This window comes from Neptunomonas qingdaonensis (assembly GCF_900113275.1).
Lineage (GTDB): Bacteria > Pseudomonadota > Gammaproteobacteria > Pseudomonadales > Balneatricaceae > Neptunomonas > Neptunomonas qingdaonensis.
In genome coordinates this window covers 115,343-229,955 of sequence record NZ_FOOU01000006.1, presented here as the reverse complement: position 1 = coordinate 229,955, position 114,613 = coordinate 115,343, and the positions used below count along the sequence as shown (strand labels likewise).

General features: G+C 45.8%; 117 protein-coding genes and 1 tRNA gene (2 of these 118 cut by a window edge). 73 read left to right on the top strand and 45 right to left on the bottom strand.

The features are described from left to right. Window positions 1–439: the 5' portion of a sodium/proton antiporter NhaB gene (gene nhaB / locus BM099_RS11095; RefSeq protein WP_090728032.1), read on the bottom strand. It extends 1,067 nt beyond the left edge of the window; only the first 439 of its 1,506 coding nucleotides appear in the window; its start codon is at window positions 437–439; its stop codon lies beyond the left edge, outside the window. A 206-nt stretch (window positions 440–645) separates the two neighbouring features. On the opposite strand from nhaB, the gene nudC reads away from it, so the two are divergent. Further along, the gene (gene nudC / locus BM099_RS11090) at window positions 646–1,437 is read left to right on the top strand and encodes an NAD(+) diphosphatase (protein WP_090728029.1); all 792 of its coding nucleotides are present in this window, start codon (window positions 646–648) and stop codon (window positions 1,435–1,437) included. Window positions 1,438–1,446: 9 nt separating this feature from the next. On the opposite strand, the gene BM099_RS11085 is transcribed toward nudC, so the two are convergent. After that, a complete protein-coding gene (locus BM099_RS11085; protein ID WP_090728027.1) occupies window positions 1,447–1,794 on the bottom strand; it encodes an SCP2 sterol-binding domain-containing protein in 348 nt (115 codons plus the stop codon). A 107-nt stretch (window positions 1,795–1,901) separates the two neighbouring features. Between BM099_RS11085 and sohB the strand changes: the two genes are divergently transcribed. The 5 genes from sohB to BM099_RS11060 all read left to right on the top strand — a co-directional run bounded on the left by sohB (window position 1,902) and on the right by BM099_RS11060 (window position 6,349). Next, on the top strand, window positions 1,902–2,972 hold the full coding sequence (sohB, locus tag BM099_RS11080) for a protease SohB (protein ID WP_090728023.1): 1,071 nt from the start codon (window positions 1,902–1,904) through the stop codon (window positions 2,970–2,972). 80 nt (window positions 2,973–3,052) lie between these two features. Continuing rightward, on the top strand, window positions 3,053–3,712 hold the full coding sequence (locus tag BM099_RS11075; RefSeq protein ID WP_090728020.1) for a TetR/AcrR family transcriptional regulator: 660 nt from the start codon (window positions 3,053–3,055) through the stop codon (window positions 3,710–3,712). A 12-nt stretch (window positions 3,713–3,724) separates the two neighbouring features. Continuing rightward, complete coding sequence (locus BM099_RS11070; RefSeq protein WP_090728018.1) at window positions 3,725–4,198, top strand: L,D-transpeptidase; 474 nt, start codon at window positions 3,725–3,727, stop codon at window positions 4,196–4,198. Between the two features lie 2 nt (window positions 4,199–4,200). Continuing rightward, window positions 4,201–5,202, top strand: a complete 1,002-nt coding sequence (gene nagZ / locus BM099_RS11065) for a beta-N-acetylhexosaminidase (RefSeq protein ID WP_090728016.1) — start codon at window positions 4,201–4,203, stop codon at window positions 5,200–5,202. A 7-nt stretch (window positions 5,203–5,209) separates the two neighbouring features. Beyond that, the gene (locus BM099_RS11060) at window positions 5,210–6,349 is read left to right on the top strand and encodes a mechanosensitive ion channel family protein (protein ID WP_090728013.1); all 1,140 of its coding nucleotides are present in this window, start codon (window positions 5,210–5,212) and stop codon (window positions 6,347–6,349) included. Between the two features lie 250 nt (window positions 6,350–6,599). Here the strand turns inward: BM099_RS11060 and BM099_RS11055 are convergent, their stop codons facing one another. Both BM099_RS11055 and mfd read right to left on the bottom strand, forming a co-directional pair. Next, complete coding sequence (locus tag BM099_RS11055) at window positions 6,600–7,169, bottom strand: CsiV family protein (RefSeq protein ID WP_090728011.1); 570 nt, start codon at window positions 7,167–7,169, stop codon at window positions 6,600–6,602. Continuing rightward, entirely contained in the window at window positions 7,166–10,621 is a 3,456-nt protein-coding gene (mfd, locus tag BM099_RS11050) for a transcription-repair coupling factor (RefSeq protein WP_090728009.1), read from the bottom strand. The genes BM099_RS11055 and mfd overlap by 4 nt, the downstream gene beginning before the upstream one ends. A 223-nt stretch (window positions 10,622–10,844) precedes the next feature. On the opposite strand from mfd, the gene BM099_RS11045 reads away from it, so the two are divergent. The 10 genes from BM099_RS11045 to sthA all read left to right on the top strand — a co-directional run bounded on the left by BM099_RS11045 (window position 10,845) and on the right by sthA (window position 21,259). Then, window positions 10,845–12,281 carry a glyceraldehyde-3-phosphate dehydrogenase gene (locus BM099_RS11045; protein WP_198064195.1) on the top strand — a complete coding sequence of 479 codons (1,437 nt, stop codon included), beginning with the start codon at window positions 10,845–10,847 and terminating at the stop codon, window positions 12,279–12,281. A 319-nt stretch (window positions 12,282–12,600) separates the two neighbouring features. Continuing rightward, window positions 12,601–13,944 (top strand): Na(+)-translocating NADH-quinone reductase subunit A, encoded by a 1,344-nt coding sequence (locus tag BM099_RS11040; RefSeq protein ID WP_090728004.1) that lies wholly within the window; start codon window positions 12,601–12,603, stop codon window positions 13,942–13,944. Window positions 13,945–13,956: 12 nt separating this feature from the next. Beyond that, window positions 13,957–15,165 carry an NADH:ubiquinone reductase (Na(+)-transporting) subunit B gene (locus tag BM099_RS11035; protein WP_090728001.1) on the top strand — a complete coding sequence of 403 codons (1,209 nt, stop codon included), beginning with the start codon at window positions 13,957–13,959 and terminating at the stop codon, window positions 15,163–15,165. Continuing rightward, on the top strand, window positions 15,155–15,934 hold the full coding sequence (locus BM099_RS11030) for a Na(+)-translocating NADH-quinone reductase subunit C (protein WP_090727997.1): 780 nt from the start codon (window positions 15,155–15,157) through the stop codon (window positions 15,932–15,934). The genes BM099_RS11035 and BM099_RS11030 overlap by 11 nt, the downstream gene beginning before the upstream one ends. Before the next feature lie 3 nt (window positions 15,935–15,937). Beyond that, a complete protein-coding gene (locus BM099_RS11025; RefSeq protein WP_090727995.1) occupies window positions 15,938–16,597 on the top strand; it encodes an NADH:ubiquinone reductase (Na(+)-transporting) subunit D in 660 nt (219 codons plus the stop codon). Then, window positions 16,594–17,205, top strand: a complete 612-nt coding sequence (gene nqrE / locus BM099_RS11020; protein WP_244889936.1) for an NADH:ubiquinone reductase (Na(+)-transporting) subunit E — start codon at window positions 16,594–16,596, stop codon at window positions 17,203–17,205. The genes BM099_RS11025 and nqrE overlap by 4 nt, the downstream gene beginning before the upstream one ends. Before the next feature lie 39 nt (window positions 17,206–17,244). Next, window positions 17,245–18,474, top strand: coding sequence for an NADH:ubiquinone reductase (Na(+)-transporting) subunit F (gene nqrF, locus BM099_RS11015; RefSeq protein WP_090727991.1), 1,230 nt, complete (start codon window positions 17,245–17,247; stop codon window positions 18,472–18,474). Window positions 18,475–18,480: 6 nt separating this feature from the next. Continuing rightward, window positions 18,481–19,515, top strand: a complete 1,035-nt coding sequence (locus BM099_RS11010; protein WP_090727989.1) for an FAD:protein FMN transferase — start codon at window positions 18,481–18,483, stop codon at window positions 19,513–19,515. A 7-nt stretch (window positions 19,516–19,522) separates the two neighbouring features. Continuing rightward, window positions 19,523–19,771: a (Na+)-NQR maturation NqrM gene (gene nqrM / locus BM099_RS11005; protein WP_177201151.1), complete on the top strand. Its 249-nt coding sequence runs from the start codon at window positions 19,523–19,525 to the stop codon at window positions 19,769–19,771. A gap of 87 nt (window positions 19,772–19,858) precedes the next feature. Next, complete coding sequence (gene sthA / locus BM099_RS11000) at window positions 19,859–21,259, top strand: Si-specific NAD(P)(+) transhydrogenase (protein WP_090727987.1); 1,401 nt, start codon at window positions 19,859–19,861, stop codon at window positions 21,257–21,259. Between the two features lie 36 nt (window positions 21,260–21,295). Here the strand turns inward: sthA and BM099_RS10995 are convergent, their stop codons facing one another. Genes BM099_RS10995 through BM099_RS10985 form a run of 3 tightly spaced genes read right to left on the bottom strand, consistent with a single transcriptional unit; the run spans window position 21,296 to window position 23,035 of the window. Beyond that, entirely contained in the window at window positions 21,296–21,589 is a 294-nt protein-coding gene (locus BM099_RS10995; protein WP_090727986.1) for a hypothetical protein, read from the bottom strand. A gap of 6 nt (window positions 21,590–21,595) precedes the next feature. Then, window positions 21,596–22,465 carry a hypothetical protein gene (locus BM099_RS10990; RefSeq protein WP_090727983.1) on the bottom strand — a complete coding sequence of 290 codons (870 nt, stop codon included), beginning with the start codon at window positions 22,463–22,465 and terminating at the stop codon, window positions 21,596–21,598. 9 nt (window positions 22,466–22,474) lie between these two features. After that, window positions 22,475–23,035, bottom strand: coding sequence for a PilZ domain-containing protein (locus BM099_RS10985; RefSeq protein ID WP_090727981.1), 561 nt, complete (start codon window positions 23,033–23,035; stop codon window positions 22,475–22,477). 96 nt (window positions 23,036–23,131) lie between these two features. Here BM099_RS10985 and BM099_RS10980 point away from each other — a divergent pair, with 96 nt between their 5' ends. Continuing rightward, entirely contained in the window at window positions 23,132–24,376 is a 1,245-nt protein-coding gene (locus BM099_RS10980) for a lipoprotein-releasing ABC transporter permease subunit (protein ID WP_090727978.1), read from the top strand. Further along, window positions 24,369–25,067, top strand: a complete 699-nt coding sequence (lolD, locus tag BM099_RS10975) for a lipoprotein-releasing ABC transporter ATP-binding protein LolD (protein ID WP_090727976.1) — start codon at window positions 24,369–24,371, stop codon at window positions 25,065–25,067. Before BM099_RS10980 ends, lolD begins: the two co-directional genes overlap by 8 nt. On the opposite strand, the gene BM099_RS10970 is transcribed toward lolD, so the two are convergent. Beyond that, window positions 25,064–25,573 (bottom strand): DUF2062 domain-containing protein, encoded by a 510-nt coding sequence (locus BM099_RS10970; RefSeq protein ID WP_090727973.1) that lies wholly within the window; start codon window positions 25,571–25,573, stop codon window positions 25,064–25,066. The two genes, lolD and BM099_RS10970, sit on opposite strands and share 4 nt — an antisense overlap. A 76-nt stretch (window positions 25,574–25,649) precedes the next feature. Here BM099_RS10970 and BM099_RS10965 point away from each other — a divergent pair, with 76 nt between their 5' ends. From BM099_RS10965 to BM099_RS10925, 9 genes are all read left to right on the top strand, one after another. Continuing rightward, window positions 25,650–27,959, top strand: a complete 2,310-nt coding sequence (locus tag BM099_RS10965) for a DNA internalization-related competence protein ComEC/Rec2 (protein ID WP_090727971.1) — start codon at window positions 25,650–25,652, stop codon at window positions 27,957–27,959. Window positions 27,960–28,019: 60 nt separating this feature from the next. Further along, entirely contained in the window at window positions 28,020–28,643 is a 624-nt protein-coding gene (locus tag BM099_RS10960; RefSeq protein WP_090727969.1) for a MotA/TolQ/ExbB proton channel family protein, read from the top strand. Between the two features lie 12 nt (window positions 28,644–28,655). Beyond that, window positions 28,656–29,075, top strand: a complete 420-nt coding sequence (locus BM099_RS10955) for an ExbD/TolR family protein (protein WP_090727966.1) — start codon at window positions 28,656–28,658, stop codon at window positions 29,073–29,075. A 3-nt stretch (window positions 29,076–29,078) separates the two neighbouring features. Further along, window positions 29,079–30,098: a tetraacyldisaccharide 4'-kinase gene (lpxK, locus tag BM099_RS10950; protein ID WP_090727963.1), complete on the top strand. Its 1,020-nt coding sequence runs from the start codon at window positions 29,079–29,081 to the stop codon at window positions 30,096–30,098. After that, a complete protein-coding gene (locus tag BM099_RS10945; protein WP_090727960.1) occupies window positions 30,091–30,279 on the top strand; it encodes a Trm112 family protein in 189 nt (62 codons plus the stop codon). Before lpxK ends, BM099_RS10945 begins: the two co-directional genes overlap by 8 nt. A 9-nt stretch (window positions 30,280–30,288) precedes the next feature. Beyond that, a complete protein-coding gene (gene kdsB / locus BM099_RS10940; protein ID WP_090727958.1) occupies window positions 30,289–31,044 on the top strand; it encodes a 3-deoxy-manno-octulosonate cytidylyltransferase in 756 nt (251 codons plus the stop codon). Window positions 31,045–31,108: 64 nt separating this feature from the next. Continuing rightward, window positions 31,109–31,690: a cysteine dioxygenase family protein gene (locus BM099_RS10935; RefSeq protein WP_090727954.1), complete on the top strand. Its 582-nt coding sequence runs from the start codon at window positions 31,109–31,111 to the stop codon at window positions 31,688–31,690. Window positions 31,691–31,763: 73 nt separating this feature from the next. Further along, window positions 31,764–32,276 carry an RNA methyltransferase gene (locus BM099_RS10930; protein WP_090728126.1) on the top strand — a complete coding sequence of 171 codons (513 nt, stop codon included), beginning with the start codon at window positions 31,764–31,766 and terminating at the stop codon, window positions 32,274–32,276. 183 nt (window positions 32,277–32,459) lie between these two features. Further along, window positions 32,460–32,666, top strand: a complete 207-nt coding sequence (locus BM099_RS10925) for a cold-shock protein (RefSeq protein ID WP_028468790.1) — start codon at window positions 32,460–32,462, stop codon at window positions 32,664–32,666. A 167-nt stretch (window positions 32,667–32,833) separates the two neighbouring features. Here BM099_RS10925 and mltA read toward each other — a convergent pair whose 3' ends face one another. Next, complete coding sequence (mltA, locus tag BM099_RS10920; protein WP_090727951.1) at window positions 32,834–34,000, bottom strand: murein transglycosylase A; 1,167 nt, start codon at window positions 33,998–34,000, stop codon at window positions 32,834–32,836. 255 nt (window positions 34,001–34,255) lie between these two features. Here mltA and BM099_RS10915 point away from each other — a divergent pair, with 255 nt between their 5' ends. Both BM099_RS10915 and BM099_RS10910 read left to right on the top strand, forming a co-directional pair. Continuing rightward, on the top strand, window positions 34,256–35,347 hold the full coding sequence (locus BM099_RS10915; RefSeq protein WP_090727948.1) for a hypothetical protein: 1,092 nt from the start codon (window positions 34,256–34,258) through the stop codon (window positions 35,345–35,347). 128 nt (window positions 35,348–35,475) lie between these two features. Next, entirely contained in the window at window positions 35,476–36,060 is a 585-nt protein-coding gene (locus BM099_RS10910; RefSeq protein WP_090727945.1) for a hypothetical protein, read from the top strand. Between the two features lie 45 nt (window positions 36,061–36,105). Here the strand turns inward: BM099_RS10910 and BM099_RS10905 are convergent, their stop codons facing one another. The 5 genes from BM099_RS10905 to purM all read right to left on the bottom strand — a co-directional run bounded on the left by BM099_RS10905 (window position 36,106) and on the right by purM (window position 39,132). Continuing rightward, window positions 36,106–36,339, bottom strand: a complete 234-nt coding sequence (locus BM099_RS10905; protein ID WP_090727942.1) for a hypothetical protein — start codon at window positions 36,337–36,339, stop codon at window positions 36,106–36,108. Window positions 36,340–36,416: 77 nt separating this feature from the next. Continuing rightward, the gene (locus BM099_RS10900) at window positions 36,417–36,668 is read right to left on the bottom strand and encodes a YfcL family protein (protein WP_090727940.1); all 252 of its coding nucleotides are present in this window, start codon (window positions 36,666–36,668) and stop codon (window positions 36,417–36,419) included. A 1-nt stretch (window position 36,669) separates the two neighbouring features. Continuing rightward, window positions 36,670–37,395, bottom strand: coding sequence for a DUF3108 domain-containing protein (locus BM099_RS10895; RefSeq protein WP_090727937.1), 726 nt, complete (start codon window positions 37,393–37,395; stop codon window positions 36,670–36,672). Between the two features lie 23 nt (window positions 37,396–37,418). Continuing rightward, entirely contained in the window at window positions 37,419–38,072 is a 654-nt protein-coding gene (gene purN / locus BM099_RS10890) for a phosphoribosylglycinamide formyltransferase (protein ID WP_090727935.1), read from the bottom strand. A 4-nt stretch (window positions 38,073–38,076) separates the two neighbouring features. Further along, on the bottom strand, window positions 38,077–39,132 hold the full coding sequence (gene purM / locus BM099_RS10885) for a phosphoribosylformylglycinamidine cyclo-ligase (RefSeq protein WP_090727932.1): 1,056 nt from the start codon (window positions 39,130–39,132) through the stop codon (window positions 38,077–38,079). A 157-nt stretch (window positions 39,133–39,289) separates the two neighbouring features. On the opposite strand from purM, the gene BM099_RS10880 reads away from it, so the two are divergent. The 6 genes from BM099_RS10880 to BM099_RS10855 all read left to right on the top strand — a co-directional run bounded on the left by BM099_RS10880 (window position 39,290) and on the right by BM099_RS10855 (window position 44,431). Next, the gene (locus tag BM099_RS10880; protein ID WP_143083761.1) at window positions 39,290–40,327 is read left to right on the top strand and encodes a DUF2066 domain-containing protein; all 1,038 of its coding nucleotides are present in this window, start codon (window positions 39,290–39,292) and stop codon (window positions 40,325–40,327) included. Between the two features lie 5 nt (window positions 40,328–40,332). Continuing rightward, window positions 40,333–41,463 carry an AI-2E family transporter gene (locus tag BM099_RS10875; protein WP_177201150.1) on the top strand — a complete coding sequence of 377 codons (1,131 nt, stop codon included), beginning with the start codon at window positions 40,333–40,335 and terminating at the stop codon, window positions 41,461–41,463. Continuing rightward, window positions 41,450–42,157: a DnaA regulatory inactivator Hda gene (hda, locus tag BM099_RS10870; RefSeq protein ID WP_090727927.1), complete on the top strand. Its 708-nt coding sequence runs from the start codon at window positions 41,450–41,452 to the stop codon at window positions 42,155–42,157. The genes BM099_RS10875 and hda overlap by 14 nt, the downstream gene beginning before the upstream one ends. Window positions 42,158–42,278: 121 nt before the next feature. Further along, the gene (locus BM099_RS10865; RefSeq protein WP_090727925.1) at window positions 42,279–42,500 is read left to right on the top strand and encodes a hypothetical protein; all 222 of its coding nucleotides are present in this window, start codon (window positions 42,279–42,281) and stop codon (window positions 42,498–42,500) included. A gap of 28 nt (window positions 42,501–42,528) precedes the next feature. Further along, a complete protein-coding gene (gene tcdA / locus BM099_RS10860; RefSeq protein WP_415860146.1) occupies window positions 42,529–43,320 on the top strand; it encodes a tRNA cyclic N6-threonylcarbamoyladenosine(37) synthase TcdA in 792 nt (263 codons plus the stop codon). 166 nt (window positions 43,321–43,486) lie between these two features. After that, window positions 43,487–44,431, top strand: a complete 945-nt coding sequence (locus BM099_RS10855; protein WP_090727919.1) for a hypothetical protein — start codon at window positions 43,487–43,489, stop codon at window positions 44,429–44,431. A 49-nt stretch (window positions 44,432–44,480) separates the two neighbouring features. Here BM099_RS10855 and arfB read toward each other — a convergent pair whose 3' ends face one another. Next, the gene (gene arfB / locus BM099_RS10850; protein ID WP_090727916.1) at window positions 44,481–44,894 is read right to left on the bottom strand and encodes an alternative ribosome rescue aminoacyl-tRNA hydrolase ArfB; all 414 of its coding nucleotides are present in this window, start codon (window positions 44,892–44,894) and stop codon (window positions 44,481–44,483) included. Window positions 44,895–45,034: 140 nt separating this feature from the next. Beyond that, window positions 45,035–45,469 carry a DUF3617 domain-containing protein gene (locus BM099_RS10845; protein ID WP_090727913.1) on the bottom strand — a complete coding sequence of 145 codons (435 nt, stop codon included), beginning with the start codon at window positions 45,467–45,469 and terminating at the stop codon, window positions 45,035–45,037. 198 nt (window positions 45,470–45,667) lie between these two features. Between BM099_RS10845 and trhO the strand changes: the two genes are divergently transcribed. The 3 genes from trhO to BM099_RS10830 all read left to right on the top strand — a co-directional run bounded on the left by trhO (window position 45,668) and on the right by BM099_RS10830 (window position 48,059). Next, a complete protein-coding gene (trhO, locus tag BM099_RS10840; protein WP_090727910.1) occupies window positions 45,668–46,681 on the top strand; it encodes an oxygen-dependent tRNA uridine(34) hydroxylase TrhO in 1,014 nt (337 codons plus the stop codon). Between the two features lie 19 nt (window positions 46,682–46,700). Continuing rightward, complete coding sequence (locus BM099_RS10835; protein WP_090727907.1) at window positions 46,701–47,000, top strand: hypothetical protein; 300 nt, start codon at window positions 46,701–46,703, stop codon at window positions 46,998–47,000. A gap of 141 nt (window positions 47,001–47,141) precedes the next feature. After that, window positions 47,142–48,059: a sensor domain-containing diguanylate cyclase gene (locus BM099_RS10830; protein ID WP_090727904.1), complete on the top strand. Its 918-nt coding sequence runs from the start codon at window positions 47,142–47,144 to the stop codon at window positions 48,057–48,059. Between the two features lie 49 nt (window positions 48,060–48,108). Here BM099_RS10830 and rarD read toward each other — a convergent pair whose 3' ends face one another. Then, window positions 48,109–48,996, bottom strand: a complete 888-nt coding sequence (gene rarD, locus BM099_RS10825) for an EamA family transporter RarD (protein WP_177201149.1) — start codon at window positions 48,994–48,996, stop codon at window positions 48,109–48,111. 193 nt (window positions 48,997–49,189) lie between these two features. Beyond that, entirely contained in the window at window positions 49,190–50,260 is a 1,071-nt protein-coding gene (gene hisC / locus BM099_RS10820) for a histidinol-phosphate transaminase (RefSeq protein WP_090727898.1), read from the bottom strand. 238 nt (window positions 50,261–50,498) lie between these two features. Here hisC and BM099_RS10815 point away from each other — a divergent pair, with 238 nt between their 5' ends. Genes BM099_RS10815 through BM099_RS10800 form a run of 4 tightly spaced genes read left to right on the top strand, consistent with a single transcriptional unit; the run spans window position 50,499 to window position 53,235 of the window. Next, window positions 50,499–50,846, top strand: a complete 348-nt coding sequence (locus BM099_RS10815) for a BufA1 family periplasmic bufferin-type metallophore (RefSeq protein ID WP_090727897.1) — start codon at window positions 50,499–50,501, stop codon at window positions 50,844–50,846. A gap of 4 nt (window positions 50,847–50,850) precedes the next feature. Then, on the top strand, window positions 50,851–51,750 hold the full coding sequence (gene bufB / locus BM099_RS10810) for an MNIO family bufferin maturase (protein ID WP_232349085.1): 900 nt from the start codon (window positions 50,851–50,853) through the stop codon (window positions 51,748–51,750). A 56-nt stretch (window positions 51,751–51,806) separates the two neighbouring features. Beyond that, window positions 51,807–52,643, top strand: coding sequence for an HvfC/BufC N-terminal domain-containing protein (locus tag BM099_RS10805; RefSeq protein WP_090727891.1), 837 nt, complete (start codon window positions 51,807–51,809; stop codon window positions 52,641–52,643). Window positions 52,644–52,677: 34 nt separating this feature from the next. Continuing rightward, entirely contained in the window at window positions 52,678–53,235 is a 558-nt protein-coding gene (locus BM099_RS10800) for a DoxX family protein (RefSeq protein ID WP_090727889.1), read from the top strand. A gap of 220 nt (window positions 53,236–53,455) precedes the next feature. Here BM099_RS10800 and trpA read toward each other — a convergent pair whose 3' ends face one another. Beyond that, window positions 53,456–54,238, bottom strand: coding sequence for a tryptophan synthase subunit alpha (gene trpA / locus BM099_RS10795; RefSeq protein WP_090727888.1), 783 nt, complete (start codon window positions 54,236–54,238; stop codon window positions 53,456–53,458). Then, a complete protein-coding gene (trpB, locus tag BM099_RS10790) occupies window positions 54,235–55,464 on the bottom strand; it encodes a tryptophan synthase subunit beta (RefSeq protein WP_090727886.1) in 1,230 nt (409 codons plus the stop codon). Before trpB ends, trpA begins: the two co-directional genes overlap by 4 nt. Window positions 55,465–55,547: 83 nt before the next feature. On the opposite strand from trpB, the gene BM099_RS10785 reads away from it, so the two are divergent. Beyond that, complete coding sequence (locus BM099_RS10785; protein WP_090727884.1) at window positions 55,548–56,099, top strand: TetR/AcrR family transcriptional regulator; 552 nt, start codon at window positions 55,548–55,550, stop codon at window positions 56,097–56,099. 101 nt (window positions 56,100–56,200) lie between these two features. Here BM099_RS10785 and BM099_RS10780 read toward each other — a convergent pair whose 3' ends face one another. Beyond that, window positions 56,201–57,634, bottom strand: coding sequence for a M48 family metalloprotease (locus BM099_RS10780; protein WP_090727882.1), 1,434 nt, complete (start codon window positions 57,632–57,634; stop codon window positions 56,201–56,203). 119 nt (window positions 57,635–57,753) lie between these two features. Here BM099_RS10780 and BM099_RS10775 point away from each other — a divergent pair, with 119 nt between their 5' ends. Continuing rightward, window positions 57,754–57,990 (top strand): sulfurtransferase TusA family protein, encoded by a 237-nt coding sequence (locus BM099_RS10775; RefSeq protein WP_090727879.1) that lies wholly within the window; start codon window positions 57,754–57,756, stop codon window positions 57,988–57,990. A 26-nt stretch (window positions 57,991–58,016) separates the two neighbouring features. Continuing rightward, entirely contained in the window at window positions 58,017–59,096 is a 1,080-nt protein-coding gene (locus BM099_RS10770; protein ID WP_090727877.1) for an AI-2E family transporter, read from the top strand. A gap of 52 nt (window positions 59,097–59,148) precedes the next feature. Here the strand turns inward: BM099_RS10770 and BM099_RS10765 are convergent, their stop codons facing one another. Then, a complete protein-coding gene (locus tag BM099_RS10765; RefSeq protein ID WP_090727875.1) occupies window positions 59,149–59,622 on the bottom strand; it encodes a peroxiredoxin in 474 nt (157 codons plus the stop codon). Between the two features lie 155 nt (window positions 59,623–59,777). On the opposite strand from BM099_RS10765, the gene dapA reads away from it, so the two are divergent. The 3 genes from dapA (at window position 59,778) to BM099_RS10750 (ending at window position 63,159) form a co-directional block, all read left to right on the top strand. After that, window positions 59,778–60,656 carry a 4-hydroxy-tetrahydrodipicolinate synthase gene (dapA, locus tag BM099_RS10760; RefSeq protein WP_090727872.1) on the top strand — a complete coding sequence of 293 codons (879 nt, stop codon included), beginning with the start codon at window positions 59,778–59,780 and terminating at the stop codon, window positions 60,654–60,656. 10 nt (window positions 60,657–60,666) lie between these two features. Continuing rightward, the gene (gene bamC / locus BM099_RS10755; RefSeq protein ID WP_232349086.1) at window positions 60,667–62,049 is read left to right on the top strand and encodes an outer membrane protein assembly factor BamC; all 1,383 of its coding nucleotides are present in this window, start codon (window positions 60,667–60,669) and stop codon (window positions 62,047–62,049) included. Window positions 62,050–62,211: 162 nt separating this feature from the next. After that, window positions 62,212–63,159, top strand: a complete 948-nt coding sequence (locus BM099_RS10750; RefSeq protein WP_090727866.1) for a 2-hydroxyacid dehydrogenase — start codon at window positions 62,212–62,214, stop codon at window positions 63,157–63,159. A 60-nt stretch (window positions 63,160–63,219) separates the two neighbouring features. On the opposite strand, the gene BM099_RS10745 is transcribed toward BM099_RS10750, so the two are convergent. Together BM099_RS10745 and rlmD are read right to left on the bottom strand one after the other, a co-directional pair. Then, window positions 63,220–63,843, bottom strand: coding sequence for an RluA family pseudouridine synthase (locus BM099_RS10745; protein WP_090727863.1), 624 nt, complete (start codon window positions 63,841–63,843; stop codon window positions 63,220–63,222). Continuing rightward, window positions 63,840–65,222 carry a 23S rRNA (uracil(1939)-C(5))-methyltransferase RlmD gene (gene rlmD, locus BM099_RS10740; protein WP_090728120.1) on the bottom strand — a complete coding sequence of 461 codons (1,383 nt, stop codon included), beginning with the start codon at window positions 65,220–65,222 and terminating at the stop codon, window positions 63,840–63,842. The genes BM099_RS10745 and rlmD overlap by 4 nt, the downstream gene beginning before the upstream one ends. Window positions 65,223–65,339: 117 nt before the next feature. Between rlmD and BM099_RS10735 the strand changes: the two genes are divergently transcribed. Then, window positions 65,340–66,323: a glycosyl transferase family protein gene (locus BM099_RS10735; RefSeq protein WP_090727860.1), complete on the top strand. Its 984-nt coding sequence runs from the start codon at window positions 65,340–65,342 to the stop codon at window positions 66,321–66,323. A 35-nt stretch (window positions 66,324–66,358) separates the two neighbouring features. Here BM099_RS10735 and BM099_RS10730 read toward each other — a convergent pair whose 3' ends face one another. After that, on the bottom strand, window positions 66,359–67,528 hold the full coding sequence (locus BM099_RS10730) for a cation:proton antiporter (protein WP_090727858.1): 1,170 nt from the start codon (window positions 67,526–67,528) through the stop codon (window positions 66,359–66,361). Window positions 67,529–67,831: 303 nt separating this feature from the next. Between BM099_RS10730 and nfuA the strand changes: the two genes are divergently transcribed. The 5 genes from nfuA (at window position 67,832) to BM099_RS10705 (ending at window position 73,587) form a co-directional block, all read left to right on the top strand. Next, window positions 67,832–68,425, top strand: coding sequence for a Fe-S biogenesis protein NfuA (gene nfuA / locus BM099_RS10725; protein WP_090727855.1), 594 nt, complete (start codon window positions 67,832–67,834; stop codon window positions 68,423–68,425). 269 nt (window positions 68,426–68,694) lie between these two features. Next, window positions 68,695–71,118 (top strand): endopeptidase La, encoded by a 2,424-nt coding sequence (lon, locus tag BM099_RS10720; protein WP_090727853.1) that lies wholly within the window; start codon window positions 68,695–68,697, stop codon window positions 71,116–71,118. A gap of 133 nt (window positions 71,119–71,251) precedes the next feature. Next, window positions 71,252–71,527 carry an HU family DNA-binding protein gene (locus BM099_RS10715; RefSeq protein ID WP_090727850.1) on the top strand — a complete coding sequence of 92 codons (276 nt, stop codon included), beginning with the start codon at window positions 71,252–71,254 and terminating at the stop codon, window positions 71,525–71,527. A gap of 34 nt (window positions 71,528–71,561) precedes the next feature. Beyond that, window positions 71,562–71,638 (top strand) — tRNA-Asp (locus tag BM099_RS10710). Between the two features lie 65 nt (window positions 71,639–71,703). After that, window positions 71,704–73,587 carry a SurA N-terminal domain-containing protein gene (locus tag BM099_RS10705; RefSeq protein ID WP_090727847.1) on the top strand — a complete coding sequence of 628 codons (1,884 nt, stop codon included), beginning with the start codon at window positions 71,704–71,706 and terminating at the stop codon, window positions 73,585–73,587. Window positions 73,588–73,705: 118 nt separating this feature from the next. Here the strand turns inward: BM099_RS10705 and BM099_RS10700 are convergent, their stop codons facing one another. Then, a complete protein-coding gene (locus BM099_RS10700) occupies window positions 73,706–74,827 on the bottom strand; it encodes a beta-ketoacyl-ACP synthase III (RefSeq protein ID WP_090727845.1) in 1,122 nt (373 codons plus the stop codon). 151 nt (window positions 74,828–74,978) lie between these two features. Further along, window positions 74,979–75,167 (bottom strand): RSP_7527 family protein, encoded by a 189-nt coding sequence (locus tag BM099_RS10695; protein ID WP_090727842.1) that lies wholly within the window; start codon window positions 75,165–75,167, stop codon window positions 74,979–74,981. 121 nt (window positions 75,168–75,288) lie between these two features. On the opposite strand from BM099_RS10695, the gene gcvA reads away from it, so the two are divergent. The 7 genes from gcvA to BM099_RS10660 all read left to right on the top strand — a co-directional run bounded on the left by gcvA (window position 75,289) and on the right by BM099_RS10660 (window position 83,232). Next, complete coding sequence (gene gcvA, locus BM099_RS10690) at window positions 75,289–76,182, top strand: transcriptional regulator GcvA (protein WP_090727839.1); 894 nt, start codon at window positions 75,289–75,291, stop codon at window positions 76,180–76,182. Window positions 76,183–76,217: 35 nt separating this feature from the next. Next, on the top strand, window positions 76,218–76,922 hold the full coding sequence (locus tag BM099_RS10685; protein ID WP_090727837.1) for an aspartate/glutamate racemase family protein: 705 nt from the start codon (window positions 76,218–76,220) through the stop codon (window positions 76,920–76,922). 521 nt (window positions 76,923–77,443) lie between these two features. Next, the gene (locus BM099_RS10680; protein WP_090727835.1) at window positions 77,444–78,619 is read left to right on the top strand and encodes an acyl-CoA dehydrogenase; all 1,176 of its coding nucleotides are present in this window, start codon (window positions 77,444–77,446) and stop codon (window positions 78,617–78,619) included. Next, entirely contained in the window at window positions 78,619–79,836 is a 1,218-nt protein-coding gene (locus tag BM099_RS10675; RefSeq protein ID WP_090727832.1) for a CaiB/BaiF CoA transferase family protein, read from the top strand. Before BM099_RS10680 ends, BM099_RS10675 begins: the two co-directional genes overlap by 1 nt. Window positions 79,837–79,839: 3 nt before the next feature. Continuing rightward, window positions 79,840–81,300, top strand: coding sequence for an NAD-dependent succinate-semialdehyde dehydrogenase (locus BM099_RS10670; RefSeq protein WP_090727829.1), 1,461 nt, complete (start codon window positions 79,840–79,842; stop codon window positions 81,298–81,300). Between the two features lie 14 nt (window positions 81,301–81,314). Then, window positions 81,315–82,586, top strand: coding sequence for a 4-aminobutyrate--2-oxoglutarate transaminase (gene gabT, locus BM099_RS10665; RefSeq protein WP_090727826.1), 1,272 nt, complete (start codon window positions 81,315–81,317; stop codon window positions 82,584–82,586). A 112-nt stretch (window positions 82,587–82,698) separates the two neighbouring features. Beyond that, window positions 82,699–83,232, top strand: coding sequence for a cupin domain-containing protein (locus BM099_RS10660; RefSeq protein ID WP_090727823.1), 534 nt, complete (start codon window positions 82,699–82,701; stop codon window positions 83,230–83,232). Between the two features lie 58 nt (window positions 83,233–83,290). Here BM099_RS10660 and BM099_RS10655 read toward each other — a convergent pair whose 3' ends face one another. The 4 genes from BM099_RS10655 to ppsR all read right to left on the bottom strand — a co-directional run bounded on the left by BM099_RS10655 (window position 83,291) and on the right by ppsR (window position 88,599). Then, the gene (locus BM099_RS10655; RefSeq protein ID WP_198064197.1) at window positions 83,291–84,517 is read right to left on the bottom strand and encodes a hypothetical protein; all 1,227 of its coding nucleotides are present in this window, start codon (window positions 84,515–84,517) and stop codon (window positions 83,291–83,293) included. A 1-nt stretch (window position 84,518) separates the two neighbouring features. Next, the gene (locus BM099_RS10650) at window positions 84,519–85,316 is read right to left on the bottom strand and encodes an outer membrane lipoprotein-sorting protein (protein ID WP_090727820.1); all 798 of its coding nucleotides are present in this window, start codon (window positions 85,314–85,316) and stop codon (window positions 84,519–84,521) included. Further along, window positions 85,317–87,623, bottom strand: coding sequence for an efflux RND transporter permease subunit (locus BM099_RS10645; RefSeq protein WP_090727818.1), 2,307 nt, complete (start codon window positions 87,621–87,623; stop codon window positions 85,317–85,319). 154 nt (window positions 87,624–87,777) lie between these two features. Continuing rightward, window positions 87,778–88,599 (bottom strand): posphoenolpyruvate synthetase regulatory kinase/phosphorylase PpsR, encoded by an 822-nt coding sequence (gene ppsR / locus BM099_RS10640; RefSeq protein ID WP_090727815.1) that lies wholly within the window; start codon window positions 88,597–88,599, stop codon window positions 87,778–87,780. 203 nt (window positions 88,600–88,802) lie between these two features. Here ppsR and BM099_RS10635 point away from each other — a divergent pair, with 203 nt between their 5' ends. The 5 genes from BM099_RS10635 to xdp1 all read left to right on the top strand — a co-directional run bounded on the left by BM099_RS10635 (window position 88,803) and on the right by xdp1 (window position 96,654). Continuing rightward, window positions 88,803–89,369: a tRNA-uridine aminocarboxypropyltransferase gene (locus tag BM099_RS10635; protein WP_090727813.1), complete on the top strand. Its 567-nt coding sequence runs from the start codon at window positions 88,803–88,805 to the stop codon at window positions 89,367–89,369. Window positions 89,370–89,517: 148 nt separating this feature from the next. Further along, entirely contained in the window at window positions 89,518–91,851 is a 2,334-nt protein-coding gene (gene ppsA, locus BM099_RS10630; protein WP_415860148.1) for a phosphoenolpyruvate synthase, read from the top strand. A 57-nt stretch (window positions 91,852–91,908) separates the two neighbouring features. Continuing rightward, window positions 91,909–92,688, top strand: coding sequence for a sulfite exporter TauE/SafE family protein (locus BM099_RS10625; protein WP_090727808.1), 780 nt, complete (start codon window positions 91,909–91,911; stop codon window positions 92,686–92,688). Between the two features lie 185 nt (window positions 92,689–92,873). Continuing rightward, window positions 92,874–95,678 (top strand): XrtA/PEP-CTERM system TPR-repeat protein PrsT, encoded by a 2,805-nt coding sequence (gene prsT, locus BM099_RS10620; protein ID WP_090727805.1) that lies wholly within the window; start codon window positions 92,874–92,876, stop codon window positions 95,676–95,678. Between the two features lie 163 nt (window positions 95,679–95,841). Further along, on the top strand, window positions 95,842–96,654 hold the full coding sequence (gene xdp1 / locus BM099_RS10615; protein ID WP_177201148.1) for an exosortase-dependent surface protein XDP1: 813 nt from the start codon (window positions 95,842–95,844) through the stop codon (window positions 96,652–96,654). 71 nt (window positions 96,655–96,725) lie between these two features. Here xdp1 and BM099_RS10610 read toward each other — a convergent pair whose 3' ends face one another. Continuing rightward, the gene (locus BM099_RS10610; protein ID WP_090727800.1) at window positions 96,726–97,559 is read right to left on the bottom strand and encodes an enoyl-CoA hydratase-related protein; all 834 of its coding nucleotides are present in this window, start codon (window positions 97,557–97,559) and stop codon (window positions 96,726–96,728) included. A gap of 169 nt (window positions 97,560–97,728) precedes the next feature. Between BM099_RS10610 and BM099_RS10605 the strand changes: the two genes are divergently transcribed. Beyond that, on the top strand, window positions 97,729–98,202 hold the full coding sequence (locus BM099_RS10605; protein WP_090727797.1) for a hypothetical protein: 474 nt from the start codon (window positions 97,729–97,731) through the stop codon (window positions 98,200–98,202). 96 nt (window positions 98,203–98,298) lie between these two features. Here BM099_RS10605 and BM099_RS10600 read toward each other — a convergent pair whose 3' ends face one another. Together BM099_RS10600 and BM099_RS10595 are read right to left on the bottom strand one after the other, a co-directional pair. Beyond that, window positions 98,299–98,862, bottom strand: a complete 564-nt coding sequence (locus BM099_RS10600) for a hypothetical protein (RefSeq protein WP_090727794.1) — start codon at window positions 98,860–98,862, stop codon at window positions 98,299–98,301. A gap of 213 nt (window positions 98,863–99,075) precedes the next feature. After that, complete coding sequence (locus BM099_RS10595) at window positions 99,076–100,674, bottom strand: isocitrate lyase (protein ID WP_090727791.1); 1,599 nt, start codon at window positions 100,672–100,674, stop codon at window positions 99,076–99,078. A gap of 173 nt (window positions 100,675–100,847) precedes the next feature. Here BM099_RS10595 and BM099_RS10590 point away from each other — a divergent pair, with 173 nt between their 5' ends. After that, on the top strand, window positions 100,848–101,792 hold the full coding sequence (locus tag BM099_RS10590) for a LysR family transcriptional regulator (protein ID WP_090727788.1): 945 nt from the start codon (window positions 100,848–100,850) through the stop codon (window positions 101,790–101,792). A gap of 100 nt (window positions 101,793–101,892) precedes the next feature. On the opposite strand, the gene BM099_RS10585 is transcribed toward BM099_RS10590, so the two are convergent. The 5 genes from BM099_RS10585 to BM099_RS10565 form a co-directional block, all read right to left on the bottom strand. Continuing rightward, window positions 101,893–102,762, bottom strand: a complete 870-nt coding sequence (locus tag BM099_RS10585) for a ComEA family DNA-binding protein (RefSeq protein WP_090727785.1) — start codon at window positions 102,760–102,762, stop codon at window positions 101,893–101,895. A 79-nt stretch (window positions 102,763–102,841) separates the two neighbouring features. Beyond that, window positions 102,842–104,005, bottom strand: a complete 1,164-nt coding sequence (locus BM099_RS10580; RefSeq protein ID WP_090727782.1) for a ribosomal protein uL16 3-hydroxylase — start codon at window positions 104,003–104,005, stop codon at window positions 102,842–102,844. Further along, the gene (locus tag BM099_RS10575) at window positions 104,002–104,253 is read right to left on the bottom strand and encodes a hypothetical protein (RefSeq protein ID WP_090727779.1); all 252 of its coding nucleotides are present in this window, start codon (window positions 104,251–104,253) and stop codon (window positions 104,002–104,004) included. The genes BM099_RS10580 and BM099_RS10575 overlap by 4 nt, the downstream gene beginning before the upstream one ends. 4 nt (window positions 104,254–104,257) lie before the next feature. Next, window positions 104,258–104,995 (bottom strand): tRNA (cytosine(32)/uridine(32)-2'-O)-methyltransferase TrmJ, encoded by a 738-nt coding sequence (gene trmJ / locus BM099_RS10570; protein WP_090727776.1) that lies wholly within the window; start codon window positions 104,993–104,995, stop codon window positions 104,258–104,260. A 51-nt stretch (window positions 104,996–105,046) separates the two neighbouring features. Beyond that, window positions 105,047–105,883: an alpha/beta fold hydrolase gene (locus BM099_RS10565; protein ID WP_090727772.1), complete on the bottom strand. Its 837-nt coding sequence runs from the start codon at window positions 105,881–105,883 to the stop codon at window positions 105,047–105,049. A 133-nt stretch (window positions 105,884–106,016) separates the two neighbouring features. Here BM099_RS10565 and BM099_RS10560 point away from each other — a divergent pair, with 133 nt between their 5' ends. After that, window positions 106,017–106,325: a DUF6172 family protein gene (locus tag BM099_RS10560; protein ID WP_090727769.1), complete on the top strand. Its 309-nt coding sequence runs from the start codon at window positions 106,017–106,019 to the stop codon at window positions 106,323–106,325. 55 nt (window positions 106,326–106,380) lie between these two features. After that, window positions 106,381–106,713, top strand: coding sequence for a YnfA family protein (locus BM099_RS10555; protein ID WP_090727767.1), 333 nt, complete (start codon window positions 106,381–106,383; stop codon window positions 106,711–106,713). A gap of 15 nt (window positions 106,714–106,728) precedes the next feature. Here the strand turns inward: BM099_RS10555 and BM099_RS10550 are convergent, their stop codons facing one another. Continuing rightward, window positions 106,729–107,520 carry a HalD/BesD family halogenase gene (locus BM099_RS10550; RefSeq protein WP_090727764.1) on the bottom strand — a complete coding sequence of 264 codons (792 nt, stop codon included), beginning with the start codon at window positions 107,518–107,520 and terminating at the stop codon, window positions 106,729–106,731. Between the two features lie 217 nt (window positions 107,521–107,737). Here BM099_RS10550 and BM099_RS10545 point away from each other — a divergent pair, with 217 nt between their 5' ends. Then, complete coding sequence (locus BM099_RS10545) at window positions 107,738–108,268, top strand: hypothetical protein (protein WP_090727762.1); 531 nt, start codon at window positions 107,738–107,740, stop codon at window positions 108,266–108,268. A 125-nt stretch (window positions 108,269–108,393) separates the two neighbouring features. On the opposite strand, the gene purB is transcribed toward BM099_RS10545, so the two are convergent. The 4 genes from purB to BM099_RS10525 all read right to left on the bottom strand — a co-directional run bounded on the left by purB (window position 108,394) and on the right by BM099_RS10525 (window position 112,123). Beyond that, on the bottom strand, window positions 108,394–109,758 hold the full coding sequence (purB, locus tag BM099_RS10540; protein WP_090727760.1) for an adenylosuccinate lyase: 1,365 nt from the start codon (window positions 109,756–109,758) through the stop codon (window positions 108,394–108,396). A gap of 92 nt (window positions 109,759–109,850) precedes the next feature. After that, window positions 109,851–110,516, bottom strand: a complete 666-nt coding sequence (gene hflD, locus BM099_RS10535) for a high frequency lysogenization protein HflD (protein ID WP_090727758.1) — start codon at window positions 110,514–110,516, stop codon at window positions 109,851–109,853. Between the two features lie 6 nt (window positions 110,517–110,522). Further along, window positions 110,523–111,641 carry a tRNA 2-thiouridine(34) synthase MnmA gene (gene mnmA / locus BM099_RS10530; protein ID WP_090727756.1) on the bottom strand — a complete coding sequence of 373 codons (1,119 nt, stop codon included), beginning with the start codon at window positions 111,639–111,641 and terminating at the stop codon, window positions 110,523–110,525. A gap of 38 nt (window positions 111,642–111,679) precedes the next feature. Continuing rightward, window positions 111,680–112,123, bottom strand: a complete 444-nt coding sequence (locus BM099_RS10525; protein ID WP_090727754.1) for an NUDIX hydrolase — start codon at window positions 112,121–112,123, stop codon at window positions 111,680–111,682. 82 nt (window positions 112,124–112,205) lie between these two features. Here BM099_RS10525 and moaE point away from each other — a divergent pair, with 82 nt between their 5' ends. Further along, the gene (gene moaE, locus BM099_RS10520) at window positions 112,206–112,685 is read left to right on the top strand and encodes a molybdopterin synthase catalytic subunit MoaE (RefSeq protein ID WP_090727752.1); all 480 of its coding nucleotides are present in this window, start codon (window positions 112,206–112,208) and stop codon (window positions 112,683–112,685) included. A 140-nt stretch (window positions 112,686–112,825) separates the two neighbouring features. On the opposite strand, the gene BM099_RS10515 is transcribed toward moaE, so the two are convergent. Beyond that, entirely contained in the window at window positions 112,826–113,923 is a 1,098-nt protein-coding gene (locus BM099_RS10515; RefSeq protein WP_198064198.1) for an alcohol dehydrogenase family protein, read from the bottom strand. 242 nt (window positions 113,924–114,165) lie between these two features. Between BM099_RS10515 and BM099_RS10510 the strand changes: the two genes are divergently transcribed. Beyond that, window positions 114,166–114,613, top strand: the beginning of a protein-coding gene (locus BM099_RS10510) for a LysR family transcriptional regulator (protein WP_090727750.1). The gene runs 461 nt beyond the window's last position; 448 of the gene's 909 nt are visible here — the first part of the coding sequence; its start codon is at window positions 114,166–114,168; the stop codon falls past the right edge of the window.

Genomic DNA, 114,613 nt, shown 5'->3' with positions numbered 1-114,613 from the left:
CGAGGAATGCAGACAGGAACGCAGCCGATAATGAGAAGAGTAATGAAAGGCTTGCTTTAGATTTTACCTTTAACAGAATAATGGTAAAAATCCATAGCAGCATGGATTTCATAAAATAGATGCCTGCAACCATGAACATCAATAGCAAGATAACTTCCAAATTACTGCTAACTTCATGATAAACGGATTCAGGTGATGCCAGTCCTATGACGATCGCTTCAAGCGCCAGCAGCCCGCCGGGTTGTAGTGGATAGCATTTGAGTGCCAGCGCTAATGTAAATATGAACTCGAATATCAGTGTCCAGCCAGTGACAACAGGCCCTGCTACTATTAAAAGAATAGGGTTTAAAATCAGAAAGCCAATAATAGCCTGCTTGTACCAGACCGGCGAATTGCCTAAGAAATTTCGCATTAAAGCCTGAAGAAAAGAGATGGTCATTTATCATCGTCCTAATTGTAAAACAGCTCGTTTGTGACAAACGGAGACTCGAATGTTGGTGTAGACTAGCAGTAGATTGATAAAACCTGAATAGAAAAGCGTGACGATAGGCTAAATAAGTCGGCTTTCAGAGAAAACATTGACATTTGTCATGTCTGTTTATAGTACTTGTTTATCAAAGGGATACGTAAAGTGCTGGTAATCAAATGAATCATGAGAAGAAGTTGGAGAGGATAGTGGACGATCTCTATATAGTGGGTTCATCAGGGTCTATGTATTTGAATGCTGAAGGCGGTTATTTGCATGCCAGTAAAGAAAGTTTGTCAGCACAGAATATTGAGGCTGTTTATCCCGTCGGTATGATCGGGGAGGCTGCTATTCATGCAATCATTCTCAGAAGAGGGTCTTCGATTCCTTTTGAAAAGGCTAATCTCAGAAGCCTGTTGTCAGTGTCTAAGAATGAGCAGGAGTACGTAACATTATCCCGGGCTGCGCAACTGATTATCTGGCATAACGAGCATCGGTACTGCGGTCGTTGCGGACATAAAATGTTGCACCATGCTGTTGATTTAGCCAAGCATTGTGAGCAGTGCTCATTAGCTCAGTATCCGCGTATTTCGCCTTGTATCATTGTTCTAGTGGTTGATGGCGATCGCTGTGTTCTGGCCCGCTCGCCGCGTTTTCCGCCGGGGCGATTCAGTACATTGGCGGGTTTTATCGAAGCAGGGGAGAGTGCCGAAGCGGCTGTGCATCGGGAAATTCACGAAGAGGTTGGCATCGATGTTACAAATGTGCGTTATTTTAAAAGCCAGTCCTGGCCTTTTCCGCATTCTTTAATGTTGGGTTTCTTTGCTGATTATGCGGGAGGGGAGTTACTCGCAGACGGCGTTGAAATTGAGGAGGCTAACTGGTATTACCGCGACGCAATGCCCGATCTTCCTCCTTCATTTGCTATCTCATCTGCATTGATTCAACAGTTTTTGAACGGCGATGTGTAAGCAGACGTGTCAGGCAGAGGTGTGATCTTGGCTTTTGTCTTTAAATAACTTACCGAGTTTTGTTGCCAGTATGACGTTGCCTTCAGCGCGGAGCTGCCCCTTCATGAAGGCACTCATACCATCCTGCTGCCCTGTGACCACGTTAATGAAAGTTTCAGCGTCCATCAGTAACGTGATCGATGGATCATGATGCTCGCCCTGAGTAGTCGTGCAGCTTTGCTCGTTGATAGTAATATAAAAGTTATCGTCGTCTTCAAGTAAGAACTGAAAGATAGCATTGAGGTTTTCAGCGGCATCGGCCTGAAAGCGCGAAGGGAGTTTTGCGATTACGCGGGCTACAGTAATATCTGAACTCATTTATATACATTCCTGTCACGAAAAGTAGTTTACAGTGGATTCGTTAATTGGCTTTTATGGTACATTAGCCGACTTAATACTGATAACTCTTTTTCTGGAGAAACCTGTTGTCTGAATTTTTCTTTGAATACGGTCTGTTTGCGGCGAAAGCATTTACCGGATTAATCGTTGTGCTTTTATTAATCGCCGGGATTCTCATGGTGAGCTCACGTCATCATCGCGATGATCGGGATGGTGCCGTTGATCTAACATCGCTTAATGAGTTTTACGATGATATGAAAGATACTGTCGAGGCGGCAGTATTAGATAAAGATGCCTACAAGCAACTGCTTAAAGAGCAGAAAAAGCAGGATAAGCTCGAAAGCAAGCAGCGCAAAAAGGATGCGAAAAAAGGCGTTGAGAAGGAGCAAGAAGAAAAAAAACGTATTTATGTTCTTGATTTTGATGGTGATATTAAAGCCAGTGAGGTTGAGCCGTTACGCGAAGAGATTTCGGCGGTACTTACCTTTGCGCGTCCTATTGATGAAGTCGTTATTCGACTTGAAAGTGCCGGTGGCATGGTGCATACCTATGGGCTGGCTGCTTCTCAGTTGGCACGTATAAAAGCCAGCGGTATTCCATTAACCGTATGTGTCGATCAGGTAGCCGCCAGTGGTGGGTATCTGATGGCGTGTTTGGCTGACAGATTGATTGCTGCGCCGTTTGCACTGGTGGGTTCAATCGGCGTGATTGCGCAGATTCCTAACTTCAACCGCGTCTTGAAAAAGCATGATGTTGATTATGAAATGTTTACCGCCGGAGAATATAAACGCACAGTCACTATGTTTGGTGAAAATACTGAAAAAGGTAAACAGAAGTTTATTGAAGAGCTGGAAGATACTCATGCTTTGTTTAAAGAGTTTGTTTCTGATTATCGGCCGCAGTTAGACATTGAAAAAGTAGCCACCGGTGAAGTCTGGTTTGGCAAGCGTGCTTTAGCAGAGAAGCTGGTGGATGAATTATCGACCAGTGATGATTACCTGATGACAGCCTGTGATGATGCTGATGTGTTTCGGGTACGCTATGAGATGAAGAAGTCGCTTCAGGAGCGTTTGAGTGAAATGGCCATTCAAACAACTGATGGTGTTGTTTCGAAAATTTGGTCACGTGTTTCAAACAGCCGTTTTTTAACGCGTTAAATAATATTGTTCTATTGCCGGTGTTTGCGCTATATTTTTAGTGGACTCATTTAAAAAAGTGCTGATAACGGGAGTAGAGCTTGGGGCGGTCAAAAACGGCGACTCAAATACTGAAGGCTGCAGAAGCCTTGTTTGCTGAGCAGGGATTCTCAGAAACGACCATGCGCCAGATTACCGCTGCTGCAGATGTAAATCTGGCAGCGGTTAATTATCATTTCGGATCAAAACAGGGGCTTATCCAGGCTGTTTCTGAGCAATATCTTTATCCATTTTGTGAATATATAGATAACGCCATCTCTGAATACCTCGTTAATAATCCACAAGTAACCGTATCTGTAGATGATTTGATCGAGATGGTGATGCGAGCGCTGCTGCATGTTCGCCAGAACAACTCACATGCCTTACCGATGTTTATGCGTTTGCTTGACCTGGCCTATATGAAGAATCAAAAAGAGTTGCGAGATTATATTCTGCTCGAGCATTACACTAAGTTAGAGGTGTTTTTAGCGCAGCTGCGAATTGATGCATCACCCATGGAAGATGATGAATTTTTTTGGCGTTTGCATTTTCTGCTGGGATCAATGGTTTTTACTTTATCGAACGTCCATACATTGATGGAAATAGAAAAAAAGGAGTTTGATAAAGAAGATGAAATTGAAAAAATTCTGCATCGAATGGTTCCCGTTATCTCCGCTGGTTTTATGGCGCGTTCCGATAAAACATATTTCTGTCGACTCTGATTTATATCCTTCATGCATCTGCTGTTAAGTATTAAAAAACAAGTACTCACCTTGTATCACTCCACTGGCATTACCGAGTATCCGGTTTCTACTGCGCTTAATGGTGCAGGAGAGCAGCAAGGCTCTGGCTGTACGCCCAGAGGACTGCATGTTATCCGCGCTAAAGTGGGAGAACATCTGCCACTAAACGCTGTATTCGTCGGGCGCCGCTTCACGGGTGAAGTCTATTCTGCAGAGCTGGCCAGACAATTTCCTGAGAGAGATTGGATTCTGACGCGTATTTTATGGTTAAGCGGCAAACAACCTGGCTGTAATCGGTTAGGGGCCGTGGATAGCATGCGCCGTTATATCTATATTCATGGCACGCCTGATAGCGAGCCTATGGGCATCCCTGTGTCGCATGGTTGTATACGTATGCGCAATGCGGATGTGATGGCACTCTATGATCTGGTTCCGGTTGGAACTGAACTGTTTATTGAGGAATAAAAATGGCTTCCGGTCGTTTGATGCTGGATGTACAAGGGGTGTCTTTGACGCCCGCAGAGCGGGATATGATTGGCCATCCTGAGGCGGGTGGTTTGATACTTTTCGGGCGTAACTATCAATCTAAATCACAATTGCGTGATTTGGTGGCAGATATTCGCCAGCAAAATTCCGACATTCTGATTGCGGTTGATCATGAAGGTGGGCGTGTGCAACGCTTTCGTCATGAGTTTGTCAGAATTCCTCCCATGAGAGCGTTGGCGCGCTTATGGGAGCGCGATCCTGTGCAGGCGATCAGTATTGCTGAAGATGTCGGATGGTTGATGGCGGCTGAATTGATTGAAATCGATATAGATATAAGCTTCGCGCCGGTGTTGGATATCGACTGGTCTCGTAGTGAAATTATTGGTGATCGCGCTTTTGGTACAACTACCGGGCAGGTTATTGCGCTAGCGGGCGCCTTTATGCGCGGTATGCATGCGGCGGGTATGGCCGCAACAGGTAAGCATTTTCCTGGCCATGGCTGGGTTGCTGCAGATTCTCATTTGGATATTCCCTGTGATGAGCGTTCCTATGATCTGTTGTGTGCGGCGGATATCAAACCGTTTAAAGCCTTAATTGATCAAGGTTTAGACGCGATCATGCCTGCGCATATTGTTTATCAGCAGTTGGATGAAAAAACGGCAGGTTTTTCTGAATTCTGGTTAAAACGTATTTTACGCGAAACGCTGGGATTTCGCGGTGTTATTTTTAGTGATGATCTCGGTATGGCGGGTGCGTCTGCCGCGGGAGGGTTTATAGAAAGAACTCAGGCGGCGCTGTATGCCGGATGTGATATGGCGCTGGTGTGTAATCACCCTGAAGGGGCGCAGCAGGTGCTGACGTATCTGGATAACCATCAGTTTGCTGCCACTGTCTCTATTCAAACCATGAAGCATAAAAAGCATGATGTCGATGCTCAGCGTTTTGAGCGCGTAGCTGATTTAATTCAATCTCTGGAGGCTTGAGTTTCACATGGATGTAAAAGCGATTATTGATAGTCTGAATGTTTGGTTGACTGAATATTTGTCGGTCGGCCAAGAAAATAGCTGGATACTCAGTGTCTTTGTTGTTGTGTTGATGATGTTGGTCGGCGTATTTGTTATTCGTATAATGTTCGACCGTATGGCGAACCAACTGAAGCGAACCAGGAATATATGGGATGACATTCTGCTTGAGTCGGCCAGACGTCCGGCTGTAATGATGGTTTGGGTGTTGGGCGTGAGCTGGGCATTGGATGTGATTGATGTGCAAACGGGTACTGTCTTGCTTGATGTGGTCGGACCGTTACGTAAGGTTGCTGTGATTGTTTTGCTCGGATGGTTTTTAATTCGCTTTATTCAAGCCGCTGAAGCGGCGTTAATAGATCCGGCAGGTATAGATACAACACTTGATGCAACAACGATCAGCGCTATAGGAAAGCTGTTGCGATTATCTTTGATCATCACTGTGTCACTGGTTGTGCTGCAAAGCTTTGGTTACAGTATTTCCGGGGTGTTGGCGTTTGGTGGTATTGGTGGTTTGGCGGTTGGTTTTGCGGCGAAAGATTTATTGGCTAATTTCTTCGGTGGTCTGATGATTTACATGGATCGTCCTTTTAAGGTGGGCGATTGGGTTCGAAGCCCTGATAAAAATATTGAGGGGACAGTTGAAGATATTGGCTGGCGCCTGACGCGTATACTGACCTTTGATAAGCGGCCCTTGTATGTTCCTAATGCGACGTTTGCCAGCATTTCGGTTGAAAACCCGTCGCGGATGACGCATCGGCGTATCTATGAAACGGTTGGGGTACGTTATTGTGACCTTAAAACAGTCAAAGATATTGTTGATGAAGTGAGGGAGTTGCTTCGTCATCATCCTGAGATTGATCAGGATCAGACCCTGATTGTCAATCTGAATAAATTTGCGCCATCGTCGTTAGATTTCTTTGTATATACTTTTACCAAGACAACCAATTGGGTGCGCTTTCATCAGATTAAAGAGGATGTGTTGCTGTCGATTATGGAAATCGTTGAGAAGCATGGCGCTGAGGTGGCTTTCCCTACGAGTACAGTACATTTATTGCCCGAAAGGGAGCTTCATCAGGCGGAGCTTGTTAATCGTAGCTATGGTTGATAGATATGGTTAACAAATATGGTTAACGACTATGGCTAATGAGATAAGAGCTCCTGAAGAGACACTCGTGAAGGGCTTGTGAAGGGCTTGTGAAGGGCTTGTGAAGAGGCTCGTGAAGAAGGTTAATAAGCTTTAAAACTGTTGCTGTCTGCAGGGGTGGTGCGCTACATAAGTAAACTACAGAGCTGCTAGCAGCCCTGTAACTCATGTAACAAATGTAACTAATGTAACTACAACGCAAAACTATTCTTCAGTTGAGTGGTGTGGCGTAAACCAGAATGCCAAACAACGGATGATCTATATAGTGAGCCTCTTTTGACTTCATGCGGCGGGGCTCGTCTAATACAGCGGTGATCGTTCTGATTGACCCATCTTCTAGCGTAATATTTCGGCGTAGCTGAAGATCCGGTTTAAAATGCAGGTAATGTCCCCGATCAACCGTGATCGCGCCTTCAAGTTCGTAATAGCCATCTGCCATCATATTGCCGGCTTGAATAGCGACCGGTTGTGAGTCGCGGCTTTTTCTGACCGGTTGGCTCCATGATTTATGATATAGCACGCGTAAGCCGCTGGTATTCCGGATTCTCTGATCAGTACTTTTTAGCATGAAGCTGGCGGCGGAGCGTTCATTGTAACCGCCACCGGATAAGCTGATACCCGAAGCGGGGGCTTTGTCAGGTATTGGCCAGTACTCACTGTTAACGGAGGCGTCGTCACGACTGAAGATGAGTACTTCGATGCCGTAGGCGGTGGCTGCTTGTGCGGCGTTGTGCAAACCGAGTAAAACTAATACGGCACAGCACGAGAGGATTTTTTTCATGAATTTACCTTACCTAGCTCTTTAAGCAAATTTTCAACAGCACTGAAGCGCTGTTCAGTATCGTCCATTTCCAGAGAAAAACGGAGATGGCTGGCGCCTTCAAGTTTATATTTTTTAGGTTGTTTTTGAATCATCATCACTATTGTAAATGGATCTACTTTGGGCGATTGTTCAAACTCAATGCGTCCGCTTTGACTTCCTGCATCCAGTTTCAATATACCCAGTTGCTCTGCCAGCAGTTTTAATGAGGTTAGTCTGAATAGATTTTTTGTGGTTTCAGGCAGAAGACCAAATCTATCTATCATTTCAATCTGTAATTCTGTTAGTTCCGTTTCATTTTTTGCGCTGGAAATACGTTTATACATGATTAAGCGGCTATGCACATCTGGAAGATAGTCGTCTTTTATCAGCGCTGGAATGTGCAGATTGACCTCGGCACCATGATGAAGCGGTCTGTCCATGTTCGGTGTTTTGCCTTCTTTAATGGACTGAATCGCCTCTTCCAGCATTTCCATGTAAAGCGTGAAGCCGATTCCCTGAATCTGACCGCTCTGGTCATCACCCAGGAGCTCACCTGCACCGCGAATTTCAAGGTCGTGAGTGGCGAGGGTGAAGCCGGCACCCAGGTCTTCAGCTTGTGCAATCGCTTCCAGGCGTTTGTTGGCATCTTTGCTGATGCTTTTGCTGGGTGGCGTCAGCATATAAGCATAAGCCTGATGGTGTGATCGGCCCACACGGCCACGCAGTTGATGTAGTTGGGCCAGGCCGAACTTATCGGCCCGATCAATGATAATGGTGTTAGCGTTGGGGATATCAATCCCTGTTTCGATAATGGTGGTACACAGCAGCAGGTTGTGGCGCTTATGGTAGAAGTCAGCCATGACTTGCTCCAGCTCACGCTCGCGCATCTGTCCATGCCCAATGCCAATGCGGGCTTCGGGTACCAGTGCGGCTAATTCTTCTGCCGTTTTTTCAATCGTTTTGACTTCATTATGCAGATAGTACACCTGACCGCCACGCAATAACTCACGCAAGATGGCTTCTTTTATCAAAGGTGAGTTCGATTCGCGGACAAACGTTTTAACGGCCAGTCTTCGTGCCGGTGGTGTTGCGATGATGGACAGGTCGCGCATGCCCGACATCGCCATGTTGAGCGTACGGGGGATAGGCGTGGCGGTCATGGTCAGAATGTCGACTTCTGAGCGCAGTGATTTTAAGCGTTCTTTTTGCTGTACACCAAAACGGTGTTCTTCGTCGATGATCACCAGCCCCAGATTTTTGAAGACGATGTCGCCCTGAAGTAATTTATGTGTGCCAATGATGATATCAATTTGGCCGTTGTTGAGTTTCTCGATAGCATCGGCTTGTTGTTTGCCGCTGCGAAAACGAGAGATAAGCTCAATCATGACCGGCCAGTCGGCAAAGCGATCCTTGAAATTATCATAATGCTGTTGGGCTAGCAGGGTGGTCGGCACCAGAATGGCGACTTGTTTACCCGAGTGGGCGGCAATAAAAGCGGCGCGCATGGCGACTTCCGTTTTACCAAAGCCCACATCGCCACAGATGAGCCGATCCATCGGTTGAGGTGAAATCATGTCGCGCAGCACCGAGGTGATGGCCATTTCCTGGTCGGGCGTTTCTTCAAAGGGAAAGCCCGAAACAAATTGTTGATATTCTTCGGCGGGGTCGCTAAACGCAAAACCTTTTCGCGCTGCTCGTCTGGCATAAATATCAAGAAGCTCTGCGGCGGTATCGCGTACTTTTTCAGCAGCTTTCTGGCGTGCTTTGCTCCATTGTTCGGTGCCAAGCCTGTGCAGAGGCGCTAGCTCATCGCTGCTGCCGCTATAGCGACTGATCAGATGTAACGAGGAGACAGGGACGTAGAGTTTTGCATCGTTTGCATAAGATAGTGCAACAAACTCATTGGTCTGGCCGTCCAGGTCGATGGTTTGCAGGCCTAAATAACGTCCGATACCGTGATCAAGATGAACTACCGGAGCATTAGGTGCCAGCTCTGCCAGGTTGCGAACGATGAGGTCTGTTTGATCTTTATCTCTGGCGCGGCGTCGACGCTGAAAAACCTGGCGGCCAAATAGCTGTGATTCGGAGATGACGTGCATCGATCCACTGATGCTTAAACCGCGGTTAATAGGGTAGACGGTCAGTGCGCAGTCATGCTCGTTATCCAGAAAAGCTTGCCAGTTGTCAACGGATGTCGGTTTGATATTGGCTTTGGCGAGCAATTCCTGCAAAGCTGCGCGGCGTCCTGCTGATTCGGCGCAAAATAAAATCCGATCATGAGGGTGTGTGGCAATAAAATCTGTGAGTAGCGCTAACGGCGATGTCGATTGGGCATTAACCGTTAAATCACTGGTTTCCTCGCAAGGAAGGTTGATCCTGCCGGCAGAGTTTTCCTTGGCCGGCTCGCTGCTGAATTGCAGGCGACGAAACGACTTGAGTGCTGCAAAAAACTCTTCTTTAGGTGTGAAGATCGCTCTGGGTGGCAGGATCGGGCGTTCAATATCGTGACGGCGCTCTTCGTAGCGATTATTAACATCATTCCAAAATTGCTGGCAGGAATGCTCAAGCGAGCCATCGGTAATGATCAGTGTGTCTTTGGGGAGATAATCAAAAAGTGTTGCCGTGTCATCAAAGAAAAATGGCAGATAATACTCTATTCCCGGTGGTGCAAAGCCGTTGCTGACATCCTGGTAAGTGGGGCAGCGTCGCTGGTCTGTATCAAAAGCGTTGCGCCAGTTGTGTTTGAATTTTTTGATGGCCTCTGCTGTGAGTGGCACTTCGCGGGCGGGTAGCAGGCGAATCTGCTCAATCTTATCGATAGATCGTTGTGATTCAGCATCAAATGTTCTCAGAGAGTCTATCTCATCATCAAACAGATCAATTCGAAACGGCGTTTCTGAGCCCATGGGATACAGGTCAATTATGGATCCTCTGACTGTATACTCGCCGTGCTCGTTGACCGTGTCGACGGCACGGTAGCCGGCATCACTCAGTTGTTGTCGCAGTTTATCAATATTCAGCTGTTGGCCGGTATGCAGCACGAGTGAGTGTGCCTGAAGAAAGCTTGAGGGCGCTATCCGATGCATCAGCGTGCTGATCGGAACGATAACGACGCCATGCGTAAGCTGTGACAGTTGCTTAAGCGTGCTTACGCGGGTAGAGGTAATGTCCTGATGGGGGGAAAAAGTATCATAGGGTAGTGTTTCCCAATCAGGAAAGGGTAATATTTGCAGGTTCTGTGCTGCTGAGTAGAAATGAATTTCATTTTCCAGCAAGCTTGCGGTGTCACTGTTTCGTGATATGACAAGGGTGAGTTGTTGGTGCTTGAGAGCAGCCTGAGCGATGAGTAATCCGGCAGCACTCTGGTGTGCCTGGCCAATCCATTTGATATCACCCGGTTTTGTCGGTATCGGAAATACCAGATTTGTCACGAAACCTCTCCCTTTACTAAGCTTGTTACTGAGCCTGTTATCAGGCTTGTTATTAAATAATGAGAAGCGGCCTATATTACAGGCTGGATGAAAAAAGCGATATAAGCCCTTGAAAAATCATCCGGCTAAAGTACTAGTATGAGATTGTTTGCCCGAAGCGCTATAAAAGGGGATAATGCTTCGCAATTTTTTAACGTACGTTGATGTAAAGTTGGAGAAGCCTGTGAGCCAAGATCAAGTATTCGCTGAATGGAAAGAACGCGAAGCGACTGCAGAGTCAATGATTCCTTTGATCGGTCGTTTGTACCGTGATCGTAATATTGAAACTTCTGTATACGGTCGTCTGATTGTTAAGCGATCTGTGATTGATGTGCTTAAAGCGCACCGTTTCGCGCGCCAGATGGAAGCACAAGAGCTGACTGTGCAGGACACTTACCCTGTATTGGAGGCCATCGAGTCTCTGGACGTTAGTGGTGCTCATGTTGATGTCGGTAAGATGGCAGTGCTGTTCCGCCAGAATGGTAACGGCCGTAGCATGAAAGAGTTTCTGGAAGAGGAATTGGCATCGGTTATCGGTGTTGAAGCTCGCCAGGGTACTGATGTCGTGCTTTACGGTTTCGGCCGCATAGGTCGCTTGTTGGCGCGTTTGCTGATTGAGCGTACCGGCGGTGGGCAATCTTTACGTCTGCGTGCCATTGTTGTACGTAAGGGCAATGCAAGTAATGACCTGGAGAAGCGCGCCAGCTTGTTGCGTCGTGATTCGGTACATGGTTCTTTTAAAGGGACTATTCAGATCGATGAAGAGAACAATACCCTGATTGCCAATGGTAATGAGATCAAGGTTATTTTTGCGAGTTCGCCTGATCAGATCGATTACACACAGTACGGAATTAATAACGCAATCGTTATCGATAACACCGGTATGTGGCGTGATAAAGAAGGTTTGTCTTTGCATCTTAAGTCAAAAGGTGTGGCGCGTGTATTACTGACAGCACCGGGTAAGGGCGTTAAGAACATCGTAATGGGTGTTAATCATCATGATATTGAAGATGAAGATCTGATTTTATCTGCAGCATCGTGCACAACGAATGCCATCACACCCGTGCTGAAGGCTGTCAATGATGCATACGGTATTGAGAATGGTCATGTTGAGACTGTTCATTCTTACACGAATGACCAGAACCTGATCGACAACTACCATAAAGGTGATCGTCGTGGTCGTGCAGCGGGTCTGAATATGGTCATTACTGAGACAGGTGCTGCTAAAGCGGTCTCTAAAGCGCTTCCTGTGATGGAAGGTAAGCTGACCGGTAATGCGATTCGTGTGCCTACACCGAATGTATCAATGGCTATTTTGAATCTCAATCTTACAAAAGCTGTTGATCGTGAAGGGCTGAATGATTATTTGCGCGATGCGGCCTTGCATTCGCCCTTGCAGAAGCAGATCGCTTACAGTAACTCGCCTGAAGCCGTGTCGAGTGACTTTGTGGGTTCGCGTGCAGCAGGTATTGTTGATGCATTAGCGACAATCGCAACCGGTAATCGTTGTGTGTTGTATGTTTGGTATGACAATGAATTTGGCTATAGCTGCCAGGTTATTCGTATGGCTCAGAAGATGGCTGATGTCACTTTGCCTGCGTTTCCCAAAGCAAATAAATAGTTGATATTTGTCAGAAAAAAACCGCATTGCGCGGTTTTTTTTGATCTTATAGTCGTTATTCCTTTTAAATCTATATTTAGATTAAATGGATCTAGCTGTTTTGCCTAAGTACGCCCAAGGTAGCAGCGGTTTTGCCGTGGCTCTTTGTAGATATGGAGTGTGGCGCTCAGGTATACTTAGTGAGTTTTTAGGTGGGGTTGTTCGTTTTCCTAATAAGAAGATCGGAAATTATAGACCGTATAATTAATATGACAGTTTGTGATATCCGGCGAAAAGGAAGCAAGATCTCGAAAAATTTAATCGTGATTGGGTGAGGTGTATGATCAAGATCAATAAAGGTCTAGATCTACCGATAACGGGTTCTCCGCATCAGGCTGTTAAAAGTTCTGTGGCGGAAATTCGGTCGGTCGCCGTGATTGGGCCAGACTATATTGGTTGTAAGCCAACAATGGCCGTCAAGGTGGGTGATCGAGTAAAACTCGGTCAAGTGATCTTTTCCGATAAGAAAACTGAAGGCGTTCAGGTAACTGCACCAGGTGCTGGGGTAGTAAGCGAGATCAATCGAGGAGAGCGTCGGGCTCTTCAATCGGTTGTTATTGAGCTGGATGCTGAAGAAGAAGCAATAGAATTCGCACGTTATGATGTTGCTCAGCTCTCGGCTGTTACGCGTGAGCAAGTAGTTGAAAATCTTCAGGCCTCAGGCCTGTGGACAGCATTTCGCACGCGTCCGTTTAGTCGGGTGCCTGCGGTAACTACTGTGCCGGTTTCTATTTTTGTAACTGCAATTGATACGAATCCGTTGGCGGCAGATCCTGCGTTATTCATTAAAGAATACGCTGATGATTTCGCCAACGGCTTAACGTTGCTGACAAAGCTGAGTGAGAAAGCGGTTTATCTGTGTAAAGCGCCGGGCACAAAAGTCTCTGACGTTGATGGCGTCACTGTCGAAGAGTTCGAGGGGCCTCATCCTGCAGGTAACGCCGGAACTCACATACACCACCTTGATCCGGTGTCTCGTACAAAAACTGTATGGACTATTGGTTATCAGGACGTGGTTGCTATCGGTAAACTATTTACTGAAGGCCGTCTGTTTGTTGAGCGCTTTGTATCTGTTGCTGGTCCGCATGTTAATAAGTCTGCCATTCTTAAAACCCGCGTGGGTGCTAAGTTGAGTGAGTTGACTGTTGGCCTGCTGCCTACCGGTGAGAATCGTTTGATTAACGGTTCTGTCTGGAATGGTCGGACGGCTAAAGGTCCTCTTGGGTATCTGGGACGATATGCAAATCAGGTAACCGTATTGACCGAAGGGAATAAACGTGAATTTCTTGGCTGGGTATTGCCTGGTGCCAATAAGTTTTCTGTCCTGAACGTCTTTACATCGTTCCTCTCGTCTGGCAAAAAGTTCGACTTCACAACCACCACAAATGGTTCTGAGCGAGCAATGGTTCCTGTGGGACAGTTTGAAGAACTGATGCCACTGGATATTTTGCCAACTCAACTGCTACGTGCGTTAGTCACCGGGGATATCGTAGCTGCTATGCAGTTAGGTTGCCTGGAACTCGACGAAGAAGATCTGGCCCTTTGTACTTTTGCCTGTACTGGTAAGTATGAATACGGTCCAATCCTTCGCGATAATCTGACTCGCATCGAGAAAGAAGCCTAAGAGAGGCAGCGTATGAGTATCAGAAATATACTTGATAAAATGGAGCCGCATTTCCATAAAGGCGGTAAGTACGAGAATTGGTATGCGCTGTATGAAGCAGCAGATACCATTTTTTATACACCTGGTTATGTTACCAAAACAGCGTCACACGTGCGGGATGGTATTGATCTTAAACGCATGATGATTTTGGTTTGGATGTGTACCTTCCCTGCAATTTTTGCAGGTCTGTACAACGTCGGATACCAGGCAAATACAGCGATGGCTGGTATGGGTCTGACCGAAGCAGAAGGCTGGCGTGGTGCTCTTGCCGGTGCTTTGACCGGATTTGATGCAAGCAGTATCTGGGATAATATTATCCATGGTGCTGTTTACTGGGTGCCTATTTATGCAACGGTCTTTATTGTCGGCGGCTTCTGGGAAGTTCTGTTTGCAATGAAGCGTGGGCATGAAGTTAACGAAGGTTTCTTCGTAACATCGATCCTGTTTGCATTGATTCTTCCACCAACGGTTCCTTTGTGGCAGGTTGCTCTGGGGATTAGTTTTGGTGTGGTTATCGGTAAAGAAGTGTTTGGTGGTACAGGGAAAAACTTCCTGAACCCGGCGCTGACTGGCCGTGCCTTTCTGTTCTTCGCATATCCTGCACAAATGTCGGGTGATGCTATCTGGACTGCCGTTGATGGTTTTTCAGGTGCAACGCCGCTAGGTTTGGCTGCAGCGGGTGGTGTTGATGCCATTCTTGCTCAAAACCTGACGTGGATGGATGCCTTCCTTGGGCAGATTCAGGGCTCTGTAGGTGAAACATCGACCATCGCAATTATCATTGGTGGGGCTGTGCTGCTAGTAGCTAAAGTAGCTGCATGGCGTATCGTTGCTGGTGTGTTTGCAGGTATGGTCGGGATGTCGGTCTTACTGAACATTATTGGTTCCGATACGAATCCGATGTTTGCTCTGCCTTTCTACTGGCACTTTGTGTTAGGTGGATTCGCATTTGGTATGTTCTTCATGGCTACCGATCCGGTTTCGGCTTCAATGACAAATACCGGTAAATTGTACTTTGGTGCACTGATCGGAATTATGGTGGTGTTAATTCGTGTCGTTAACCCAGCATTCCCTGAAGGTATGATGCTAGCGATTCTGTTCGGTAACTTGTTTGCACCATTGATTGACAACTTTGTCATTCAGGCAAACATTAAACGGAGGATGGCGCGCAATGTCGGCTAATAACGATACAATCGGTAAAACGATTACCGTCACCGTATTACTCTGTGTTGTCTGTTCTGTGATTGTATCTGCTGCTGCAGTGCTTCTTAAGCCGCAGCAGATTGCAAACAAAGAGTTAGACAGGAAGACAAATATTCTGGCGGCGGCTGGTTTGATGGATTCTTCAAAAACAGTTGAAGAGTTGTTCTCTCAGATCACTACAAAAGTGATTGATTTGGAAACAGGCAAGTTTACAGATGAGGTTAACGTTGCAACATTTGATGCGCGTAAAGCTTCTAAAGATCCTGCTTTATCAAATGCATTAGATCGTAAGGTTGATATTGCATCAATCAAACGTCAGGCGAAGTACCAGACTGTTTACTTGGTTGAGACTGACGGTAAGCTTCAAAAAGTCATTTTGCCTGTTCACGGTTATGGTCTTTGGTCAACACTTTACGGGTTCCTTGCTTTAGAAGGTGATCTTAATACAGTGGTTGGTTTAGGCTTTTATTCTCACGCTGAAACGCCGGGGTTGGGTGGTGAAGTAGATAATCCGCTTTGGAAGTCGCAGTGGCCGGGTAAGAAAGTCTATGCTGATGGTGCTATGGAACCATTGCTAGGTGTGGTTAAAGGTAAAGTGGATCCAGCCTCTGTAAATGCAGTTTATCAAATCGATGGTCTTTCCGGTGCGACACTTACCAGTAATGGAGTGTCTAACATGGTTAAGTTCTGGATGGGTAAAAACGGTTATGCGCCGTTTCTTTCTAATCTGAAAGCGGGGGGGGTGTAAATCATGTCTGAAACTAGAGATATTTTGACGGGCCCTATCGTCAAAAATAACCCGATAGCATTGCAGATCCTTGGTGTATGTTCCGCCCTGGCGGTAACAACGAACATGAATACTGCGCTTGTTATGACGCTGGCAGTAATTTCAGTAACCGCTTTTTCAAATATGTTTGTGTCTATGATTCGTAATCATATGCCCAGCAGTATTCGTATTATCTGTCAGATGACAATTATTGCCTCTTTGGTAATTGTTGTAGACCAGATTCTGAAAGCCGTTGCTTACGATATTTCTAAACAGTTATCAGTTTTCGTCGGTTTGATTATCACGAACTGTATTGTCATGGGTCGTGCTGAAGCCTTTGCTATGAAGAACCCTCCTGGGGTTTCCTTCTTGGACGGTATCGGTAACGGGCTAGGTTACGGTGCCGTACTGATGTTTGTTGCTTTTTTCCGTGAATTGTTCGGATCAGGCAGCCTGTTTGGAATCGAAATTCTTCCATTAGTCACTAATGGTGGTTGGTATCAGGCCAATGGCATGATGTTGTTGCCGCCAAGTGCTTTCTTTATCATCGGTGGATTCATCTGGATTATACGTGCTTATGATAAAAAGCAGGTAGAGGCTCCTGAGTTCATCATGGCGCCAAACTCTAAGAAGGGGGCTGTATAATGGAGCAATATATCAGTCTGGCTATTCGGGCTATCTTCGTTGAAAACATGGCGTTGGCGTTCTTTCTCGGGATGTGTACTTTCCTTGCTATTTCGAAGAAAGTGCAAACCGCGATTGGTCTTGGTATTGCGGTCATCGTAGTACTTGCTATTACTACTCCTGTAAATAACCTCCTTTATAACGGACTGTTGCGAGAAGGTGCGTTGGCTTGGGCGGGTTATCCGGAAGTCGATCTGAGCTTTTTGGGGTACATCTCCTATATTGGCGTTATCGCGGCGATTGTGCAGATCCTCGAAATGGTACTGGATAAGTTTTTTCCGGCGCTTTATAACGCATTGGGTGTGTTTCTTCCGTTAATTACCGTTAACTGCGCAATTATGGGGGCGGCTCTCTTTATGGTAGAGCGTGACTATAACTTTGGTGAAAGCGTAGTGTATGGAGTAGGTGCGGGTGTTGGCTGGGCGTTGGCAATTGCTGCGCTGGCAGGTATCCGTGAAAAATTGAAATATAGCGACGTTCCAGAAGGATTACGTGGCCTGGGCATTACCTTCGTTACTGTTGGTTTGATGTCTCTGGGTTTCATGTCGTTCTCTGGCGTACAGCTTTAATGCTGCTAGGCATGTTCAACAAAAGGATGGATTAAGCCCATGAATGCTGAAATCGTTCTCGGTGTTGTCATGTTTACCGTCGTAGTGCTTGCACTCGTGGCGGTAATTCTGGCAGCGCGTTCTAAATTAGTAAGTTCCGGTGATGTCGTTATTCATATCAACGATGATCCGGCAAAATCTATCACCGTTGCAGCAGGCGGTAAGCTTCTGCAAACACTTTCAAACGTCGGGATTTTTGTTCCGTCGGCTTGTGGTGGCGGTGGTACATGTGCGCAGTGTAAGTGCCAGGTCCTTGAGGGGGGTGGTTCTATGCTGCCTACTGAAGAATCTCACTTTACTATGCGTGAAGCGAAAGATGGCTGGCGCTTGTCATGTCAGGTTGCTGTTAAGCAGGACATGCATATTGAACTGGAAGAGGAAATCTTTGGTGTTAAGAAGTGGGAATGTACGGTTGAGTCAAACCCGAACGTTGCTACTTTCATCAAAGAACTGACTTTGAAGTTGCCTGAAGGGGAAAATGTTGATTTTCGCGCGGGTGGTTATGTTCAATTAGAAGCGCCTGCTCACGAAGTTCATTATAAAGACTTCGACATTGAAGAAGAGTATCGCGGTGACTGGGATAAGTTTAACCAGTGGAAGTATGTTTCTAAGGTAACGGAGCCTGTTATCCGAGCATACTCAATGGCGAATTATCCTGAAGAAGTGGGTATTGTTAAGTTCAATATTCGTATCGCTTCTCCACCTCCGGGCAAAGATGATCTCCCTCCGGGGCAGATGTCTTCTTACGTGTTCAGTCTGAAACCAGGTGATAAAATCACTGTATACGGGCCGTTTGGTGAGTTCTTTGCAAAAGATACTGACAATGAAATGGTCTTCATCGGTGGTGGTGCGGGTATGGCGCCAATGCGCTCGCACATTTTCGACCAGCTAAAACGATTGAAGTCTAAACGTAAGATGTCGTTCTGGTACGGTGCCCGTTCGTTGCGTGAGTGCTTCTACAACGAAGAATATGATCAGCTTCAGGCTGACAATGAAAACTTCAAGTGGCACTTGGCATTGTCAGACCCTCAACCAGAAGATAACTGGGAGGGAATGTCCGGGTTTATCCATAATGTGCTGTATGAAAACTATCTGAAGGATCATGAAGCACCTGAAGATTGTGAGTACTACATGTGTGGACCACCTATGATGAACGCAGCGGTTGTACAGATGCTGCTGGATTTGGGTGTCGAGCCTGAAAATATCTTGCTTGATGACTTCGGTGGTTAAGCATTGATGGATACACGCATTCGTGTCCCTAAATGGCCGGCAGCATTGCTGCTGGCCTTTTTGTTTTTGCTGGGATGTGCTGAACAAAAACAAAATTCTGACATTGTTTCTTTTTCCGGAGTAACAATGGGTACGACATTCACTGTGAAGTGGGTGGACTCAAGCGATGCTAAAATGCCGGGTATTCGTGAAGAGGTAACGAAAGCATTGCTGGATGTAAACCAGGCTATGTCTACGTATATTGCGGACTCTGAGCTGTCGCAATTTAATCAACTACCTGCGAAGAGTGAATTTAGCATTAGCGAGGCATTATTTTTCGTCTTAAATCTCGCGCAGAATATTAGTTATAAAACAGCGGGTGCATTTGATGTAACCGTTGGGCCGCTGGTTAACTTGTGGGGTTTCGGACCTGATGGGCGAGTGATCAAAGCACCGGCTGAGGCTGAGGTGACCCTTTTGAAACAGCGGGTTGGCTTTGAGAAATTGCTGCTGAAAGCAGATCCGGCACGGGCGAAAAAAACAGCAGATCTGTATGTGGACTTATCGGCAATTGCTAAAGGTTATGGCGTCGATATTCTGGCTGACATAATGAATAAGAACCATATTGATAATTTTCTGGTTGAAATTGGCGGCGAGCTCCGTGCGCAAGGAACCAAGCCAGGAAACGAGGACTGGAAAATCGCAGTCGAAAGCCCCGTCAGTGGTGAGCGAAAAGTACAAAAAGTATTAAGCATTAGTAATACTGGCATAGCAACATCGGGTGAATATCGTAACTATTTTGAAGAGAATGGTGTTCGATACTCGCATACGATCAATCCTGAAACGGGCAAACCGATTACGCATAAATTAGCGTCAGTTACGGTGCTTATGGCTACCTGTGCAGAAGCCGACGCGATGGCTACCGCATTTATGGTAATGGGAGAGGATCGAGCTTATGATTTTGCCGTTAAGCATAATATAGATGCTTTTTTTATTGTAAAATCAGATGACTATTTTATTGAAAAAATGACACCAGGTTTTGAAAAACGCTTGGTGAAGTGAGGTTGATGTGGATATTTTTATCTTTGTTTTTGCTGGGTTGATGTTGATCATTCTGGCGATGTCGGTTGGCGTTATTATGGGTGGCAAGCCGATTGCGGGTTCGTGTGGCGGTATGGCGTCACTGGGCATGGATACAGCCTGTGATATATGTGCTGGCGATAAAAGCATATGTGAAGATGAAGACGAAAAGAATCGTCGTATCTCTGAATTGGCGAAAATAGACAGCCTTGCTTATGAAGTTAAGTCTAAAAGTTGATTGTCGAGTGATGGCTATCGCCTATTTGGTAATGTGTGAACCGATCTAACGCATAATAAAGTGTAACGAATAACTAAGGGGAAATAGATGGCTGTTTATGACTATGACGTCGTCGTGATTGGTTCAGGTCCGGCGGGAGAGGGAGCAGCAATGAATGCTGCAAAGCATGGGCGTCGTGTTGCGATCGTAGAAGAGCAAGATTCTGTTGGTGGTAATTGTACTCATAAAGGGACTATTCCTTCAAAAGCGCTACGTCACTCGGTTAAACAGATTATCGAATTTAATACTAACCCGATGTTTCGGGATATTGGTGAACCGCGTTGGTTTTCTTTTTCGAAGGTTTTGAAACGTGCTGAAAAAGTCATGTCAAATCAGGTGATGCTGCGTACCAATTTTTACGCGCGAAACCGTGTTGATGTGTTCTTTGGTAGAGCAGAATTCGAGAATAACACCACGATCATCGTAAAAGAGACCCCCAAGGGTGATGAAACACTGCGTACTAAAAGTGTTGTTATCGCTTCTGGATCACGTCCGTATTGCCCGCCGGATATTGATTTTACCCATCCGCGGATTTACAACTCAGATACTATACTTAAATTAAGCCATACTCCCAGAACCCTTATTATTTATGGTGCTGGCGTTATTGGTAGTGAATATTGCTCGATCTTCAGCGGGCTTGGTGTGAAAGTTGATCTTATCGATACACAAGATCGCTTGTTGTCTTTTCTTGACGGCGAGATTTCAGATGCGCTGAGTTATCATCTGCGTAATACCGCGGTTAAAATTCGCCATAATGAAGAATATGAAAGTGTGGTGGGCGATGAGCACGGTGTTATCCTGAACCTGAAATCAGGTAAACGTATTCGTGCTGATGCTTTCTTGTGGTGTAATGGCAGGACGGGTAATACCGATAATATGAATCTTGCGGCGAGCGGGCTCAAGGCAAATAGCCGTGGACAGTTAACGGTTGATCAGCATTACAAAACTGAAGTAGATAATATTTATGCTGTCGGTGATGTTATCGGTTGGCCAAGTCTGGCATCAGCAGCACTGGATCAGGGCCGTTCGGCTGCTGCCGATCTGGTGGGTGCGGGTAGTTTCAGGTATATCAATGAAGTGCCAACCGGAATTTACACCATTCCGGAAATCAGCTCGTTAGGTAAAACTGAAGAAGAGCTCACCGCCGAGAGAATTCCTTATGAAGTCGGTCAGGCTTTCTTCAAAGATACCGCGCGTGCGCAGATTTCGAGCCAGCCTGTCGGCATGTTAAAAATCTTGTTTCATCGCGAAACGCTTGCCATCTTAGGTATTCATTGTTTTGGTGATCAGGCATCCGAGATCGTGCATATCGGACAAGCAATTATGCGTCAGGAAGGTGATGCAAATACGATCGAGTATTTTGTTAATACAACCTTTAACTACCCTACAATGGCAGAAGCTTATCGTGTTGCTGCGATTGCCGGGTTGAATCGTATTGCTAATCTATAGATGCGCTGAGCGAAAAAAGTGAGTGGAAAGGCCGGGCTAGTCCCGGTCTTTTTTGTCAGGCTTGGCGCTATCTTTATAATAGCTGTCTTCGTAATAAACACCCTTGATCTTCAGTTTTTTCTCAACAAAGCGGTTAAAGCGGCTCCAGATAAAAAATGCCGGTGTCATCATTATGACGATGGCTAGCATTAATCCGCTGCCTTCATAACCTGACGGCATTTGCATCGTGCTCCAGTCAAGAAAGCCTAGTTTCCTGAACAATAGATACCAACCAATCAGGAACAGAAATCCTATACCTGTTGCGATATGGTGAAGTGTGTTGTTGTTCATGGGTTCTTATTTCCGGTAAAGATGGATACGTAAGGTTGGTAGAAAAGGCTCGGGATCGATAATGCTATCTGAGCGCAAAGCTCTGCTGCGTTGTGCAGGTGGTGTGGGCGCTAAATCATTATGCACTGGCAGTAGATCATCTTCTCCAAGAGGGATCAGTATAGGGAGAGGGCAGTTTTTTGCAATACGCTGCCAATGTGTAGCGTCAATTTTCCATGCGATATTGGCACGAATAACAGGTACCTGCTTTTGTATTTGAGCTAAAGGCGTATTTTTATCTAACGGTGAGAGTTTCTCTATCTGTCTGTTGATATGTGTTTGTGAAATATCAAGCTTTAACAGCATGTCCATTGCATCATGGGCAGTCAGTTTACGAATGCTACGGCCACTGCTGTACCAGCTAAAGCGGATGTTTTCGGGTTTAGTTTCTACTAGTGGAATATGCCGATAACACTGCTTGAGGTGCAATCGCCCAAGGCCTGCCTGATTCATGCTGGCGGCAATAGCGTGAGAGCGCTGATGAAGTGTCTGAGAAATTTCGGGCAATTCGGATTTTTTCAGTTGGCCAATGCAGATGCGAAATTGATCTTTATATTCGTTGAGCTGCTGTGCTGCAGCCAGCAAATCAGGATTTGCTCCCACTAGGCCGAAGCAAGAATGTGTTCTGCGACCATCCTGATGGCCGCTATGCCAGATATCAGTATATATTTGTCGTACATGTCGTTGTTTATCTGCTGTTCGTATTAAGCCCGTTTCGCCCGGCAATGAGATGGGCAACTGAGATAGAGCAAGCTGCTTGTCAAAATTGGCTAAGGACCCTTTTAATTGTTCGAATGCATCGATAATGTCTTTTACTATAAAGCCGGAGATGCCCATATTGTTTTATCAATCAGCGTTTTCTATGCGTTCAGGTGGCGTTTGAATCACACGTTGTGCGATCAGCATACGGCAGTTTTCAGGCATCCGGTAAAAAGAAACGGCAATATGCGTCTCTTGCCCTTGTTGAATGATGCGTTGAACCTTTGCGTATAATAAAACTCCCAATAAGGGATTCGAAAAAACAAGTTTGATGGCAAGAAATTCACCAACCTGATAGTGTTCATCTGCAGCGAGAAACTGCATACCACCCTCACTTAGGTTGATCGATTGTTTAGTCAGCTTTTCGATTTTCAGGCCGCTGTTTGCCAGTGTCCGTGTGATCAGGTGTAACTTTTCAGCTTGCAGTTTGAAAAGTTGTGCTAAAAGAGGGTTTGTATCGTTAAGTTGATGAAGTAGGTCGTCTTGTAGCTTGTCGATCTCCTGAACTTCAGAGATTAATTCGAAGTAGGGAGATACTTCAAACTGCGCCGGTTGAAGTGAGACCTTAACTTCGTCAGCGGTGACACGCTGCACTTCTAATGCTACATTTTTCTCGACCCGATAAAACTGCCTTCGTTCCTGGCTCACAGTCACCTCCTGTTCACGTGTTGTTGACTAGAGTATAGCGGAGATTTTCTTAATATTGTTAGAGTTACTAACCCAACTGTGATTTAATCCGCGACCATGTTCAGACCCTTTTCTATATATGTAGGCTTGCGCTATACCGCAGCCAAACGCAGTAATCATTTCATCTCCTTTATCTCTCTGGTTTCCATGCTGGGGTTGACGTTGGGGGTTGCGGCGTTAATTCTTGTTTTGTCTGTTATGAACGGTTTTGATCGTGAATTGAAAGACAGAATCCTTGGTATGGTTCCTCACGCGACCATCACTGGCTATGAAAAACCGATAGCTGATTGGAAGCAGGTAGCAACTATTGTTGGTCAAGACCCAAGAGTGATAGCCACTGCTCCTTTTATTAATGCACAAGGCATGCTGACCTCTTCTGGTCAAGTGCGTGGCGTTATGGTGCAAGGGGTTGACCCTATCGCTGAGCGTAAGGTATCGATTGTTTCACAGCATATGCTCAATGGTGAATGGGATAGCCTTAAAAGTGGTGAGTTCGGTGTGGTATTAGGTGATCTGTTAGCCCGCTATTTAGGGGCGCGTGTGGGTGATAAAGTGACACTGGTATTACCTGAAGCCTCTATCAGTGTGGCAGGCGTTACGCCGCGGTTAAAGCGTTTTACTGTTGTCGGTATTTTTTCTGTGGGTGCTGAACTGGACAGTTCCCTTGCCTATATACACATAGATGATGCCGCTCGTTTGAAGCGTATTTCTGCAGGTGTGGAAGGTGTGCGCGTCACTTTCCAGGATCTGTTTGAAGCGCCTGTTGCGGCGCGTGAGATAGCTGCAACTCTGGAGGGCTACTTCCTTGTTTCTGACTGGACGCGCACGCATGGTAATCTTTTTCAGGCGATTCAAATGGAAAAGAAAATGATTGGTTTGTTGCTCTTTTTGATCGTCTTTGTTGCTGCATTTAATATCGTGTCAACACTGGTGATGGTCGTTACAGATAAGAAATCAGATATTGCTATATTGCGCACACTGGGTGCTACACCCGGCATGATCATGCGTATTTTTATGGTGCAGGGTATTGTTATTGGTTTTTTGGGGACATTTATAGGGTCTGCGCTTGGCGTTATTCTGGCGTTAAGTGTGACGGATCTGGTTGCGTGGGTCGAGCAGGCATTGGGTGTTCAGTTTTTATCTTCGGATGTGTATTTCATCAGCTACTTACCTTCGCAGTTAAACTGGGAAGATGTAGGCCTGATTGCTTCATCTGCCATGGCGATTAGCTTCCTGGCGACGCTCTATCCGGCATGGCGCGCTTCTAAAACTCAGCCAGCAGAGGCGTTGCGTTATGAATAGTAAGGCTGTATTGGTGTGTGACGCTGTCGGTAAAGTTTACACTGAAGCGGGTAGCGCTTTGGAAGTCTTGAAAGATGTGTGTTTGACGATTACAGAAGGTGAACGAATCTCCATTATGGGGACGTCCGGCTCTGGCAAAAGCACCTTGCTTAATATTCTCGGTGGACTGGAAGCACCTACTCAGGGAGAGGTTTGTGTCGGTGGTGAGTCGCTGTACTCTGTATCTGAAGAAAAAAGAGCACAGATTCGCAACCGCCAGTTGGGATTTGTTTATCAGTTCCATCATTTGTTGCCAGAGTTCGATGCTGTTGAAAACGTAGCAATGCCATTGTTGTTAGGCAAAGTGGCTATTAATGAAGCGCGAACCCGGGCACAAGAGATGTTAAAAGCGGTTGGTTTGTCTGCCCGCTTAACACACAAACCAGCCCAGCTCAGCGGGGGGGAAAGGCAGCGTGTGGCTATTGCACGTGCGCTGGTTACTCAGCCTGCCTGTGTCTTGATGGATGAACCCACAGGAAACCTGGATAATCATACCGCTAATGATGTTCAGGACTTGATGGCGCGTTTGAATCAGGAGTTTCGAACGTCTTTCATTATTGTCACGCATGACGCTGAATTGGCGCATCGTATGGATCGGGTGTTAGAGCTCAGGGAGGGAGGGTTACACCCGTTAACCAAGGACACTGCTTAATCTTTACTTCTTTTCGACCATGATCTACGCACATGCCATATCCAGAATGATGAAGCTGTGAAATATGCGATTACGCTGAAAATAACGCCGCAGAATAAGGAGCCCGCTAACAAGGGCCACCAGATAGCGGAAAGGTCGTGGTATAGTGCTTCATAAGTGAACTTCAGCTCAATGTCCAGCGTCGGTGTATTTAACAAATAAGTACCGACCACGTAGGTAAAATAAAATATCGGCGTTATCGTCAGCGGGTTTGTTATCCAGACTAAGCCGACGGAGATTGGAATATTACTCCTAGCAAAGAGTGCCAGTACCGCGGCAATTATCATTTGCATCGGCACGGGTAAAAAAGCACAAAATACTCCAACAAGAAAAGCGCGTGCAACAGATTTACGTGTTAAGTGCCACAATGATGGATCGTGTAGATGACTGCCAAGCCAACTCAGGTGTTTATGGTTTCGCAGTATTGACTCGTCGGGCAAGAGCTTCTTGATAATCTTCCGGGGCATAGGAAGTATACTTCATCAGAAAAAGATAACACTATTATGCACAGCGTAGCTGTGTAAGCCAACACAGAGATCAAGGATGATCACATATATCACAGCTTTTGCTATCGTAGCCTGGCTTCCGGTGCTACCACCACTTATCTGGCTCTCTGCCTTGCCCGTTTTGGGGCTGATCATATTTCGTTATTTTCCAGCGGGTCGCGTCAGGCTGCTCAGCTTTTTTATCGGGCTGGTTATTGCACTGCTATACGGTCACTTTCAACTGATGCAGCGATGGAGTGTGGATGATGCAAAAGTGCTTTGGCGAGTTGGCGGTGTTGTTGAGGGGCTTCCTCAGTCTGAAGATAAGCATGTGCGTTTTAGTTTGCGTGTTAATAACATTCAATCTGGATCTTCTAAAAAGTTATCTAGCGAGTTAGTTAGCGAGTCATCCAGTCAGCTATCCCGTCAGCCTAAGCATAAACCGCGGATTATTCGTTTGAGCTGGTATCGGGCTGACCGCCATATACAACCCGGGGATCGTCTGCTGTTGGATGTAAAACTACGACCAGCGCATAGTTTCTGGAATCCAGCAGGGTTTGATTACGAAAGGTGGGCGCTAAGCCGCAATATTGATGCCGTTGGTTATGTGAAGGTGTTGCTTGAGCAACAACAGGCGTCCTCTTCCTCCATAGACTTGATTCGCTTTCGGTTGATCGCTTGGCTAGCCGAGCGTTTTAGCGCACAGCCTGTCGTTTCTTCAACCTTGCAGGCGTTGTTGATCGGCGATAAAAATGCACTCCAGGAGTGGCAGTGGAGCTTGATGCGTAATACCGGAACAACGCATCTGATGGTAGTCAGTGGTTTACATATCGGCGTTTGTGTGGGGCTGGGGTGGTGGCTGGGACGTTTGCTTTTCGTTGCTCTGTTTCGCGGTAGGGAGCATTCAGTTGCTCACCAGTGGTTGCCGGTGATTGCGGCTTTGGGGTTAAGTGGTTTGTATGTTGGCTTGGCCGGCTTTAGTATCCCGACGCAGCGTGCGTGGGTGATGGCTGCCGTATTATTGGGGGCGCAATTATTAATGCGGCGTCCTGATGTCTGGGCGCGTTGGTGGTTGGCCATGGCGGTTGTGCTGACATTGCAACCGTTAGCCGTGCATGAAATTGGATTCTGGTTGTCTTTCAGTGCGGTGGCTGCTTTATTGTTTCTGGTGACGATAAGGCAGGCAAAAGCGCCCTTGATGATTTTGCTAAAAAGTCAGTGGTGGATTTTGTGGGTGTTAAGTCCCTTGTTATTGTTGTTTTTTGGGCAGGTGTCGATGAGCTCGCCGTTGGTTAATATGCTGGCGATTCCTTTCCTTTCTTTGTTACTCATGTTGATTATGCCGGCTCTGTTAATGGAAAGCATCGGGATACAGTGGGGGCTGGATGGTGTCGGTATGCTTATTCAGGGATTATGGGCAAGCCTGGCCTGGATTGATGGCTTGAGTGATCAGTGGGTGCTGGACTTACAATCGACGGGCATAATTGCTGTTGTATTTGCAGGACTGGGTGCGGTGATGATTTTGCAACCGGTCAGTAGTAAATTAAAACTCGTGGGTGTGTTGTGTTGGTTGCCGGTATTTATGCCACCACAAGACAACGTCGAATCAGGAAAATTTAAGGCGATCGTGTTTGATGTGGGTCAGGGTACATCTGTTTTAATACGTACCCATCAGCATGTGATGTTATATGACACAGGGGCGGCGTATGCCAATGGTAGTAATGCCTTTGAGCGAGCTGTCATGCCTTATTTGAAACAGCAGGGGATTAATTACCTGGATAAGCTTATCGTCAGCCACGACGATAATGACCACGCCGGAGGTGTCAGCAAAGTTTCTCAAATCCTGGGCATCGGTGTCACTGAAAGCGGTATGCCTGCCGCCTTACCGATTCCTGCAAAGTTTTGTAAGCCGGGCGTGACCTGGTCGTGGGATGGTATTGAGTTTGCTTATATCCATCCTGAGCCTGCAACAAATGCCACTGATAATGACCGTTCCTGTGTATTAGTAGTGCGTAGCTCGCAGTGTGGCTTATTGATAACGGGTGATGCGGGTCTTAAAGTTGAAGCGCAATTGGCCGATAGTTTGTCGCCTGTGAGCTGGTTAGTGGCGGGTCATCATGGTAGCCGTACCTCAACCGGCGGGACGCTACTTGACGTAGCAAAACCTGATAGTGTGCTGATATCTGCTGGGTTTCTTAATCGTTACGGCCATCCGCATGCCGATGTGGTGTCGCGAATTAAGGCGCACGGCAGCAGGATTATTCGCACCGATAAAAAAGGCGCTGTCTTGCTTGAAGATGCAGGCGAATCAGGTTGTCGGCTACAGACCTGGCGGCAAAAAGAAAAACGTTACTGGTCAGCGAGTTGAGAACGTACTCCAATGCATTTCAGTATGTTAAAGTAGCCCGACATTAAAGGAGAGTTAAACGTGTTTGAATTGATCGCATCTGGTGGCTGGCTAATGATTCCTATCATTGGCTGTTCGGTTTTGTCTCTTGCTATCTGTCTGGAGCGTTTGTGGGAGTTGCGTGCCAGAAAAATCGCCCCGCCAGAGTTGATGAAGAATGTCTGGGGTTGGCTGAAAAGTGGTGCAATGACAGCCGAGCGGATGAAAGAGGTTAAAAAGGGCAGTCCTTTGGGGCAGATCGTTGTGGCGGGCCTGAATAATGCGCGTCATGGACGGGAAATTATGAAAGAGAGCATCCAGGAAGCTGCTTCCCAGGTGATTCATGAGCTGGAGCGTTTTTTAACCGCATTAGGAACGATTGCGGCGATTGCGCCCTTGTTAGGTTTGCTCGGTACCGTTATCGGTATGATTAAGGTATTTACCGAAATCATGATACAGGGAACGGGCAATGCTGCGGTTTTAGCGGGGGGAATTTCAGAAGCCTTAATTACGACGGCATCAGGTTTAGCCGTTGCCATACCAACATTGATTTTCCATCGTCATTTTCAGCGTAAAATAGATTCGCTTGTCGTTGAGATGGAGCAGCAGGCAGTCAAACTGGTTGAAGCTGTTCATGGTGAACGTGACGTTGATCATGATAATTAGCGGAGACTTGTTGTGAGATTTCAGCGTCGCAATAGAGAAGAGGTGAGTGTTAATCTGACGCCACTTATCGATGTAGTGTTTCTGTTGTTAATATTTTTTATGGTGTCGACCACCTTTACTAAAGAGACTCATCTGGAGATTGATCTGCCAGAAACCTCCGCTGAGCCTGTTTCTCAGGATCTGCCGAAGGCGATTGAAATTATTATTGATGAAGAAGGACAGTACAGCGTTAATGGTTTGCCGCTGATTAATACTCAGGAAAAAACATTGCGCCAGGCAATGCTGAAATTAATTGTTGATGATAAAAAACCGCCGTTGGTTATTACCGCTGATGCTAAAACACCGCACCAATCCGTTGTCACCGCAATGGATGTTTCCGGGCGTTTAGGCTTTGAAAAGCTCAGCATCACTACCAAACAAGCTGTTGAGTAGACGATGCGTATGCTTGAAAACGCCTGGTATGATGGATCTCGCTGGCCATTGCTATTGTGGCCATTAGAAAAGCTTTTCATCTGCCTATCTCAGCGTCGCAGGAAGCAGCAAAGTCTGCAGCAATGGATCTCACCAGTACCTCTGATTGTGGTGGGTAACATTAATGTCGGTGGCACCGGCAAAAGCCCGCTGGTGATCGCGTTAATTCAATGGTTGCGTGATCAGGGCTACAGGCCCGGAGTTGTCAGTCGTGGATATACAGCCAATCCCGGGGCCTATCCTTTTAGTGTGACTGAGCAGTCAAGCGTTGAGGAATCGGGTGATGAGCCTTTAATGATAGTGCAACGCACTCAGGTGCCTATGGTCATTGATCCTGACAGAGTGCGTGCTTGCCAGCATCTGTTGAAAATACACAACTGCAATATCATTATCAGTGATGATGGGTTGCAGCATTATGCAATGGGTCGCGATATTGAAATAGTCGTGATTGATGGCAAGCGTGGTTTAGGTAATGGTCATTGCTTACCTGTCGGGCCGTTGCGCGAGTTGCCTGAGCGTCTGGGGCATGTTGATATGCTCATCGTCAACGGTGCCGGTGGTTATGAGCATAGCAAGGCTATCACTATGCAATTGGCAGTGACGGGGCTGGTCAGTCTAAAGGATGGTCAACGCCATGATGTTTCAATGTTAGTTAATACAGAAGTTAATACAGAAGTTAATACAAGAGTGCATGCAGTCGCCGGTATCGGTAACCCGGGTCGCTTTTATAATACGTTGCGACAAGCAGGTCTGCGGCCTATTGAACATAGTTTTCCTGATCATCATTTATTTCAGTTGTCTGATATTACATTCGATGATGCGCTTCCTGTTATCATGACCGAAAAAGATGCCGTCAAGTGTGCGTTGTTACCACTCAGCGCCCCTGCCTACTATTTGCAGGTAGATGCGCAGTTACCCGCTAAATTTAGTGAGCAGTTAATGCAATTGCTCCAAAATGTAAAAGAGAGTGAGACAGATGGATAAGAAATTACTGGATATTCTGGTTTGCCCGGTATCAAAAGCACCGGTTGAATACAATGCCAAGACAAACGAATTGATCTGCCGTACCAGTGGTCTGGCATACCCTGTCCGAGATGAAATTCCGGTAATGCTGGAAAGCGAAGCACGCACATTAACGACAGCAGAGCGTCTTAAGGAAAAATAGGAGCTGGTCATGGGGTTCAGCGTTATTATACCGGCACGATATGCGTCTACACGTTTTCCAGGAAAACCGTTGGCAGATATCGCAGGCAAGCCGATGGTGCAGCATGTGTATGAGCGGGCTTGTCAAAGTGAAGCAGAGCGAGTCATTGTCGCAACAGATGATGATCGCATTGCAGATGCGGCGCGTAGTTTTGGTGCCGAAGTTTGCATGACTAAAGCGGATCATCCATCAGGTACAGACAGGTTGCAGGAAGTAGTGCACTCGCTGGGTTTTTATGCGGATGATATTGTTGTTAATGTTCAGGGCGATGAGCCGTTAATACCGCCGCGTGTTATTAATCAGGTTGCACATAATCTCAAAGCTGAGCCAGAGGCTGGCATTGCCACATTGTCTGAGCCGATTGAGGACTTAGCTTCGCTGTTAAATCCTAATGTGGTGAAAGTTGTCACGGATGCACGAGGCATGGCGATGTATTTTAGCCGCGCCCCCGTTCCCTGGCCGCGGGATGAGTTTTCTGCCAATCAACAGCTGATGCCTGCATGTTATAGCTGGCAACGACATATCGGCATCTATGCCTACCGTGTGAAGATGCTTAATGAATTTGTCCGCTGGGCACCTGCACCGATAGAAGAAACTGAGTGTTTAGAGCAACTGCGTGCAATGTGGAACGGGGCGCGGATTCACGTAGAAGTCGCTGATGAGTTACCTCCTGCCGGTGTGGATACGCCGGAAGATCTTGAAAGACTGCGCTTATTGTTCGCGTAGTACTACGGGCAATATTGTGATTCGTTTCATTTGCAGTCGTTTAACCTTGCTATAGGAATTCATCATGCAGAACCAGGCAAGACTTAAAGTATTTATTCAGGACTTTACTCGCCTTGTTGATAAGGTAGGCGGTGATGAGCAACAAATCTTCATTGCTGGCAAAGAGCTGCTGCAGTCGCTTGTTGCTCATGATGACTGGCTGCCAGCGGAGTTTGCTCAATCAGATCCTGAGCGATACCAGCAATTTTTATTGCACTGTGATCCGCTCGAGCGCTTTTCGGTAGCCAGTTTTGTTTGGGGCCCCGGACAGAGCACGCCAATACATGACCACACCGTATGGGGTATGGTCGGTGTTATGCGCGGTGGTGAGGTTTGTGAGGAATTTAATAAAGAAGACGAAACCGGCCAGATGCTTGCGACAGGGAGGCATGTGATGCAGGTGGGAGACGTTGATCTTGTCTCGCCGTCTGTGGGTGATATTCACCGGGTTTCAAATGCATTAGCGGACCAGGTGTCGATTAGTATTCATGTGTATGGAGCCAATATTGGTGCGGTCAGTCGGCATACCTATGAGATTGGCTCGGGTACAGCTCAAACGTTTATATCAGGTTATAGCAACGCGGTTGTTCCTAATGTTTGGGGATGAAAGAAGTTCCTGCTGCGTGGATTGGTTTTTGAATTAAATATGAAATGACTTTTATGAAATGACTTTAACGCATATGAAAGAACATAATGTCTGTATCGGGTTAAGTAACCCCAAGAGTCCGGCTAACGTGGGCGCGGTTATGCGGGCCGCGGGTTGCTATCAGGTCAGCTCTGTATTTTATACAGGCGAGCGATATGCGCGGGCTGTAAAGTTTAATACGGATACCAAAGATGCCCGCAGCAATATTTCATTGACGGGTGTCGACTGTTTGTTACGGCATATTCCACAGAATTGCAAAATTGTCTGTGTAGACTTGGTGGAGGGGGCAACCCCTTTACCTGAATACCAGCATCCGGAAAACGCTTTTTATATTTTCGGGCCTGAAGACGGGACCTTGGAACAGCGTGTTATTGATCGGGCTGATGCTGTGGTTTATGTACCCACGATTGGTTGTATGAATTTGGCAGCGACGGTAAATGTTATTTTGTACGATCGGCTGGCGAAGTCGGCATCAACACTTGCAAATGATGAGTTAATTCGTCAAAGCCGTGATACTAATAATAAAGTAAAGGTGAATCTGCTTTGACTACGTCGCGAAGCTGTATATAATTAGCTTAGCTTGAAAGTACGACTTATATTTATGTGTTCCATTTCGATCTTCTTTGTTGAGTGCTCGTTCTGTTTTCATAAGTAGTAGCAATATTTCCAGCTTTATCGCTTTCTCATATAGAGATAGCTTCCAATACTCATGATTTGACAGGATATTATTATGTCTACAACAACTGGCACAGTAAAATGGTTTAACGAAGAAAAAGGTTTTGGTTTCATCGAACAGGAAAATGGTCCTGATGTATTCGCTCATTTCCGCGCTATCGCGGGTGACGGCTTCAAGACTCTGGCTGAAGGTCAGAAAGTTGAGTTTACTGTTACTCAGGGTCAGAAAGGCCTGCAAGCAGAAAACATCGTAGCGCTATAATTTTAGCCGCTATGAAACGGGAGCTTTCAGAGCTTCCGTCTACCTGTTTGTTTAATGCATCTTTTTAATACACGTTATTTAACAGATGTCTTTGAATAAACAGGCAAAAAAAGGGTAAGACTTAAATGTCTTACCCTTTTTTTATGCAAGCTTTTCGGCGATGGCGTTTATTTGCAGATCGCTGTAATTGCCTGGTTGGTTTTAGGCAGCAGAGCATAAATGCTACCGGTCTGCTTCATTTCCCCTGCCAGCTTTTCAGCACGCTCTCCGCGTCCAAAAAACATATCCGCACGTACCGGGCCATTGATTGCACCGCCAGTGTCTTGAGCAAATACGAGGCGTTGGTAAGTCTCATTACTGCCTGGCAATGTTGTAGTGATCCATAAAGGCGTTCCTAGCGGTATTATTTTTCTATCTACAGCGGCGCTGCGTTCCGGCGTCAATGGTACGTTTAGGGATCCTCTGGGACCGAACTCAAGGTCTTTTCTTACGTTAAAGAAAACATAGCTGGGATTTTGGTTCTTAAGTATGTCTGCTTCTGCCGGGTGAGAAGACAGCCACTGTCTGATGGTATCAAGCGATACCTCCTCACGTGTGAGCTCGCCTTGTTCAATCAGTTTCTTGCCAATGGCAACATAGGGATGGCCATTTTGGTCAGCATAACCAACGCCGATCATGCTGCCATCGGCTAGCTGAATACGCCCTGATCCCTGAATATGCAGGAAAAAAGCTGCATCTGCATCATCAACCCAGAGAATCTCCTGCCCTTTGAGTGGGGAGTCGCTGTTATCTATCTCTTGGCGGCTGTAATACGGGATGACAGTGTTGCCCTCTATCCGTCCGCGCACTCGTTGATCCTTTAATTCAGGAAAGCGTGAGCCTAGCTTTACCGTAAGCATGTCTTTTGGGGGTTGATAGAGAGGGTAGTTGTAACGTGGGTTGGGTTGCATGCTGCCATTGAGGGTGGGTTCGTAATACCCGGTGATGAGGCCTTGGTTTTTGCCTGCGGTTCCAATGATGTTGTGTGGAATGAAATGCGCTTCGAAGAAATCACGCATTTCATCATCTGTTGTCAATGGGAGGGTATCGATGGCGCTGCAGATGGTTTTCCACTCAGGCTGAGATTTGCTGAGCCTGGGGCACTGTTGCCTGAGTGCAGGCAGCGCTTCGCTAAGAGTGTCTTGTTGCCAGCCCGCGAGGGTATCCCAGCATATCGCCTTGTTAATACCGGGCGGTGGAGGGCTTACAGTGCTACATCCATTTAGAAGGATAAGGAGGCTGCTGCTGAGAAAGAGGCGGGGGGAGAAAAAGCGACGTGTCACGCGGGTAAACATTTTTAATATTCCTATTTAATATTCCTGCCAATGTACCGTAGGCCTGCATCTTGCTTGCTTCTTAATGGCGTTGCAATAGCTATGCTGAATTTGATCAGAGTTGTGTTCGAAATGGGTCGGTTGGCTGCTTTGGGCGGTATTTATATGCCGCAGGAAAGAGATGTGAGGCAAAGTTTGACCGCAAACAGGGCTCAAATACAGTCAGGAAAATAGGTAGTAAAAAATAGGTAGTAATAAATATTTAGGAGATATTTTATGATTATTGAGAAAAGTATGATTTCTATGAGCTCGGAGCATCAGAAGTCAGAATCGATCAGTTATTTCCAGGAGGGTAATCTATCCGGTTTTGGGCAGCAGTTCGTTCAGGCTAGTTCGCTATTAGGAGAGGCGCAGGCAGTGCAGGGTCTCTCCGGTGATGATGCATTAAGTGCTGAGCGAGGCGCTGCTTTTTTAGTGATGACAGAAAATGGCTTGCAGTTTAGTTCTATCGAAGAGCAGCGTGCTACGCAAGTGCAGCAAAGTTTAACTCAGGCTAACCTGTTTAAGGCACTGTTTGAAGCAATAACCGGAACTGAGCTGCCCGTTGAAAAAACGGGTTTTATGCTGAATGATAATTCCATTGAGGATTTTTCAGGCGGGCGGGTGCAGCGATCTTCGGCAACAGATTTTCTGTCAGAGGTTAAAACAGTCAAAATGACCGTCAATCTGTCGCGTTCCGTTGAAGAACACGAGATAACCCGTTTTAATGCAGGTGGTATTGTCAAAACATCGGACGGTGTTGAAATTGGCTTCGACATGGCGATGACAATGGAGCGCCATTACTCTTCGACAGAAACATTTAGTTTCTCAAAAGAGGTGCGTTATAAAGACCCTTTGTTGCTTAATTTTGATGGTAGCTCCGCGCAGCTGTCAGATGCCTCTTTTGTATTTGATATCGATGCAGATGGTGAGTCTGAGTGGCTTGCTTATTTGACCGGTGCAAGCGGTTGGTTAGGATTGGATAAAAATAATAATGGTAAAATTGATGATGGTTCTGAGTTATTTGGAGGTAAGACAGGCCAGGGGTTTGAAGAGTTAAGTCGCTATGATGATGATAGAAATGGATTTATTGATGCGGCCGATAGTGTCTTTGATGATCTGTTAATCTGGAATAAAACCTTGCAGGCTGATCAGTTATTATCCCTGGGGGAAAGTGGTGTGGGGGCGATTTATACGGGATCTGAAAATTCTCCTTTTGACTTAAAAGCCGATGATAATCAAGATATTGGGCGCGTTACTAAAAGTGGAATATATCTTACGGAGGCGGGCGATGTGGGGTCTGTTCAGCAGGTCGACATGGCAGTGTGAAGGTAGACATCTGTGAAAATTACTTATTTAAATTCTTAATACCCGGATGTCAGGTAATTAGGTAAAATCGGGGTGTGTAAGTTGAATTCTCGGGTTTCTTAAATGCTCGGGTATCTTAAGGAGTTCTTATGTCTGTCTTATACCGGCGAGTATGTGTGCTTGTCTGCTCGCTCCGGGCTTTTTTGATGCCTATGTTGATACTTGTCTTAATACCAACAGTATCGCAATCAGCTGAAAAGAACAGCGTTGGGTTGGAGCAGATGCGTCTGGCGTCTGCTGTTGGGGCGCGATGCTCTGGTTTTTATGATGGTGTGTACGCATTACTGCATAATATGGAGAAGGAGGCGGATAAGGAATCCTTAACGGTCATCAACAGTAATTGGCCTGGTGTGAATAAGCGGTATGTATTTCGTCAGTCTACGTCTGCGATGTTACTGACAGATATTTTTATTCGACAGATGAACCAAACGTTTGAGCCCAAGCAGTTGTTTTCACTACAGAGCTTCGCAGAGGATTATGTGAATAGTCGAAAAGCGGCAATGGCGTGGACGAATCAGTCGGTTATGAACGATATCCAGAAGCAACAGCGCGAGCAGTGTGAGCATATACTTCAGATTACCAAGCGTAACGGTACTTTGAGGGATGATATGATTAACAATGCTATGCAGAAAAGATCCGTGGCTTTAGGTGTGGATCTTAAAATGATGGAGTAAAAAACTGCAGCTAGCGGTTAATATTAGCTGCAGTTATGCACTGTGCTAGGCTAAGTGCTTTGCTTCCAGGCGGCGTGCGTGTGATGCGCCAACCCGACAACCATAAACACCTACTTCACCTTTCCAGCGCATCCACTCTGAAAATTGGCCGATAGCATCAAACATCTGTGCGATTGATGTAGCCTGCTTTTCTTCAGGGTTGTCAAATGCGCCCATCGCCTGAAGTTCAGCTTGAATGCGGCGATCGTCATTAGTGATGCCTGTAAATGTCTTGCTCATTAGTTAGCTCCAATAGTCGAAAAACCTAGACTAAAGTTTACGCTTACATTGTGCGATGCACAATAAAATAATGAGGGTTACTTGGGGGCCTCGGCTAATAAGGCGTGAATGCCTGCAATATCTTTTTCTGAAAGTTTATCTTCAGGTAGCGTGGATTCCAGACCTTGGGTCAGGCGCTCGTAGAATTGCTGCGGATTTTCTTCCGTATCAGCGATAGCAAGGCTGACGTGGCCGAGTAGGTAGCTTGAGTAAAAGCGGCGGTCATCGTCACCTGTCAGTTCTTGTTGCAGAAGCCAGTTATATAACGTGTCAGCATTAGTTTGGGACATGTCAGAATGTTTCCATTGATTTCAATTGTAAGGCATAGACTTTGCCATCGTCTTCGACCTGTTTAAGTTTGACAATCATATAGTCGAGCGCTGGGGCATACCAGATATAGGTTTCGCGAGACGCGTCAGGTCCCCGGTCCATCTCTACTTTGATGGTGTCATACTCGCCCATGGGTGATTGTATTTTTTCATGGCCTATAATGTTGAAGTCGTAAACTTTCATCCGGCCACCATCAGCTACCTTGTAGCTCAGAGGCCCTTTTTTATCTGCTTTCAGGTCCATGCGCATCTGCAGCTGATAGCTAAGTTTGTCTTGGGTGGATTCAGAGATGTCCATCTTCCATGGTTTGTCATCAACATCGTTGTTGACGCTCATCGCGGACCAGTCAAAAGCAAGCTTGACCTCTTTCTTTTTTCCCAATACCAGCTTTTTGTAATGGTAGTTTTGCGGAACTACCTGAGACTGGTTGAATGTGACGGTGCTTTTTTCCTCCAGAGAGGCAATCATCGCGCTGGCGTAAGTGCGAAACAGCCATTGTCCATCAGCGGTCTGGGTAAGTGAGCGCTCCACCTCTCCTTTTAGTGCGATACCGGCATCCCATTCAGATGTATAAATCGCTTTAAAAGAGGTGATTGGCGGCGTTGCGCCGGCGTGCGCTGTTAAGGATAAAAGCAAGGCTGATGTTGCAGCTCCCTGGCGCATTAGTCCCTGAAAAAATGATGGCATAGTTGAATTCCTTTAAAGCAGGTTTAAGCCTCGTATCTTAATCTGAAGCCAGAGGCGGGCAAAAGTTCATCATTCAGGTAGATGTCATTTGCTTCAAACCGAACCCGATCAGCACAGATCCATTCTATGGCAAGTGGATAGGCGATATGTTCGCGAGCGTGCACTCTTTTTTGTAAGCTAAGTTCATCATCTTTGTCGATAATCGGGACGATAGCTTGTACAAGGAGAGGTCCGCCATCCAGCTCTTCGGTAACAAAATGTACCGTGCATCCATGTTCACAGTCACCTGCAGCTAGAGCGCGTTGATGTGTGTGCAGGCCTTTGTATTTAGGGAGTAACGAAGGGTGAATATTTAACATACGACCAGAATAATGCTCTACAAATGCAGACGAAAGGATGCGCATAAAACCGGCAAGTACTACCAGGTCTGCTTGCTGAGAGTCGATTCTACGACGCATCTCTTCATCAAATTCTTCGCGTGAAGCGTAGGCTTTATGATCAATATGGCAGGTTGGAATGCCGGCATTGGCTGCGCGTACCAGTCCGTATGCATCCGCTTTGTTGCTTATAACCTGAACAATCTGGCCGTGTATGCGGCCAGATTCGATTGCATCGATAATCGCTTGCAGGTTAGAGCCACTTCCCGAAATCAGTACTACAATCCGTTTCAGGGACATTGCTTTACTCCGCGGCGATCAGCTCTACTTGCTCTTCGCCATCTTGTGCTGTGTCGATATGGCCAATAACCCAGGCATTTTCGCCGCTGGCTTGCAGCAGTGAGAGTGCTTTATCGGCATGTTCGGCGGGGACGCAGATAACCATGCCTACACCGCAGTTGAAAGTGCGGTACATTTCACGGGATTCAACGTTACCCGCAGATTGCAGCCACTGAAATACACCGGGAAGCGTCCATGAGTTAGTATTGATGACCGCTTTTGCATTAGCTGGCAGGACGCGAGGAATGTTTTCCAGTAAGCCGCCGCCAGTGATGTGAGAAAGTGCATTAACCTGGCCGTTTTTGATCAGGTTGAGAACCGATTTTACATAGATGCGTGTCGGTTCAAGCAGTGCGTCTCTGAGCTTGCGTCCTTCAATGTCCTGCTCCAGGTCCGCCGCGGACACTTCGATGATTTTTCGAATCAGCGAGTAGCCGTTTGAGTGTGGGCCGGAAGAGGCCAGACCGATCAGTGTGTCGCCAACGCTGACCTTGCTGCCATCAATGATTTCAGATTTCTCCACAATGCCGACGCAGAAACCGGCGAGATCGTAATCGTCACCCTCATACATACCCGGCATTTCAGCCGTTTCGCCGCCCACCAGTGCTGCGCCTGATAGCTCACAGCCCTTACCGATACCTTCAACAACATCAGCAGCCATATCAATGTTAAGCTTGCCGGTTGCGTAATAGTCAAGGAAGAAGAGGGGCTCAGCACCCGCAACTACCAGATCGTTGACGCACATGGCGACCAAATCGATACCAATGGTGTCGTGTTTGTGCAACTCCATTGCAAGACGAAGTTTTGTGCCGACGCCGTCTGTACCAGAAACCAGAACAGGTTGTTTATATCCTGCTGGGATTTCGCACAGCGCTCCAAAACCGCCGAGCCCGCCCATAACCTCAGGGCGTGCTGTGCGTTTGGCAATACTTTTAATTCGATCAACTAATGCATTTCCTGCATCAATATCAACGCCAGCGTCTTTGTAACTCAGGGATGTTTGGTCAGAACCAGTAGACATGCAATGCAACCTTCCAGACAGGGTGAAATGACAGGTGAAAAAATATGCGCAGCATTCTAACAGGTTGCGCGAGTGGCGGCTATTGTATGTTAAAGTTTTCAGTTTGAATTACTCATCGGCTGTGTTTTTGCTTGTGTTATTGGGTGTTTTATTGAGAGTGCTTAACGTTAAATATCTGATGAGCTTGTTTTTTGTTATGTGCATAGCGCTGAGCGCAACGTACTCAAGGGCTGAGCCTGTAAAAAATCTTTACCAAAGTGAGCAGTTAGTAGCCAAAAGCCTGGCGCTGCCTGGCGCTGTTCTCATTAAATCAGGAATGAAGCAGGTATTGATGAAGGTTAGCGGGTCGCCGGGGGCTGCCGATATCGTTGATGAATTACCCTCAGTCTCAGCGCACTACCTGCGTGAGTTTCGTCTTGAGTCTACGCGTGAGGTTGTCACGGATGCTCAAAGAAATGACTATCTTGCCCAGCGTTTAGTATTGCAGTTCGAGCCGGAGGCTATTAATTCGCTGTTATCAGGGCATGGCATCAAGCCGTTAGGTAAGTACCGGCCCAGATTGCTTATTTGGCTGCTGGGCGACGTCGATAACGCAACCTTTGTCGGTTATAAAAAGGTAATATTGGAGCATGCCGCTGCTCTGGCGTTTCCTGCCGATGTGGTACTTGACCAAGGCCGGAAATTGAAACAAAACAATGAAAGGCTGTCGGATCGTATCCGTTATCGCACAAAAGCCTTTGGAAAAGTATGGGTTGTTGTTGTATCGATCGATTCAGATAACCGCTTTGTATGGCGTTTGCCCGACCTTGATGACTCACCATGGCACTCCGTTAAAGGAAGGTTCGTTGAAGAGGTGCCCTCGGTTTTTCAATTGTGGATTGAGTCTTCGGGAATTAAGGTGGTCAGTCAGGACGCCATCTACCTAAATACTCAGCAGATAACCGTGACAAGTGTTAAAAATGTGGCAGACTATGCCGCAATTATGGAATATGTCCTGTCATTGTCATCCATTTATCGTGTGGAAGTCGTTTCTTTGAGTCATGAAGTATTAACTCTATCCGTACAAAGCCCATTAAAGGTTGCTGCGCTCACGCAAGTCTTGAGCCTGGATAGCAGAATGATGTTGATGCGGCTTTTACAGGGCGGGGATGCTATATCTCTACGTTGGCGCTGGATTGGAACACGAGGAAAGTAGGTTTAATGGAAAATGTTATTACTTCGCAGCGTTTGTTTATGCTGCTTATTATTATTGTTGTCGGTATGTTGCTGTATTTATTAGGGCCTATATTATCACCTTTTCTGGTGGGGGCTCTGCTGGCTTATTTAACAGATCCACTCGCCGACCGGCTTGAAGTGGCGGGGGTGTCACGTACCTCTGCGGTCGTGATTGTGTTCGTTATTCTGACAACTATTGTTACCTTGCTGGTGTTGTTGTTCATACCTAAGCTGAGTCATCAGATTCAGGTAATGATTAAGCAGGTGCCAGCGGTTATTGCTTTGTTTGAGGAAAAGGCTGTCCCTGCTATCCAGGCGTACCTGGGCGATGGCGTTTCCTTCGGTGATTTGCAGTCGTTTAAAAATCTTATCGCCAGTCACTGGGAAAAAACCGGGGATATTATGGCGCAGATTGCGTCTGGGCTGACACGCTCCGGTTTAGCGGTAGTCGGCTGGATTGCTAATCTGTTATTGATACCTGTTGTGACATTTTATCTTTTACGGGACTGGGATGTCATGATGGAAAAAATTGCTCATCTGTTACCGCGTAATATTGAGCCTATCGTGTCGCGCTGGGCAAAAGAAAGTGATGAAGTTTTGGGCGCTTTTATCAAAGGGCAGTTGCTGGTTATGTTGGCGCTTGGTTGTGTGTATGCCGTTGGATTGTGGTTGGTGGGTTTAGATTTAGCTTTGTTGTTAGGAATGTTAGCCGGATTGGCTAGTATTGTTCCTTATATGGGCTTTATTGTTGGGATCTTTGCTGCAGGGATCGCTGCATATCTTCAGTTTCATGATCCGATAATCCTGATGTGGGTGGCGGCCGTATTTGCTGTGGGTCAGGCTTTGGAAGGTATGGTGTTAACACCCTTAATGGTTGGCGATAAAATTGGTTTGCATCCAGTGGCAGTGATTTTTGCTATTATGGCAGGCGGGCAGCTATTTGGTTTTGTTGGTGTGTTGATTGCGCTTCCGGTGGCCGCTGTAATTATGGTATTTTTGCGCCACGTTCATGATGGTTATAAAAGCAGTCATTTATATGGTCCTCAAGCGTTGGCAGAGCAAACTGAAGATGAATTACCGCAAGCACAGGATATAGACGTTAATGAAAAGCGCTAATGCGCCACAACAACTTCCGCTTGGTGTTTCCCTCAGGGATGATGCAAGATTTGAGAATTACCAAATAGGCAGTAATGGTCTTGTTTGTGCCATGCTTCGTCAGGCAGCGGTAAGGGAGGGAGAGTCTTTCCTGTATATCTGGGGGGCGCAAGGTTCCGGGTGCTCTCATCTGTTACAGGCGGCGTGTCATGCAGCAGAGCCACGTAAGCTGACGGCGGTCTATTTGCCGTTGAATGAGCTGCTTAATTTAAGCCCGGTAATTCTTGAAGGTATGGAGCATCTCGATCTGATATGCGTCGACAACGTCGAGGCGGTTTCCGGAAAGCCTGAATGGGAAGAAGCCTTGTTTCATTTGTATAATCGGATTCGCCAGGAACAGAATACGCTGATTGTGGCAGCAAACTCAGCGCCGAGGCAGCTTGAAATTCAACTGCCTGATCTTGTCTCTCGCTTAAGCTGGGGTGCTGTTTTTAACGTGGCAGCGCTGAATGATGATGACAAAGTGCAGGCGATACAACTACGTGCAAAAATTCGCGGCATAGATCTGGCTGAGGATGTTGCTAAATACCTGGTACATCATGCCAGTCGTAGTATGAATGATTTGTGCCTTATGCTTGATCGTTTGGATAAGGCGTCCCTGATGGCTAAAAGAAAAGTTACCATTCCTTTTATTAAGCAGGAAATGGGCTGGTAGCTTATGTATTAGTAGCCTATGCATAAACAGGAGCGTAAATAGCGCTCCTGATCCTCTGGTTACACTTTTAATGATAAGCCTCGTTAAGTAATGTGCTTGTGAAGCGCCAGGAATAAATAATATGTCTACAGATGATCAAAGAACCGTCCGTGATTTTTTTGCACGTGATGAAGAAGAGCAGCAAGCATTTCTGGATCAAACATGGTGTGATAATTGTCAGGCAGCGGATTTAGGGATGCATACGCCGCTTGAGTATCTGCTGGATGGAACTATTTTTGTAGAAGGCACTTGTAATAAGTGTGGTCAGCAGGTCTTTACCGAATTAACGGAAGACGAGCTGTAACAGAGTCGTATTGATATAAGGTTGAATAGTGTCTTCATTTGATAATCGCTTTGGTGGAGCGCGGCGCCTTTATGGTGTCGAGGGCGTAGATCGTTTTCGAGAGTCTCATGTATGTGTTATCGGCATTGGCGGTGTTGGCTCATGGGTGGCAGAGGCATTGGCGCGGTCAGGCATAGGTGAAATTACGCTGATTGATCAGGACGATATCTGTGAAACTAATATTAACCGGCAGATTCATGCACTGGATGGCACGATCGGGCAATCTAAAATTGCAGTGATGGCCGAACGCATTCGTTTGATCAATCCTGAGTGTCTTGTGCATGAAGAGCATGCGTTCGTTAATCGTGAGAATATTCCTGAATTGATCCGCGACTGTTTTGATTATGTGGTTGACGCTATTGATAGTGTTAAGGATAAAGCGGCGCTTATCGGATTTTGTAAGCGTTTTAAAATACCTATTGTGACGGTGGGCGGCGCTGGTGGGCAGTTGGATCCGACATGTGTCAGCGTGATCGATCTATCTAAAACCTATAATGACCCTTTGGCAGCTAAGGTCCGTTCTGTATTAAGACGCCATTATGGATTTAATAAAAACGGTAAAAAGTTTGGTATTGAGTGTGTTTATTCCACGGAGCAACTGCGCTATCCACAAGCTGATGGATCGGTTTGTGCTCAGAAAATAATCGCTGATGGCCAGACCAAGCTGGATTGTGATGGTGGCTTTGGTGCCGCTAGTGTTGTGACGGCAACATTCGGCATGGTTGCAGCGTCACGCGTGTTGAATAAAATAATGGCCAGAGTGGATGTTGGCCAGGGTTAAAAAGCTTAACAAAGGCTGAATCTGTAGCTATAATGCTACACTACCAGCCAGTAAATTGAATTCAGCGATTCACTCATGGATGGAGGTATCGTCAAATGTTGGAGTTACAAGGAAATGGCTCGGCTCATGTTGATTCTAATCAACGAACTAAGTGGGGATACTTTGTATGTTAATGTTGAACCACTGTTATCAAATGCCGAGTTTGACAGATGATGGTATAGAGAAAGGTTTATCCAGCAACTCAAAGACTGTTTGCTTGTTAAATCCTCATAGCAAAATCAATGACGTTGTTACAGAAGCCGAATTGCGCTTGCTGGCTGAATGGTCTGTCCCGGATCTGGTGCAGGTACTTAATTTCCCTGAAGAAAGTATTGATCTTTATGCTGATGACTACGTCATTTTTCATGAGCGTGCCGGGCGCGTTATCGAGGCCTTGCTGGGGTGTATTAAAACCGATCTTATAGCGGTGCGCTTCGGTGTTGGTGGCGTTGTTACTGACTTAAATGTGCCTTTTGAGCTCAATGAAGCTTTTCTGACAAACTTGTGGCGTCATGAGCGTCCGATCAGTCACTGGATTAGAAAAGAGAGTGATGATCTGATGGAGGTGGCAATATTAGGGCGCTCTTATGCTTTAGCCGCTGCATCACTTGATGTGCAGCATATGAGTGGTATGGATCGCTTGGAAGCTATTGAAAACCAGTGCTATGATGCTTATCTGCGTCAAATTTATCTGCGTGCATTTAACCTGTATGGGATTTTTCCATTGGCTCATGAAGAGCTGGGTATTCGGGGGATCGATCCTTGGATGCAGGTGGCAGCCGCTAGAGATATTGTTCCTGCCCGTTGCACAGGTCGTCAATTGGAGCTGTTTGCGCGCAGGCAGTTCAGGGATTTTAAAATTCCTTTTGAAGTGTACTCGATCTTAAAGCACCTGCCTCAACGCCTGAGTATTCCTGCGAGAATGGCGGTCACAGACTGGGCTGCGTTATTACAAAATGAGTTGTCTGCTTCCTGGTTACGCGGTGAGACAGGCCAGTGGCTCGAAAAAGCATTGGACTCTATTACCGATTCTGAGAATTCAGATGCTCAGGGGTATATGCTGGGGGCTTAGCGCTCTGGTTAATACTTCTCTGGTTAATAGTTCTCGAGTTAATAGCTCTCTAGTCGGTCACTTTGCCGCGCATTGCTTTGGTTTTTCCGCGCTTATTCTTACTATCGAGCCTTCTGGTTTTAGACCCTTTTGTTGGTTTAGTCGGCCTGCGTACTTTTTGTGGTGTTGTCACGCTTTTGATAAGTTCGAGCAGTCTCGCTAAAGCCGCTTCCTTGTTTTTTTCCTGAGTGCGGAACTGCTGGGCCTTAATGACAATAATGCCTTCTTTGTTGATCCTCTGATCGTTTAGATTGAGTAACTGTTGTTTGTAATAGTCGGGTAAAGAGGAGGCAGTCACATCAAAGCGTAGATGGATAGCGCTGGATACTTTATTGACGTTTTGCCCTCCCGCGCCTTGGGCGCGAATGGGTATCATTTCAATTTCTTCATCTTGGATAATGATGTGCTTGGATATTTGTAGCACTGAATAATCAGCCTTTTGATTAGATTAATTCTGTCAGATCAGCTATGCCAGATGTAAATATATCAGGTTTGAGCACTCAGAAAAGCCGCTATGTGCTTCTCTGAGTGAGGGCGTCTGAGCTATTAATTGAAGTCGGCTATTTAGTTGCAGTCGCCCAGGCGCTTTCCCTTCCATGTCGTCTTCATCTCCATCATTAATCCTTGCATAGACATCGCTATCGTTGCTTTTCCTTTTAGGTTGGTGTCGTTCGCCTGCATATCTCCGTAGCCTGTCATTTGGTTACCTTGAACGTCGCAGCTCATTTTCCATTTTATATGTTGCCCGGAAGCACTTACATCGGTTGCTGTGCAATTGCCACGGGTTTGTTTGGCAAAGCGATCTGCGCTGATGGTGTCTTCGTTGATGCACTCGATGTTGGTATTGATGATGGGTTGGGGGAGCATCGGCATTGTTGCTTGACTGGTGATCTCCCATTTGCCGGCATTAAAGGGAATACTGTCTGTCGCAAAGGCGTTAACGGATATTGTAGCGATTGATGCGCTGATCAAAACGGCGCAAAGCATCGGTGTTTTCATGTGAAATCTCTTCGCAAGTAATAAAGTACTGTAACTGTCGTATCATCTCAGTTGCAGAGATCAGGGTCTAGAGCTAACGGTATGGCGATAAGGGTCTGATAGAAATTTATTCATGGGCCTTATGCGCGTCAATCAGCGACAGTTAATCAGGATTTACGTATAATCCCTCGTCGTTTTAGTTTAATTGGGAGAATCATTATGTCTCACACTGTGGTGTGTGCCCTGTATAAGTTTGTTGCTCTGGATGATTATCAGGAGCTGCGTGCGCCCTTGTATGATGTGATGAAGAGCAATGCTGTGCGTGGCACACTGTTATTGGCCCAGGAAGGTATCAATGGCACGGTTTCAGGTACGCGAGAAGCGATTGATGCATTACTAGCCTGGTTGAAGTCTGATGCGCGTTTGGCAGATATTGATCATAAGGAATCCTTGCATGAGCGCCAGCCGTTTAAGCGCACCAAAGTGAAGCTTAAGAAAGAGATTGTAACGCTTGGCGTGGAAGGCATTGACCCTAAAAGAGTGGTGGGCACTTATGTTGAGCCCAAAGACTGGAATGCATTAATTAGTGATCCTGATGTAGTGCTGGTGGATACGCGTAATGATTATGAGGTGCAAGTCGGTACTTTTCGGCATGCAGTCAACCCACAGACAGAAAGTTTTCGCGAGTTTCCAGAGTATGTTAAGCAGCATATGAATCCCGCTAAACAGAAAAAAGTAGCGATGTTCTGCACGGGCGGAATTCGTTGCGAGAAATCAACGGCGTATATGAAAGAGCAAGGCTTTGATGAGGTATACCACCTTAAAGGCGGAATTCTGAAATATCTGGAAGAAGTCCCGCAGGAAACATCTTTGTGGGAAGGTGAGTGTTTTGTTTTTGATGATCGGGTTACGGTGAATCATCAGCTTGAAAAAGGTCAGTATGATCAGTGTAATGCCTGTCGTATGCCGATCACCGAAGCAGACAAAAATAGCGAGCAGTATGTACCAGGGGTTAGTTGTCCGCATTGCTTTGGTAAACACACCGATGAGCAAATGCAGCGTTTTGCTCAGCGAGAAAAACAGATGCAGCTAGCCATGTTGCGGGGTGAGGGTCATATAGGAGAGGCGGCTGTCTTGACCATGCAAGAGCGCCGTGAAGCGAAGCGCCTGGAGCGTCAGCGCCAGTTGGCCGAACAGGAACAAAAGCAGCAACAAAAGCAGCAGCAAAAGTAAAAGTAACACAGGAGTTGTGATGCAGGTATATCGTTTATTAGGTACGTTAAATACTCAATTACAACGAAAGTTATTGGTGGACGCGCTTCTGTCCTGTGGCTGGGAGCTAACGTTTTCTAATGAAGATGACGATGCTCTCAGGCATAAGAATATTAAGCTCAATATTGAAGGTGAGGGCTGCATGTTGCTGAATGCCGGTTTTGAAGGGAGGCCTGAAGATATTTCATCTCTTTTGGACTGCCTGGATAGGCATCCTATCCATTATTCCTTAGACCTGTTCGGTGATTCTGCTCGCCTTGTCAGGCGCTTTATTAAGTAATCTGCGTGCTGCATAGCTGCTATTAGTGCAGCACAAGTGCTTCTTAGCGAACATATTTTTAGGTTATTTCACAATTCAGATAATAAGTCGCTTCAGCTGTGCTATAACTTTTAACAAGTAATTTCTGTTAGGGAGAGTGACATGACGGACTCTGAAGGACGGCATTTGCGTCGTTTTGAGTGTCTATTAGCGGCTATTGATCAAATCGTCGTGAGGTTAAGCAGTACCGGAGAAATCAAAAAAGTGAGTGCCGGCAGTGCCAGTTGGCTGAAGCCCGATGCGATGATTTCAAGAACGTTTACTGCATTATTCCCTGATGAAGTTGCCGGCCATATTGCTGCAATGACGAAAAAAGCATTGGAAAGCGGAGAGCCGCAAAAGTTAACGCTGTCGATGCAACCTGAGCATTCTTTTCACTGGCGTGAACTTGGGTTAACCACCGCCCAAACCTGGGATACAACCTTGGTTGCTGTCGATGAAACTGAGTTGATCTGGGTTGCGCGTGATGTGTCAGTTTCCAGGCGTAATCAACAAAAGTTATTTAATCAGGCGCAACGTGACCCATTAACCGGTGCATATAACCGCCGCTCTTTACTGACTATTCTTGACCACTCGATTGCTCAGGCACAGCGATACGATTGGGTATGTTCATTTTTGTTGATCGATATTGATAACTTCAAGCAGATCAATGATCAATACAACTGGGACACCGGGGATAAAGTATTACAGCAGTTTGTAAAAGCGATGCATGGCTTCCAGCGAACCGCAGATTTTTTTGCCCGTTTTTCTGATGACCGCTTTGTGATGTTTTTACCGGAAACTAACCGGGAACAGGCGTTGCTGGCGGCAGAGCGTGTGCGTAAATTGGCGGCCGAGCTGCAGGTTTCATCTGCTTCCGATGACGCTGAAGACAGCCTGAATTTTACTGTCTGTATTGGTGCAGCTACATTGCGTGATGCGAAAGATACCCCTGAAAGTATCTTGAAGCGAGCAGAAGAGAACCTGTTTGTCGCTAAACAAAGTGGTGCCAACCGAGTGGAAGGCGAGCCCTGGCGTTAATAAGCAGCTAAAAACCTATTAGCTCATCAAGTGCTTATTGGCTTAGTTATCAAACGATACTTTCTGGCGTTCGTCTACGCCGCCAGATTGCCCCTCCTGAAAAGATCAGTAACGACAGCCATATCAGTGAAAATGTCACAAAATCACCCTTATCAAACGGTTCGCCTAAAATGAGCACTGCGCTTAACAGTTGAAGTGTCGGCGCAAGATAAGTCATAACGCCAAGTAATGTCAGGCTTAATCTGTGAGCCGCTGCCGAAAAAGCCAGTAAGGGTAATGCGGTGAGCACACCTGCAAGTATGAGGAGCAGGCCGTCCAGACTCATGCTGAAGTGCTGCTCACCCTGTATTAATAACCAGACCCAATAAACCGCAGCAAAGGGGAGTAGAAGTATGGTTTCCAGCATCAGGCCGGTGACAGTATCTACTTGTGTTTTTTTACGTATCAGCCCGTAAAGCCCGAAGCTGATCGCCAAAGATAGTGAAATCCATGGGAACTCGCCAATCCCTATAATCTTGAAGCCAACACCGCATGCCGCCAGAAAAATCGCTACCTTTTGATAAACGGCCAATGATTCTTTAAAGAAAATAACGCCTAAACAGATCGCAATCAGCGGGCTGATAAAGTAGCCGAGGCTGGCTTCTACCGCACGATTAACACTAACCGCCCAGATATACAGGCACCAATTGGCTCCGATAAGTAGAGAAGAGCAAAACAGGGCTAATACCAGACGCCGGTTTAGCAGTGCGGATTTGGCGCGGGCCCAGTGGCGGGTGAGTGTCAGGATGATAGCGACAAAAATAAATGACCAGATAATGCGGTGAAGGAGGACTTCAGTAGCCGGGATGTGTTTTAACAGACTGAAAAACACGGCAAAGCTGCCCCATATGGAGTAGGCGAACAGGGCAAGTAGTAAGCCGCGATTAGACTCAGTCACAATAGGCATTCCCGAAATTAAAGAGGAATTTTAACAGTAGTATCTAATACAGCAAGGAAACACATTGTTGTATTAAAAGAGTGTACAAGAAAGGCAGCGGTAAAGCTGATTTGAGATAAGCTTGTTGCTGAAAATGGATCTGATTCATTAGGTGTGGATGCGAGCCCCGCTTTTTGCAAGCGAGGCGCATTTATCACATAGAAATGATATCAGGATGACGCTTCAGGCAATTTATCATTGCATGCATCTCTTCTTCTGTTCCGATAGTGATGCGCAAGTGGTTATCAATGCCTGGGCGGCTGAAATGTCTTACCAGAATCTGATGAGTTCGTAAAAATCCCATTAACTCAGCCGCTTCAATATAGCGATGTGAGGCAAACACAAAGTTGGTTTTCGATGGGATAATCTTAAAGCCCAGCGCTAATAGCTGCTCGTTTGTCCATTCCCGTGTTTTAATGATCTGCTGTGTGGTTTGCGTAAAATACGCAACGTCTTTAATGGCGGCAGTCGCAGTCACCTGGGCGAGCATATCCAGTGGATATGAGTTGAAGCTATTTTTGACGCGCTCTAATCCATCGATGAGTTCAGCGCTACCGATAGCAAAACCCACCCGCATTCCGGCTAAAGAGCGAGACTTAGAGAGTGTTTGGACGACTAATAGGTTAGAGTATTGCTCTACCAGCTTGATGGCTGTTTCTGCACCAAAATCCACATATGCTTCATCCACAACGACAACGGATTCAGTGTTACGTTGCAGCAGGGCGTTTATTTGATCCAGCGTTAATGCTCTGCCTGTCGGGGCATTAGGGTTGGCGAATATGATACCGCCATTCGCTTCTGAGTAGTCATCCAGCGCAATACAGAAGTCGTCTTGTAAAGGGATGTGCCTGACGTCGATGCCGTACAGGTTGGCGTACACATCATAAAAACTGTAAGAGATGTCGGGCATCAATAGCGGTTCAGGATGGCGAAAGAAAGCCATAAAAGTATGCGCTAATACCTCATCAGAACCATTGCCTACAAATACTTGATCGGTTTTAACATGGAAATGATCAGCCAGTGATTGCTTAAGCGCTGACGAGTCAGGGTCAGGATAAAGACGTAGTCGGTCAGTATCAAACTGATGGATCGCTTCAAGCACCATTGGAGAGGGTGGAAACGGATTTTCATTGGTATTCAGTTTAATAATATTGCTACCCTTTGGCTGTTCACCCGGTACATAAGGGGTCAGACTCCGGATCGCTTCACTCCAGTATTTGCTCATGGCAATCACTCATTTTTAATGCTGGGAAGCCAATTTGGCAACCCGTTAAACAGGAGAGCGGAGCATAGCAAAAAAGCAGCAGGGTGAACATTGATCCGTTAGGCGTTTTTATATTTGCTGTTTTCAGTTTCGTTTCAGTTTCAGTCTTTACAGTAAGCAACATCAAATGTGTTAAACATGTAAACATGTAAACATGTAAACAAAAACAAGAAAGACCTTTTAACCAGGAGTAATAACAATGAAAAAAGCAAGCCTAACCACAGCACTACTAATCGGCGCATCCGCAGCAATGCTAAGCACAGGTGCCGTCGCCGGCCCTAACAGTCAACTGACAGTTTCTGAAACAGCATCTGCTGAAGTTCAGGCTCAGGTTCAGGGCTGGTTAGCAGGTGATACAATCCGTGGTCGTAAAGACAAATGTTTTGGTATCGCGTTAGCCGGTGAGAACGATTGCAAGGCGGGTGCGGGTACGAGTTGTGAAGGTACATCCACAACCGACTTTCAAGCTAACGCCTGGACATTTGCGCCAAAAGGTACGTGTGAGTTCATTGTGACGCCTAATGGTGCAGGTTCACTTGAGGGCTAATCAATTGCCTCAGCAAACTGTCGTTGCTGGAGATCATCTGGGTGCCGGCCTTGGTTTAAAGGCCGAGCACCTTGACGATATTTTGGCGTTAGCTAGGTCACCGAAGGGAGGCGCTACTTCAATAGGTGATGATCTTTGGTTTGAGGTGCATACAGAAAACTATTTTGTTGCGGGTGGGCCTCGATTACATTATCTCAGAGCTATTCGTCAAAACTACGACCTCAGTTTTCATGGTGTCGGAGGGTCTCTGGGTTCTGATCATCAAAGCATGCCTGCGCATATTAAGCAGGTGAAGGCGTTGATCGATGAGTTTCAGCCTGCACTGGTGTCGGAACATGCTGTTTGGTCCAGATCAGGTGGTCAATACTTTGCAGACCTGATGCCATTACCTCGTACGCACGATGCGCTTCAGTCTTTGATTGATGGCATCGACTGTTATCAGTCAGGCATTGGTCGATCTATTTTAATTGAGAATCCCAGTAATTATCTGGATTTTACCAGTGAGATGGATGAACCTGAGTTTTTGGTCGAAGCGGCAAGGCGCAGCGGTTGTGGCTTACTTATCGACATTAATAACTTGTACATCAGTAGTAAAAATACCGGTATTGATGCATTTGCCTATCTATCGAAGATTCCTGCCGAACTGGTTGGTGAGCTACATATCGCAGGACATGATCCTGATCCTGAATTAGGGCAATCTCTGTTAATTGACAGCCATGCGGCCGCAGTCGATCTTTCGGTATGGGCGTTACTCGAGCAGGCATTGGATCTGTTTGGTCATCGGCCTGTGTTAGTTGAGCGTGATGCTAATATACCACCGTTTGCAGAACTGCTAAGCGAGCGTCAAACAGCGCAACGTTATTTAGACCAGTGGGCAGGTAAAAAATTAAGTCTGAGCCTCTAAGACGGAGCCTACATGACTGAGCCTGCAAGACTGACTTTATAAAAGGAGGTTCGCTAATGAGTGTGCATCATTATATCGATGCATTTACCCGCTATTTACGTAGCGGTGATGCCAGTGCTATGGGGCACTTTTGTGAAAACTCAGATCATATAAAGCGCCTGGCTGTTTATCGAAACGGTTTTTACAAAGGCTGCGTAGATGCACTAGCGGCTAATTTCCCCGTGTGCCAAAAATTGCTGGGAAGTGAGAGCTTCAGAAATGTCGCGCGGCTCTATGTTGATCTCTTTCCACCTCAACAAGGTACCTTGGTGGGATATGGGCAGAGCTTTCCAGGCTTTCTTGCTGACTTCATGAGCCAGCAGGGTGCAGCTGAACCGTCGTTACGCTCGTTGCTGTCGCTTAATGCCAAGGCCTCGGCCTCGCTCAATCTGGCTGATATAGCACGCCTGGATTATGCATGGTTAACAAGTCTGATGAGTGCTGATTCAGATAAAACATTAACGGCAGAGAATGCCACAATATTGATGGAGCAGGGCCACGATCTTGCCAGGGCGAGGGTGAGGTTAAATGCCAGTGTGTTACTGCTTAGCGTGGGCAGTGGCTCCTTGTCTGAATGGATTTCACTAAAAATACCTAACAATGATGAAGGGGCTCAGAATAGCGAATCCTCTGCTGCTGGTTTCGTTATGTTTTGGCGTGTGCAGGGCGCAGTGCAAGCGCGCGCATTGTCTTTAGCAGAAGTTGCACTTATGCAGGCTCTGCAGGGCGAGGGTAAGGGTAGGCTGCTGGGTGAAGCTTTTGATGCAGCATTAGAGGTGGACGAAAATTTTGAAGTCAGCGATGTTTTCTCCGCATGCTTACAAAATGAATTATTAGACATTGAAATGCTTTAGTGCCGGTTATAAAAAATAAGGAATAAATATAAATATGAATATGCTAGAAAAGTTACGTCAGTTTTATCTGCAAATTGGCCAGCAGTTGTCGCGGTTTTTAGAACCCTTGGCACTATTTTTTCTTCGTTTTATGGTGGCCAAAGTTTTTCTTGATTCGGGATTAACTAAGTGGGATGGTTTTTTAAAGTTTAATGTCGAAAAATACGACCTGTTTATGTATGAGTTTTTCTGTCCTGATCCCGTAAGGCCCGGCGCGTTGCAGCTTTGCAACCCGGAAACACTTGAGTATGTCGAAGGCTCTTTTGTTGTAAAAATAATCGAATTGCTCGCGGTGTCAGCCGGTGTTGTCGAGGTCTTACTTCCTATATTGCTGATACTCGGTTTGTTTTCTCGCTTCGCTGCATTAGGACTTATTGGTATGACACTGTTTATTCAGCTGGCTGTATTTCCAACATGGGATCATTGGATAAATCCTGCTTCATGGTGGGCGGCTTCCTTGCTGGTTATTGTTGCATGTGGCCCGGGAATCTTATCGATCGACAGATTGCTAGGTTTGGATGCAAAAGCAGCTACCGCTAAAAAACAGATCTAAATGGAAAAAGAGCACCAGGTTGCGGGTGCTCTTAAATGGCTATTTCACATGTTTTATGGGTAGCCGTTTAAGACATGTGATTATCGTTATAAGTAGCTGTGTTTTGTTACTCGTTTCTTCTGGAAGTTATGCTGCTGAGGAGCAGGGTAAAGCATCCAAGGGCTGCCTGAAACGCAGCCCATACAACCCCTGTTATTCGCCATAGTGTTATCTGTTAAGGCTACGCTTGTAGTTCCTTTAACTTATGAGAAACCGCTTCTAAGCCATTATTATTAAATGCATTTAAAAACGCAGAGCCAACAATGGCGACATCTGCATGCCCTTTGAGCGCGGCGATATCTTCGCTGCTGTTGATGCCAAATCCCACCGCTAATGGCAGCGGGGTAGATTGTCGGATCGTCTTTAGATAGCGCTGCATATGTTGCATCCTGGCGCTATCCTCGCCGGCAGCCAGTTGCCCTGTCACACCGGAGCGGCTGACACAATAAAGCATCCCCTGGGCTTGTTCGGTTACCAGCCGAATACGATCTTCGTGCATATCAGGAGTGATAAGCCAAATCGGTGAAATGCCTTTATCGGTAAGCGGAGTCAGCATGTCATGATGGTCTATTGGCAGGTCAGGAATAATCACACCGACGATATCGTCGCCCATCTGCTCTGCTAAGGACTCAAACCCTGGTTGTAGCAGGGGGTTAAGATAACTCATCAACAGCATGCGACTGTCTGGGTATTGTTGGGCAAGCTTTTTTATATCTTTAAGGCATTGGCTGAGTGTGGGCTTGTGCTCCAGGGCATGGTGGCATGCAGTGGTAATGGTTGGGCCGTCCGCTACCGGGTCTGAAAAAGGAAATTGCACTTCGAGAATTTCTACACCCTTCTCTAACATCAGTTGCATTATCTCAAGGCTTTTTTCTATGTTCGGATAGCCATAAACGACATGGGTCATCATCAAAAGAGGTTTGTTTTGTCGCTGTTGCTGTATGTATGAGGTTAGCTTGTTCATTGTGCTGTCTCCTCCTTTAAATATGCATGCAAGAAATCAGTGAAGGGTTCGTCATTCAATGCTTTGGCTATATTGAATATATCCTTGTCGCCGCGCCCTGAGATATTGATAACAATATATTCCTCAGCAGACATACCAGCGGCTTCTCTTAATGCTCCTGCTACCGCATGGGACGACTCCAGCGCAGGGATAATGCCTTCGTGGCGGGTGAGCATTTTAAAAGCTTCGATAACTTCATTATCGTTGGCGCTGGTCATGCGGACTTTTCCCTTTTCCTCCAGATCAGCCAATATCGGAGAGACGCCAACGTAATCTAATCCGGCTGATATCGAATGTGTGGGTTGTAACTGACCTTCGCTATCTTGCAGAAAACGTGTCGCAAAGCCTTGTGCGATGCCAAAGCGTGCCTGGTCGGTATTAAAGCGCATCGCGTGGTCGCCCGGGGCATTGCTGCGTCCGCCAGCTTCCACGCCGACAAGTTCAGTTTGAGTATCGACGAAGGGTAAGAATATGCCGCAGGCGTTACTGCCGCCGCCAACGCAGGCATAGATGCGGTCGGGATACCTGACAAACTGCTGGATAGATTGCTCTTTTACCTCTTCGCCGATCACGGACTGAAAACCTGCGACCATTTCTGGATAAGGCGCACAACCGCAGCTAGTGCCGATCAGATAATGGGTGTCTTCATAGCTGGACGACCAGTCTCGTAGTGCTTCATCCAAGGCATCCTTGAGAGTGGCGGCACCGGTTGTTACCGGTACGACCGTTGCACCTAGCTGTTTCATCCAGAACACATTGGGGTACTGGCGTTCGATATCATGAGCACCCATATATACGGTGCACTCCAACCCCAGGCGGGCTGCAACCAACGCGCTGGCGACACCGTGCTGGCCTGCGCCCGTTTCGGCGATGATGCGCGTTTTACCCATGCGTTTTGCGAGTAAGCCCTGACCTATGACGTTGTTCATCTTGTGGGCACCGCTGTGGTTCAGATCTTCACGTTTCAGATAGATCTGTGCACCACCGATCGTTTTCGTCAGGTTGGCGCAATAAGTCAGCGGGGTAGGGCGACCTGAAAAATCCTGCATTTCAGATTTGACGAGCTGCACGAAAGAGGTATCAGCCATGGCTTCGCGATAGGCTTTTAGCAGTTGTTGCTGACTGCTGTAGAGTATTTCCGGGATAAAGCTCCCGCCGTATTGACCAAAACGTCCTTCATCATTCATGATCGTGCCTATATAAACTAATTTATTAACTAAACGGTTCGGTAAAGATAATAAAAATTCTTACTGGCGTCAATGGAGTTTTTATGGCGCGTGGTCGTCCTTCTAAAAAACAAGTGATTCTGGATGCAGCGAGACAGTTGTTTGCGACATCGGGTTATCAGGGCACATCGATTGATTTGGTCGTACAAACGGCAGGGGTCTCAAAGCCGACGGTGTATAATAATTTCCCGACCAAACAGGCATTGTTAACAGCCCTCTTGGAGGAGCTGTTGCAGGAGGCACAAGGGCAAAGACAAGCAATTTTAGGTGATGATTCTTTGTCGTTGGAAGCAGCGATGGTGGCGATTTTTCGTCAGTTGGCTGGTGTTCCTGAGTATTTGGCTGTTTATCGAATGTGTTATGGCGAACGTCACAAGCTGGATGAAGTGACCTATCAGCTGTGTACAGCCTTTGATCAGGTATTGATGGATGACTGTAGATCATTACTTCAAAAGCACTGCGGCGAGCACCAGGACTGTGTAGCGCTGGTGGCAATTGCTATCTGCAGGGAAACGCTATTAATCCCGGCTTTGTCGGGAGGGCAAGTTACTGCTGAGAGCGTTATTCAAGCCGCTTTATCCCGGGTGCTGACGTAAAGGTTTTAACGTTAACACTAGCCCCGGTCGTGATTTATCTTTTTGGCGAATGATAACCAGGGCCGTGAAGGTATGTATCGGGCTTTGCAGAAAGTATCCGTCTAAAAATCCATTTTCATCTCGTCTCTTACTCTCTTTGTGTCTATTTCCAATTGTATCAGTCGTGCTTTATCGGATGAGGTCAGGCCTGATTCACGGTGGGCATAAATAATTTGTTGTAGTGCTTTGTCAATTTGCCCGGTGAGTAAAAAATATTCTACTCTTGCTTGATGAACAGCAACGGCTTTACCCGCCTGGCCCAGCGCTTCTGACAGGAGGTACCAGGCATTAGTGTCAGTGGGGTAGTCCTTTTTAAGACGGTTTAATATGCTAATGGCTTTATCGGGCTGCTCTGCTCCCATATAGGCTTTTGCCAGTAGTTGTTCGACCGCATAATGGTCGGGAAAAAGGCTGTTTAACTCCTCTAGTTGCTTGCTGGCGGTTAACCATGCTTCAGCCGCGAGCTGCAGCTCAGCTTCGGTGAGTTTGACAAACAGGTGTTGCCTCCACGATGCAGGCAATTTTTTTAAGGCGTTTTCAGCAAGTTTAAATTGGTTCATGCGGATAGCAGCGACAGCCAGCCCGTAATAGTCCAGAGGTTGCTGCGTTGATTTTGTGGCTGATCGGTAATGGTTTAGCGCTTTTTGCGGATTGCTTGAAAAATGTACGACCATTCGAGTGCGGGTAAGGTCGAAGTCTAAAGATGTTCGGCTGGTTGAAGGTGTTGGAAGTTGTGAGGCCCGGTTCAATGAATCAGCGATACGCGACTCTGTTACCGGATGGGTTAAGAGAAACTCAGGAGGGCGGCTTCCCTGAAAACGCTGTGACTGCTGCATTCTGGAGAACATGCGCGGCATGGCATTAGGGTCAATATCAGCCTCCGCCAGATTTTGCATGCCAATGCGATCAGCTTCCTGTTCGTTGAGGCGGCTAAACGCCAGGCTCGATGACTGTTGAGCAGCTATGGATGTAGTGATCGCCGCCATACCCGCCTGTGAGTCAGCGGCAGCAATCAGAATACTGGCTAGCATAGCAGCCATGGTGAAAGGGCGGTTGCGGCGTGATTCTTCCAATTGTGCCGCAAAATGCCGTTGGCTTAGATGTGCCAGCTCATGGGCAATAACCGAAGCGAGTTCATCCTCTTTCTCCGCAGACAGTAACAGCCCTCCATGTATTCCTACGATACCGCCAGGCACGGCAAACGCATTCAGTGTTGGGTTGTCCAGTACGATGAGGTCGAGACGCTTATCCTGTAGCTGGCTATGTGCGGTTAGCTGCCACAGTAAATCATTAAGGTAGGAGTAAGTAATAGGATCATTTAATAAAGGGGCACTGCCTCGTAAGGTGCGTGCCCATGCTTGGCCGACTCTATGCTCTTTTTCAAGAGATATGATGCTGGAGGTAGTGTCTGCAATAACCGGTAAATTATTGTCCGCACCGCTCAATGGCGACCCGGATAGCATTGCCGCACATAAAATAAAGTGAATTAAGCGCATTCAGTCCTTCCTGTTCTCTTTCATGGTCGTGTGAAGCATGTCATTATCTTACCGCGTTGCTATTACCGGTGCCTCCAAAAGGCGATTATTTTTGTAATGTCTTGAAATATGGGCCTTAAATGCAAGAATGTAAAATTGACGAAATATTAGATGCTAGCGGTTTAAATTGTCCCTTGCCGTTACTCAAGGCAAAGCAGGCTTTAAACAAGCTTGCCAAAGGGCAAGTGCTTAAAGTTATTGCAACAGATGTTGGATCGGTCAGGGATTTTAAAGCCTTTACTGATCAGTCTGACCACGAGTTATTGAACTCGTTCATTGGTGAATCCGAATATACTTACCTGATTCGGCGCGGCTAACTTATTATTGACTGGATAGATCAACCATGAGAGCAATTATCTCAAAATGGATAGAACGGTATTTTTCTGATGAAGAAGCACTGTTTCTGTTTCTGTTAATCGGTGCGTTTTTACTCATTATTCTTACGTTAGGTAAGCCTTTGGCACCAGTTTTTGCCGGGCTTATTTTAGCCTTTCTGATGCAGGGCGGGGTTGATATCCTGGTGAAAAGGAAAGTCCCGCATATTCTGTCTGTGGGCATTGTCTTTTCAGCATTTTTAAGTTTCTTGCTGGCACTCTCGCTGGTGGTTTTCCCATTGGCATGGAAACAGTTGACGACTTTACTCCAGGAGCTTCCACGCATGGTGCAGCAGGTTCAGGCGCTACTGCTGGTTTTGCCGCAGGAGTACCCGCAATGGGTTTCAGAATCTCAGATTCGGGACATCATGCAGCTCGCTTCCAGTGAGTTGTCCAATGCCGGGCAGTGGGTATTTACCTTCTCGTTGAACTCGCTGACGGGAATAATGACGCTGCTTGTGTATCTGGTGTTGGTGCCTATATTAGTGTTTTTCTTCCTCAAAGATGGACGCTCACTGGTGCGTTGGTGGATTACTTTTCTGCCCAACAAACGTAAAATGATGACCAGCGTTTGGCAAGAGATGGACGATCAGATTGCTAACTACATTCGTGGAAAAGTGATTGAGATTCTTATCGTCGGCACGGTAACCTATGTAACTTTCCTGTGGCTTGGTATTAATTATGCCGCCTTGTTAGGGATAATAGTCGGCTTGTCTGTTTTGATTCCCTATATTGGAGCGGCCTTAGTGACATTACCCGTGGCGCTTATTGCATTCTTTCAATGGGGCTGGGGCGGAGAGTTTATGTACCTGATGATCGCTTATGGGATTATTCAGGCATTGGACGGTAATGTGTTAGTGCCGCTGCTGTTTTCTGAAGCGGTTAACCTTCATCCTATTTCTATTATCGTAGCGGTGTTGATTTTTGGTACACTGTGGGGCTTCTGGGGGGTGTTTTTCGCTATTCCATTAGCGACGCTGGTCAAAGCAATACTGAATGCCTGGCCGGGGCCGATGGATGCTGATGCAAAGGAAGAGATAGCGGCATAGCCAGATGAATAAGTAATGCTCAGCAGGGAGCTGAGCATTTATTGATGGGGCTTTAGCTGTTCAGTGCTTTAACCGCTGCCAGCACTTCGTCTGCGTGACCTTTAACTTTCACTTTTCGCCATTCTTGGCGCAGTACACCCTGGGTATCGATAAGAAAAGTACTGCGCTCAATACCCATATATTCTTTTCCATAGAGTTTCTTCAATTTAATCACATCAAAATGTTTACACAGAGCCTCTTCAGGGTCACTGATCAGTTCGAAAGGGAAACTGTGTTTGGCTTTGTAGTTTTCATGTACACGCAGGCTGTCACGACTGACACCAAGAATCACAGTATTGGCTGCATCAAACTCGTCAAAAAGGTCTCTGAAATTCTGTCCCTCGGTAGTACATCCCGGCGTATTGTCTTTAGGGTAGAAAAATATGACGAGATTTTTACCCTTGAAATCTGATAAGGAAAGCGTATTTTCGCTGGTGGCTGATGCTGTGAAGTCTGTTACAGATTGTCCTACAACTATGTTTGGCATTATTCTTTCACCTCTATTTACAAAAAAGCGGCGTGGTTACTACGCTTATGGACTTTATTTCGTATAGAATATCGAGCCTTATACGATATCAGATCAGGTTTTGGATGTGTGCAGTTAAATGCAATAACGCCAGGCCTTAGTTAACGGAGAATAAAATGATTACCGGCAGCATCGTAGCGCTTGTAACTCCAATGAAAGAAAACGGAGAGATCGACTGGGTTGGTCTTGATAAAGTTGTCGACTTTCATCTGGAAAACGGCACAGATTCTATCGTTGCAGTAGGCACGACAGGTGAGTCAGCAACACTTAATTGTGAAGAGCATTGCGCGGTAATTAAACGTGTTGTTGAACGTGTGAAAGGCCGCATTCCTGTTATTGCAGGTACCGGTGCGAATTCTACAACGGAAGCGATTCAACTGACGCGTGAAGCGAAAGGGGCTGGCGTTGATGCATGCTTGTTGGTGACGCCTTATTACAATAAGCCAACACAGGAAGGCTTGTTTCAGCATTTTAAAGCGATTGCCGAAGCGGTGGATATTCCACAGATTCTGTATAACGTACCCGGGCGTACAGCATGTGATATGTTGCCTCCAACGGTACTGCGTTTGGCTCAGATCCCAAATATTGTGGGCATTAAAGAAGCAACAGGTGATCTGGAGCGTGCTCGTCTTCTGATTGAGAAAGCGCCTGAAGGTTTTGCCATCTACTCTGGAGACGATGCAACCGCCATCGAGATGATTATTGCCGGTGGTCAGGGTAATATCTCGGTAACAGCCAATGTGGCGCCTGCTGAGATGGCCCGGATGTGTCACCTGGGGCTTGAAGGTAAATCTGAACAAGCACGTGCAATCCAAAAACGTATGATGCCGTTGCATACGCAGCTTTTTATTGAAGCCAATCCTATCCCGGTAAAATGGGCCATGCATGAAATGGGTTTGATGGATCTGGGTATTCGTTTGCCACTAACAGTGTTATCAGAAGAATGTCGGCCTGTAGTGCGTCAGGCACTTGTTGATTGCAACGTACTAAAGTAGGAAATATTTGATGAACACACGGTTGCTTACCTCAGTAATTCTGGTTGGGCTGGTCACAACCAGCGGTTGTAGTATGATCGGTAAAAATCCGATCTATGGCGAAGATGGGGTTTTAAAAGACCGGAACCAGGAGTACGAAAAGGCAACCGTCGGTAAGGAGTTGGAGATTCCGGCACATATTCAGGCGAAGCCGACGCAGGATCAGTTTGTTATACCGACAATCGGCGAGACAGCCTCTGTCAGAACAAAAGAGTTTGAAGTGCCTCGCCCTGAGTTCTTTTATGCCGACACGGGCAGTAAATCAGTCAACCTGAAAAAACTGGGTGATCAGAAGATCATTGTAGTCGATGAGCCGATTGCTGCAGTATGGGAAAAAACCCTGGATTTTATGAAATTTAACGGCGTCGAGATAGCCAGTGCCGATGCTCGTCAGGGTGTAATTGAAAGTGACTGGATTATATTGAATGGCCCCGAACTCAGCTTCACGGATCGCTGGATTAAGCATCTGACTTTGCAGGATATTCCTGGTGGTTCTCGTAACAAGTTGCAAGTCCGCTTACGCCCGGATCCGGAAAACTATCAGCGCACCTCTATTGAGATGAAGCATGCTCAGTTTCCTGAAAGTCAAACCGTCACAGATATTAACTGGGATGCGACTTCAAAGGATGTTGGCTACCAGTCTGATATGATGTTTGAAATGCTGCGCTATATGAGTAAGGCATCTGTAAAGCCTAGCGAGCGTTCATTGCTGGCTATTCAGCAGCAACAGAGTACTCATCCATTATTAGGGCGTGATTCGCGTGGTAATCCGGTGATGAAAATTGATGCCCCGATCGATGAATCATGGAATATGCTGAATGCTGCTGTTGATCGTGCAGGCGTTGATGTGGGTACTCGTGATCAAAATATAGGGATGTTGTACATTACTTATACGACATCCACACCGCTGGAAAGCAAGAAGGATATGGGATTCTTTGAATGGCTGTTCTCTGACCGCGAAGAAATCAAACTGAGCACGAGTACTATCTCTTCTGCACTGGGCATAAACACTGCTGATGGCATTAGCTATAGCTCTAAGGATGCGGTGGAGACTCCTGTGCTGGAGGAGGGTGAAGTGCAGGCGTTAGCTGATCCCAACAACCCGGCCAACCAGAAGGGTTATAAAATATGGCTTGCAGGGCGGGTTATTTATGTCTTTGGTGGCGAAAAAGCGAAAGGTAGCTTCAACGCTGATACCAACGCTTTTGAACACGTTGGCAAATATCAGTTGAAGATGAACCGGACGCGTTCTGGTGTTTATATTACGGTCAGAAATGAAGAAGGTTTAGCTGCACCGGCGATTATTGCAGAAGAAATTCTGTGGTCTATTAAGGATAATATGACAGCAGGGTAATGCGCTGAATTGAGCCTTTGCTGAGGGAAGTGTTCAGAGAAGAGATCCACTGTAAAGGTCCTTCAATAGCCAAGGTGTTGATTTGATACTTAAGGAGCCGCGTGCTCCTTTTTTTATTTCTTATTTATATTCCTTATTTTTTAAGAGTGTATGGAGAACAAAATGAATGCTGTGTTTCTTGATCTTCAGGGGCTGGATGACCTCGATTTGAGTGTTCTTGAAAACTGCTTTGATACCTTGACCACTTTTCAGGGAACATCAGCGGAGCAGGTAACCGAGAGAGTTAAAGATGCCGATGTCATTATCGTCAATAAGGTGCAGTTAACACAGGCCGCCATTAGCAGCGCTAAACACTTGAAAATGATTTGCGTGGTGGCAACGGGTACTAATAATGTTGACCTTAAAGCCGCCGCGGCAGAGGGTGTGGCTGTGTATAACTGCCAGGCATATGGCATCCCTTCGGTTGTTCAGCATACGTTTTCGTTGATTCTGGCACTACATACTAACCTGCTTAATTATGACCGGGCGGTCCGCGCAGGTGAATGGCAAAAGGCTTCGCAGTTTTGTTTGCTTGATTTTCCCATCAGAGAATTAAGTGGCCGCAAAATAGGTATCATTGGCTATGGTCACCTGGGGCAAGGCGTTGCAAAAATAGCACAAGCGTTTGGTATGGAAGTACTGGTTGCCAGTCGTTCTGTGACAGATCAGCGCCAAGGACGTATATCTCTGGAGAAACTATTGCCTGAGGTAGATGTGCTCTCGATACATTGTCCTTTAACCGCTGAAACAAATAATCTTATTGATGCCAGTGCACTCGCGTTGATGAAAAAAGAGGCCGTATTGGTCAATGTTGCCCGTGGCGGTGTGGTTGATGAGCAGGCACTTGCCGATGCGTTACGTTGCGGCGCGCTGGCTGGTGCGGCCACCGATGTCCTGACTCAAGAGCCGCCGCGTCAGGGCAATCCGTTGTTATCGTCAGACATCCCTAACCTTATTGTTACACCGCATAGCGCGTGGGGAAGTAAGGAGGCTCGCCAGCGTATTATCGACCAGACGGTCGATAATATCAAAAACCATGACAGCCAGAATGTTGTGCGCCGAGTCGTTTGAGTATCTTTGACTTGAGCGCCTTTAATCTTTGCTTTTAGCGTATACCTTTAACTTATGCCTTTAAAAAGGTGCTTCAGCCAAAAACGAGAGGGGTTCTTGAGTGTAGGGGTGGGTAAACGAAAGTTCTTCTGCATGCAGCATTAGCCTGTCAGATAGGCTGAGGGCTTTTTCATCAGCATAGAAGCGATCGCCGGTAATCGGATGGCCCATCCATAGCATATGTACGCGCAGTTGGTGGGAACGCCCTGTTTGCGGATAAAGAAAGACGCGTGTGGAGTCGGTGAGCGTTTCTATTCTTTCCCAGCGGGTAAGGGCGTATTTTCCTTTATCATGGTCGATCATTTGTAGTGGGCGCCGCTCCCAATCGCAGCGTAAAGGCTGCTCGATTATACCGTTATCTTCGGTGGGGGTGCCGCTAATAATGGCGTGGTATCTTTTGCACATCTTATGTTCCTGGAACAATCGACTGAGTTGTACCAGCGAATCAGCCGTCAGGGCCAGGACCATCAGACCTGAAGTGGCGTAGTCCAGTCGGTGCACAATGCGGGCAGTAGGATGGCTTTCAGCTTGAATCCTGCGCCCTACACAATCTTGTTTCTCCGGCCCCTTGCCGGGTACTGAAAGCAAGTCATGCGGCTTATTAATGATAATAAAGTGCTCATCAGCAAACAGTACAGGGATCATTTTTTTGTCCCGCTTTGTTTCTTTTTACTGCTTTTTGTAAAAAGCGCCATCGACTCAACATGACTGGTATGCGGGAACATATCCATGACGTTGAAACGACTGAGTTGATAACCTTTATCTAACAGCAGCTTGCTATCCCTGGCTAATGCAGACGGTTCGCATGAGATATAAAGAATCTCCTGGGCGAGGGATGACTGCTTTGAGAGAAGTTGGGAGAGTAGTTCATAAGCCCCGGTGCGTGGCGGATCAAGAATAATCTTGTTGCAGGCCGAGTTAAGCCAGGGTTGATGCTGATTATCGGCCGACAGGTCTGCCCGGAAGAAGCTGGCATTATCAATCTTGTTAGTAATCGCATTCTGGGAGGCGCGCTTAACCATCTCGTCAGAGCCTTCGATCCCGGTGACCTGTTTAACCTGTCTTGCTATAGGGAGTGTGAAATTACCTAAGCCGCAGAAAAGGTCCAGTACGATATCTTCTTTGCATAGCTGTAGCCACTCAATTGCTTGACGAATCATCAGTTTGTTAACGTCTGCATTCACTTGTAGAAAGTCACCCGGTTGAAAGTGCAGGCTGATGTTTTCAGCTGGCAGGCTATAACTGTTGGTACTGAGCTCAACAAGCGTTACTTGTGCCACATCTGTTTTCAGGTACAGATTGAATTGTTTGTTATGTGCAAAGGCCGTCAGCACTGAGAGGTCATCTTGTTTAGGCTTTCCTTTACAGCGTAATTGCAAGGACTGAGACTCATCGCCGAACAGTAGCTCGGCATGCGTATATGTTTTACTGTTAGTCAGTTGATTCAGTGTGTCTTTAAGATCGATGAAGATTGTTTCGGCCCGAAGATCGAGTACCGGGCAGTTGGTTATTTGCAGTAACTTATTACTTTTTCTGCGACGAAAGCCAACGATGGCTTCATCACTTTTTTGTAATACATTTAAGCCTATGCGTGCAGAGCGACGGTAGTGCCACGGCTCAGACTGAATCGGTGACTCAATAATGAGGGGCTCCTGCTCGCCAAATCGCTTCAATTGATTGAGTACATTAGCCTGCTTTGCCTGAATCTGCGCGCTGTGCTCTAAATGTTGTAATTGGCAGCCACCACATTCCTCATAATGCTGACAAAGTGGTTTGCTGCGATCTGACGATGGAGTAATGACCTTGACGAGTTTTGCTTCATCATAGCGTTTGTGTTGTACGCTGATTTGCGCTTCAACGTCCTCGCCACTCAAGGCGTCTTCTACAAAAATGGTTTTGCCTTCATGTCGGGCAACACCACGCCCCTCTTGGCTGAGTGACTCAATATGCAGCGTCAGTGCTTCATCAGGAAGCGGTTTTTTTTTGGTGGTTGGACGACCAAAACGTATCGGTTTTCGTTTCATATTACTTTCCAGAATAAGCTGGCCGCATTTTATCATACTGCGTATCAAGGTATCAGGCTCAATCATGCTAGTTTCTATTGTATAGTGTGCGCCTGATCTGATTATGGAGGTGTTGTAGTGGCTGAGCATCCGTTCGCGCCGTATGTGCGCATTTTGGGTAAAGGAAAAAAAGGGTCGAGATCGCTAACGCAAGAGGAAGCTTTTGAGGCAATGAGCATGATTTTGTCGGGCGCTGTCCGGCCAGAACAGTTGGGTGCTTTTCTTATGTTGTTGCGGGTAAAAGAGGAGTCACCCGAGGAGTTGACGGGGTTTGTTAAAGCCGCACGTTTACATTCATCAGCGCCTGAATCATTGAAAGCTGACCTTGATTGGTCAACTTACGCGGGCAAAAAACGGCAGTTGCCCTGGTTTTTATTGGCTGCCTTTGTCCTCTCTGAAAACAATGTGCGTGTTTTCATGCATGGCTCAAAAGGGCACACCCAGGGGCGGGTTTATATAGAGGATATACTGTCCGTTTTCGGTTTAGCCGCGTCGCAAAATTGGCAGCAGGTCGCAGATCATTTAGCGCAGCAGCAGTATGCTTTTCTCTCTATTGATGAGATGGTGCCTCGGTTGGGTGAAATTATCCAATTGCGTCCTATTTTAGGACTGCGTTCACCTGTGCACACCTTGTGTCGATTGATCAATCCTTTAAATTCAGAGTGTACCGTCGATGGAGTTTTTCATCCGGCTTATGCGCCAATGCATCAGCAGACCAGCCAATTGTTGGGTGTACAGCATGGGCTGACTATACGTGGCGATGGTGGTGAGGCTGAAATTAAACCTGACTCGGATTGTGAAGTACGCTGGATTCGCCAGGGTGAATTATCTGATGAGCAGTGGCCTAGAATTTTTGCAAAACGGGTTGTTAAAGATGAAGTGTTGGAACCTTCCTTGCTGCTGGCATGTTGGCGTGGCGAGGTCGTGCATGAGTATGGAGAAGGTGCAGTGGTCAGTACGTTGGCTGCGTTATTGGTGTTGCTGGGAAAAGCGGATCAACAAGCACCTGCTTTGTTGTTAGCGCGTACTTTGTGGGAGCAGCGTGATCGCAGCCGCTTTTAGCCTAAAAATGGCTGAGAAGATTAAGACGAGTGTTATTAATCTCGTCTTAATTTGTCAGAAACTGCGATCGGCGAAGGGAAGTTAAAAATAACAACATAGGTCGACAGCAGGAAGGTAAGAATGGCTGTCGCTTGTATGACGTGTGAAGCCTCTTGGCCTATCATCGCTGCGCTGGCTGCAATATAGGCAATGAGCAATGAAAATTCGCTGATTTGCCCCAATCGAAAGCCTACTTCCCATGACATCGCGTTGTCTTCTTTGATGGTTTTTAACAGCAGACGGAATATCACCGGTTTTAATCCAACCACAAGTACAGCCAGCAGGGCGGCAGGTAAAATTATCTGGCCGATTAACCCCAGGTTGAAACTTGCGCCTACCGAAAAGAAAAATAAGATCAGGAAAAAGTCACGTAAAGGTCTGAGGTTGGTCGCGATGTATTGAGAGATTGGACTGGTCGCTAAGGCTACGCCCGCAACAAACGCGCCCATCTCTGCGGATAGCCCGATATATTGGGCTCCTTCAGCCATGCCCAGACACCAGCCAATGGCAAGCAGAAAGATATACTCGTGGAAACGGTCAAAGCGATGAATTAATTTTAATATGATGTATTTAACGAGCACGATGCCTACCAGGATCAATAACGGTAAAGCGAGTAGCGGCATGATCAGGCTCATTGCGCCATTGGTTTCATTTTGGCCGCTGTACAAAACCAGCAACACTATGATGGCGATGACATCCTGCAGTAGCAATAAACCTACCACCAGTTCGCCCGTATGGCGATGATGCAGGACGGTTGTGGGTAGTAGTTTAATGCCGATGATGGTGCTGGAAAACATCATCGCTGCGCCAATAATTACAGACTCTGTCTGCGTGTATCCGAAAAGCAGTGCTGCCAAATAACCGGCAACTAAAAAAATAACAGAGCTGCCAACGGCAACCCAGGTTGCTTTTTTTATCATCTGAATTAAATGCGAAGGCTGCATATCCAGCCCGAGTAAAAACAAAAGGAAAATAATACCGATATGCGACATGTCTGCAAGAAGCGCTGTATCAGAAATAAATTTAAAACCATAAGGGCCAAATAATGCCCCCAGTACGATGTAAGCTATCAGTAATGGTTGTCGGGTATAGAGTGCCAGAGACGCCAGAATGGCGGCGCCGGTAAAGATAAGAAAAAAAGAAAAAACTACTGAATGTTCAGCCATTTAATAAACTCCATGTATACGCAGATACATTGTAACAGAAGCGCAAGAGAGCTGTTTAGCGCGACCTGTAAACTTTACTCGACGGTTTTGCGTGGCCTGATTTTGATATTGCTTGCTGGCGTTTACATGCCATAAAATAATATAGGGTATGGCTGAAAAGGGAGAAGAGAGTTAAATAAAATATTTTTCAGGTATCGACTCTTCGATTTTTGCAATCGTATAATATCTGATCAATTTACTCGGAATTAGATTCGGTGTATCCTGATACTTTATTTGTATTGATGTATGTATTCAGGTGTAAAAATGAACATGACGGTTACCGAAGGCGCAGAAATATATCTGGCCGATTTACTCTCTAAGCAAAATGTTGAAGGTATTGCTGTAAGGATGTTTGTTACGCAGCCGGGTACGCCTTATGCTGAAACCTGCCTTGCCTATTGCAGACCGGATGAATTGGTTGAAGACGACGAAGTATTAGAGCTTAGTAAGATACGCTTTTACTTTGAGCGCAACAGCCTTCCTTATCTTGAAGAGGCGCTGGTTGATTATTCTCAGGATCGTATGGGTGGGCAGCTGACTATTAAGGCGCCGAATGCTAAAGTGCCAAAAGTGTCATCGGATAGCCCGATGAGCGAGCAGATTAATTATATTCTTTATAGCGATATCAACCCTGGACTAGCGTCACATGGTGGTGAAGTTAAGTTGATCGAATTGATTGAAGAAACGGATGGCTATATCGCTGTACTGAAATTCGGCGGAGGTTGTCAGGGGTGTAGTGCCGTAGATCTGACATTAAAAGACGGTGTAGAGAAAACCTTAATCGAACGACTTCCGGGCCTGCTCGGTGTTCGTGATGTGACTGATCATACAGTGACTGACAACTCATACTACAAGTAAGAAGCACGTTAAACATAGAGGTTTCAGACGTATTTAGTCCAACAAATGCGTCTGAAGCATGTCTGAATTTTCCTTTGTGCTATAAAAAATCCTAAAGCAAGCTATCCTTCATCAAATAACACGAGTTGCGGCCAATTAAGGTTGTTTTCTTGTGAGTAGTCCCCATAGTTTAATTCAGGCATCGTAAAGTCTTATTCAGACAGTATTGTGTCTGTTTTTTATATCGCACCTAGATGTTATAGGTGCCTTGCAGAGAGGCAATATCCATTATGGATCAGTTTGAAGCTACCGATAATATTAATGTAGAGCTTCCCGTCCTGCCGTTACGTGATGTGGTTGTGTACCCGCACATGGTCATTCCACTGTTTGTCGGTCGAGAAAAGTCAATTGAAGCGCTCGAAGCCGCTATGGATGGTAATAAAGAAATTTTACTGATCGCCCAGAAAAATGCTTCTGATGACGAGCCCGTTGCCGGTGATTTGCATGATATTGGTACAGTAGCCAGTGTCTTGCAAATGTTAAAATTGCCAGATGGTACCGTCAAGGTTCTGGTTGAGGGGGATTATCGCGCTAAAATTGATGAGCTGGATGATTCGGGCAATTATTTCACTGCGAAAATCAGTAACTTGCCAGTAGAAACCCTGACCGCCGCAGAGAGTGAAGTCTATAAACGTACTGCGTTAGAGCAGTTTGATCGTTTTATTCAGATCAACAAAAAAATTCCTTCAGAAGTCCTGTCGTCGTTGCAGAATATTGATGATATAGGTCGTTTGTCCGACACGATTGCAGCGCACATGTCGCTCAAGCTTGATGAGAAGCAGAGTATTCTTGAAATGCTCGATAGCCGTTTGCGTCTGGAACATCTAATGTCGCTGATGGAAGCAGAAATCGATCTTGTTGAGGTCGAAAAGCGTATTCGTGGCCGTGTTAAAAAGCAGATGGAAAAAAGCCAGCGTGAGTACTATTTGAATGAGCAGATGAAAGCTATTCAGAAAGAGCTGGGAGATCTTGACGAAAACGGTGTGAGCGATATTGATGAGCTGAAAAACCGTATCGATGCAGCGGGTATGCCGAAAGAGGCGTATGACAAAACCATTGCCGAGTTCAACAAGCTTAAAATGATGTCGTCAATGTCGGCTGAAGCAACCGTTGTACGCGGATATATCGATTGGATGTTGCAGATTCCATGGTCTAAGCGCTCTAAAGTGCGTCATGATATGAAGCGTGCCGAAGTGATTCTCGATGAAGATCATTTTGGTTTGACAGAAGTAAAAGAGCGTATTCTTGAGTATCTTGCGGTTCAGCAGCGTGTTAAAAAGCTGAAAGGTCCTATTTTATGTTTAGTGGGCCCACCCGGTGTAGGTAAAACTTCTCTGGGTCGCTCAATTGCGCGTGCGACGAATCGTAAATATGTGCGCATGGCTTTGGGTGGCGTGCGTGATGAAGCAGAAATACGAGGTCATCGCCGTACCTATATTGGGTCTATGCCAGGCAAGCTTATTCAAAAAATGGCTAAAATCGGTGTGAAAAATCCACTGTTTTTATTGGATGAGATCGATAAAATGGGCATGGATCAGCGTGGTGATCCGGCTTCTGCTTTACTCGAAGTGCTTGATCCTGAGCAGAATTCGACATTTAACGATCACTATCTGGAAGTCGATTATGACCTGTCCGATGTGATGTTCGTCTGTACGTCAAACTCAATGAATATACCAGGTCCATTGCTTGATCGTATGGAGCTGATTCGTATACCTGGCTACACTGAAGATGAAAAGTTAAATATAGCGCGTAAATATCTGGTTCCTAAGCAGATTAAGCAGAATGGCTTAAAGGAAAAAGAAGCGAAAATCGAAGATTCTGCTATTATTAGTCTGGTGCGTTACTATACTCGTGAAGCGGGTGTGCGTGGGCTGGAGCGCGAAATTGCTAAGATCTGTCGTAAAGTGATTAAGGCGGTTGCGTTGGGTGACCTTGATAAGCAAATTATTGTCACGGATGAAAATCTAGAGCAGTACAGCGGCGTCAAAAAGCACAGCTTTGGTTTGGCGGAAGAGGAAGACTTGGTGGGTCATGTGACCGGATTGGCCTGGACTCAGGTTGGTGGCGATATGCTGAGCATAGAAGCGACGGTTGTCCCTGGTAAAGGGCGACAGATTACAACGGGTAGCTTGGGTGATGTCATGAAAGAATCTATCCAGGCGGCGCTTACCGTGGTAAGAAGTCGAGCTAAAGCCTTGGGTATATCATCGTCATTTCATGAGAAACAGGATGTGCATATTCACGTTCCTGAAGGCGCAACACCCAAAGATGGTCCAAGTGCGGGTATTGGTATGTGTACGGCGCTGGTGTCGGCATTAACTGAGATTCCGGTTAAGTCAGATGTTGCTATGACAGGTGAAATAAACCTGCGTGGTCAGGTGATGCCTATTGGTGGTTTGAAAGAGAAATTACTGGCAGCACATCGTGGTGGTATTAAAACAGTTATCATTCCTGACGAAAATCAGCGTGACCTGAAAGAAATACCTGATAATATAAAGGCTGATCTTGATATCAGACCGGTAAAATGGATCGATGAAGTGCTTGACATTGCGCTGAAATACCAGCCTAAACCGCTGGAAGATGAGCCAGATGAGCCTGCATCGACTGAAAAAAAATCGGCTAAATCTGCTTCAGAACAAATAAACACACATTAATGCCAAACATAGGCAGAATCAGGGGTTGAGAACTTGACACCTAATTCTGCCAATTGGTATAAAGTGCGGGATATTTGTGTTGAGCAGGGACTACAGAACATAAATAATAAACGACTCGATAAAGGGGAACATCGTGAACAAGTCTGAATTAATCGACGCTATTGCAGCTTCTGCTGATATTCCAAAGGCGGCTGCAGGTCGTGCATTAGACGGTGCGCTGGAAGCAGTCACTTCTTCATTGCAAAAAGGTGAGTCTGTTGCACTCGTTGGTTTTGGTACATTTTCTGTAAAAGAGCGCGCGGCACGTACTGGTCGTAACCCTCAGACAGGGAACCCAATTGAGATTGCTGCTGCAACTTTACCAAACTTCAAGCCTGGTAAAGCGCTAAAAGACGCAGTAAATAAGTAGGGATTTGATCGAGTCAGATCATAGTCCAGATTAAGGAGCGGTAGTTCAGCTGGTTAGAATACCTGCCTGTCACGCAGGGGGTCGCGGGTTCGAGTCCCGTCCGTTCCGCCACGATAAAAAGCGCATTCAGGCGAATGCGCTTTTTTTTTAATTTTAGGGTTTGTTTTAGGTGAATCATGCTGCAATCCATCAGAGATAGTTCGCAAAGTATTGTTGCTAAAGTTATCGTTGGTTTAATTATTGTTACCTTTGCGTTATTCGGAGTTGAGTCTTTAGTTAGTCTGACCGCAGAGTCAAATGCCCCGGCGACAGTCAATGGTGAAGAGATAACCCAGCAAGAGCTTTATCAGGCAACAGAGTTGCAGAGGCGTCAACTGCTTTCTCAGATGGGTGAAGATGCCGATCCGGCGCTGCTGGATGATGGTTTGATCAGTGCGATGGTACTCGATAGTCTGATTGAGCAAAAATCACTGCTATTAGCGGCAGAAGATAAAAATATGATTATCTCTGATCGCATGATCGATCAGATGATTATTAATACCCCGGATTTTCAGGTGGAGGGCCAGTTTAATCGCAATCAGTTTGAAGCTGCTTTACGTAACGCTGGTTTTACACCTCTGATGTACAGAGATTTATTGAGAAAAGAGCGACTGGTAGAGCAGCAACGTAATGCTTACCAGTTATCAGCGTTTGCCGTTCCATCTGAGTTGGATCGAATTGTTGCACTGGATCGACAAACCCGTGATATCAGTTACTTCATATTGCCTTTAGCGTCGGCTGAAAAAAATATTAAGGTTTCAGAAGAAGATGTAAGAGCAAAATACGAAGCTGAGAAATCTACATTAACGACGCTCGAACAGGTTGCGATTGAATACATTCTGCTAGATAAGAACGATTTGCGTGAGAATGTCGAAGTTTCTGATGCAGAATTAAAAGCACAATATGATCAGTTCCTGGCATCTTACCAGGCGGAAGAGCAGCGCGCAGTTGCTCATATATTGGTAGAAGTAACCGCTGAGCAGGATGACGAGGCAGCGCTTAAGAAAATTCAGGCTCTGCAAGCGCGTATCCAGGCTGGTGAGGCGTTTGAAGCATTGGCTAAGAGTGAGTCTGACGATCTAGGTTCAGCAGCGGCAGGAGGGGATTTAGGGCTTAACGGAAAAGGTGTCTTCTCCGCCCCGTTTGAAGAGTCGATGTTTGCCTTGGCGGTGAACGAAGTATCTGAGCCGGTACGAACTGAATTTGGTTATCACCTGATTAAAGTGACTGGCATATCAGAAAAAGAGTTACCTGATTTTGCTGAGATGAAATACAAGCTGACAGATGACATTCTGGATCAGAAAGTTGAAGCTATTTATGTTGAACGCCTTGAGCTAATGGCGGATATCACTTTCTCCGCAGGCGATCTCATAGAGCCTGCTGAGGTGATGGGGCTGGCTATTCAAGAGAGTGGGCCCTTTGATCGTGCCGGAGGTGAGATGGATATTACGCGGAACGCGAAGGTAGTTGCGGCAGCGTTCAGTGACGATCTGATTAAGGAAAGGATTAACAGTACACCTATCGAGTTAGATAAAGAGCGAACGGTTGTTGTTCGCGTAAAAACTCATTTTGAGCCTCGTGTGCAAGCTTTTGATGAAGTTGCTGCTATGTTAAAGCAAGAGCTGATCGAACAGCTTGCTGGTGATGAGCTTGAGGCAAAAGCTCAGCAAGCGGTGAGTGAGCTAATCACTGGAAAGGCGATGACAGAGGTCGCTGCTGGCGCTGAGGTTGTGCAGCTATCTGCGGTCTCCCGGGCTTCAGATGATCTTCCTGAATCCGTGCGCTCATTGGCGTTCTCGTTAGCTAAACCTGAGGCGGGGCGCATTGTTGCCTCCACAACAGAGTTAGATGATGGTAGCGTTGCTGTAGTGCTGCTGAATAAAGTCAATCTGCCGGAAGTGGCCTTGACTGATGATGAGAAAAAGTCGATGGCTATATTCCTGGGCACACGTTTTGGCCAGCAGGAGTATCAGTCGCTGCTTACTCAGTTGAAGAATGCGGCTGAAATAGAGAAAAAATAGTTAACTGGCTTTATAAAAAAACGCACTTCATCATGATGAAGTGCGTTTTTTTTGTTTAGCGGGCTGTCGGACTTTTCCGCAGTAGATCAGTGTTACATCCGACTGTCTGCTGGTAATGCTATCTCTTTCTGATTAGCAGGCTGCCAATCGAATATCCCGCCCCAAAAGAGCAGATGATGCCATAATCGCCACATTCTAGATCTTCGTGGTTCTGTTGAAACGCAATGAGTGATCCCGCCGAGGCCGTGTTTGCATAGTTATCAAGTACAATAGGTGCTTCATCAGCGGTTGCATCTCGCCCCAGCAGTTTGCGGGTAATCAATAAGTTCATATTGATATTGGCCTGGTGCAGCCACCAGCGTCTGATGTTTTCAATATGTAGATCATGCTGTCTTATATGCGCTGTAATATGCTCGGCGGCCATAGGGCATACTTCTTTGAAGACTTTGCGGCCATTCTGATGGAACAGCCCATCCATTGAGAAAGGGTCTGTATCGCTTACTCTGGCGGTATAGCCGAAGTTAGATCGAATATTATTTGAAAAAACAGTTGCTGCTTTGGTGCTGATAATTTCATAGCTGTGTTCAGATTGGCACGTTTCTGCGGATTCAATGACAGTGGCAACAGCAACATCGCCAAAAATGAAATGGCTATCTCTATCGCAATAATTCACTTGTGGAGAGGTTAATTCGGGATTGATCACCAATACACCCTGTGCTGTTCCGGCTATTATCATCTCGTAAGCACGATGTAAGCCAAAGGTTCCTGATGAGCAAGCTACCTGCATATCGAAGCCAAAGCCGTTGATGCCTAATGCATTTTGTACTTCTATTGCAATGGCCGGGTAGGCGCGTTGTGTATAGGAACAGGCGACAATAACCGCATCTATTTGATCGGGTGTTTTATTCGCAGAAAGTAAAGCCTGTTTGGCGGCATACAATGCTATTTCTGCTTGTACAGATAATTCATCATCAGGCCTGGATGGAATAAGCGGGCGCATGCGTGTGGCATCGAGAATGCCTTCTTTGCAATATGCATAACGGCTTTTTATGCCTGAGGCTTTTTCAATGAACTCTGCTGTAGAAAGTGTTTTTGCTGAAATATCTCCAGCTTCAATTTCAGTAAAGTGATCCTTGTTGAATTGTGTTGCCCAAGCATTATAAGCAGTGACTAGCTCTTCATTGCTGATGCTGTTTTCGGGTGTCCATAGGCCGATTCCACTAATGATAGCCTGTTTCATAAATGCCTACCGTTAAGTTAATTATTGGTTGCTGATTATTAACTTTGATCATTAACTTATAGTATAGACAAAAAAACCGGTTGATTAATGTATCTTAAGGCTAGGTCGTAACTTAAAGGCCAGGGGCCGTTATGGCCCCGATAGTCTGTTATTAATGCTGAGCGGGTCGGTCAGCATTAATGCCGGGTAGCTGAATTTGAAACAAGGCTTTGAATTTATTCTTCATTCCTGTAAATAAAGTAGCCATGTAGTCACTGCGTAATTGACGAGCCTGGCGAATGTAATAGGCCGTATTAATGTTTCCGTCTGTATCCAGGTGTAATTCAATATCGTTTTTCATGCTGTTTTCTCTTTGAGAGTTGCTTTGGTTGATGAGATTATACTAAGGTCTGGCAGTGCGTTGCACAAACGATCAAATTTCATCAGAATGATGAAAATAATTCACCAATAGGTTTTTCATTATGAGACGTTTGCCTCCTCTGAATGCAATACGAGTATTTGAGTCAGCAGCCCGAAATGAGAGCTTTGTTTTGGCTGCTGATGAGCTTTCGGTTACAGCATCAGCCGTTAGTCATCAAATTAAAACACTTGAGCAATTTTTAGGAGTGATTCTTTTTAGAAGAAATAAGAGAAAGGTACAGTTAACGGCTCAGGGAGAGCAGTATCTGCTATCGATTAGATATGCGTTAGATGAAATTGAGATTGCCACTCAAAGGCTGAAATCCAATCCGGAAACAGATGTTGTAACCATTAGCGTTGCGCCAAATTTCCTGACACGCTGGCTGATGCCTAGAATGCAGCGGTTTCAGAAAAAATTTCCGGAAGTTGAGTTGCAGATTACTGCGTCGACGGGTTTGATCGATTTTAATAGGTCAAATACAGATATGGCTGTCTATTTTGGTAAGGGTGATTGGCATGATATCGATGTACATTTCTTAAGTGATGTGTTTCTTGTGCCGGTGTGTTCTCCTGGGCTGATTACTCAAGATAAACCTTTAGTTAAACCGGAGGATCTTCGCCAGCATACATTAATTCACGTCAGTAAGCGTCTTGATGAGTGGCCGCAATGGTTGCATTTGGCAGGGGTTGAGTCGGTAGGTTTTAGTCGGGGACTGCGGCTATCCAGCAGTCAGTTGGCAACTGCTGCGGCTCAGGAAGGACTAGGTGTCGCGTTGGCGGACAGTACTCTCTCTTCACGAGAGATAACAGAGGGGAAGCTGATTATGCCCTTTGATATTATGCTGGATACTCAGAAGTCGTTTTATCTGGTGCATCAGAAACACAGAATGTTAACGCATGGAATGCGCGTTTTTAAAGAATGGGTTATCGAAGAGATGTGTGATAGCTGTGTCTAGTCATTGGGTTTTATAAGCATTTTCAGGAGTTATTTATGCGCACCATCGGGCTGTTAGGCGGTATGAGCTGGGAAAGTACCGTGACGTATTACCGGCTAATCAATGAAGGAGTGAAGCAGCATATGGGCGGACTGCATTCTGCCAAAATTATAATGCATAGCGTTGATTTTCAGCCAATAGAGGCGTGCCAGCATAAAGGGGATTGGGCGCAAACCGCTGATATTCTTAAGCAAGCAGCCCTGAGTGTGCAGGCTGGCGGTGCGGATTTTTTGCTGATTTGTACAAACACGATGCACAAGGTTGCAGGTGAAATTGAAGCGGTTCTTGAAATCCCAATACTTCATATTGCAGACGCTACCGCTGAGGTTTTGCTTGAGCAAGGGGTAAAACGTGTAGGGCTGCTAGGTACGCAATTTACGATGGAGCAGGATTTTTATAAAGGACGTTTGACTGATCGGTTTGGCTTGCAGGTCTTGATACCAGCCAGAGATGATCGACAGCGAGTGCACGACATTATTTATAAGGAGTTGTGTTTGGGTGATGTGAAGGTCGCATCAAAAAATGAATATTTGCGTATCGTGAATCAATTGGTGGATCAGGGAGCCGAGGCTATTATTCTAGGGTGCACTGAGATAGGACTGCTGTTACAGCAAAGTGATACACCTATAAAATTGTTTGATACCACAGTTATACATGCGGAAAAAGCAATTTCATGCTCACTTATGGATGAGCTGGAATGACTTTTTGACAGTGATCTATGCTTCTTGATTAGCATTAAATTTGACTCATAAGTAATTGAATATTCATTATTAATGAGGGAAATATTTGTTGTGACATGTGGCTTCGCTGCCGGATATCGTCTAAGGACGCGTCGTTGCGAACCTCATGCTATTATGCCTATTTTTTCTTAACGGATTACTATCTGTAAACTATAAACAACATCTGTTGTTGCCTGTTTTTCCTTTTTTTTTAAACTCTCTCTGAATATGCCGATATATCGGGTAAATGTTTGCCTATCATTTTATTATGATCTTCCTGTTTAAAATTTGTTAAAAATCAATATTTTGAAGTGCTGTCTTAAAATATATTTTAAGTTAATTGATAGATGTGTATTTTTTTCATGTAAAAAAAAAGATTTCAATATATTGCATTTGTAAAAAATAATGCACAATATCTACTATTAATATCCCGTTAGTTTTGACAACTGCAGTGATAAACAAGATCACAACGTCAATATTATAAATACGATGAGGCCATCACCATGAGTAAAGCAGCTTTTGTTTGGGAAGACCCTTTCCTGTTAGACCAGCAGATTACCGATGAAGAAAGAATGATTCGCGATGCTGCGCGTGATTATATGCAAGGTCAGTTAATGCCTCGTGTATTGATGGCGAACCGAAATGAAACGTTTGATGTAGAAATAATGAAAGAGCTGGGCGCGCTGGGTCTGTTGGGCAGTACTTTGCCGGAGGAATACGGCGGTGCGGGTGCAAGCCATGTTAGCTATGGTTTGGTAGCGCGTGAAGTCGAGCGAGTTGACAGCGGCTATCGTTCAGCGATGAGTGTCCAGTCTTCTTTGGTTATGCATCCGATCTATGCTTATGGAAACGAAGAGCAGCGTCAAAAGTATCTGCCAAAATTAGCCAGTGGTGAATGGATTGGTTGCTTTGGTTTAACTGAACCGGATGCGGGTTCTGATCCTGCTGGTATGCGTACCCGAGCAACTAAGGTTGATGGTGGCTACCTTCTGAAAGGCAGCAAAATGTGGATTACCAACTCTCCGGTTGCGCACGTTTTTGTTGTTTGGGCCAAGCTGGATGATGTTATCCGTGGTTTTGTGCTCGAGAAAGGTATGAAAGGTCTGTCAGCACCAAAAATTGAAGGTAAGTTTTCACTACGGGCATCGATCACCGGTGAGATCGTTATGGAAGACGTGTTTGTACCTGATGAAAATCTACTGCCAAATGTTTCTGGATTGGCGGGTCCGTTCGGCTGTTTGAATAAAGCGCGTTTCGGTATTTCATGGGGGGCGTTAGGCGCTGCTGAGTTCTGTTGGCAGGCCGCTCGCCAATACACCTTGGATCGTAAGCAATTTGGTCGTCCTTTAGCACAAACGCAATTGGTACAGAAAAAATTGGCAGATATGCAGACTGAAATCTCTATCGGGCTACAGGGCTGTTTGCGTATGGGGCAGATGATGGATGCCGGTAACTGTCCGGTTGAATTGATCTCACTGATGAAACGTAATAACTGTGGCAAGGCACTGGAAATCGCCCGTGTTGCACGTGATATGCACGGCGGTAATGGTATTGCTGATGAGTTCCATGTGATCCGTCACGTGATGAATCTGGAAGCAGTCAATACCTATGAAGGCACGCATGACATACATGCTTTGATTCTGGGTCGTGCGCAGACTGGCTTACAGGCCTTTTTCTGATGAGTGGCGCTTTATCTCACATCCGGGTACTGGATTTGAGTCGTATTCTGGCAGGTCCCTGGGCCGGTCAGATGCTGGCCGACTTCGGTGCCGAAGTGATTAAAATCGAACGTCCCGGAAACGGCGATGACACGCGTGGTTGGGGGCCGCCTTTTATACAAGGGAGCGAGGCTGAAACCTCGGAGGCCGCTTATTTCCATGCAGCAAATCGTGGAAAGCAGTCGGTTGCCGTCGATATGGCTAAAGCCGAAGGCCAGGCGATTATTCGCGAACTGGTAAAAGTGTCTGATGTTGTGCTTGAGAACTACAAAGTAGGTGGGCTCAAGCGCTATGGACTTGATTATGATTCACTTAAAGTCCTGAATCCTCGTCTGGTTTATTGCTCTATAACGGGCTTTGGACAGAATGGACCTGACGCACACCGTGCCGGTTATGATTTCATGATTCAGGGCATGGGCGGCTTGATGAGTGTTACGGGCGAGCCAGATGGCATGCCAATGAAGGTGGGTGTGGCTTTAGTTGATGTGATGACGGGTCTTTATGCCGCTAACGCGGTTCAGGCGGCATTACTGCATCGGGAAGAAAGCGGTGTAGGCCAATATATTGATCTGGCATTGCTTGATGTGCAAGTCGCCACCTTAGCTAATCAGGCGATGAATTTCCTTGCTTCTGGCCAATCTCCCGGACGGTTGGGAAATGCACATCCCAATATTGTCCCGTATCAGGCGTTCCCAACCATTGATGGTCACATTATTGTGGCGGTGGGCAATGATCAGCAGTTTAAGCGTTTTTGTGAAGTGGCCGGTCAACCTGAACTTTCTTCTGATGCTTTATTTATCACTAATCAAAAGCGCGTCGAGAATCGCGCGGTTCTCATCCCGCTTTTGTTGCCATTGATGCAGCAGCATACCACGCAGCAATGGATGGAAAAGTTATCAGATGTGGGTGTTCCATGTGGGCCAATCAATACCATTGGGCAGGTCTTTGAAGAGCCGCAGGTTAAACATCGTGAGATGAAAGTTTCATTGTCACACCGTGATGCAGGAGTAGTCCCCTCTGTTGCTAATCCTGTGAAATTTTCTAAGACGCCAATTACTTATCATCAGGCTCCCCCTGTTCTTGGAGAACACAGCGCGCATGTTCTCGAATCTATTTTAGGTATGGATTCAACAGAAATAGAAATTCTTTGTAATCAAGGTGTTATTCAAAGAGGTTAATAGATGTTATCACTTAAAGATCCCAGCTTGCTTAAAATGCAGGCCTATATAAACGGTGAGTGGCTGAGTGCGTTAAGTGGTCAGACAATGCCGGTTCTTGATCCTGCAACGGGTCAGCAAATAGCTGAAGTGCCTGATATGCGTGTACAGGAAACGCAGCAGGCAATTGCTGCTGCTGAAAAAGCATTTCCATTATGGAAAGCGAAAACAGCAAAAGAGCGTGCTTTGATATTACGCCGCTGGTTTGATCTTATTGTGGATGCAAAAGATGACCTTGCTCAGCTGATGACAGCAGAGCAAGGGAAGCCGTTATCGGAAGCGGCAGGTGAGGTTTTATATGGTGCGTCATTTGTAGAGTGGTATGCCGAAGAAGGTAAGCGTGTTTATGGTGATCTGATTCCTGCACAAGCAGCGGATAAGCGAATTATGGTTAGCCGTGAGCCGATTGGTGTTGTTGCTGCAGTGACTCCGTGGAATTTTCCGAATGCCATGATTACACGAAAATGCGCACCCGCATTGGCGGCAGGTTGCACTATGGTACTTAAGCCTGCTGAAGATACGCCATTGTCTGCTCTGGCGCTAATGGTGCTGGCAGAGCGTGCCGGTATTCCTAAAGGTGTTATTAATGTCGTGACTACCGCCCAGCCTGCGGTTGTCGGGCGTGTACTAACAGATAGCCCGGTTATACGAAAGTTGTCATTTACGGGTTCTACTGCGGTCGGTAAGCAGTTGATGCGGCAGTGTGCGGATACGGTTAAGAAAATGTCTTTGGAGTTGGGTGGTAACGCACCACTGATCGTTTTTGACGATGCCAATCTGGACAAAGCGGTACAGGGTGCGATTATTTCGAAATTCAGAAATGCCGGGCAAACCTGTGTGTGTGCTAATCGTATTCTGGTGCAGTCCAGTGTTTACGATACTTTTATTGAAAAATTCAGTGAAGCTGTTCGCAAGTTGACAGTCGGTCATGGACTTCATGGGACGTTTGATCAGGGACCCATGATTAATCAGGCGGCTATTAATAAAGTATCCGAGTTGCTGGACGATGCGGTTCAAAAAGGGGCACGTCTGATGTGTGGCGGCCAGGAGCATGATCTCGGCGGCACTTTTTATCAGCCGACCATCATTGCTGATGTGACGAATAAAATGCGCGTTGCTCGTGAAGAGATATTTGGCCCTATCGCACCGGTTTTTCGTTTTGATACCGAAGAAGAAGCGATAGCGATGGCTAATGATACGGAATATGGCTTAGCTGCTTACTTCTATGCCAATGATCTGGGTCGTGTATGGCGTGTATCAGAAGGGCTTGAGTACGGCATGGTTGCTGTCAATGAAGGCGTATTGTCTACCGAAGTAGCTCCTTTTGGTGGTGTGAAAGAGTCCGGTATCGGCCGCGAGGGCTCGCGTTACGGCATCGATGAATATCTTGAAATGAAATACACCTTGCTGGGTGGCATTAATTAATAGGAAAGCCTGGAATGACAACGAATAAAGAGATGCAAGCTCGCCGTGAAAATTCGGTGGCTCGCGGAGCGGCGAATATCACTCAGTTTTATGCAGAAAAAGCCGTAAATGCAGAAGTGTGGGATGTTGAAGGTAAGCGATATATCGACTTTGCTGGCGGTATTGGTGTCTTAAATATCGGGCATCTGCACCCAAAAGTTGTAGCAGCTGTTGAAGCGCAGTTACACAAGCTCATGCATACTTGTTTTCATGTTATGCCATATGAACCCTACATTGCGTTAGCTGAAAAGCTGAATACGATTACGCCGGGCGACCATGCGAAAAAAACACTGTTGCTCAATACTGGGGCAGAAGCGGTTGAGAACGCAGTAAAAGTGGCTCGTGCGGCAACAGGGCGCTCTGCGGTTATCGCATTTAATGGTGCATTTCATGGCCGTACGATGATGGGTATGGCATTAACGGGCAAAGTCGTACCTTACAAACAGGGATTCGGTCCTTTCCCTGCAGAGGTTTACCATGCGCCTTATCCTAATGCGTACTATGGTGTTTCAGCGGATGACTCATTAAATGCCGTAAAAAACTTACTGAAAACTGATGTTGATCCTGGTCGTGTAGCGGCAATCATTATTGAACCTGTTCAAGGCGAAGGTGGGTTCTATCAGGCACCGGCTGAGTTTATGCAAGCATTAGGGGCTCTGTGTGATGAGCACGGTATTCTGATGATTGTTGATGAAGTGCAGTCTGGTTTCGCGCGAACGGGTAAAATGTTTGCGGTTGAGCATACCGGTGTGATTCCTGATCTTATTTGCATGGCAAAGAGCCTGGCAGGCGGGATGACGCTTTCTGCGTTGGTTGGTAAAGCTGAGCTGATGGATGTCCCGGGTCCTGGCAGTATCGGTAGTACTTATGGTGGTAGCCCAATGGCTTGTGCCGCAGCATTAGCGACGATAGAGGTGATTGAAGAAGAAGGTCTGATTGAGCGTAGTAATGAGATCGGTCAATTAATTACCTCTCGCTTTTTGGCGATGAAAGAAACGGGTTTAACATCTATCGATCACATCCGTGCGGCAGGTGGTATGGTGGCATGTGAGCTGTTTGATGAGAGTGGTCATCCAAATCCTGACTTGGCAAAACAGTTAGTCGCTAAAGCAACAGCCAATGGTTTGTTATTACTTTCTTGTGGTACTTTCGCGAATACAATTCGTGTTCTGGTTCCATTAACCGCTTCCAATACATTAATCGAAGAGGGGTTGGATATTATGGAGCGCTGTTTGCGCGAGTTGTAATGTATTGACTGTGCAACTGGTTACTGATTTTTATCAGTCAGTAGCCAGTTTTTTATTGTGCGGTTAAATATTTGTTATAATTCAATAAACGTAATTAAAACAGGATATTGGTGTGGATGTAGGTGAGAGATTAAAACAGATACGTAAACTTAAAGGGATTTCCCAGCGTGAGCTGGCGAAGCGTGCTGGTGTCACTAATAGTACGATATCGATGATAGAAAAAAATGGCGTAAGCCCTTCAGTAAGCTCTCTTAAAAAAATCTTAGCGTGTGTGCCCATTTCGATTGGTGATTTTTTCACGGATGAGGCCGCGCCAGATAAAGTGGTCTTTCGGCGAGACGAACAGCCAGACGTTGGCACGGATAACGTTAAATTGCTTTTAATTGGAGCAACGGTAAAAGAGCGTACGACTAATATAATGCGTGAATACTACCCGCCTGGTGCTGATACCGGTACCGACATGTTGCAGCATGAGGGAGAAGAGGGGGGGGTAATTATCAAAGGCGAAATAGAGCTCACGGTAGGTCAGGATATTTACACATTAAAAGCCGGAGATGGCTATTATTTTAAAAGTTCGCAGCCACACCGTTTCAGAAATATGTCAGATGATGAGTGCCAGATTATCAGTGCTAACCCAGCCAGCTAATAGCTTATGCGTGATATGAATAACTAATATGCTGGCCATGTAATGATACGTCAATCTACTAGAAATAACGCTCTACACCTATCTGAATATGGTCATCTTTATCCATCGAAGACATCATATCCGCACTATCATCTGCGGAGAAGAACCTACCATCCAGTGTAATTTTCCACTTGTCGCCAAGCCGGCGGCTAGCCTCTAATTGTAAGCTGGTGCTGCCGTAATCCACATCATAAATCACGCCGGCCAGCAATTCTGTGCTTGCTGTATCATTCAGTGCCAATCGTGCGCCGACAGAAATGTCATTTTGAAAAATGGCTTTTGTTTTTTTGCCGCGCTGATCCCAGCCATATTCTAATAATACACCTAAGTCTGCATAGCTTTCTTGTATGCCATAGAAAGTATATTCAAAACCCGCTTGTGCTGCCCAGTAGGTATCCGATTCACTATTGCGCCAAATAGTTTCAGCTTTCCACAGCCAGCTTTCAATCGTCGCCTGCAGATCAAATCCGACTTGGTTCATTTGCTCATAGTAGGGAACTAGAACCATTTCAGAGCCTTTCATTCCCATCTCTAAAATAGGATCTCTATTGGTTCCTCGGAACCAATGCGCTCCCAGATCGAAATCACCAACTGACTGGCTCCAGCGTATGGCTAAATCCGTGTGCATTGCTTCATTGCCGGCTTCAAACTGTGCTTGATCAGTATCAACTACGAGGCTGGAGCGCAGACGTCCTTTCTTTCCCGGAAAGGTTTGCTCCCGAAAACCCGGTAGTAAGTAAAGATCCACAATACCCCAGGATTTTACCAGAGAGAGGTTGATCATGGGCTGTCCTAGTTTATCTTCACCATCAATATCTTCGATGCCATCGCTTTGGTTGATCACATCGACAAGGTGCTGAAACTCAGTGACTCCCCAGAATACTTTTCGTATTCCGCTTCGTAGCTCCCAATCATCCCCTTGATGTACCCAGCTGAGCTCTCGTATATCAGCGTGGGTTCTTTCATTGTCATGTTGATCTAGCCGAAAAAATGGCTTAAAGCTCAAAGAGTCTAACGCGTCGTTCCATTGCCAGAAAAAATCAGGTTCCACTGCTATAGACAGATTCGCATCCTGATACTGATCTGCGTACTGTGGGTTTTCAGAAAACAGTCTTAATTCGGCAGTGACTTTACCCGAAGCTTCAAATTCTGCACTGGCATGAACCTGAGAGCTACATGCCAGTATCAGCCCCATGCTGGTTAATTTAATGCCATGTTGGACATGAGAGCTTCGTAGTAAAGACATATTATTGTGCCCGTTTTAATGAGTTTTTGTTAAAGTCGGCATCACTTAAACCGCTTTTGAACTGATAATTCGTCCATATAAGGTCGGTATTTTTATTGGTTTGATGATTAACCATTTTCATCAGGTCTGGGCGCCAGTGCTTACCTTCGTATTGCTGATAGTCAGCATAGGTCAGTGTTTTCAGTGGCGCATCTTTACGGTCGAAAAAGTCAATTTTATGTAGCCTGTTTTCACTTTGATCAATCCAGGTGACACGTCGAGTGTACCCCGAAAACTCATCGACAGGGTATTGTTCAACAACATAGCACTGCTCAGTACCGCAAGGCTCGTCACGCAAATACTTGTAGGTGTATTTCTCTATTTCAAAAGATGTTAGGTCTTCATAAGCAAACTCCGATCCCATGAAGGGGCCAGACTTGTTGCGCGAGGCAATACGCTTTACTCGCTTTAATGCAGGTAAGTACAGCCACTGGTCATCGGCTCCTACAGGGTGTGAAAAGCTTAAAAAAGCGGTGCCTTTTACGTCCAGGGGCTTATCAAAAATACTCAAACTTTTATCGCCATCTGCTTCTTGTTCAAGTGATTTTAAACGGATCTCCCGGATACTTTCCTGTCCTTGGCCGTTACGTAATACCATAGTCATTTGGGCTTCCATATCCCCCCAGCCTTTATCACTTTCTTTCGTTTGTTGAGCAATGGCTAAACCTTTTTCTTCTGCCGTTTCGGCAAAAGTAAAGGAAGCTGACCCGAGTAGTAAGGCGGAGAGAATACAAGTAAGTGGTTTTGGGCAGAGTTTCATCTATTTCTCCTTAGTTGTTTCGATTACAGCGGTGTTGTCGAGCTTCATTAATAGTGGGGGCAGGAAGAGGAAGTCGACAATCAGCGCGATCAATATAGTGATTGCGGTAAGAAGCCCCATATCTGCATTAATCTTAAAGCTCGATTGAGCCAGCACCATAAAGCCGGCGACCAAAACCAGGGTGGTTATCCATAAAGCACGTCCAACACTGGCAAAAGCATAACGAACGGCGTCCTCGGTACTCTTTCCTTTATCAATACGAGCATGGCGGTATTTGCTGAGAAAGTGCACAGTGTCATCGACAACGATACCCATTGTCATACCAGCAACGACCGATAATGCTAATCCTACTTGCCCATCAATAAAATACCAGATTCCAAAGCCCATTGCAGCGGGTGCCAAATTGGGTAATAAGCTAATCATCCCATAACGTACAGACTTTAACGCGATACCTAATAAAGCAGAAATCAATATCAGTGCAAAGGTGATGCCTATCAGCATGCTCTGAATATTACGTTGACCAATATGAGCAAACATCAGAGTTGGGCTGGCAATTTGAACGGTGTATTGCGGCGCATTGTCTTCAAACCATTTATAAAGTCGCTCTTCGAGTTTGATTTGTTCGTTGCTCGTCAGGTTTTTAAAGGTGCCAATAATACGTGATGAAGATTTGTCGACATTTAATTGGTTGTTGAGATCTAGACCATAGGGAAGCGACAATTCATAAAGCAAAAGGTATTGGGCTGCTAATTCACGATTGGCTGGTAGTGTATAGAAGGCAGGATCATCGCCATGCATATTTTTGTTCAGGCGCTTAACAATATCAGTCAATGTGCTTACATGATCAGTTTCTGGCTGAGCTCTTAACCACCCACTAAAATTATCTAAAGTCTTGAGGTACGCTGGGGCATTGATACCACTGGATTGTCCTGTATTGATAGAGATCTCAATCGAGGTAAGGCCAGAAAGATTGTCTTGCATGAAGTCAGTCGCTTGGCGGAATGGGACGGTCTTATCGAAGTATTTAACAAAGTCATCGTTAAGCTTATTAAAAGGTACGAATACTACCGTAGCAAGAATGATAACTGTCATGCTTGGAAGTAAGGTGGTCCTGTTCGAGATAATAAAAGCAGACAATTTGTCCATTAGCACACTTTTGTTTTCTTTTTGAGGTTTAATTTTAATTGGTAGTAGCATCAATAAAGCGGGGAAAAGTGTAATGGATAAAATGAAAGCAATCATGACTCCAGCAGCAACCATATTTCCAAGATCGCGAAAAGGAGGAGAGTCAGAAAAATTCATGCTCAAAAATCCTATCGCAGTCGTAACGCTAGTCAGAAAGATTGGGCTGAAATTGATACGTAAGCTTGTTCTTAATGCTTTGCTTTTTTCTTCTCCTTGTCGTAGTTCGTAAAAAAAGGTAGCTAATATATGAACACAGTCGGCGACAGCTAGCGTCATAATTACGGTTGGTGTACTGATGGAGGGGCCCGTTAAATAGAATCCTGTCCAGCCAGCCAAGCCCATCGTGCTTATGATTGTAAAAATAATAATAACGATGGTTGCCAGAGCTCCGCTAAAAGTGCGGAGGAGGAATATAATAGCGACTACAACAATAAGGAACATGAGTGGCACGAGTGTTGTGAAATCGTTTTGCGATGCCTCAGCAAAACTGTTATTCATCATTATTAAACCGGATAGGTATAGGTCGATGTCTGGGTTGGCTGTTATAAACTGAGTTTTTAATTCTCTTATCTTGTTGACGACTTCAGGCACCTCGGCTACGGGATTAATACCGGGTAGTTGGATGGTAATGTTGACTACGGAGACATGGCCTTCAGGTGATATCAACTTGCTTCGCATAAGGGGGTCATTGGTGGCAAGTTCTTTCAGTCTGGGCATATCTGCTTGAGCTAATGTTGCAGGATCCAGCACCAAATCTTCAACAATGAGGTCATCATCTTCTGCTACGGTGTTTTGAAAGTTGGTAATGGAGTCGACACGTGTCGAGTAAGGGACTTGCCAGGATTGCAGAGTGAGTTCGTGGATGGCCGCTAATCGCTTTGGTGTAAACACACTGCCTTCTTTGGGCGCGATTATAAAAGCAACATTATCACTTTTGCTGTAAATTTTCTGCATGCTTTCGAAAGCGGTTAACTGTGGGTTTTCTTCACTGAAAAATACACGGTAATCACTTTTGAAAACCAGGTTCTTTGCACCTGCAGCGGCAGCGACAACCAAAATGATACTGGCCAGCAAGACCCAGATAGGGTGCTTAAGGGCAACATCAAAGACACGCTCTTTCATACTTCACTCCAATTATGCCGAATAGCCATCAATAAAAATAATAGCACAGCACTTTGCCTCTAATGGTCAGATTACAAGAATATAACCTCTATCCTTCAATTCGCTTATTTCTTGATGACATGTCATACACGTTAGTAAAGGCAGAGTTATAAAATTAATTATTCAGACGACGATGTAAACCACGGTCAGCCATGATGCGGGTTGAAATCTCTTCAATTGAAAAAGTAGTGGTGTTAATGAACGGGATTTGTTGCGAAGCAAACAGGCGTTCAACAAACCTGATCTCCTTGTCACACTGGTCAAGTGAAGAGTAGCGGCTGTTGGGGCGGCGTTCATGTCGTATAGCCGTGAGCTGGAATGGGTCAATGGTCAAGCCATAAAGTTTTTCTTTATACGGCAGCAAACATTCAGGCAGGCCGTTATGAGTCAGGTCATCTTCCGTGAGTGGGTAGTTGGCAGCGCGGATTCCAAATTGTAAGGCCATGTATAAGCAGGTCGGTGTTTTGCCACAACGTGAAACACCCACCAGAATGATATCAGCCTTGCTGTATTGTTTGGTGCGTGCGCCGTCGTCATTTTCAAGTGCGAAATTGACTGAGTTAATCCGCTCTCTATAGCTACTGGCTTCAACAATAGCATGTGACTTACCGACAGAATAAGAAGAGTGGGTACAGAATTCGTGCTCAAGTGGTTTTATAAAGGTTGAAAACACATCTATTTTTAACGTATCACAACTATCTAAAATTTGCCGAATCTCATCATTAACAATGGTATCTATCAATACGGGTCTGAGTCCGTCTTTAATACCTGCAGCGGTGATGGCCTTTAGCGCTTCAGCCGCCTTTTCTGGTGTGTTGATATAAGGAAGAGTTATTTTTTCAAACTCTATCTCTTCAAATTGCGCCAGAAGGCTGTCACCTAATGCTTCAGCTGTTATGCCTGTCCCATCAGAAATAAAAAATACAGTTCGCTTCATGAAGTTCTCGTTGTGTAGTCAGGCGACGATTATAGCAAGTATGATCAGCCACAACAGCAAGAAGTCGGAGGTAGGTAGCAGCTAAGTAGCAGCCAAGTCGTTAAGATGTATGACTGGATTAGGTTGAACGTTGTTGAAATATGTTATGATTTTAACCATCTGGTTTGGTTAGATCCAGCTGCTACGTCCGAGTTGAAAAATCAATGCATATTATTTTGTTGACCCACCAGAAAGAGCGTTTTAAAAAGACGAATACAGGCCTGTTGGTCTTGTTACAGCCAGGTTTAAATGTGACGCGGATCATTTGGGATAGAGTCAATCCTGACGCAGCGCTGTTGAAGCGAATAGCAAAGGGTGGTGTGTTTTTACTCTATCCAGAGCAAAACAGCTCTGGGCAAGAGAGCGCTCGGCAAAGTTTCTCTGATCCGGTAAGCTCTGAACGGCTGGCGGAATCGGCCGTTAGCTTGGAGCTAGGTTGGCAAGATTCTGCTGATGAAGCCAGTTTCATCATTATCGATAGTACGTGGCAGGAAGCACGAAAAATTTTCAATAGGAGCCCATATCTTACAGACCTTCCCAGGATTACATTAGCGCCATCTGAAGGCTCATTATTCAAGCTGCGTCGTAACCAGATAGCAAGAGGGCTGTGTACAGCCGAAAGTGTGATAGCCTTATTAAAGATGAACCATCAGAATCATCTTGCAAATAAACTTGAAACAGATTTTTATACGTTTGTTGGTCATGTTCCCGAAAAAGGGAAAAACGATTAAATTCGTTTACTGTTTTTTTTTATTTTTTTGAAATTAACGTACGCTGTCGTCATCTGACGCTGAAATAATAAAAACTAGCAGCGTGACCGTTAGACAGCAGGAGAGAACAGCTTTGCATAATTACGTATTGCGTCTTGAGCAGGCGGGTATGGGAGATGTTGATAAAGTCGGTGGCAAAAATGCATCTTTGGGAGAGATGATAAGTCAGTTAAGTGATGCTGGAGTCAAGGTTCCTGGTGGTTTTGCGACGACAGCAGAGGCGTTTCGCGACTTTTTAAGCTTCAGTGGTTTAAATGAAAAAATAAATACAGCGCTGACCCAATTAAATATTGATGATGTGGTGGCGCTGGCAGCAACCGGTGCTGAAATTCGGCAATGGATTCTCGATGCAGAATTTCAACCGGAGCTGAATACCGCTATTGAATCTGCTTTTGCCGAGATGACTGCTGATAACGCGAGTATGGCAGTCGCTGTTCGCTCCTCTGCAACCGCTGAAGACCTTCCGGAAGCGTCTTTTGCCGGCCAGCAGGAAACTTTTCTTAATATCCGCGGGTTAGATCAGGTTAAGCAAGCGATTAAAGAGGTATTTGCATCACTTTATAATGATCGCGCTATCTCTTATCGTGATCATCATCATTTTGCACATAGCGAAGTCGCTTTGTCTGCCGGTGTGCAGCGTATGGTGCGCAGTGATACGGGCGCCTCAGGTGTTATGTTTTCAATGGATACTGAGTCCGGCTTTAGCCATGTGGTGTTTATTACCGCCGCATATGGTTTGGGTGAAACGATTGTTCAGGGGGCGGTTAACCCCGATGAGTTCTATGTCTACAAGCCCACATTGAAACAGAAAATCCCCTCTATTCTTCGTCGTACATTAGGTTCAAAGGCGATCAAGATGATATATGCCGGGGACGGTAGTACGACTAAGGCTGTTGAGACGGTTGCAGTAGACGTTAAAGATCGTCATCGTTTTTCTATTAATGACGATGATGTACAAACACTCGCAGAGATTGCCGTTACCATTGAGAATCATTATGGTCGCCCGATGGATATCGAGTGGGCAAAAGATGGTGATGACGGACAACTCTATGTTGTTCAGGCAAGGCCTGAAACAGTACGAAGCCGTGATAACGGTAATGTGATTGAACGTTATCTGTTGAAAGAAAAAGGCAAAATTCTTGTTGAAGGGCGTTCAATCGGTCACCGGATAGGTTCCGGCCCCGTGCGTTTGATCTCCCATGTTTCTGAAATGTCGAAAGTCCAACCGGGTGAAGTGTTAGTAACCGATATGACCGATCCGGATTGGGAGCCCGTCATGAAGCGCGCTGCTGCCATTGTCACTAATCGCGGTGGCCGAACTTGCCATGCAGCTATTATTGCGCGTGAGTTAGGGATTCCTGCGATTGTAGGTTGTGGTGATGCGACTGAAATATTGCGAGATGCTCAGGTTGTGACTGTTTCCTGTGCTGAAGGTGATACCGGGCGAGCCTATGAAGGGCGTCTGAACTTTGAGCATCAGACAAATAGTGTCGACTCAATGCCTAGTTTACCGTTTGATATTATGATGAACGTAGGTAATCCGGATCGTGCTTTTGATTTCCAGTCGCTGCCTAATGCCGGTGTGGGGTTGGCTCGTTTGGAATTTATCATTAACCGAATGATAGGCGTACACCCAAAAGCGTTACTCAATCTGGACGATCAATCTCCTGAAGTACGTCAGGTGATTGAGCGTCGTATTGCAGGATATGATGGGCCCATTAACTTCTATATAGAAAAATTAGTAGAAGGAATCGCGACGCTGGCTGCTGCTTTTTACCCCAAAAAAGTTATTGTCAGGATGTCTGATTTCAAATCGAATGAATATGGCCATCTTATTGGTGGTGATCAATACGAGCCTGGTGAAGAAAATCCGATGCTTGGATTCAGAGGGGCGTCACGATATATCTCTGAATCATTCCGTGATTGTTTTGAACTTGAATGCCGGGCACTTAAAAAAGTGCGTGATGAAATGCGCCTTACCAACGTAGAAATCATGATTCCGTTTGTTCGGACCGTTGGGGAAGCTAAGCATGTTGTTGAATTGTTGTCTGATAATGGCTTAAGACGTGGTGAAAATGGTCTACGTCTGATTATGATGTGTGAAATTCCTTCAAATGCATTATTGGCTGATGAGTTCTTAGAGTATTTCGATGGTTTCTCGATTGGATCAAACGATCTGACGCAGTTGACGCTCGGCCTGGACAGGGACTCTGGCGTTATCGCTCATCTCTTTGATGAACGTAATGATGCAGTTAAAAAGCTGCTGAGTATGGCGATCGACGCATGTAAAGCCAAAGATAAATACATAGGGATTTGTGGGCAAGGGCCTTCGGATCATCCGGATCTGGCTAAATGGTTGATGGATCAGGGGATCAGTAGTGTTTCGCTGAATCCTGATTCGGTTTTGGATACCTGGTTCTTTTTAGCTAACGATCTTGGATGACTTTGTTATTTTATAATGAAAGGGGCTTCGGCCCCTTTTTCTATTTTCAGAATTTATATGAACGAACTTGAATTATGGCAGTATCTTCTAATTGGTTTGTTGTTTATCTGGAGCGGTTTCGTGCGCTCCGGACTGGGCTTTGGCGGTGCAGTACTGACACTCCCGTTCCTTCTGCTGGTTCATAATCAACCGCTGGTCTTTTTACCGATTATTGCGGTTCATTTATTGTTTTTTTCAGGCTTGATCGCTTTAACAAACCATCGGCAATCACGAAGAGATAAAGTAGAAGCGGGTCGTCAATCAAGTATCGATTGGAAATATTTAAAGCACTCCTTAGGCGTGATGATCATACCGAAACTAATCGGTGTTTTCGGCTTGCTGACGCTCCCTACCGAGCTGATGAGCAGTATTATCTTCAGTATCGTCATGGTGTACGCGATTGGCTATGTGCTGAATAAGCCCTTTAGAAGCAATAGCAAAGTGCTGGATACCAGTTTTCTGATGCTGGGTGGTTATATCAGTGGTACTTCGCTGATAGGCGCACCACTTATTGTTGCCGTGTATGCATCACATGTAGCCAAGCACCAGCTCAGAGATACCTTGTTTGTTCTTTGGTTTATTTTGGTGTTGATTAAATGCGTTGCTTTTTTATGGGCGGGCGTTGATTTTCAATTAATTCATCATCTTTGGCTGCTTCCATGCTCAACACTGGGACACTTCATTGGATTGCGTTTTCATAAAAAAATAGTGGAAACGGAGACACCTCTTTTCTTTCGGGTACTCGGTGCTGCACTCATCATTATCAGCATTATCGGTCTTTGGAAAGCATGGCTATAGCGCTGTATTTTTTTATATAAAAAACCAGACACGACTCATTCTGAAAAATTGAGATAAAAGCAGGTATTTCCGGTTAAGTCAGGGCTTGAATTTGTGTACTTTGCATTCCGTGTCTACATTGTATGGATAGGTGGCGCATTTTTGCGTCACTGTGATTTGTTGGTGTATTGATAAGGATGTGGTGAATGAGTATTTTTTCTAGAGCGGGTGTTTTAATACTCACATTCAGTTGCCTGACGCCGTTAGCAGTGGCCGATAATCGCCAGGATGTGGGTATGTATTTTGAAGATGCTAATAAATTGTATTATCAGGATGAGCTACCGGAGGCCATCATCCAACTAAAAAATGCCTTGCAAGCAAACCCGCAACATTTACCGTCGTTACTCCTTTCCGGCGAAATATATCTGCAGCAAGGCGATCCTAAAGCTGCTGAATATGCATTGAGGCAGGCGTTGATTTATGGCGCAGACTCCTCCTTGGTTGTATTGAACCTTGCCAAGTCCTATCTGCAGTTGGGTAATTATCAAAGAATCATTTCAGATTTACAGGTAGACGGCTTGTCACAGCCTGTTCAAGTAGATCTTTTAGGTTATCGGGCTGAAGCCTACACACTTTTAGATCAGCTACCAGATGCGCGCTTTTCTATAGATTTGGCCTTGAACAAGGATGCGCGTGCTTTATTGCCGCGTCTGGCGAATGTTATCTTGCTAATTAGAGAGGGTGCGTTGGATGAGGCACTAGACAACGCTCAAGTGGTGATCACCGATTGGCCTGAGGATGCGCGTTCCTGGAATAGTCATGCTTCAGTCATGCATGCGCAGGGTGATTTGGCGTCTGCGATACAGAGTTATCAAAAAGCCTTAACGATCCAGCCCAGCCATGTGGACGCCAGGGTTGCAAAAGTAGGGGCTTTAATTGATCTTGCACGTTTGGATGAAGCCGCTGATGATCTGGCTTTTTTAAAAAAAGAATATCCGTATGAGCCGCGTGCCGCTTATTTTCGGGGGTTGCTGTTATCAAAGGCGGGTGATGAAGAGGGCGCACGTTTAGAGTATGTTAGATGCACAGAGGTGATTGCTGTGCTATCTAAAGACAAAGTCGCTTCCGATCCTCAATTGCTGATGTCAGCGGCATTGGCTCATTATGCTTTAAATCAGCTGGAATCTGCACGTAATTATCTTCAATTGTATCTGAACAAAGTACCGTCCGATGTTGGTGCCCATAAGTTGCTGGCGGATGTTCTGCTTAAGCAGGGCGATCCAGAGAATGCTATAAAGATATTGAATACCGCTCGCTCGCTCCTTCAGTCTGATGCAGATCTTCTGACCATGCTGGCGGCGGCGTATAGCCAGACAGGAAGACACGCTAGAGCCACTCGTTTACTTGAGGAAGCGGTGAGTTCCGGGGGGAGTCTTTTTACAAAAACGCAACTTGCCAAAAGTTTGCTTAGGTCCGGGGATGTTGAGCGAGGAATGCAGGCTTTAGAAAAAATTCATGCTCAGGAGCCAACACAGCAAACTGGCTTCCTTTTAACCGTTTCATATTTAAAGCAAAAGGCCTTTGAAAAGGCTGAGGGTACAGCACATCAGTTAGTCGGCCTTGATCCAGACAATGTTACTTATCGCAATCTATTCGGCATTGCACTTTTCTCACAAGGAAAAATGGAAGTCGCTCGCGAGCAATTTAATCTTATTTTGAAACAAGCCCCGAGCTTCTCGGCAGCACAGATAAATATTGTAAAAATCGATATAGCGGAACAAAAGCTATCGCAGGCGCGCACTCAAATGGAGTTGTTGCTTGTTCAGTATCCCGAAAACACCAGTGTGATGTTGGAGATGTCTCGGCTCGAGTTGGCATCTGAAAAACAGGATGAAGCATTGAGATGGGCTGAAAAAGCGTTCGCATTAGATAGCCGCTCACTGGAAGTGGTGCTTTACCTGACCGACCTTTATGTGAAACTGGAGAAGCTTGATCTTGCAGAAAGTGTGGCTAGAACCGGCGTGCAGAATCACGCAGATAATTTAGCAGTTCTTTCTGTATTGGGGCAAATACAGACATTAAAAAATCAGCCTAAAGCGGCCCAGGTTACCTTCAAACAAATGGTGAAAATGGCAGGCTTTGATGCCGAATCACTCTACAAAATCGCTAACTTACAGCTGCGTATTAATGAAATTGCGGATGCTCGCTATTCCTTATCAAAGGTGTTACAGGCTGAGCCTGATTATTTTCCCGCCGAAGTCTTAGAGGTTGAGTTGAGTATCAAGCTCGGGATGCTTGAAGGTGCAGAAAAATCATCGAGGAAGTTACAAAAAGACTATCCCGGTAACCCCGTAGGTTTTCAATTGCTAGGTGATGTTTATATGGCACGCCAACTTTATAAACAGGCAGATGAGCAATACCTGCTTGGGCTTTCGATCAGGCCTGCTAGTGGCTTGATTAGCAGTCGTTATAAGGCGCTACAAGCACAGAACAAACCAGCTGAATCCGGCCGTGTTTTAGAAGATTGGTTGGCGGTTCATCCTGATGATTTAAAAATTAAGTTGGCCTATTCTGAGTATTTGATTATCACTCAGGACTATAAGCAAGCGGCTATTCTATTAGTGCAGCTGTTAAACCGCTTTCCTGAAGATCCGTTGTTACTTAATAATATGGCTCATGTCTTGTATAAACTGAAGCGTCCTGAGGCTTTAAATTATGCAAAAGGTGCGTACGCTAAGGCCGCTCATATTCCCCAGATTGCAGATACTTTGGGGTGGTTATTAGTAGAATCGGGTAATGCAGAAGGCGGTTTGAAATATCTCAGAGAAGCGAATTCCCGTGACTCAAATTCCCCTGAAATTCTTTATCATTTGGCCGTTGCGCTTAAAGCGATTGGTAGGAAGAAAGAAGCAATAATCTATCTTGAGCGAGCGTTAAGAGCGGCTGAGATCTTTGAAGAAAGAGATAAGGCTGTTGCTTTAAAAGCTAGCTTATTGAAAGATAAAAATTAAATATTTTGTTTTAATCTTTCGTATAAACGTGTGTTTGAAATTAATAAATACCTGATTTTAAAGTAATTAATTTTTTTATGTAAAATCATCATTGTTTTAATTGATTGTTACTACTAGTATTCATTTTATCAAGAATATGAAGATTAAATGCATGGGTGGCCTTATGAAAAATATTAACTCAAAGATTGGATTATGCGCTTTACTGGCGGTAACCAGCCTGGCTGCCAATGCGTCTGTTAGTTGGAATTTTAAAACATCATCTAATGGTGATTACCGCGTATCATCGTCTACAGCGGGTACCTATCAATTTACAGCCAGTGATTCAGCAACAGTCACTAGATTGTCTGCCTGGTCTGCACCGGTATCAGGATCAAGTCCAATTAATAATGTTACTGGCCTGTTGGCGCACAATCAGTTTGGGTTAGTTATTGATCAGGATGGTTATGGTGCTGATGGAAGCGGTTACGGAAATTCAGGTAGCGATAGTCATGCAATAGACAATGGTGGCAATTATGAAATGGTTATGTTTGATTTTGGCGCTAATGAGTTTTCGTTAGAGGCGTTTGATATTGGATGGTATAGCAATGATTCTGATGTGACTGTCATGGCGTATCAGGCAACTCCAACCTCTCCGTCAGCTGAGAGTATTGGTGGAGTGAGTTTGGCGGGCTTACCTGCAAACGGCTGGAGTGTTATAAGCCATCATTCAAATCCAGGAACAGGTAATGAATCAGTTAACAGTAATCTGAATTCAGTGTACTCCAGTTATTGGATCATTGGGGCTTATATGTCAGCTGTTGGGTCAGGAGGGCAATCTATAGGTGATAATAGCTGGGATGCTATAAAAATAGGCGGTATTACGGGTAGTACGCGGTCAACACCCCCCACTGGTGATGTACCTGAGCCTGGTACTTTGCTGTTAACCGCGTTAGGTTTGGTTTTTATAGCACGTAAGAAATTCGTCGTTAAAAGTTAGAAACTAAAAGCCAGACGTTAGAAATAGAGTTAAAAAAACCGGAGCATCTTGCGCCGGTTTTTTATGTGATGTTATTTGCCTTGGTATTTTCCCGGTCGTTTCTCGACAAAAGCGCTAACGGCTTCCAGATGATCATCGGTGTTGTGGCACATGCCTTGAAAAACAGCACATAGATCCAGAAAATCTGCCAGTTCCTGGCGTTGCGCCGCTTTCATCAGGCGCTTAGTCAGGCGAGTGGCTTGTGGCGGCTTCGCAGCAATTTGCTTAGCCAGCTTCATGGCGGCAGGCATGAGCTCATCAGGACTGACGACGTCTAACAATAAGCCCATTGATTTAGCCTCGTCTGCTTTAACCAGGCGTCCTGTAAAAGTCATATCAGCCGCTTTTTGATAGCCGATGAGTCGTTGCAGGAACCAGGCACCACCATCACCCGGAATAATGCCTAGATTGACAAAAGTTTCGCCTAATAATGCGTTGCTCGACCCAATGCGCATGTCGCACATGCAGGTCAGGTCAAAGCCCGCCCCAATGGCCGGGCCATTCACTGCAGCGATAACGGGAACTTCACAGTTATAAACAGCTAACGGGATTTTTTGGATTCCGTTGCGGTATTTATTTTGTACTTCGTAGACATCGCCGCTAAAAGCGCCGTTGCTATATTCGCCATCACGCTTAAGCATCTCTTTTATATTACCGCCCGCTGAAAATGCGCTGCCAGCCCCGGTAATGACGAGCACAGAAACGCCATCGTTTTGATTAACCCATTGAATAGCTTTAAGTATGTCATCAATCAAATGTGTACCGGTTAAGGCGTTACGTACATCGTCACGATTCAATGTCAGAAGAGCAATACGATTATCGAGTTGTAAGTTTGCATCCTGCAGTTGGGGTGTTTGAATGGGCATTTTAAGTCCTCTGTGAATCGCCACTGTTTTTTCTTAAAGAATACTTGATGTTTAACTATTTATTAAGGGATTTCCTTTATAATTTGCATATGCCCTAAAACAGTTGTTTGATTGTTTACTGTGGCTATTTAAAACATACTTAAGATTATAAAAAGCTTGGACGTTAGTTATGAACGATACCATGAAGGGTATTTCTATATTGTCATTAACCGCTGTCGCTATTTCTTGGGTGTTAAATCAGGATAATGAGGGGTTTGATTTGGCATTTCTGACAAATGATAGTGCAGAACGTTCTGCTGCCTTGCAGATACAGCAGTCTATATTGGCGGGTGCCGACCCTACACAGAATCAAGAGCCGGCGGCTGCCGGGGTATCTGATCTTAACTGTTATCGTGGTCGCGTATCCGTATATGATGAGCAGATGGCACTTGAGAAGCAGTCATATATTAGCGTGGCGAATCAAACAAGCATGTTTTTGCGTGTGGCTGGGCAGAAGATAATTCTGCAAATACCGGTTAACGATAAAACCATAGCTCGCAGAGTGATGAGTGTGCCGGTTGATATTGCAGTAGAGCTGGCTGATATGCAGAAATTAGAAGGCCGCTGCACTCGTGAAGATTTAATTATCAGTGAGCTCAAATAAAAAAGGACGCCGCAACGTCCTCTGTAACCTTAAAAAATATTGTAGTTGAATGATCTAGCTGGATTTAACTATGAAATCATCATTCTATAAATACAATTAGTCAGAAATTATATCCAGGCAAGAAACACCTACGTCCGCATTTAAATAAGCCATGCCCAGTTTAGTTAAGTACTCCATACGGTCGGCTTTCATCAAATCTATGTCAGGGGCGTTGAAACCATTTGCCTGATAAACACCCGCCAGATAAGCCATAAAATTTTCACCTTCTTTTACTAGCAGTAAGCTAGCAGCACCTACATCCGGTTTTACCTGGGTATTCAATTCTTTTGGGAGTTTTACTGTCAATACGACGGGCTGCTCATCACCCTCAACCCGGACACTGCGGTCTCTCACCGTTTGCTCCGCCCAGTAATAAGCTAATTCTTTACTTTGCGTCAAAAAAACCGGCTCAATCGATTCAGTATAGTTATTCCCGATAGTTGCCATGGTTTTTTTGGCGGCTTCCTTCAGCATTTTATCACCGGAGCGTTTCAAGCCTTGCTTTTTGATCGATTCGACCAGCGCCGATGAAGTACCATGATACCAGGTATCACTCGTAGTAAACCCTTGTTCGGTTAACAAATCTTTAGCATCTTTAAGAAAAGCAGGTGTATTAGTCATATTAGAAATCACTTAATCAGTTTGCAGTAGAAAGCAGGTTAGAATTCTAACGTAAAAAGCCATTCGATTCTTTCGTAGGGGGAGTTTCTGATTATCTTTACGAAAGGATCTTACTCATTAAAAAGGCGACACCTTATCAAACAGGGGTCGCCTTTATGTCCAAAGATGGATAGCACCCTGGTTAATCAGGGTGCTTTATTAACCTAATTCAGCTTAGTTGAACTGGTTAGATGTATTTTTTGCGCCACCAGCTTTCAGAGCATTCTCACCAGCAAAGTATTCTTTGTGGTCGTCGCCCATATCTGAACCAGACATGTTCTGGTGCTTAACACATGCGATACCCTGACGGATTTCCTGACGCTGTACGCCTTTTACGTAGCCAAGCATACCAGCTTCACCGAAGTACTCTTTAGCCAGGTTGTCAGTAGACAGGGCAGCAGTGTGGTAAGTCGGCAGTGTGATCAAGTGGTGGAAAATGTTCGCTTCACGAGCAGAATCGGCCTGGAAAGTGCGGATCTTATCGTCAGCCAGAGCAGACAATTCAGACTCATCATATTCAACAGACATTAGGTTAGCACGGTCGTAAGCAGAAACATCTTTGCCTTCTTCGACCATGATGTCATATGCCTGCTGACGGAAGTTCAGAGTCCAGTTGAACGATGGGCTGTTGTTGTAAACCAGCTTCGCATCAGGAATCTCTTTACGTACTTCATTCATCATGTTAGCGATGTCTTGAACGTTTGGCGTTGCTGTTTCGATCCACAGCAGGTCAGCACCCGCTTTAATGGCTTCGATGCTATCAAATACGCAACGTTGTTCACCTGTACCTTGACGGAACTGATATAAACCAGAAGGAAGACGTTTAGGACGAACCAGCTTGCCATTACGGTTGAAGCATACATCGCCTTCAGCCATATCAGCTACGTCAATTTCTTCAACGTCCAGGAATGAGTTGTATTGGTCGCCTTGATCACCTGGCTCTTTAACCACTGCGATTTCTTTAGTCAGGCCAGCACCTTCAGAGTCAGTACGTGCAACGATAACGCCGTTGTCGACACCCAGTTCCAGGAAAGCATAACGCAGAGCGCGTAGTTTAGAGTGGAAGTCTGCATGAGGTACGGTTACCTTGCCGTCCTGGTGACCACATTGCTTTTCATCTGCAACCTGGTTTTCGATCTGCAGGCAACATGCACCGGCTTCGATCATTTGCTTAGCCATGATGTAAGTTGCTTCAGCGTTACCGAAACCAGCATCGATATCAGCAATAATTGGCACAACGTGAGTCACGTGGTTGTCAATTTTATCTTGTACAGCAGCTTCAGCAGCAGTATCGCCAGCTTCACGAGCAGCATCTAGTTCACGGAACAGGCCGCCCAGTTCACGTGCATCCGCCTGACGCAAGAAGGTGTACAACTCTTCTACCAGGCTGGCAACAGTCGTTTTCTCGTGCATAGACTGGTCAGGCAGAGGGCCGAAGTCAGAACGCAGAGCAGCAACCATCCAGCCAGACAGGTACAAGTAACGGCGATCAGTTTGGCCGTTGAAGTGCTTCTTAATAGAAATCATCTTCTGCTGGCCAATGAAACCGTGCCAGCAACCCAGAGACTGAGTGTACTTGGTTTTGTCAGCGTCGAATGCCGCCATGTCAGCGCGCATTAAGTCAGCAGTGTATTTAGCGATGTCTAAACCCGTTTTGAATTTATTCTGAGCACGCATGCGAGCAACATATTCAGGGTTGATAGTGTTCCAAGAAGAGCCGTTCGCTTCACAAAGCGTAGCAACTGCATCGATATCTTTTGTGTAATTTGACATGGTTAGTCCTGCCTGATTATTGAAGGGAGTCAAAACTGCCTTGGTTAACTTTGAGATCATTCTATGGAAAGTTTTGGTATAATTGAAATCAATGTCAGTTATGTCTGCCATTCATGTTATGAATGTTACGAATTTAAGCTCTGATATTATAAAAAAATTATTGGGTAGTCGCTATGAACCTGGATCACATAGACCTTAATTTATTGATTTATCTTGATGTATTGCTGCGTGAGCGTAACGTTACTCGCTCAGCTAGCTTGCTGGGCATTACTCAGCCAGCGATGAGTAATAGCCTTAAGCGTTTACGAGAAGCATTTAATGATCCGATACTGGTCAGAACCAGTGATGGAATGATGCCCACAGAGCGGGCGATGCAGATGCAATCGTCGGTCAGGCAGATTCTTGCCAGTATTGAGCAGGTAATAGAACCTACAACAGAGTTTGATACAGCATCTACCGACCGTGTCTTTCGTATCATGACAAGTGATTATGGTGAATCTACTCTGATGCCTTATGTGCTTGAAAGATTGGCGCAAGAAGCACCCGGTGTTGTCTTGGATATACTCAACCCCAGTGATATGAGTTTTCTGGAAGTGGAGCAGGGGCAGGTAGACCTGGTCATTAACCGTTTCGATAGTATGCCGCAATCGTTTCATCAGGTAACGCTATGGCGTGACTCTTTTTCTTGTTTATTTAGTGTTCAAAACCCGGTAGCACAAGACTTTACACTTGAGAGCTATCTTGATGCGAACCATGTCTGGGTAAGTAAAACAGGTATGGGAGCAGGGATGGGGATCACACCTAAAGATACGAATCGGCTGGGGTGGGTAGATGAAGCACTCCTGCGTATTGGTCATAAGCGCCGTATCTCTGTGTTTACTCGTCATTATCAATCAGCTGCTTTGCTGGCCGAGCAGAAAGGCCTTGTCGTCACTATTCCGACGCGTGCTGCTTTAGCTCAGAAAAATAATCCGCGAGTGGTAATTCAACCGCCGCCTTTTGATATTCCTGGTTTCGAATTCAAAATGGCATGGAGTCCATTGCTTCAGCACAATAGAGCGCATCAATGGATGCGGCGCCTTATCATTGACATTGCTCAATCAGCGCCAGTTTCATAAATAGATGATAGATGATAGATGATAGGTGAGAGGTGATAGGTAGGGCGATTGAATTTCTCGAATAACCCCACCGTTTGTTGAACTAGCTGAACTTCTACCACTAAAGCGACAGAAAACTACGCATTTTTTGTAATAGTTTAGGGCCCATTCCTTTCACCTGAAGAGTCTCATCGAGGGTTTTGAAAGGCCTGTCTGCCACGATATTCTGCGCCAGTTTTTTGGACATTCCTTTAATCACTTCAAGTTGGCTGGCCGTCGCATTATTGATAGAAACTTTAGCATCGGAAACAGTGTTTTTGTTGTCTGACTTCTTAATCGGTGATTTCTTGCCCGGAGCTTTCTGAGTTGCTCCTTTCTTAGTAGCTGTTTTCTTAGCAGCTGCTTTGTCAGTAACTACTTTATCACTCGCTTCTTTCTTAACGGCCTGCTGAGGTTCGCTAATAGGCTGAGCTGTTGTGTCTTTTTTATCCAGGCTATGTATATCTGAGGCAGTTTTGTTGCTGCTGAAATCAACCGTAATGACGTTGTCTGTTTCATTGCGACTTACCTGAGGCTTTTCATTGACGATATAAGGCAGGTTGAAATTAACATAGTCGCGCGTCACATATTGATGACCGTCCCATTCACGGAGCATCAGTGTAAAGTACCAAGTACCGCTGTTGGGTGCATTGAAGGGCAGGTTATAGCGCTGATTCTGAATAAAATGCAGGTCTGTTAGCTCGCCTATGCTAGTAGCTGACAGCGCATGACCCTGGAAGCCGTTGCCGTTATAGGGTTGCTCAAGTGCCCATAATTCGAGCGCTAACGTACCACTTATACTATTAGTATCACGAAAATTATAAATATGGCTGATATTAATCACTACCTGATCGTGCAATATTTCATAACCACATCCACCGGATATTTTCAGATCAGAAGGGATAGATGCGGTTGGCGTTAGCTGGATTGTTGGGTTCGCGGTTACGTTCACGTGAAGTGAGTCCTTGTTGATGAAATCGGAATATAAAAGAAGGTTTATAATAAGGGATTAAATGGCGATGGAGAAGCGATCACTCTTCTCCGTAAAGTGCTTCCATGTTGTAGAGTTCTGTCAGTACTTCCTGCGCTTCTCTCGTTGATATACAGTCGGCACTAATGGCGGGTAAGTCGCATAAGGCCCGAACAAAATCAGTCGATTCAGCAGATATCTCACAGGCTTCACCATTGACGAAAAGTACCACTGAGCCGTCTGTCTTTTCGCGGTAGGCGAAACGGCTGCCTTCAGATCGATAGAGTTGTCCGCCGTCCTGAAGATAGTCTGTTAGCTCTTCGACAGAGTATTGCTCGTCTTCATCCGTCGATGCAGCTTGATCAGGATATTTATGCTCGGTCATAAACTGGCCAAACCAGTTTTCCAGCAGATCAGGCTCATTAAGATAATCAGTCATGATCGACCGGACTTTCTCAATATCTGTCTGGCGAATCAGGCCGGGACTCTGTTGGAGTGTCAGGTCTGGGTCGCTGTAGCGGGTTTCGCTTTTTAATTGTTCGCCAACAAAGTCTGTAAATTGTCTTAAAATGTCAGCATGGGATGGCGCGCGAAACCCGACGGAATACGTCATGCAGTCATCAGATTCGGCTGTACCGTTGTGACCGACACGTGGCGGGATGTAAAGCATATCGCCCGGGTTTAGAAGGAAAGTCTCTTCCGCCTGCCATTCTGGCAAAATCATCACCGGCGTATCATCACGCCGTGGTGAGTCCTCGCCGAATATGCCGCCAATCTCCCAGCGACGTTGGCCACTGGCCTGAATCAGAAATACGTCGTAATTATCATAATGAGGCCCTACGCCACCGCCTTTAGTAGCGTAGCTGACCATAAGGTCATCAATTCGCCAGCTGGGAATGAAACGAAACTGCTCCAGTAGGGCGTTAGCTTCAGGTACCCAGTGGTCAACCGCTTGAACCAGTAGTGTCCAATGAGACTCAGGAAGGCTGCTGAAGCGCATATCTTCAAATGGGCCATTTTCCAGAGCCCATTGCTCCCCTTCGGCATCCTGAATAACCAGACGTGATTCAACGTCTTCTTCACAAGCCAGGCCTGCAAGTTCGTCGGCACTGACTGGTGGCTCAAAATCAGGAAAAGCGTTACGGATCAGCAGAGGTTTTTTCTGCCAATAATCCCGCAGAAAAGTTTCTGCGGACATCTCGCCTAAAGGGAAGGTTGGAATCATCTTTTTAGTAACTCAACCAGTTCAATAGCGGCATCTTCAAGTTCAGCCATGATTTTACGCTTATCTTTGGCGGCCACTGCAGCAATACGGTTATTGCCGAGCACTTTGGCGCATTTCTGAATTTTCAGCGCGCAAGCCTGGATACCGCCCAGATTGTTTTCATAAGCGCTCATTTCTGCGGCGACGGCTTCTATACCTGCTTGCAGGCGGCGTGCATCTTCTTGAAGGCTTGTCAGGTCTGTGTGCATCAATCTAATCCTTTTTATGGGTTGTTGATAAATTTTCAATAGTTTCCTGAACAGATGTCAGGATTCCGCGTAACATACCAAGCTCAGCTTTTTCGGGGCGAGTCCGGTTAAAGTAGCGCTTTAATTTTGTCATGGCGCGTCCTTCATGCTGAGGAATAATAAAGCTGGTTGCTCTGATCACTGTTTCAAGATGAGTATAAAAGAGTTCCATCTCCTTTTGGCGAGGGTACTCAGATTCTGCTCTCTGTTTAACAGGGCTCTGTGCGGCCATCCAGATTTCGTAACACATCAGCTGGATAGCCTGAGCGACATTTAATACCGGGTATTCAGGGTTTGCCGGAATGTACACATGGAAGTTACACAACTGCAGTTCTTCGTTCAATAAGCCCATAGTTTCACGACCAAACACCAAGGCGATTTCGCCTTGTGGCGCTTCGCAAATGATTTTCTCAGCGCAACGTCTGGCATCAAGAATCGGCAGATCAAAGGTGCGGTTGCGAGCACTGGTACCAATCACTAATTGGCAGTCGGCGATGGCTTCTTTTAATGTGCCTACGACCGTGGCGTTATCTAAAACATCTTTTGCACCGGCAGCACGGGATTCAGCTTCTTCACTGGGATATTCACGAGGATCAACCAGCCACAGCTGCGAGAGCCCCATGTTTTTCATAGCACGAGCAGCCGCGCCAATGTTACCCGGATGGAACGTGTTGATCAGTACAATTCGAACATTGCTAAGCATAAGAAGCAGACCATGAAAATTTGGTCGTTATTATAGAGGAGAGGGGCGCTGTCACAAAGCCTCAATGAAGCGATTCAGATCATAAATAAATCGTTCTTTATGCCAAAGATGCGGTGAGTGATCAGAATCCGGGTAGACATGCAGTTCAGAATCCAGAATGGTATCTGCTACCCACCTTTGCAGGTCCTTGCTGTAAAACTGACTTTCATCGCCATAAATAAGCAACACCGGACAGCTGATGTGCGCTAACACCTCCCGATAATCTTTTTGTGTAATGCTAATCCAGCATTGTGTTAACAGATGGCCTGGCAGTTTACGTAAATGCTCGCGCATCTGCTGGAAGCCGCGCGAGTTGTTATCGTAATTTTCTCGTGAGCGGCGGTTATTGCCGAAGGCTATCAGCTCTAAGACACCTTCTGCGAAGTCTGTTGTAAATCTTTGTATTAGATGCTTATTCTTAAATGTATCCAGGTTGCCGTAGACACCATTTTTCCATTGGTCGTCGGTTATTAGCTTGGGTGATTGATCAACAATACATAAACCGGATAAGCGCGTTTGTCCGTGGCGACGAATATATTCCCACGCGGTAAGAGCGCCCATTGAGTGTCCAATAAGTACGGCCTTCTTCACATCTAGTTTACTGAGCAGTTCTTCCAAATCATCTGCCATGCGTGGCAATGTCATTTTGGTAGTGTCTGCATGCTGGTGATCTCCATGCCCGCGCGCATCCCAACAGATAACCTGATGGTTTTCAGCTAGTTCAGATGCAAAAGGTAGCCACTCACGCACGCTGGCAGTCCAGCCATGCAGGAAAACCAGCGTTGTAGCGCCTGAACCCAGAGAAATGTAATGAATATCAACATTATCAGACGTTCTCAGTGTTTCCATTACACGATGTCCCGTAAAAAACGAAAAGTAAGGCTACTGGGGAATGATGTTATTTGCTATTGGAATAAAGTAAAATACTCGCTTGTTTCGGCTGTATATTTCAACCCGAGTTCAGCCCGTATTTAGGATAAACATGAAAAAAACATTTGTACTGTCTCACCCAAAAATCAAATATGCCCGTTTAATTGATGCCGCTAAAAGTGATGCTAAAAAATATGTTAAAAGAGAGCGGAACAAGCACTTGCCGAAGGATGCTGATTATTGGGATTTTGATTGCAAATTTGGCCATACAGAGAACGAAGCTAAGGTTATTCATCTGTCAGATATCAATAAATGTATCGATGAAGTTGAACAACTACAATTAGAATCTTTTTACCTGGAAATACTGGCTAAGCCGGCTAAGCGTGAGTTTGTGCCAAGAGAAGATGAAGACGAGTTTTAATTTATCTTTAGCCGGCTGTCGGACTTTTCCGCAGAGTTAATGGTAGCGAAGTAAAGTGTTCGAATTAAAAACCTTATTTCTCTTTCTGATAACGGCCGTTGCAGAAATTCTAGGCTGTTATTTGCCCTATCTGTGGTTAAAAGAAGGAAAAAGCGTTTGGTTGCTGGTACCTGCAGCGACTAGTCTTGCACTCTTTGCATGGCTATTGTCGTTACATCCGGCGGCGGCGGGGCGCGTGTACGCTGCTTATGGTGGCGTTTATATCTTTGTCGCTATTGTATGGTTGTGGCTGGTTGATGGGATTAAACCCACAACATGGGATGTTGTGGGTTCTATGGTGGCTTTAGTCGGCATGGCTATTATTATGTTTGCTCCACGTCATGCTTAAGCTCAATAGCTGAATTCAACAGGCTTTTGCTGATCGCCCATAAAAAGTTTCCTGGGCAAACTCTGATAACGCGATGCCTGGTTGAGAGTTGTAAGCCAATACAACCAGCATGCGTGTTGTATCGCCTTTCACGGGTGTCACACGATGTAGTGAGTCCCTGCCGCGAAATAGCACCAATGCACCGGGCTCCATGCTTAGTGGGGTTCCTTTAACACTCCCTTGTAATATTGATTCAACCAGCGGGTAATTCATGTCTCCCTGGCTTGAGTTCCTGGCATCTTTTACATATTCAAAAACACCGTCAGCTTCAGGTTTTTGCACCAGTAAGGTGATGGCAAATGAAGAGTTATCAAAATGCCAGCCAAGCTCTTCACCGGCGCGTGCGTAATGTAAATTTATGGAAGAGAGTGGGTCTGCATATTCGTACAAAGACTGTTCGCCCAGTACATGGCAAAGAAACTGACGAAAGTCTTGGGAATCGTAAACAGAGCGCAATGGCGAGTCTTGCGCTATTTGGTCGTCAGTAATACAGCCTTTGCTCGACATCACTTGATAATTCTGCGGGTGTTGTGCCGGGAAGTTATTATAAGGGGGAGTTAGGTAAGCGCTATGCGACTGTTGGCAAAAATAAGCGAGGTGCTGGTTTGCTTCACCTTCTTGTTTGATCTGTTGAATGACACTGGCTTGTATAAAGTTTTCCAGGACTAATACACCTTGCTGATCAAGCGTGTTTTTGCAGCGTGCCCGAAAGCTACTATCGTTGAGGTTGTAGTCCTCATTATTAACTATTTCTTTCAGATCGCTCATGAAAATATCCTTTGAAAATATCTACTCAAATCAGCGTTAACCTTGATAAGCATAATGCCTTTATTCTATGAAAACTTCACTGTGCTTGTGTTAGTGGGCTAGAGCCGCGTGCGCTGGCGCTGAAAACTTATTGAGTTTCCTATGAGTATCCATCGGCTTCTTATCAGCAAATGAGCGCTGTTATACTGAACGATGGATAATAAAAAAAGGAATATTTATGCGTATTCTAACTGTGATAATCGCTATCACAGCAGGGTTACTTGCTTTGCCAGCGATAAGTGATGAATCCAAAACTGATAAAATAGAACGTGCTTCCTCAGCAGCGCCATCAGATTTAAGTAGTAAAGCAACCATTGTTGATGTGGATGGCTCGGTTCTCAGGCAGGGAGAGTCTGATTGGAATTGTATGCCCGGTATACCGGTTGTTGCCGGTGATATGCACCCGATGTGTAACGACTCCGTCTGGCGTGACTTATTGAAAGCCGCAGCGACGGGTGCACCCTTCGAGGCAGATCGCATCGGTATCTCCTATATGCTTCAGGGCGATGCCATGGTGAGTAATTCAAATCCGGCCGCTACAGATCCGAATAATGGAGATGTCTGGGTGCAGGAGGGGCCACATATTATGATTGTTGTCCCTAAAGCTTCGCTTAAAGGTCTTTCAGATGACCCGTATAACGGTGGCCCTTATGTTATGTGGAAAGATACTCCTTATGCCCACATTATGGTGCCTGTGGTGAATAAGTAGTAATCACTGATGTGGTGATTGAGCTGGTAGGTAGCGCTCAGAAGCCATAGGGAAATAAAAACGGGGTCATGAATTAACATGACCCCGTTTTCTGATCTGTCACTTTGCTGCGCGAGGCAGAAGCTTTAGATTTTTTTAGCTTGCTCTACCGCATTACCGATATAGTTGTGCGGTGTTAGCTGCTTGAGTGCAACTTTGACCTCTTCCGGCAATTCAAGCGTATCGATAAATGCCTGAATAGTATCTTTGTTCATCGTCTGGCCGCGTGTCAGCGCTTTGAGTTTTTCGTACGGTTCTTCAATCGCGTAGCGACGCATAACCGTCTGAATTGGCTCAGCCAATACTTCCCAGGCATTTTCAAGATCGAGATCCAAACGGGCTGCGTTTAGCTCTAACTTGCTGATACCTTTCAGCGTAGACTGATAAGCAATCATGCTGTAACCAAAACCAACGCCCATGTTACGCAGAACAGTAGAGTCCGTCAGGTCGCGCTGCCAGCGCGAGATCGGCAGTTTAGCGGCGAGATGCTGCATGATAGCGTTAGCAATACCCAGGTTACCTTCCGAGTTCTCGAAATCGATAGGGTTAACCTTGTGTGGCATAGTGGAAGAACCGACTTCGCCCGCAATAGTGCGCTGTTTGAAATAGCCCTGAGATACATAACCCCAGATATCGCGATCAAAATCGATCAGGATAGTATTGAAACGACAAACCGCATCAAATAGCTCGGCAATGTAATCATGCGGCTCAATTTGAGTGGTGTACGGGTTCCAGCTCAGGCCAAGGGTATTGATCATGGTCTGTGCGTTAGCTTCCCAGTCTATATCCGGGTATGCCGACAAATGAGCGTTATAGTTACCGACAGCGCCATTAATTTTGCCCAGGAACTCGATCTGGCCCAGCTGCTTAAGCTGACGTTGCAAACGATGTGCAACGTTAGCCATCTCTTTACCTACGGTAGTAGGAGAGGCCGTCTGACCGTGTGTGCGCGATAGCATAGGCTGCTCGGCAAAGTCACGGCCCATCTGAGCAATCTGGTCAGCGGTTTGCTGCATCAATGGAAGAACAACGTTCAGGCCATCTTTCAGCATTAATGCGTGAGACAGGTTGTTGATGTCTTCTGAGGTGCAGGCAAAATGTACGAATTCGTTGACGGCTGCCAGTTCGGCATTGTCTTTGAATTTTTCTTTGATCAGGTATTCAACCGCTTTAACGTCGTGGTTGGTAGTGCGCTCGATCTCTTTAACACGCTCGGCGTCAGCTTCGCTAAAGTCATCAACAATGCTGTTAAGCAGCGCATTTGCTGACTCACTCAGTGCCGGGACTTCAGGAATCTGAGGATGAGCAGCCAGTTGTTGTAACCAACGGATCTCAACCAGAACACGGTTACGGATAAGTCCAAATTCACTGAAGATAGGGCGCAGGTCAGCTGTTTTGCTGCCATAACGGCCATCTACCGGAGATACGGCAGTGAGGGCAGAAAGCTCCATGTATCGTCTCGCTGTAGCTAAAGGGTTAAAAATGAGGCGCGATTATAGCGGATAAAACTAAAAAAATCTGCAGTCACGCCATGTGTGCTTTTTTAAGCCATGATTTTTCGCAACGAAGGGCGCAGGCGTGAGCGGAAAAACAACAAATGCCAGCGCTTTCCACCCACTTGTCGCCACAACATCGCGGCACGAATACCGGCGAGCAACAAAGCACGGATGCGTGCAGCGTTCTCCGCATTTTGTAAATGACGTGGGTCGCCACCTACCTGAATCCGAAAACTGAAAGAGCTGATCGTATCCTGATAGAGGCTGGCAACGTTGGCGATAACGTTGGAGTGCGTATAGGATGATGGATTATCCAACGCGTTTTCATCTTCGGGATTAAAGTAACGAGCCTTTTCTTTGGTTTCGTCAATGCGTTTACCCATGATATTGAGCATATCTTTATTTTTAGAGAGCTTTTGTTCCAGCATGATCATACTGAGCACATAGTTGGTGACGTTATTGGCCTTGGCATCTTTTTTCTTCTCAACCACATCATTGAGGGCTTTTAAGCCCATGCTGAGGTTAAACGGCAAATCGTGTACACCCCCAAAAATATCTTCAGTGATTTTAGGGTCGGTAACAAACAGGCTGTAAATACTGGTTTCCAAACTGTTTTGCGCCACCATGCCGCGGTTAGCTATCTGATCAACAAGAGAAGCCGCCTGAAACATCGCTGCTAACGCGATGGTTTGTTCGTCATGTGCTCTGGACATTATTCGTTACGCCTCTTTCTTTCCTGTTGATTCTATAGGGCCACCACCCAAACAAAGGTCGTTTTGATAAAATACGACAGATTGCCCGGGTGTGACAGCACGTTGTGCTGCGTCGAAATACACGATATAGGTGCCGTCAGCGGTTTTATCAAGTGTGCAGTCCTGATCAGCCTGACGATAACGTACTTTGGCTTTGCATCGATACGGTGTTTCGGGTGCTGAGCCATTGATCCAGAAGAGATCATTGCTGGTTAACCAATCACTAAACAGCAAATCATTTTGTTGCCCCTGAACTGCTATTAGTACATTGCGATGCAGATCTTTACCCGCAACAAACCAAGGCTCTTCCGGGTAGTCTTTCAAGCCACCTATATGCAGCCCTTGGCGCTGGCCAATGGTATAGTACATTAAACCTGCATGCTCACCGATGACATCACCGCTATCGGTTTCGATCTTGCCGGGTTGCGCCGGCAGGTATTGCTGCAAAAAATCTTTAAAGCGACGCTCACCGATAAAGCAGATGCCAGTGCTATCTTTCTTATTGTGCGTAATCAGATCATGCTCTTCTGCTATTTTACGTACGGCGGGTTTTTCCAGCTCACCGACAGGAAAGAGGGTTTTCTTAATCTCCTCTTCACCGACTTGATGTAAAAAATAACTCTGATCTTTATTGTTATCTAAACCTTTTAACAGGCTGGTATGGCCGTCACGGTCACCACGGCGCACGTAATGGCCGGTGGCGATATAGTCCGCACCCAGTTCGATGGCGTATTCCAGAAAGGCTTTAAATTTGATCTCGCGGTTACATAAAATATCCGGATTCGGTGTGCGACCAGCCTTGTACTCAGCGAGAAAGTATTCAAACACATTATCCCAGTACTCGGCTGCAAAATTGGCCTTATGCAAAGGAATGTTGAGCTTATCGCACACCGCTTGCGCATCAGCGAGATCGTCCATCGCTGTGCAGTATTCAGAGCCGTCATCCTCTTCCCAGTTTTTCATGAAAAGGCCTTCTACCTGGTAACCCTGTTGGATCAACAGCACGGCAGAAACGGAAGAGTCTACGCCGCCGGACATGCCGACGATTACTTTTTGTGGTGATGACTGTGAGGTTGTTTTACTCATTACTTACTCTACATATAAAACACAAATCGAAATACAGATTACAACTGACGGACGAAATTTAAAGGAAAACGTCGATTATCCAGATAATCATCGATACAGGCCAGCACCATCGGGCTGCGCAGTGATTCTTTTTGCGCGACCAGCTCATCCCGGGTTAGCCAATGTGTCGCAATGATATCACTGTCCAGCTCATAGTTGACATCATGCGAGATCACTTCGGCGATATAACAGAGGCGGTGATAGGTCACGCCATTGCTTTTGCCTTCAATCGTATACAGGCCCAATAAAGAGGTTAAACGCACATGCCGGCCGGTTTCTTCGAGCGTTTCGCGAATAGCCGCTGCTTCAAAGCACTCGCCTTGTTCAACATGGCCTGCGGGTTGATTAAACACACGCAACCCCTCTGAATGCTCCTCGACCATCAGAAAACGACCCTCTTTATGAATAATCGTGGCAACCGTTGCATGAGGTGTCCAGCTCATTTTGCTCTCCCAAAGCGGCTTTATTGAGGCGCACACCATAGCATTAATGGTATGATTTTTCTCATGATAACGAGGTGTTGTGATGTCTGAATCTGTAGTTAAAAGTTTAAAAGTGGAAAGTTTAATAAAAGTACAAACAGAAGATTTTTCCATAGGCGAGCTCTACGACTGGTTAAAATCAGAAGATGCCAGCAGCGGTGCGGTAGTGACTTTTACCGGCATCGTGCGCGAGCATGTAGAAACCCGGATGCAACAGATGTTTCTCGAGCATTACCCCGGCATGACAGAGCGCGCATTAGAGAAAATTGTTGAACAAGCCCGCGAGCGCTGGCAGTTAGGCAATATAGTCGTGATCCATCGGGTAGGGCGTTTATCGCTCAACGATAATATTGTGTTTGTCGGGGTCGCCAGCGGCCATCGCGTCAATGCTTTTGAAGCAGCGCAGTTCATCATGGATTATCTGAAGAAAGACGCACCCTTCTGGAAAAAAGAGATAAACGCAGAATCGGAAACATGGGTGGAGCAAAAGTCTTCAGATATTGATGCGGCAAAGAAGTGGTAATTCAGTGCTAACAGAGCAGCCAATTATATTGGGATAGGGAATATGCCACAGCGTCATACCTTGTTTTAAATTGAGCAGCATCAGAAGTGATGCTGCTCAATTCTTGCTTTGGGCGCTGACTAGGCCATGATATGCCACTCTTACCGGGGTGGCAGTAGTACCAGTTTGCCAATGAATTTTTTAGCCATAAAGTCTTGTTGAGCTTCGCTGATCTGTTGTAGTGGATACGTTTTAGCAATCAAGGGCTTTATCTCTCCACGCTCTATATATTGGATCAAATTTTCGAACACTGATCTAGGCTGGTAAGTACAGCCAAAGAAACTTAAATCCTTTAGATATAACGTTCTCACATCCAGTTCAACGATGGGGCCTGCGATTGCGCCTGCTACTGCGTAGCGGCCGCCTCTGCGTAACAGGTCGAGTAGCTCTGCCCATTGATCTCCGGCGACCAAATCAATCACGACATCCACTGAGTCATTGGCGAGAATATCCGTCAGACTTTGTCCCCGTTGGATTACCTTGTCAGCTCCCAGCGCCTTAACTTGCTCCATCTTTTCAGCGCCACAGATTGCAATGACGTTAGCCTGGCGACGTTTAGCCAATTGTATTGCCGCCGATCCTACACCGCCCGATGCCCCGGTGATCAGTACCGTTTCATTGGCTTTAACAGCGGCTCTGTCGATCATATTTTCGGCAGTAGAATAGGCACATGGGAACGATGCCAGCTCTGCATCACTCAATGAACTTTGTATTGTAAATGCTTCAATTGCTCGGGTCTTGGTATATTGTGCGAAGCTACCGTCACATTCAGAGCCAAATGTAATACAGCTGAATTCATCTTCTGTGGGTACTGATTGCATGCTACGCACCAGCACCCTTTGACCTATCCGATCAGGGTTGACCTGCTCACCGACAGCGACAATCTCGCCACAGCAATCCGCCCCTTGTATCCTCGGTAACCCAAGCGGGATACCTGACCAGCTTGCATCATCATCATTGGCTGTCTCAAATCCATCTGCAGCCCCGGCGTTGGTTTGCCCGGTTACGCCTTTCGAATACCAACCGATACGGGTATTGATATCGGTATTGTTTACTCCACTGGCACCCACCTTGATGAGTACCTCTCCTTTACCTGGCGTTGGTACTGGCAGGTCAGTGCGCAACTGCAGTTTTTCAAGGCCACCGTGCCCCGTTAAAATAACGCCTGTCATTTGATGCGGGATTTTATTGATTGTCATATTATTTTCCACGCTTGAATTGAATTCGCATCGAACTGGATTAAATTAAGACAGTTCGTTTGAATCATGAGTCCCTGGCTTTCACTGATCGAAAAGCATTTATCAGGTAGTTGCCTACTAGACTAAGAAAAATGCATACTTCAAGCAAACAATAAATAATTAATGAGTTATTCAGATTTATTGAAGCATTAATATGTTTATTAAAATTGAAATACTCGTTAAATATCCGGAAAGGGCAGCCAATGGACCCGTTACTTGATCTTGAATTATTACGTACATTTGTCATGGTTGTGAGAACAGGAGAACTTAAGAAAGCAGCGGAAGCTATTTATCGTTCACATGCGGCAGTCAGCATGCAGATGAAGCGCCTGGAGGAGCAGTTGGGCAGCCGTTTAATGGAACGTAGTAACCGAGGGATCACATTAACTGAAGCAGGAAAGACATTACTCAGTTACAGTGAACAATTTTTACAACTTAACAATGCTGCGCTGTCTGCCTTAGCCGCAAGGGATCTTTCCGGCCAACTCAGTTTTGGTATTCCTACGGATTATGCACAAGATTTCCTTAATTTCTTTATGCCGGTATTAACCCAAGAACTACCTAACCTTGAGGCACGAATAGTCTGTGATCGTAGTCGAAACCTGAGAAAAAAATTGGATGCCGGTGAGCTTGATATAGCCATTGTTGCCG

Bases quoted from the DNA above. Each gene is read 5' to 3' on its own strand.
- BM099_RS10705 (WP_090727847.1), top strand. From the start codon at position 71,704: ATGCTGCAATCCATCAGAGATAGTTCGCAAAGTATTGTTGCTAAAGTT.
- BM099_RS10900 (WP_090727940.1), bottom strand. From the start codon at position 36,668: ATGTCCCAAACTAATGCTGACACGTTATATAACTGGCTTCTGCAACAA.
- nudC (WP_090728029.1), top strand. From the start codon at position 646: ATGAATCATGAGAAGAAGTTGGAGAGGATAGTGGACGATCTCTATATA.
- BM099_RS10745 (WP_090727863.1), bottom strand. From the start codon at position 63,843: ATGATCCCTGTACTGTTTGCTGATGAGCACTTTATTATCATTAATAAG.
- BM099_RS10930 (WP_090728126.1), top strand. From the start codon at position 31,764: ATGAAAGAACATAATGTCTGTATCGGGTTAAGTAACCCCAAGAGTCCG.
- mltA (WP_090727951.1), bottom strand. From the start codon at position 34,000: ATGTTTACCCGCGTGACACGTCGCTTTTTCTCCCCCCGCCTCTTTCTC.
- trhO (WP_090727910.1), top strand. From the start codon at position 45,668: ATGTCTCACACTGTGGTGTGTGCCCTGTATAAGTTTGTTGCTCTGGAT.
- nagZ (WP_090728016.1), top strand. From the start codon at position 4,201: ATGGCTTCCGGTCGTTTGATGCTGGATGTACAAGGGGTGTCTTTGACG.
- BM099_RS10595 (WP_090727791.1), bottom strand. From the start codon at position 100,674: ATGTCAAATTACACAAAAGATATCGATGCAGTTGCTACGCTTTGTGAA.
- mnmA (WP_090727756.1), bottom strand. From the start codon at position 111,641: ATGAGTAAAACAACCTCACAGTCATCACCACAAAAAGTAATCGTCGGC.
- BM099_RS10835 (WP_090727907.1), top strand. From the start codon at position 46,701: ATGCAGGTATATCGTTTATTAGGTACGTTAAATACTCAATTACAACGA.
- moaE (WP_090727752.1), top strand. From the start codon at position 112,206: ATGTCTGAATCTGTAGTTAAAAGTTTAAAAGTGGAAAGTTTAATAAAA.
- gcvA (WP_090727839.1), top strand. From the start codon at position 75,289: ATGAGACGTTTGCCTCCTCTGAATGCAATACGAGTATTTGAGTCAGCA.
- lon (WP_090727853.1), top strand. From the start codon at position 68,695: ATGGATCAGTTTGAAGCTACCGATAATATTAATGTAGAGCTTCCCGTC.
- BM099_RS10925 (WP_028468790.1), top strand. From the start codon at position 32,460: ATGTCTACAACAACTGGCACAGTAAAATGGTTTAACGAAGAAAAAGGT.
- BM099_RS10815 (WP_090727897.1), top strand. From the start codon at position 50,499: ATGAAAAAAGCAAGCCTAACCACAGCACTACTAATCGGCGCATCCGCA.
- BM099_RS10675 (WP_090727832.1), top strand. From the start codon at position 78,619: ATGAGTGGCGCTTTATCTCACATCCGGGTACTGGATTTGAGTCGTATT.
- BM099_RS10865 (WP_090727925.1), top strand. From the start codon at position 42,279: ATGTCTACAGATGATCAAAGAACCGTCCGTGATTTTTTTGCACGTGAT.
- BM099_RS10780 (WP_090727882.1), bottom strand. From the start codon at position 57,634: ATGCGCTTAATTCACTTTATTTTATGTGCGGCAATGCTATCCGGGTCG.
- BM099_RS10645 (WP_090727818.1), bottom strand. From the start codon at position 87,623: ATGAAAGAGCGTGTCTTTGATGTTGCCCTTAAGCACCCTATCTGGGTC.
- nqrF (WP_090727991.1), top strand. From the start codon at position 17,245: ATGAATGCTGAAATCGTTCTCGGTGTTGTCATGTTTACCGTCGTAGTG.
- BM099_RS10605 (WP_090727797.1), top strand. From the start codon at position 97,729: ATGAACGATACCATGAAGGGTATTTCTATATTGTCATTAACCGCTGTC.
- BM099_RS10515 (WP_198064198.1), bottom strand. From the start codon at position 113,923: ATGACAATCAATAAAATCCCGCATCAAATGACAGGCGTTATTTTAACG.
- BM099_RS10695 (WP_090727842.1), bottom strand. From the start codon at position 75,167: ATGAAAAACGATATTGAATTACACCTGGATACAGACGGAAACATTAAT.
- BM099_RS10895 (WP_090727937.1), bottom strand. From the start codon at position 37,395: ATGCCATCATTTTTTCAGGGACTAATGCGCCAGGGAGCTGCAACATCA.
- BM099_RS10805 (WP_090727891.1), top strand. From the start codon at position 51,807: ATGAGTGTGCATCATTATATCGATGCATTTACCCGCTATTTACGTAGC.
- BM099_RS10965 (WP_090727971.1), top strand. From the start codon at position 25,650: ATGATCACATATATCACAGCTTTTGCTATCGTAGCCTGGCTTCCGGTG.
- BM099_RS10610 (WP_090727800.1), bottom strand. From the start codon at position 97,559: ATGCCCATTCAAACACCCCAACTGCAGGATGCAAACTTACAACTCGAT.
- trpB (WP_090727886.1), bottom strand. From the start codon at position 55,464: ATGAATGATGAAGGACGTTTTGGTCAATACGGCGGGAGCTTTATCCCG.
- BM099_RS10685 (WP_090727837.1), top strand. From the start codon at position 76,218: ATGCGCACCATCGGGCTGTTAGGCGGTATGAGCTGGGAAAGTACCGTG.
- BM099_RS10580 (WP_090727782.1), bottom strand. From the start codon at position 104,005: ATGATTCCAACCTTCCCTTTAGGCGAGATGTCCGCAGAAACTTTTCTG.
- BM099_RS11025 (WP_090727995.1), top strand. From the start codon at position 15,938: ATGTCTGAAACTAGAGATATTTTGACGGGCCCTATCGTCAAAAATAAC.
- BM099_RS10525 (WP_090727754.1), bottom strand. From the start codon at position 112,123: ATGAGCTGGACACCTCATGCAACGGTTGCCACGATTATTCATAAAGAG.
- hda (WP_090727927.1), top strand. From the start codon at position 41,450: ATGAAAAGCGCTAATGCGCCACAACAACTTCCGCTTGGTGTTTCCCTC.
- BM099_RS11055 (WP_090728011.1), bottom strand. From the start codon at position 7,169: ATGAAAAAAATCCTCTCGTGCTGTGCCGTATTAGTTTTACTCGGTTTG.
- BM099_RS10700 (WP_090727845.1), bottom strand. From the start codon at position 74,827: ATGAAACAGGCTATCATTAGTGGAATCGGCCTATGGACACCCGAAAAC.
- BM099_RS10970 (WP_090727973.1), bottom strand. From the start codon at position 25,573: ATGCCCCGGAAGATTATCAAGAAGCTCTTGCCCGACGAGTCAATACTG.
- BM099_RS10995 (WP_090727986.1), bottom strand. From the start codon at position 21,589: ATGAACAACAACACACTTCACCATATCGCAACAGGTATAGGATTTCTG.
- BM099_RS10910 (WP_090727945.1), top strand. From the start codon at position 35,476: ATGTCTGTCTTATACCGGCGAGTATGTGTGCTTGTCTGCTCGCTCCGG.
- BM099_RS10935 (WP_090727954.1), top strand. From the start codon at position 31,109: ATGCAGAACCAGGCAAGACTTAAAGTATTTATTCAGGACTTTACTCGC.
- purB (WP_090727760.1), bottom strand. From the start codon at position 109,758: ATGGAGCTTTCTGCCCTCACTGCCGTATCTCCGGTAGATGGCCGTTAT.
- rlmD (WP_090728120.1), bottom strand. From the start codon at position 65,222: ATGAAACGAAAACCGATACGTTTTGGTCGTCCAACCACCAAAAAAAAA.
- ppsA (WP_415860148.1), top strand. From the start codon at position 89,518: ATGGGAGATGTTGATAAAGTCGGTGGCAAAAATGCATCTTTGGGAGAG.
- BM099_RS10905 (WP_090727942.1), bottom strand. From the start codon at position 36,339: ATGAGCAAGACATTTACAGGCATCACTAATGACGATCGCCGCATTCAA.
- BM099_RS10990 (WP_090727983.1), bottom strand. From the start codon at position 22,465: ATGGGCATCTCCGGCTTTATAGTAAAAGACATTATCGATGCATTCGAA.
- BM099_RS10560 (WP_090727769.1), top strand. From the start codon at position 106,017: ATGAAAAAAACATTTGTACTGTCTCACCCAAAAATCAAATATGCCCGT.
- BM099_RS10625 (WP_090727808.1), top strand. From the start codon at position 91,909: ATGAACGAACTTGAATTATGGCAGTATCTTCTAATTGGTTTGTTGTTT.
- dapA (WP_090727872.1), top strand. From the start codon at position 59,778: ATGATTACCGGCAGCATCGTAGCGCTTGTAACTCCAATGAAAGAAAAC.
- BM099_RS10770 (WP_090727877.1), top strand. From the start codon at position 58,017: ATGAGAGCAATTATCTCAAAATGGATAGAACGGTATTTTTCTGATGAA.
- kdsB (WP_090727958.1), top strand. From the start codon at position 30,289: ATGGGGTTCAGCGTTATTATACCGGCACGATATGCGTCTACACGTTTT.
- BM099_RS10550 (WP_090727764.1), bottom strand. From the start codon at position 107,520: ATGAGCGATCTGAAAGAAATAGTTAATAATGAGGACTACAACCTCAAC.
- trpA (WP_090727888.1), bottom strand. From the start codon at position 54,238: ATGAACAAGCTAACCTCATACATACAGCAACAGCGACAAAACAAACCT.
- BM099_RS10565 (WP_090727772.1), bottom strand. From the start codon at position 105,883: ATGGAAACACTGAGAACGTCTGATAATGTTGATATTCATTACATTTCT.
- lolD (WP_090727976.1), top strand. From the start codon at position 24,369: ATGAATAGTAAGGCTGTATTGGTGTGTGACGCTGTCGGTAAAGTTTAC.
- purM (WP_090727932.1), bottom strand. From the start codon at position 39,132: ATGTCTACTGGTTCTGACCAAACATCCCTGAGTTACAAAGACGCTGGC.
- BM099_RS10855 (WP_090727919.1), top strand. From the start codon at position 43,487: ATGTTAATGTTGAACCACTGTTATCAAATGCCGAGTTTGACAGATGAT.
- BM099_RS10650 (WP_090727820.1), bottom strand. From the start codon at position 85,316: ATGAAACTCTGCCCAAAACCACTTACTTGTATTCTCTCCGCCTTACTA.
- nfuA (WP_090727855.1), top strand. From the start codon at position 67,832: ATGAACATGACGGTTACCGAAGGCGCAGAAATATATCTGGCCGATTTA.
- BM099_RS10800 (WP_090727889.1), top strand. From the start codon at position 52,678: ATGAATATGCTAGAAAAGTTACGTCAGTTTTATCTGCAAATTGGCCAG.
- trmJ (WP_090727776.1), bottom strand. From the start codon at position 104,995: ATGCTTAGCAATGTTCGAATTGTACTGATCAACACGTTCCATCCGGGT.
- BM099_RS10575 (WP_090727779.1), bottom strand. From the start codon at position 104,253: ATGCACACAGACCTGACAAGCCTTCAAGAAGATGCACGCCGCCTGCAA.
- hisC (WP_090727898.1), bottom strand. From the start codon at position 50,260: ATGAGCAAATACTGGAGTGAAGCGATCCGGAGTCTGACCCCTTATGTA.
- ppsR (WP_090727815.1), bottom strand. From the start codon at position 88,599: ATGAAGCGAACTGTATTTTTTATTTCTGATGGGACAGGCATAACAGCT.
- BM099_RS10980 (WP_090727978.1), top strand. From the start codon at position 23,132: ATGTTCAGACCCTTTTCTATATATGTAGGCTTGCGCTATACCGCAGCC.
- BM099_RS11035 (WP_090728001.1), top strand. From the start codon at position 13,957: ATGAGTATCAGAAATATACTTGATAAAATGGAGCCGCATTTCCATAAA.
- purN (WP_090727935.1), bottom strand. From the start codon at position 38,072: ATGTCCCTGAAACGGATTGTAGTACTGATTTCGGGAAGTGGCTCTAAC.
- BM099_RS11010 (WP_090727989.1), top strand. From the start codon at position 18,481: ATGGATACACGCATTCGTGTCCCTAAATGGCCGGCAGCATTGCTGCTG.
- BM099_RS10945 (WP_090727960.1), top strand. From the start codon at position 30,091: ATGGATAAGAAATTACTGGATATTCTGGTTTGCCCGGTATCAAAAGCA.
- BM099_RS10590 (WP_090727788.1), top strand. From the start codon at position 100,848: ATGAACCTGGATCACATAGACCTTAATTTATTGATTTATCTTGATGTA.
- BM099_RS10680 (WP_090727835.1), top strand. From the start codon at position 77,444: ATGAGTAAAGCAGCTTTTGTTTGGGAAGACCCTTTCCTGTTAGACCAG.
- BM099_RS10655 (WP_198064197.1), bottom strand. From the start codon at position 84,517: ATGTCTTTACTACGAAGCTCTCATGTCCAACATGGCATTAAATTAACC.
- BM099_RS10915 (WP_090727948.1), top strand. From the start codon at position 34,256: ATGATTATTGAGAAAAGTATGATTTCTATGAGCTCGGAGCATCAGAAG.
- bamC (WP_232349086.1), top strand. From the start codon at position 60,667: ATGAACACACGGTTGCTTACCTCAGTAATTCTGGTTGGGCTGGTCACA.
- BM099_RS10785 (WP_090727884.1), top strand. From the start codon at position 55,548: ATGGCGCGTGGTCGTCCTTCTAAAAAACAAGTGATTCTGGATGCAGCG.
- BM099_RS10730 (WP_090727858.1), bottom strand. From the start codon at position 67,528: ATGGCTGAACATTCAGTAGTTTTTTCTTTTTTTCTTATCTTTACCGGC.
- gabT (WP_090727826.1), top strand. From the start codon at position 81,315: ATGACAACGAATAAAGAGATGCAAGCTCGCCGTGAAAATTCGGTGGCT.
- sthA (WP_090727987.1), top strand. From the start codon at position 19,859: ATGGCTGTTTATGACTATGACGTCGTCGTGATTGGTTCAGGTCCGGCG.
- BM099_RS10775 (WP_090727879.1), top strand. From the start codon at position 57,754: ATGCAAGAATGTAAAATTGACGAAATATTAGATGCTAGCGGTTTAAAT.
- hflD (WP_090727758.1), bottom strand. From the start codon at position 110,516: ATGTCCAGAGCACATGACGAACAAACCATCGCGTTAGCAGCGATGTTT.
- BM099_RS11030 (WP_090727997.1), top strand. From the start codon at position 15,155: ATGTCGGCTAATAACGATACAATCGGTAAAACGATTACCGTCACCGTA.
- BM099_RS10845 (WP_090727913.1), bottom strand. From the start codon at position 45,469: ATGAAAACACCGATGCTTTGCGCCGTTTTGATCAGCGCATCAATCGCT.
- BM099_RS10875 (WP_177201150.1), top strand. From the start codon at position 40,333: ATGGAAAATGTTATTACTTCGCAGCGTTTGTTTATGCTGCTTATTATT.
- BM099_RS10635 (WP_090727813.1), top strand. From the start codon at position 88,803: ATGCATATTATTTTGTTGACCCACCAGAAAGAGCGTTTTAAAAAGACG.
- BM099_RS11060 (WP_090728013.1), top strand. From the start codon at position 5,210: ATGGATGTAAAAGCGATTATTGATAGTCTGAATGTTTGGTTGACTGAA.
- BM099_RS11070 (WP_090728018.1), top strand. From the start codon at position 3,725: ATGCATCTGCTGTTAAGTATTAAAAAACAAGTACTCACCTTGTATCAC.
- BM099_RS11040 (WP_090728004.1), top strand. From the start codon at position 12,601: ATGATCAAGATCAATAAAGGTCTAGATCTACCGATAACGGGTTCTCCG.
- BM099_RS10600 (WP_090727794.1), bottom strand. From the start codon at position 98,862: ATGACTAATACACCTGCTTTTCTTAAAGATGCTAAAGATTTGTTAACC.
- lpxK (WP_090727963.1), top strand. From the start codon at position 29,079: ATGCGTATGCTTGAAAACGCCTGGTATGATGGATCTCGCTGGCCATTG.
- BM099_RS10545 (WP_090727762.1), top strand. From the start codon at position 107,738: ATGCGTATTCTAACTGTGATAATCGCTATCACAGCAGGGTTACTTGCT.
- BM099_RS10830 (WP_090727904.1), top strand. From the start codon at position 47,142: ATGACGGACTCTGAAGGACGGCATTTGCGTCGTTTTGAGTGTCTATTA.
- prsT (WP_090727805.1), top strand. From the start codon at position 92,874: ATGAGTATTTTTTCTAGAGCGGGTGTTTTAATACTCACATTCAGTTGC.
- BM099_RS11085 (WP_090728027.1), bottom strand. From the start codon at position 1,794: ATGAGTTCAGATATTACTGTAGCCCGCGTAATCGCAAAACTCCCTTCG.
- xdp1 (WP_177201148.1), top strand. From the start codon at position 95,842: ATGAAAAATATTAACTCAAAGATTGGATTATGCGCTTTACTGGCGGTA.
- BM099_RS10750 (WP_090727866.1), top strand. From the start codon at position 62,212: ATGAATGCTGTGTTTCTTGATCTTCAGGGGCTGGATGACCTCGATTTG.
- BM099_RS10765 (WP_090727875.1), bottom strand. From the start codon at position 59,622: ATGCCAAACATAGTTGTAGGACAATCTGTAACAGACTTCACAGCATCA.
- BM099_RS10670 (WP_090727829.1), top strand. From the start codon at position 79,840: ATGTTATCACTTAAAGATCCCAGCTTGCTTAAAATGCAGGCCTATATA.